The organism is Marinobacter sp. W-8 (assembly GCF_044342215.1).
In the GTDB taxonomy this organism is placed as follows: Bacteria; Pseudomonadota; Gammaproteobacteria; order Pseudomonadales; family Oleiphilaceae; genus Marinobacter; species Marinobacter nauticus.
The window spans coordinates 1,551,906-1,661,344 of sequence record NZ_CP172297.1 but is presented as its reverse complement, the minus strand read 5'-3'; the positions used below and the strand labels follow the sequence as shown (position 1 = coordinate 1,661,344).

Below are 109,439 nucleotides of genomic sequence, written 5' to 3'. Positions count from 1 at the left end.
CGCGGCCTGCGCTCCGGCGATAGCTGGCCCACCTGGCTTGATTTCAGAGTCAGCCGGTTCGGGTGAAACGCGTGGCCCAGCGGCACGGAAACAGGCCTGTCGCCATACCAGCTCAGTTCAACCACACGGGCATCCGGCCCCGCCAGCGCCAGGGCTTTGGCCAACCCCGAGGGGTGCCCTGAGGCATGAAAAACCAGGTCACAGTCCTGGATGTCCGGCTCGGTTGTGAACGGTACGCCAAGTGCTTGAGCCACCGATCTTCGCCCTTCATTGGTATCAACCGCAATCAATTCCACGCCGGGAATGCGATTGACCAGCCATGCCACCAACAAGCCCACCACGCCCAGGCCGATCACCGCGACTCTGTCACCAATCGCAGGCTGCCCATCCCAGACTCCATTAACGGCGGTCTCCATGTTGGCCGCCAGCACTGCTCGCTCGGCTGGAACCTCGGCTGGCAAAGGCAGAACCGCGGATGCGGGCACCGCGTATCGCTGCTGGTGAGGATAGAGGCAGAATACGTTCTGCCCCAGCAGGGCTTCCGGCCCGTCCACAACCTCTCCTACACTGGCATAGCCGTATTTCACCGGAAACGGAAATTCGCCTTCCTGAAACGGTGCCCGCATTCTCTGGTATTCGTTTTCAGGAACCTGGTTGTTGTAGACGAGGGATTCCGTCCCCCGGCTGATGCCGGAATAGCGGGAACGAACGATCACATACGGTGTTTCAGAAGCGGGAAATGTCGGCTCGGGCACTGGCCCTAACCTGGCCTCCTGATACCCGGTAATCCAAAAGGCAGTGTTGTTCTCAACGTCCATGAATAGTCCATTTGATGAATGGCCGCGTACGCAAAAGCAGTCTCTCCAAACTATAGTCATAGAATGGGAGCTTGCTAACGCCACTCACAGGCTATACGGACGCAATGGCGTATGGATTCCATCAGTACCTCAATGAAAGGAAGTTTCAGCCCCATCAGTGATCTGATCCTGGGAATGCTGGGCCTGGCTGGCGTTTCGTTTTTTCTGACCAAAGCCTTTGATCTGCCAACCGGCTTCTGGTTAATCACCTTTGCGTTCTATCTCGGGCAAAGTGTCCTTGTCCTCCGGCACTGGCGTTGGAGAGCCGACTTCGGCTGGGCCAACCGCGCCACGCTGCTGCGCTCGGTTCTGGTGCTGGCACTGGTTGGCTGGGCTCCGTTCCTCGGTGACCACTCCTCTTCAGCAGCCTCACCCGCGCTCTGGAGTTATGCGGTTATCAGCCTGATCGCTCTGTTGTTGGACGGTGTCGACGGCAAAATCGCCCGGGCAACAGGAAGCCATAGCGCCTTCGGTGCCCGTTTCGATATGGAGCTGGACGCGCTCTTTATCCTCGGGCTGTGCGTTGCCACACTGGCTCTGGAGAAAGCCGGTAGCTGGGTACTTGCCCTGGGCCTGATGCGCTATCTGTTCATATTGGCCAGTTGGCCGCTGCCCTGGCTGAATAACCCGCTGCCAGACAGCTTCCGACGGAAGACCATCTGTGTCTGGCAGGTGGTCACACTGATGGTCGCCGTTGTGCCCATTACCCCTGCATTGTTCGCCAGCCTGACGCTCGGGCTCGCTCTGGCGTTGCTTGCCTGGTCCTTTTATCTGGACGTGCGCTGGCTCTACCAAAGGAGACAAAATCATGAAACTGTCATTTCCTGAAGCTCTGACAACCTCAATCCTGCTGGCCACCGCTACCAGTGTGTCTGCAGAGCCGGCTAAGTTCGAAGTGGACGAAGAGCACTTTTCCATGAGCTTCGAAATCATGCATATCGGTTATGCCCCGGTGATGGGCATGTTCCGGGATATTGAAGGCCAGTTTGAATACAACGAAGAAACCGGAGAACTGAATTCCGGGAAGCTGGTTTTCAAAGCCAGCAGTGTCTTTACCAACCACGATAAACGGGACGACCACCTCCGCAAGCCCGATTTTCTGGACGCCAGCAAATACCCGGAGATTACCTTTGTGGTGAGTGACTTTGAAAAAACCGGTGACAATACTGGCGTAGTGACCGGCGACCTGACCTTGCTGGGGCAGACCCGACCGGTCGATGTGAATGTCACCCTGAACAAGGCCGCGGAGTATCCCATCGGCCATGAAGACTACACCCTGGGCATAAGCGCGGAGGCTGTCATCAACCGCAGCGATTGGGGCATGACCTACGGCCTGGAAAACGGGCTGGTGGGAGACGAAGTGCGGCTGCGCTTCGGCTTTGAGGCCATCAAAGACAGTGGCTGGTTCTGACTTTGAGAACCGCCTCTCAAAACGACACAAAACCTCCGCAATTCCGGCCTAAATTTTTGCCGTTTAGGACAATCCAACCCTATGGTTAAAAGTTAACCCAACCATCAACAACAATAACGGGGTCTGACAATGCCGTACCGGGCATTAAGCCTAACCCTGGCCATCACCGCCGGTGTGGTCGGCACCGTGTGGCTGCTCTCTGCCGAGAACGAGGGCAGCTTCCGGGGCCTGCTGCAAGACACCAACTCTTCCGCGCCCCAAATGGTTTCTAACCAGGATACCGTAGCTCCGGCCACACCTGCCGGGCCTGTTCCCGAGCCACCCCCTGAAAATGCGCTGGGCTTCATGCTGGCAAGTGTTGCAGAGGAATACCAACAGACCATTCGGTACCCGGATTATTCGGTGCCGCTGACCAAAGCTCAGGCAGAGGCTTACCAAGGCAACCGCTACCACCCGGTCGTGCTTCCGCTGGAGGGCGATGGCAGATTTGTAGTGACGCTGGACAAATTCCGCTTCAGCCAGGGTGAGCCGATTCTGGTGGTAGCGTCCCTGAAAGGTCGCCAGGTGTTCGGCCAGTCTCTGTCCGCCACCCTGGAGACCGCCGTAGAGAGGGACCGGGTAGCCTCTGCCGAGCTGGAGAATGCAGACCCCGGTTATTACCAGGGCACCGTCAGTTCTGATCATACTCCCGGCGAGTACCGGTTGATTGTGGAAGCCCGGGTAGACGGCAAGCCCGTTCGACATGTGTCTTCACTGACCATCGAACCCGATCTGGGCAGCTTCGAGGGTCTGGAGACTGCCTATGTGTCTGGGAACGACTTGGTCATCCCTGTGCGCTTCGACCCGGAACAGTCCGGATATTACGCCCTCTCTGCACAGCTCTACAGCGGCGAAACCCCGCTGGCCCAATTGCAACAGGAAACGTCTCTGGGCAGCAGCTCTTCCGTCATTCGCCTGAAAGCCCATGGCAGCGTGTTAGCCAATCGCGACATTCAGGGCCCCCTGCAACTTAGGCATTTGCAGATACGCCGGTTACCCGCCACCCCGGGTGACCGCACCGATTACGCCTTCGGCCCCGAGGAAGGCTATGAATTTTCACCGCCGGATCTGGACGGCCTCCGAGACCAGCCGGCGATGAATCCCGAATCAGAGCAACGGGCCGCCCTGCTCCGGCAGCTGGCGGACAAGTTCTGATAACACCACAACAATAAATCGGAAAGAAACGGAGCAACCAATGACAATGAAAAGAAGAGGATGCCTGACGAAAACCGCCCTCGCGACAGCGCTGGCAGGCGGTCTGTTTGCCACCGGCGCAAGTGCGCAGTTGGCCGGCCATAACGTGATTCTGGTTCACGGCTTCATGATGGATGATCTGTCCAACCCACCGGCCAACTTCCAGGAAGTCCAGCAGGCCGGCGAAGATAACTGGCGGGAATACTGGCTGAACCGGGCCGAAGCCCGTATCGACTGGGCCAGCAATGGCCGGGTAGAAGGTCAGATCGCCCAGCAGGCTTTTCAGCAACTGCGGCAGATCAGTCAGCAAGGGCTGTGTAATGACTACTGCGTTGTTGTTACCCACTCCACCGGCGATCTGGTAACCCGCCATCTGCTGGAAAACCAGGCGCGCTGGCTGCAATCGGAAGGCCTGCAACCGCTGAAAATCCTGGCAGTACTGGACATGGCCGGTGCCGGTGGTGGAACGGAACTGGCCGACCTGGCCGTGAGCATTGCCTACAACGACAGCTGGTACAACTGGCCGGTGAAACAGGCAGTCAAAGCCTTTACCGGCATTGACCCGGAGCCGGATAATCTGGGTGTGGTCAACGACCTGCAGACCAACGTTGCCCGCAACCTGGCCGTCAGCCCCAACAGCATTCCGCGCCTGCGGTTCGTTGGCGGTGGCTCATCCTACGGCGGCATCACCAAACCCTTTATTGATGGCACCGACGATGGCGTGGTTCCCACCCATTCAGCCTGCGGAGCAACCAGTGCCAGCGGCATTGATTCCTGCTCCAACAGCATCAGCCTGGCCGGTAAAGTCAGCGGACAGAACGGCCCGTCCGGGTTGTATTACAACCACTACCCGGTGCTGATGAGCGAGGGCGCCAACCATGGCGACGTGATCAATACCCAGACCGACAACACCGCTGTCCCCGTGGTGAACAACACCACTCTGAACGGCCTGCGTGTGGACTTTGCCAGCCGCACCTACAATCGGCGTGCGTGGTGGCAGTTCTGGGGCTCTGGCGACCAGTACATTGAAGTGCCAAACTCCAGCCAGACCAGCCTGTCCAATCTTGTATACACCACACTCAACAACTGATCGATCGTTGTTGCAAAGGCTCAGGGATGAGCCACTCCCTCGGTTTTCGCTGCTATCTTTTTTAATTCGCAAACTATAGATTGAGCCCTCTGATTTCTATTGATGCCGGTTCAATCATGTCTGACGCCCACAAATCCGATCTTTACCTGGTACTCGTTACCCTGCTGGCGGCGATTGGCTGGATGCTGTCTAAAGAGGCGGTTTTAATGATGCCGCCCCTGATGTTCATGGCGGCTCGCTTTCTGATTGCCGGCTCCTTTCTCGCCCTGCTGGCCTTACCCTCACTGTTAAGGCTTAGCCGGGACCAGCTACTCCGAAGCCTGGGCGTGGGCTTTGTGTTCGGCATTGCCATGACCTGCTGGATCATGGGGCTGTATCACACCGACAGCATGGGCGAAGGCGCGTTTCTGACCAGCCTGGGCGTGGTGATTGTCCCGATCATTGCCCGTACAGTATTTGGCGAAAAGCAGCCTTTGAGCACCTGGCTGGCGATACCGATTGCGGTGGCCGGTCTGGCGCTTTTGTCCCTGGAAAACGGCTTCAGGCCAGACCCGGGGCAGCTCTATTTCGTTCTGGCGGCAACCATCTTTGCCCTGTACTTCACGCTCAATACGCGCGCCGCCAACCAACGCATCGTGGTCGACAAGCAAGGCAAAACGGTGGAGAAAAAGAAAGTGCCGGCACTGCCGCTGACGGCCATTGCCCTGCTTACCGTTGGGACCGTGACCTTGGCGGAGTCCGCCATCAGCGAGCGTTGGACTCACACACTGACCAACCCCGAACCCATGCTCTATGTCTGGGTACTGGCCAGTGCCTTGATTGCCACAGCGGGACGTTTTCTATTGCAGACCTATGCCCAAAGTCTGTCGGTGAACAGCCACGGTGTAGTGATACTGGTACTGGAACCGGTGTGGGTTGCTGTCTTCGCGGTTGCCTGGTTCGGCGAGACCATGACCCTGCTGCAAATGGCCGGCTGCGCGCTGATTTTCGCCGCACTTCTGGTCAACCGCTGGAGCGCCCTGCGCCGCGCCATCAAAGCTCTGATGAAAGCGAAAAATCCCCCGCAAAGAGGTTGACCAGGGGAACCGAAATCCGTATATTTCCACCCCGTTGCAGGACAGGACCATAGCTCAGTTGGTTAGAGCGCTACCTTGACATGGTAGAGGTCCGCGGTTCGAATCCGCGTGGTCCTACCAATCCTGCTAAGAAAGTCAGTTACTTACGGCCTTCGTGAGAACTGGCTTTTTTTATTTCCCGAAACTTTCCCAATATTTTCCCGAAACAAATTCCTTATACAGTAGTGATGAGAGGCCCGAAGGCCCCTCACCAAATCACCCTACACCTTTGCAGAAAGCGCTTCGGCCATCGCACTTAACAGTGCGACCAAAACCTCCTCCCCGCACTCGTAAGCCAACCGAACGATCACCTCCAAAACCTTGGTAACTCGCTCCAAACAGACCACTGCATTCTGCTCGGTTGCATAAGTCAGGGTTTCACACAGCGCTTTAACGTTTGAAATATCCATATTTATTAGATACCTATTTGCAATTAACAACTAAATAGGCACACGAGGGCTGAAAACCGGCGTTTCCTGCGGTATTCTTACTGAGCGGTATGACAGTCGGCAAACTAAATATCGCCCAGAAGCCAGGCCCTCGTGGCCTGGTTTCTTCTATCTGAACTCAATACTTCTTCTACATGCCTCCACCTCCCGCAAATAGATCCAGTTTTATTCCGTAGCCGAACAATTACGGCAAGGCATAAATTAAAACACAGTTTTACCCCCGGTTGAGGGAGGTGCCACCATTCGCGTCATATCGTATTTTTGATAATCCGCACCTCTACGATTAGAGCACAAATCCAGAAACACCCAAATCTGACCACTCGGCCTATTGAAGCACAGCGGCGAGACTTGGGTGTTCCGAGAAGTGGGGTAAACTGGAGGGTTTTTGTTGAGCAAAATCTGCCCATTGGGAATCGAACAATGAGAATCACCACCGCCATGCTCCAAGAGCTGGAGCAATCCATTGCCCCTGACGCCAAAGCAGAAATCCGGATCTATGCCGGCGGGTGTGATATCCGTGTTCGCTGGGATAAAGGCATGAAGGAAGTGAACCAGAATCTGGGCGCAGTGCAGTTGGCCCAGATCGAGGAATACAGGGAAGAAAAGATGCGGCGGGTTTGGGATAGGCTGATTGAGAAGTTCCAGGGGCTGCGGGATCAGGTCAGTTAAATCGCGGTCAGGGAATACATCGTTATTTCCTCCCCTGCCCGGCCGAAAAGCTCATCGATTACGTCATCATATCCGCTCAGCTTCTGAAAATTGAAGCGGTTATCCGGCAGCAGAACAGGATCGGCATCAGGATCCTGAATCCAAACCGACACTGCGGTTCTCCCCCGAGAGCGAATGCCGCAGCAATCCCACATGCCCTCTGGCGTAGCGAACCAGGAAATACCCATCTCCACGTTCGTGGTTGTGCCGCCGTCCGGCGCCGGCAAAACATAGGGAGCCACTACCCAGTTGCTCGAAACCGTTTTGTTAACGATCACCGGCACCTCGAAAAGAATGTCGCCGCCGAAGGTCCCGAGGATCACTACGTCCGTCTCAGACAACTTATTTCCACTCATCTCGTAGCGGATTTCCCCCTGAGATCCGAAGCCAGGCGATCCACTGCCAGAAGCCGAATCAATGAACCGACGATAGCGAACGGTGGCAAATTGGAAGCGCAGATCGATTGAGTAGATATTAAGCAGCTCCGAATAGTCGCTACTCGAACTGACAGATGACGAGCCAGTCAGACTCTCAGCGAGATCCCAGTTTCCGGATTCATTTGTCACGCTGTTGGCAGCGTCTGGCAGATCCAGAATCAGCATGCCGTCACCAGTCACTAGCCGATGGCTCCCCACGTAGTTCGTCGTGGAGTTCAGGGTGTGGGATTGACCCTGCTCATTCGGGCTCACATCGGTTCGATAATACTCACTGTAGCTAACTGATGAATTACTGGTGTAGCCCTGAGTCTCGTAATAGGCAATCTTTTCTGCATCGCCCACATAGTCGGCATAGATCGGGCGCAACAGGTTTACCCGGGTACCGGAAGTAGTTCCACCCGCGGAATTGAACTGGCGATAATTTGAGCCCCAGCTGTCGCGGGAGTCATATAGCTGAGTTTCCGTTGCAGAACCATACACTGACCAGCGGGCCACAAAGGTTTTGTTGCCGGGTGCAAAGAAAGATCCAAAGTCCCTGGCCTCGCTGAAAGTCCATACGGCACGGTCACCGGATGCGTTGAAATACCAGTCTCCAACACTGTAATACGTTCCGGGTATAGAGGTGGGACTGAAGGCCTCAAGTAGTTGCGGAGTACCCTGAACTTCTACAGTTTCGGAGAGAGGCACTGCCCAAAACTGGAATTCTTCATTGCTTTCGTAGCCATCGGCGACCACAACCATCAACTCAAGGCTTTCACCGAACCTGCGGAGCGCAGCACCACGAACATACTGATGGCCACCAGGGAGAGTGGTAGTCGTCAGAAGCACCCGTCCCTGGTAATAAACCTTGTCGGATGGCTTGGTTCTGGAAAGCCAGCCTTCAGATGGGAGCCGATCATAATCAAAAGAGTTGAAAGCGCGAGAAACAGGGCCATCCCAAGAGAGAATGTCATCCTCGCCAATTCCCAGCCAATTTCTCCGCCCGTGCAAGCTCTCATTGCCCTTGTTGATTGTCCAGCCTGTGCCTTCCGGGCGCAGAAACCAACTTGGATTCTGCCCCATATCCGTTCCCAGCGGCGGATTAATGGGCGTGCCATCTTCTTGAAAGAAAGGCTCCCCCCACCAGCGACGGGGGTTTCCGAGCCCGCTCGGGATAAAGGCAAACCCGATGTTCCCGCAGCTTTTGGGGTTCTCGGCAAAGCCAACCACCAGCGGCCCGCTTTTGGTGAACCGCACCAGCACCCGGTCATCATCCTCAAACGCAGCGCCGTTGCAGTCCATGTACTTGATCGGCACACCTTCCAGAACACGCTCCTGATTGATCGACAAGCCCTGTGCCGAGGACGTCGCTTCATCCAGCTCCACCCTGCAGGTGTCAGACTCAATATTAGAGATCGTGCCAATGCGGTATCTCGGCATCCACTTCTGAACACCCGGGAGAATCGCCGCGTTGAAGTACAACTGAATGCCAGACTGAGCGAGGCCGGGGAACATGGCTCCATCCCGAGCAGGATCGTACACGCCCTCGCCATCGTAGCCGGGCTGGATGACAACGCCCTGCCCGCCCTCATCGTTAACGTCAACCAAGCCAACATCGCCGGTCAGGTCCAGGGTGTAGTCAGCGCACCACGCGTCCAGCTCCCGGCCTTCCGGCACAGACTCCAGCTGGTTGCGGCGCTTCAGGATGGCCAGGTTCTCAGCAATGAGCTCAGAAACACGCAGCTGGGCCTGCCTGGCGGCAGACTGCAGCGACACCAGTTCGGCCTGCAGTTTGTTGATTTCTGCCCGAGCGCCCTCCACGCCAGCACTGTAATCCGGGATAAGCAGGTCGATATCCCGGACTTTATCCTTCACTGCGTTTTCGGCCTGCAGCAGCTCAAGCTTGGCCGTCGGCAAATCAATTGCCAGCTGTGCAATGCGCTCAGAGAGTCGGGTTACTTCCTGCTGTATCCGCTCAACCGCCAGCTTCTGGCGAACACGATACTTCCCCTCGCCAATGTGGCTGATGATCTCGCCCTTGCTCACCGCTCGCCAACCTCACAGAATTTGTCCGCTTGTGTTACGTAGTAGTTGATGTAATCGGCCCGGAACGTTTCGTTCAGGGCCGTCACCGTCATGCCCGGCTGCAGGAAAAGATCGATATCACAGGTCACACGACGCTTTCCGTTGGGCTTGCTGATCATGCGAACGCCAGTGAGTGTGCGACTACCAGAGGAAAGCGGCTTCCCACGCATGTATCCGGAGACCATCAACGTGAGTGAGCGCCGGCCCTGATCCGGGCGGGCCATATCAAACTTGGCACGCAGGATTTCTTCGTGCCGCGTCACCCCGCCAGCCAATCGGTAACCCTTCTCAATCACCAGTTCGCCATTTTGGCGGGCGTCGATATCAGCAAGATACCGGTCAGCGGCTGGGATCACTGCCTGCACGTATGACGACCGCCCGCCGGCTTGGTTGGTGGCTTGCCAGCTTGATATGCCGCCGATGTGCAGATCGTCCAAGCTGTCAGCCGCGCCGGTAATGACCAGCCGATAGACTTCCTGCAACTGGATGGCCGGAATTTTGGATAGCCAGTCCTGATACCCGGAGCCTGTGGCTGCCAGGTCGAAAACTGCGCTTCCGGCCGCCGTGAAACTGCTATCCCCGGCGCCGGATGCAGAGAGCTCTAGCGCGGCGACCCCAAGCCCGGCATCCGTCCAGATCCCCGTACCGGCTGCGGAAAAGGACAGGGCGGCAGAGCCGGTGCCAACGTAAGGGACAGACCCGGCGCCAGATGCGGCAAAATCAAGAACCGCAGCGTTCACCGGGTCATTTAGCGAATTGAGATCAATGTCGCTAATGGCTGGCGCAGCGGCGGAAATCAGTGTGAGGTCAATATCGTTAAGCGGGGGGGTAGCCATTACACTATCGTCCCAATGTCGGAAACGATATAGGGGCCAATCACTTTGACGCTATTGGCCACTGGCTCAAAATTTGTTTCATTGATCGAATCCGTGATCAACACAAACCAGATTTTTTCGGAGCCGGCTAGGTCAACGCCTTGGTCAGACGTAAATACAGAAAGGAGCAGATTGCCGGAGCCCGAATCGACCGGGACACCGCTCGTTTGCCCTGCTTGTCCCGTTTCAGTGATGTATCTAACTGACCCGCCTATGGTCCCAGGCTCGTATCCCGTGACAGTCAGATCAAACTGCCAGTACGCCATCACGCACCCCCAACGGTCACCGTCAGAGAACTTACCGCCACCGGAGTTCCGGCCACGATAGACGCACTGTTGAACTTGATCTCCCCACTACCGGAAGTGTCCGATATCGTGAAGTAAACCGCTTCGCCGCCATCCCGATCCAGAACGCGACACCAGCCCGCATCACCCGTTGCATCGGCGCTGCTGTCGTCAGTGATGGTGTCGAAGGTAATAACCCCACCGGATTCGGTGCCCACAGTGGCGGTCAACGTGAGCGTGGCCAGCAGTGTGTCAGAGATCGTGCCACCCATCGCCGGTATCGTGCCGGTGTAAATCTCCATCACGGGATTCGGGTTTGTGGTGCCGGCGGCCATATCGGCAATCAGATCCTGAGCAATAGCAGAGCGGCGGGTAGTCGTGATCTTCATTCATCAATCCTCTTTTCAACCAGAATCTGAATTTGTGCCTCGCCGTTGCGAAGCGAGAACGGCCCGGGCGCACCGAGAAAGCAGCCTTCCTCGGTGGCCACAATCAGGCGGCTGTAGGTTTTGGCCAGGCGGCGAACGGTATCAACCACGGCTCTATCCGTGGCTGGCCAGCTGATATTCAAGGTGCGGTCCGCATCGGAGTAGCCGAAATCGGGAATGGCCGCTCTACCATCGAGCGTGGGAACGCGGCTGTTCCGGCGCTCGAAATCCGCCAGCCCGTCCGGGTCAACATCGGTCAGCCACACATGGCCATCCAGATCAAACAGCGGTGCGGTTATGGATACATTCATTGGCCAAGCCCCAGCAGCATTTCTTCACCTTCGGCGTTCACTTTTGCCTGCAGTTTTTCAAGGATTTGGAACCAAATGGCTTCCAGGTGCGGCTCAAGGCCATCGGCTTTTATCGTGAGCTGAGACTCACCTTTACGCAGCTGGCGAGTCTTTTCCTGCATCCAATCCACTTCAGCTTTTGTCAGATCCTTCTGCATCTTCAGCTGTTCATCGCGGAGCTTATTTTCGTTTTTGATCTGGTCGGTCAGAGCCCACTTCTCACGAAAACTGTCTGCCTCTGAGAACATTCCGAATAAATCACCCACCAAATTTGTTGACGACTCGAAGCTGGTCGAGATGCCCTCTATCAGCGCCTCCACCTTCTTGGTGTTTGCCTCTACTTCTGCAATGTCCAGAGAGACGGATGCTTCAATATTCTTAATCCGTTCATTACTGGCAATCTTCTCCATCTCAATACGGAAGTTTTCAGACTCCTGAACAGCCTTCTCGGTCTTTTGGGCGTTATCTTCCATCGCCTTTCCAGACTTGATAACCCCACCGCTCCAACTATTTACCTTGCCCGTAGCTTTGTCGTACCCAAGCACCAGCGTTTCGTTGTTGTCAGCTAACTCTTTTGTCGTACGGCTTATGTTGCCGAGTGCGTCGCCGTTTGCGGTGGCCTTGTATGTCAACCGCTCAATGGCCCCCCCTGAACGAGTGAGCTTATCTGTAGTACCGTCTAGCGCTTCATCCAAACCATTGTGCTTATTCGCTGCACTAACCAGTTCGTTGGCATAACTCTGCCAGGCGTCTTGCGTCTCCTTGGTTGCCACGCGGGTTTTAACCAGCTTTTCCGCTAGGCTTTCATTAATATCACGGAGATCCTGGGTGTCTTTGGCCAACTGTTCCTGCACATCGGAAACCGGCTGCATGGCCTCTTTGATTTTTTCCAACTCATCAGAGTTGAATTGGTCATACAACCAGCTTCCAATCGAGGTACCGAACTTTTCTTCCAGGGGTTCAATGACGAACTCATTGATCAGCGTGCCAACGCCGTAGCCGCCAGCCAAAGCAAGCCCTATAAGCCCGCCCTTTCCAGCAACCGAAGCAAGAGCTTTTACGCTGTTCAGGTTGCCGATCAGCGCCTTGAAGCCCTGCGCACCAGCCAGCGCCGTGAGCCCGGTGCCGATGGATTCCAGCCCGCCAGCCAGGCCACCGATGGCCGGAAGCACGGTATCAATGGCTTTGCCCAGCCCCAGCAACTCACCAACGCTGCGCTTGGTGGTGTCGTCCAGGGATTCGAATTGCTCAATGCCGGTGCCGATGGCCTGGAACAAAGGTTCAAGCCCGTCCGCGATACCAGCAGAAATCTGAACCAGCGCGGTGAACGCATCCACCACCCGCTGCATGGCAGACTGCAGGCCTTCGACCGTGGACAAATCCACGTTGCCGAACAGGCCAGTAAACAGGTCATCCAGCTCATCGCCAAGATCACCGAACGAATCCAGCAGACTGGAGAGATCCAGCCCCGCCAGAGCCTCCGGGAAGTTGGCGGCGATGGTCTTCAGCTTCTGGTCGATATCCTGAGCCAGCCCTTCCAGACCGTTCAGGATCGGAGCGAACACCCCATCATCCAGACGGATCTCAGAGCCAAGGCTGTTAAAGATGCTGGTGATGGATTTGACGATACTCTGGGTTTCGTCGGTCAGATTTGAGCCGTAGGCGATAAGTGCGGAGTTGAGGTTATTCTGCAGGGTCTGAACAATCCGGCCCAGGTCAGCGCTCAGTTCACCGGCAGCGGTACCGGCAGCACCGGCGTTGGTCTCAAACGCTTTCAGGTTCTCGCCGAACTTATCCGCGGCGTTACCAGTAAGGGCCAACACCGGGGCCAGGGCTTCAACAGAGCCGAACAGTTTGGCAATGGTCTCTGTGTTGCCGCCAGTGGCCTCTGCCACTTCCTGCAGGACACCGGAGAATCCCTTGCTTTCGAGAGCCGCAGCGTTGAACTCAATTCCCAGGTCGGCAGCAACGTCCTGCGCTTCCTTGGTGGGCTTCAGCAACGCCGTGATGGCGGCCCGAATACCAGTGATCGCCTCCGCAGTTCCGGTGCCGGTTTCTGCGGTAATGGTGGCAATGGCCGCCGCCATTTCATCAAACGACAACCCGGCAGCAGCAGCAATCGGAGCCAGCCGACCGATGGTTGAAGCCAACTCCGGAATGGTGGTTTGACCCAGCTGAACGGCTGTGAAAAACGTATCTGCATACGCCCCCGCCTCATCGGCTGAGGCGCCAAAGGCGTTCATTACACTCACGAGAGCGGTCGTGGTGTCGCCCAGATCGGCCTTGCCAGCAATCGCCAGCTGTTCAGCCGCTGCAATCAGCTCCAGCGAGTTCTTGTAATCAACACCTGCAGAGATGGCGCCATAGGTGGCGTTGGTGATTTCCTGCAGGGAGGCGCTGGAAGTCTCGGAATAGCGGAGAATCTGCGCCTGAAAATCTTTCAGGTTGGCGGCGGGCTGGCCGATGATGGTGGCGATCTCGGCGAACGCGGTATCGAAGTCGTCAGACAGCTTCACGGCGAAGGCGGTGATACCCACGCCAGCAGCGGCCAGCGCAAGGTCCAGCTTCACGATGCTGTCGGTTATGCCCGCGAGAAAGCCGGTGACGTTCCCGGTCTTATCCACCAGGCTGTCCAGGTTGCGGCCAACGGAGCTGATCGCGCCGCCGGTGTTATCCACGCCGCCGAAAATCAGCTCAACCGTTTTCTTGAGGTCTGCCATGGTTTCTCCACGCAAAAAACCCGGCGCATGGCCGGGTTTCTGATGTTCGATTTATGATCTAATTGCAGTCGCGTTCCGCTTGTCGCTCTGCGGCTCTCAGCCTCGCCTCAAGGCGGTCTTTCTCCGATTGCCGGTAACCCTTTCTGCCAAGTTCTCGCAGCAGAATTTTGTATTCTTCAACTCGCTCTCGCTCATATTTACAGGCCCAGCTATCCTCTGGACTTTCGTAAGAAGCCGATCCGCCCGCCGCTGCTTCGCGGCGATCAACCTTGCGCTGCAATTCCTCACGCTTTCGTTTCAGCTCTAGCCGTTGGGCTCGCAGCTCCAGGTCTGAGGATGCAGAGTTTCCCTTGCCCATGGCGCCCGGAGAGCTTTCCCGGATGTGAACAGATTCGTGCTGGCCAGCCGGCGGCTGGGTACCAAAGTGCGTAACGCCGTTCTCATCAGTCCATTTGTAAACCTGGGCAACGGCGGAAAATGAGAGTGTGGCCAGAAGTAGGGCAAGAAAACGCATGGGGCGTACCTCCATGTAACGGTTGGTAAAACCCTAGCATACTAACTCTTGCTGTGCGCCTCCAGCCACCGGCGCCACAAACACATTTCGGTTTCCGTGAGATAGCCCTCTGGAAACACATCAGGCCGGATCTCAAACAGAAACCGGCTGTTGCGACTCGCCAGGGCTAAGCTTGCCTGGATGCCGGGGTCTTTCCAGAGGGCTTGCGCTTTACCTGGGCAACCTTGCCCTGTCCGGTCAGGCTGTAGATCTGGTTGGAGAGCTCCAGAAAGTCCGTGGGGTAAGCATCCGCAATGCGCACCACATCCTGAATCTTCAGCTGGGGCTCAACCACCGCCATCTGCACATGGGCCAGTTTCTTTGCCAGGGCTTGCGGAGTGTCATCACCCAGGCCGAGACCGTCCAGCAACGCCTGGGCTTTCTCAGCCTCAGAGCCTGCCAGCCGTTCGGCAACCTTCACCAGCAACTTGCTGTTGTCAGCTTCCTGATCTGCCCGGGCCAGCTCGTCCGCCGTCAGGCCGCGAACCTTGAACACCACCGGCACAGGCTGTGCCTGATCACCCTCGCCTTCATAGCCGCCAAATCCGCCAGCGGTAAGCCCAGCCAGGGGAACTTCCTGTTCCCGCGGCTGAAACTTCGCCTTGCGAAATGCAGCAAGGTCGAAATTGCTCACAGTGCTACCTCTTTGCCTTTCTCATCCACGTTGATCGTACAGGCGGCCACAATGTCGCCACCGGCCGGGTAGGTCCGGGCAATGGACAGAACACCTTGCTCAATGAAGTGCTGCGGGCGGGTCTTGTCCGGGTAGAACCGGAAGTACAGGTTCTGCCCCTGAACGCTGGCGATGGTGTCGCTGATGCCGTCTGTCAGGTCAACACTGAAGCTGGCGTTGTTCAGGCTCTGGGAACGGGTGTTCTTAACCCGGGTGTATGTCTGTTTACTGGATGAGGAATATCCCACCTCAGAAGGCACGAAGTCGTAAGCGTCGAACGCCTCGATGAACTCCGGTGTAGCGAAGCTGGCGAACACGCCCTTGGGAATGTCACCGGTGTGGATCTTCGGCAGCGCGGAGCTGAACTGAACAGCGCCGTTGATGGAGTCGATGGTTGGGATCGGGAATACTGCGCTCTCCTGGTGGCGGTTGACCAACTGGAAGATCTCGCCCTCGGTGACCGGGCCGGCAGTGTCGCTGCTCAGGCGCACCTGGCCAAGCTCGATAGAGCCAACCGGAATCAGCGGAGGGCCGCCAGCCGCGCCACGGGTTTCCACGAAGCTGGAACCCTCAGTACCAGCCACGGCGGTAACGTCGCCGGCAGAATCACAGACAATGCTGTTGATCATGTGTGTACTGGTGCTGGCCCGGGTAACGGCAACGCTGGCTTCTGCAGCAACCGCCAGCTCCTGACCACTCACGAACGCCGTGAACGCAGCAACCGCCACCGCATCATTACCGCTGGCCGGGGTACAGTCCGCGCCAGTGATCACGCCATCAGGCCGAACCACCGGGGCAAAGCCAGCGGCCTGGGACCACAGCTCTTCGCCGGACTCAAACAGTTGAGCATCGCCCGAATCGGTCAATGCAGTCATGGGAAAGGCATTCTGCCCGCCTTCAAATTCGAGCAGCGCGTTGTCTGTAGACATACGGGTTCTCCTGGTTTTCAAGCGCCACCGGGCGCGGGGTTTGTCTGATTGGGGTTATTGCTGGTAGGGGCTGGTATTGCTGGTTTGGTAGGTGATCTGGAAGGTCACCTGAATAACCATTTCAGTTTGGCCAGAACTTGGCGAATCAAATGCGGAATCTAGGTAGCTGATGTCTTTACACAGGCCACCGAGCGTGTGGTCTTCGCTCAGTGCATCGTCCAGCAATGCTGCGAGCATGCGATTACCCTGAATGCTGGAATTGACAGTCTCATCCCGAGAAGCAAGCTCCCCAACGTTAACCGTGAGAGTTACTTCGTACTTCCTATATTTCACTTTCTCTGCCGTTTCTATTGGGTCCCATAGCACCCGAACGGGAAGGTCGCCTTCGTTCACAAGCTGTTCAGCGCGTGCAGCGCCCAGCCTCGTGGCGAACGCCTGAACGATTTGTTCACGAATGCTGTCTGGCATCAGTAGCCCCTCAGAATGGCGTCAATTTCTTTTTCGAACTGCTGCATCTGATAAACAGAGAATTCATCACCAATCGCTTCCTTAACATCGGTGAAGATCTGCGAAATGGAGGGACCATAGAAGACCTTGATCTTTCCCCCTCGTGGGCCTGGCGTGCTCCGCCTGCCAACGATTGCAACCCTCCCGCTGGATTTAGGGAGAACCATGTAAAACGGTTTCCCCTCAGTTTCACTGCTTCCTGCGAATAGCTTGGCTCCGCCGCTCGGATCAACCTTTACTCGGATTCCTCGAGGTGGAACAGGAGGTGGTTTCAACCAACTGACTTTGTCACCGGATATAGACGCATTAGTGGAGAAACGGGAGAGAAGAACCCCTTCTGACGGCGTTACGATCTTGGCGGTCAACTTATTCTGCGAGGCCTTCATAATCTGCATCTTGCTCTTAACATAAGCAGCTTTGAGCGCGGCCTGACGCCGGATCTCCGCCGAACTCTTCGTACCTGCTTTGGAGACCGTTTTGTTCAGACTGCGGGCAAGCGCCTTCGGCACACCAGTGCTAAGGCCAGCCATCAAGAGTCGTACGGAATTAACGCTTGCCTTATCAACTTGAACTTCCATTTACCCAATGCCTCGTCACGTAGCCGTCATCGGTGATCATCCCGTCAAACGTCCAGGTGGTGTGCCCGGTCCATGTGGGATCTGTGATCACAACCTTGTGCTTGCGCTTGGGTCGCGCCACGTAGATCTTGCGGATTTCCAACTCGTCCCGGTTGGCCGGCATGTTGGTTTCAAACGCCTGGCGTTGCTCAACCTGCAGATCAATGATCACCCGCACAGGAAACGGCGGATTGGTGCCATCGTCGTACATCGCATCCATGGCAAACTGGTCATCAACGGCGGCCTCAAGCCGGGCCGCCATTGCATCGAACTTGCTCACGGTTATTCGCCGGAGCCTTTGTCGTCACCTTCTCCATCGCCTTCGCCGGCGCCGCCGGAGGCATCAGGAGCGGTACCGGAGGCCAGCACCGGGCGCTGTCTTTCGTCACCATCGTCTTTGATCACGCGCACGCAGTCTTTGTACTTCTTCAGTTCTGCAGCGGTCATCTCGCCTTTGGTACCAGCCTTGATGACGATCTTCTCACCCGTCTTTTTGTCGCGGTCTTCCACACGTTTGATGAACACCACGTTGGTCTTTTGGGCAGCCATGTTTCTCACCTTTCAGGTTTCAGTTCAGAAATAACAAAGCCGGCACTGCGCCGGCTTCATTCGTTGGTTTCAGTGGCCCCGCTTACGGGTTGGGCAGAACTTTCGCGCACAAGGTCGCGTCGATCCGGCGGAGGATCGGCAGCGGGCCGGACTGAGTCATGATGTACTCATGGCCAGGGTCATCAGTGGTGAAGTTCTTCGGATAAATATCCGCTTCCTGGTACTGGGCGTTGGCGTCCAGAATCGCACCATAGGCACGCACACCACGGGCGCCTGCAGCGCTGACGATCACCACATGGCCATAGGGAATGAAGTACTGCTTGTTACCTTGTGCATCCTTGTACCAGCCCTTGTATTCCCAGAGCTCGGGGCCTGTTTCGCCAAACCGGCCACGGTAGAAGGCATCGGTTTCAGCCGGCGCCATTTCGAAGGTGGTTTCCGAACCACGGCGGGTGCTGGCCAGCTCTTTGAACTCTTCGTTTCGGATAGCCGCGTTGAAGGTGCCCGGGCCATACAGCACGTGAGTGGCTGGCGCTTCCAGCAGGTCAAACCAGTCGCCAATGTCTTCAGCAGGTTTGGCGGTGGTCTGGTCCCAGGCACCGGCGCCAGCGGAGATATCAATGGTCAGGTTGGGGTCACGGCGGAAGTCCAGCAGGGACTCCGGATACTTCGGGCCAGAGCACACCACCTGACCGGTGCGCAGCACTTCTGCCAGCATCCACTCTTCACGCCGGCGGATCTTCTTACGGTGGGTGGCCAGCAGGTCTACGCGGATGGCGTCTGCCCGCTGTTCGGGCGTCAGCGGCCCATTGAAGCCTTCACCGGGGCGGCGTTCCAACACGCGGGAAGGATCAACCACGTCTTTCGGTTTGAGGTACGGCGGCACAAACTTCCGCAGTTCTCCGCCAGGCTGTTGGCTCACCTGGCCGGGAACATAGGGGCTCACGAACGGAGCCAGTTTGAAATCTTCATCCCAGGCATCAAAGGCGATTTCTTTGGCGCCAAATGTCACGAACCCCGGGCACAGCAGGTTCAGCAGGAACGGAAAGAACGGGTCCAGACGGCGGGTAGCGTCCAGCAACTCAGTGGTGCTGTAGGTCATGGGGTGATCTCCTCAGATCTGGTTATTCAGGTGATGCAGGTAACGCAGCGCTACCGAGCGATCACTCCGGGGTTACAAGGGAAATAGGCGTGCGGTCGAAGGCCGCCAGTTTCTGGGCTTCTGTCCAGCTGGCATCAAAGCTCACCTGGGTTTTGTCCAGGTCTCCGCCTTTCACATACACGGCCGGCTTGGCGCCACTGGTGGCATCGCAGTCGTGGTTCATTGCGCCAATGGGGTTCTGGGAACCATCAGAGGCAGACTGGACAGACTTCACCAGTTGGCCGGATGCGCTCACACGGCCGATGACATCACCGCGCTGCAGATTCTGGCCAGAGGCCACTTCGCCGCTGTCGAAAGCAATCAGGCCGCCCAATACGAAAGGCGCCGGCTGGTAAGGCACATAAGATGAGCCTGCGTAAAGATCAGACATCGTTGTTTCCTCTCGGTTAAAAACAGGGTCTTGAACTACCCGCCCGGGGCGGCCGTTCGAGGTTAGTGGACTTTCTTACCAGCGCCGGTGGCAGCCTGGTACGCAGCGGCCAACTTGGCACCGCCTTTCAGCTCGCCGCCTTCGGCGCCAGAAACGGCATCCGCACCAATCTGCGGCTGTTCGGTGTTGCCCATGGCAGCACTCAGCAGGCCGGTGGGCGCTGCGGCTTTCTGTTCGCCGGCATCAGCAGCAGCCAACGCGGCCTTGGCGTCGTCCACAGACATCTGGGTTTTGAACGCCAGGTGCTGGGCCAGCTTGGTTTTGCCCTCGGCTTCTTCCGCCTGCAGGATTCCGGCAATGCGGGCCTGTTCGTTGGCGGCCGCATCGGCGGTCAGCTTGGTGGTATCTACGGGCTCCGCCTGGGTGGTGGAGGCCTCCGGGGTGGCGGCCGGTGCAGTGGCCGCCGGCTTGGTCTGGTTTTCAACCGTCATGGTGCTTACTCCGATTTTCTGGGTGGTTTGGATGTAGTCAGAGAAGGCGGCCAGCATGTCGTGGCCGTTGATGAGCTCGTCCGCAAATCCCACTTCGATTGCGTCTTGCCCGGTATAGATGGCCGCCTCGGTGGCAAGCACATCCGATTCAGACAGGCCGATCTGGCCCGCCACCATGGCCGCGAACTCGGCACGGATGCGGTCAGACTCTGCCTGGAAATCCCGAAGCACCCGCTCCGGCAGGTTTTCGTAGGGGTTGCCGTCCACTTTGAAGGCGCCGGAGTGGATCAGGGTTACGTCAATCCCGTTGGCCTTCAGCTGCTCTTCAAAGCTGGCATGCATCATCACCACGCCCACGGAACCGGTGCGGGCTGTGGTTGTGGTGTAGCGATAATCGGCAGCGCTATGGATGGCCATGCCGGCACTGCAGGCCATGTCGTAGGAGATGGAGCCGATGGGTTTCACGCCCCGCAGCTCGGCGATGCGTTTGGCGGTGTCAAAGCAGCCGGCCACTTCACCACCAGGGGTATCCAGGTCCATCAAAATGCCCTTCACGGTGGTATCCGCCAGGGCTTCCTGTATGCGGGCAATGATGCCGTCATAACCGGTCATGCCGGAGTACGGCCGCAGGTGGCCAAACTTGTGCACCAGCGTTCCGGACACCGGTACCACGGCAATGCCATTGATCACTTCATAGGGCCGGTTGCGGGGGCGCTCTGCCTCGAACGCATCCGCCCGCATGCGCAGCTTGTCCTGGGATTCAATCAGGCCGAACTCATCTCGCAGCGAGGCCACACCCAAACGTGGCGCCAAGGCCCCAAGGAATACCCGGGCATAGCCAGGCTCCAGCAACAGCGCCTGGTTCAGTACACGGGCTGCAATGTTGTGGTTGTGCATAGGTTTTCTCCGGGCATAAAAAACCCCGCCTGGGCGGGGTTTGTATTTGGTAGCAGGGGCTGGATTCGAACCAGCGACCTTCGGGTTATGAGCCCAACGAGCTGCCTCTGCTCTACCCTGCTGAAACTTAAACGGCGGCAACCTCCGGCTCTTCCTGTTCTGGAGCCAGCGATAAAGCCTTCACCCAACTGGGTGGCGGCAATCCGGCAGCGCGGCGCTCTTCCATCTCGCGCACCTGCTGGGCAAACACTTCCTGGTAGTCTTCGCCCATCTTCGCCAGCTCTTTCTCGTAGGTGGATAGGCCGGATTCGATCAGCAGGATGGATTCCTTCACTTCTTTGAGGCCGTCGATGGCCATGCGGCCGGAGCCAATCCACTCGGCATTGCACCAGGAAGCTTTGGCTTCCCAGAAGCTGCGGGTTGCGGTTCTCGGAAGGCTGATGATGCCGCTGTCCAGCGCTTCTTCCAGCCAGAGGGCAAACACCATGCTGGCCCAGCGGCTGGCGATGATCTTTCGGCGGCCCATGTAGTAGCGCCATCCTTCCATCATGCTGGCCCGGGCGCTGCTGTACGTGGTGCGGCTGTAGTCTTTGGCCAGGGCCTCATAGGGCACGTTCAGGCCGGCGGCAATCCAGCGGATGATGGAGGATTCCAGTTCGCTGAAGCCGTTATCTGCGTTGCTGCTGGTGGTGAACTTCAGCTGTTCACCCGGCATCAGGTGCGGGATCTTCACACCGTTCAGGCGAATGTCCGCGCCTTCGTGGTAGTCCGCCAGCGTGGCCATGTAATCGGTGAGCTTGTCGGTACTCATGTCGCCGCCGATGATCTCCATCGCGGCTTCACTGCCCAGCTCACTCTCAATCACCGCCGCATACATGGCGTTCACGATGGCATTCTGCAGCTTGGTCTGCTGGAGCTTGCCGAGCTGCGGCAACTGTTCCATCACGCTCAGGAACTGGTTGGCGCCACGGGTCTGGCCATCGCCTCGGGGCTCGAACACGTGCAGGAACTGCTGCCGGCCCCAGCTGGTTTCACGGTTAACCGGGGTCCAGGTGTCGCCCAGCCCATTGCTCAGGCCATAGCCATTGGTGGCGGTACCGCGCACCCAGTAGCGGCGGGCGGCCCCGAACCGGTCTACTTCCACCCCTCCCCGCAGGTTCTGGCTGTCCGGTTTGTTGTTCGGATTGCAGATCCGGTGGGTGTTCACCAGTTTGATGGCGGTGTTGAACAGCGCACCCGGGCGGCGTTCAATCCACTCGGCGGTACCGGTGGCCTCACCCACGGTGCTGTGGGTGGCCACCACTTCCCGGATCATCATCGTCAGGGTGCGTTTACGCTCTGCATCCACCCAGCAGTTAATGGGGTCTTCGGCGTATTCCGTAAACGCGGCCTCCACATCTGTGGCAAAGGCACGGGCATCTGCCTCGCTGATACCCAGTGCCTTCCAGCGGGGCTTGTAGCTCAGCCGGAACAGGTGCCCAACGATGTTATCCACGTGCAGCTGCACGCCGTTGCTGGCCAGGCCGTGGTTGCGCACCAGGTCTTCAGCTCGAGCGTTGCCGGTTCTCAGGCTCGGCAGCAGGGCCGCGTCTGCCGTCTGGGGGCGCGGGTTCCAGCGGCGCATCTGACCCCCAAATCCAGCACCGGCACCGCTATACCCGCTCTCCGCCTTCGGGATCGGGCGGCCCGCCGTATCGATAAAGGTGATGTCAGGCGCTTTCACCAGCTCACCCTCCCCGGCCGCAGGCGACGGCCAGCGCCACCGGTCTGGCTTTCCAGGCTGGCGATGTAGGCGGCCAGGTCTCGCTTGTTGGTCTGGGAGAATTCCACGGTTTTACCATCCCGCTGAATACGCACCACGGCCTGCCCCAACAGGAGGTCATGGTAAGCCGCGCGGGCTTCTGCCAGCTTGGTATCAGCACTCATTCGTTCATTCTCCGGGCGATGTCAGCCAGGCTTCTGCCTTCCGGCTTGGATTTCTGAGGTTTGGCCTGAGTGGCCTTCGGCTTGTTCGGAGCCACCGGCGCAGGTGCAGCAGGAGCCAGCAAGTCGCCCTGCATCAGCTGGGCTTCCAGGGCATCCCACTGGTCTGGCTTGCGCACGTGCACCTTGAGCGTTCGGGCTGCATGAAGGGCGTACACTTCACAGTCCAGGCCCTCGTTGCGCACACCCGCCTTCGGCTGCCAGGTCTTGCGGCCGCCGCGCTTGCGGTCTGGTGCTTTGATCTCGGCGGTGATCTGGGTGTAGTAATCGTCTCGAACGCCGCTGTACCAGTGCATCCGGCCCGGGCCGTTGCCAGTCAGTTTCAGGCGGGCATCAATCAGGTCTTTGGCTTTCTCGGTACCAACCATGAACACCGGCAGGCCGTAGCGGGAAGCCTTGGTGGTCTTGTTGTTGGTGTCGATTTTCTTGGCCGGGGTGACGATTTCTCGGTTCAGGTTGTTACTTTCACCCTTGATGGCCATCACTTTCACGCCCCGGCCCCGCCGGCTGCGAACGTAGTGGTACACGGCGTCGTTGGTCTGGCCATCGGATGAGTCGAAGCTGGCCGCAGATACCTGCAGGTTGAACCCCAGCTCATGCCGGTATGCGCCGAACACGAACTTGTCCAGCTCATCCCACACCGGGTCTGCTTTGTCGGTGCAGCTCTGAGCGGCGTAGATCTCGCCCCAAAACACCAGCCAGCTTTCCTCACCACGGCCCCAGGCGCGGACGATGATTGCCAGGCGGTCATGCTGAACATCCACGCCAACCGTTAGCACCAATCCACCGGCCGGTACCGTCAGTTCCTGGTAGTCCTCTGCCCGATCCCGCAGGGTGTCGGTGTCCGGTGCATCCGTTCGGTATTCGTAAGACAGCCCAAGGGTGTTGTTGACGAAGCCGATCATGTAGCTGTCGTCGCCCTGGTTCAGGTGGTGCTCAGCCTTCAGGTATTTCTCAACCAGGAGCGCCAGCTTTGAACCGGGGAATGGGCTATAGAGTTCGTTGATGTAGAAGCCGGCCACACCGCGAAACGGCTTGTGAGCTTTCCAGTAGCCCTTACGCACGTTGCGATTCTTGTCGACATCCCGCCACAGAACGCCGCAATGCGGGCAAACGTAAACCGCCGTTTCTGGCTGAGACTTGCCAAGGATCTCATCCGGTACCGGCGCATCCCGTTTCCAGTCCACGTTATCCCAGCTGAGCACGTGCTCCTCACCGCACTCATGGCAAGGCACCATGAACATGCGTTGATCGCTGGAGTTGAACGCCTCATCAACCCGGGACAGTCCCTTAACCGTGGGCGTGCCACCGAAGATGACTTTCCGGTATTCGTAGGTTTTGGCACGCTCTTCCAGCAGGTTGATCGAGTCACCCTGCCCCTTCACGTTGGTGTTACAGTCGTCCGGCTCTTCAACACAGACCACCGGGGCGGAAAGAGACTTCACGTTGTCCGGCGCGTTCGAGGCCACCAGGGCCAGAAAGCCACCGGAGAATTTCTTGAAGTCCGTCCGGTTGCCGGAGCTGCGTGAAGTCGACACATCCACCAGCGGTGTCAGCACCGGCGTGGCCTCTACCATCGGCACGAATTTCTGATCCAGGTACTTCCGGATCGTCTTGTCTTTGGGGAACAACAGCACAATCGGGCACGGGTCGTTATGAATCCGCCGGCCCAGGTAGTTGTTCCAAACGCCGTCCGTCCAGGCCACCTGGGCAGACTTGCGGCAAACCACCTTCTTCACCGCCGTGTCATCCAAGGCATCCAGCATGCCCGGCACCCACGGGGTAAGATCCGTGGAGTATTTGCCAGGCATAGGGCTACTTTCTTGCGCCAGATACCGGTGCCGGTTAGCCCAATCAGCTGAGCTGATCTTCTCCGGCGGCTCGAACTTGGCCAAGCCCTGCGCGATCACCGCGTCCAGATTCGCCGCCAAGCGCTGCCAGTTGTCGGAGGACGGATCGAGAATGCTCATTCAGTAGCTCGATATCGAGATCGATGTCGTACAGCGTGTCGATCTCTGTCTTGAGTTTCGGGTTGCCGGTCAGCAGTTCACTGCGGATCGACAACGCCACGGATTCCAATCGAGCCCCTACCAGTACCGCCGGCACCAGTTCTTCAAGATCTTTCGCCAGGGCCAGTTCTTCACGGTCCCCTTTGATGCGTCCCAACCGCTCACGGGCAGACTCACGGCGGGCACCGTTAACCGCCCGCTCCATCAGCCACTCGTGAACGTCTTGCGTGTCGTACTCATTCGCCTGGCCACGGCCACCGGCCTTGGCTATCGGGAAGGATGGGTCTTTCTGATACTCGGTGAAGGTTCTTTCAGACACGCCAAAGATTTCAGCGAGCTCTCGTTTGTTAACTCGCTTACCCATCGATAACTACCTGATTCAAAACCAAGGAAGGAAGGCCAAGGGCGCCCCAAGTCTGCGAAAAAACCGCGAGTCTGCGTCCCCTCAGTGCGGCCCCCTCCAGGAAGGACCCGCACCCATTCTGAAATCCCCTACGCGGTCACCGTCCACTGGGTTTGGGCACTGGCAACGCAACGGATGGCAGACACTGCGTTGGCCATTAGCTTCTGAGTGGCAACAGTCACATCGCCGTCAGGCCAGGGGGTTCCGGTAATAACGGTGCCAGCCTCGATGTCTTCAATGGGGGCCTGGGTAAACTCGATGCGTGCGTCACCTGCGGACGGGACAACCGTAACCATCAAATCACCAATACCTGCCGGCAGAATAAGCCAGTCACTGGACTCAGCATTCAGAGCCTGATCATGGCGGAAACGCTGCCGGGGGATAGTACGGTTGCCCAAGTGCTGCTTGTCGCCCAGATCTGGAGAAAACGGGATTGCCATGTGAGTCACCTGAATAGTTCAGTGAAGAGTTCTTCTGTCGGATCGCGGAACAGCTCACTCCATAAGCCTTCACCCTCAACCACCACGCTGCCATCCGAAACGGTTATGGTCCGGTCGAACTGATAGGCCTGGCCGGTCTCCGGAACAAACACGCCCAACGTGACCGTGGTTACACCGTTAGCCACCGGGGTGGCATAGCTTGCAACGTTCTTGTGGAAACCATCGTCAGCTTCCAGGGCATTCCAGTTGATGGTGACCACAGAAGCGTTGGCATCAGCGATCACCTTCCACTCATAGGGCTGAGTGGTTGCATAGGCATTGGGATAGCTCAGCGAGTTTTCGCTGTACTCCGCCTCGGTCGCTGGGTGCGTCAGCTGGTCCCGGTCGTAGCTGTTGGCGTAGGCAATGGTTGCGCCGGCGGTGGTGCCATCCACGCTGACCACCAGATCGGCCGTGTCATCGTCTGCGATCAGGGGCGCGGTATAGCTGTACACGCCCGAGCCTTGATCTGTGAGCGTGCCAACGTCTGTACCGTTCAGGGTCGCTGATTCCGGCGCTGCTGAGTTGCCGGACAAGGTGAATGTTGCTGTTTGGCCTTCTGACGTAATGTCGTCTGCGGCGGTGATTGTGTGGCCGGACGTTATCCATGCACTGTTGGCATCGGTAAAGTTGACAAGCGTGCCGTTTTGACCGGCCATCCCGCTATCTACTGCAACAGTTCCGGACGTTGAATTAAGCTGATAATCACGGCTATTAGCGGCACTATCAATATCAACCAATTGCAGTCTTGAGATTACGCTGCCGCTCGGCATAGGCAGGTTATACGCCCCGCCAAACTCATTTATTGAGTAGTCAGACAAACTGGGTAGCGATACGGAACCTTGTGACACCCCATCTCGAAAAAGCTCCAGCAATCCTGTGGAAGATCTAAACCTTAGCTCCACCTCCACATCAACAGCAAACGGCGCCGCCAGAAAATTTAAGTATGTGTACCCCCCGTCTGATCTTATCTGAACCCTCGGGTTAGTTTGCAGCGCAGCCCAGTCAATGCCGTCAACATCATTACCGCCAAAAATCCGCTGGGCTTCGTTGTTAAAATTTCCGCTGATTATAATGTTAAAGTTTCCGGAAGTGCTTACCCACTCCGGTATTTGGATCGTTCCCGAGCCATCAAACTGAACGCTCACTCCTGAATCCTCCCAACGAGTGCCGCGGTGTCGTTTTCGTCAACTACGAAAATCCGGGCTTGAGCCAGCTCTGCTTCGGTAAACGGTAAAGCGTTCAGCTTGGCTTCGATGCTGGTATTCCATGAGTTGATGGGACAGCATTCTCGCTTTGCACACTGGTACAGATCGTCATTACCGATGCCGATCTCAACGCGACGGCGCGCTCCGCTGCCATCTGTCGATGCGTCGATGTAAATGTCAGAAAGTCGATACTCGTTGTTTGGTATGACGTGCAGTCGATCTTCTTCAAAACCGAAATTCGTAATGGCAACGCCCGACGAAGGCCATCCTACGGTTGGAGGGTCAATCAAAGCGCCCGGATTGGCCTGCTCGGCAAAACCATTGAGGTTCATTCGCAGTTCGCCGTTTATTCGGACTCGCTTGATGTAGTCCGTGCCTAGCCGAGCTTGGTCTTTCGGCGCTCGAACATAGTATTCGTGCAGCTCCCACTTACCAACCTCGAATCGAGCTTGCGGTTTGCCGTCAACAAGGCTCCATTTGTCATTCGATATTTGCCCTTGGAAGCCTGAAAACGTCCACGCGTTCCAATCCTTACCGGCAGATGAACCATCATCCTGAAGTCTGAGATTCTTGTTGACTGCGTTCTTCCGGCGATAAACCGGATTGCCAGCAGACGCAGGTGACGGCAGAGCTGGCAAGAAATTGAAGACCGTCCCTGAAACGACAGGCTCTTGCTGAATACAATAATGCAGCTCGCCAGTATCCAGAACGATGTATAGTTCTTCCATGCCGCCAACGCTGTTGCCAATGTATGCGTTTGAGGCGGATATAGTCGCCATAGTCGATCCGGCTGGTAGAGCATCCACAAGCGCCATCGGTGCATCTATGTCGCCATCGGTTCCAAAGTATTTTTGGAAGCGCCAGTAACGAATGTACGATTCCTCGGCATCTTTTTGCGATGATGGCCAGCCCGCAAACCCCTCTTTAGTGGTTCCCACCCCGTAGTTTTCAAAGCTCCCAGAATTAGGGCCCGTCTCTAGTTGATACCCAAGGGGGCGGCCTAAGCGAGCAGCCGCTTGGCGAAGCCTCCAAGCACCCATGTGGACACCCGGAGTTCCCAGGAAAGCGTTGCCGCTCCCTACCTGTAAAGGGTCGCCATCGTTTGCAGTAGGGGGGATGCCATCATACTCGGTGCCGTTTGCCCAATAGCGATCAATACGGTCAAAGTGTCTTGGCGGGGATTTCGTTCCGAAGTCCTGGCCCGAAATCGTCAGCGTTTCTAGATCTCCAACAGTGCCAGTAAGGGTATATCCAGGCTCCGCGATAAACTGAAGGCCATTTGAGCCGCCGGAATCGGCCCCATCATTTAACGGCAACGACAATTCCCTGGCCGCAACGATACTGGGCGGGAAATCAGAGGTCAGCGTCATAGCGGGTAGTCTCTTCCAAATACGACAAGGTGGGTATGTTTCTTGCTGAGGGCACTGGCCACCTACTAATCAAGCAAGGAAAGCAATATGAGAGCGTTAATAGCCCTTTTGTTTATTTCAGTACCTACTTTCGCTTCAGCAGCACTGATAACTCACAAATTTGATGTGCGCCTAGTGGAGCACAATTCCCACAACATTCTTAAAACGGCAACCATCACGCTAGATGGCGACACCGAAGCGTGGACGTTAGGTCAAGCTTCAATAGACATTGACGGAATGACTTTAGTCAGTGAGGCTAAACAACAGCTTGGGAGAGATAGTTGGCGTTACGCGTCATGGAGTACCAGCTGGGATCCCGACCCTATCAAGTTCACTTTTACCAATGATGATTGGTCGTTCGTCTGGTATGACAATTGGACTGAAGTCACAGCCAGACAAGATGAAAACCCAATACTCGCTTTCCCAAGAAGATATACCGCCCACAGTTGGGAGTGGTATATGGATGGCCCTGGCACACAGTCGATCGGCGGCCGGATGTTCATAACGGAGCATCACGGCTGGACATACAAGGTACCAGAGCCCTCATCATTCGCCCTACTTGGCCTTGGCCTCGCGGCACTTGCCTTTAGGCGTCGATCCGCTTAACAGGTATACATACAGTGTTTCTGGGCCGAACCCAGCTATTTCGGCCCAGAGCACGGAGACTGCTGTCCAAAAGCTTTACAGCAGCCCTCAGCGGGTGCTCTCCGCATTCATCTCCTGCACTTTCTCAGCCTGGTCTTTGTCCCAATCCAGAACGTCCAGCTTGTCGTCATTACAGGCCGTGATCGTGTCTTTCAGAACTTCCACGTAGTCCGGGCAGTAATAGATTGCATTAACCTCCGGCCCGGGCGTTGGAGTCGGTTGCAGGTACTCCACTGGTACCGGCTCCCGAACGTACACGGTTCGGGTCAAGTACTGTGTCTCGGCGCATGATGTCAAAAACAGCATCAGGCCAAGGCTGGTTAACGCAGTCCGGAGCATCTTGCATTGCCTCTTTAAGTTCTTTGCGCACCTGGGCCAGTTCGTGTTCGCGCTTTGCAAGGCGCTCCTGGCGTTCCAGGGCTTTCTGATCTCGCCATTCAATGGCAGCGGTCAGGGAATTGATAGCCAGCAGGTTCTCGCGGCTGGCATTGGCCGCCTGGCTGAGTAACTGGCTTTGGTGAGCGTTCTTCTGCAGCAGCTGCTCCCGGTCATTCCAAAGCCACCAGAACGCACCAGCAGCAACCACCACCAGAGTGCCGATAACCGGCAGCAGGTATGGGGCTGCTTTGGCCTTGAGGGCTTGCAGGATCATTTCTTCTGCCACTCAGCGACGGCATTGCCGCCGTAGTAGTACAAAAGGTTCACGGAGAACACCCAGGCCAAGGTTTCAGCCAGTGGAAGCATGGCCTCCGGCACCCGGTTGCCGAACATGCCAATCAGCAGAGCGGTCAAGCAGGCCAAACTGAAATAGGCCATCAGGCGGCGGTGATACCACCACTGGTTCGGGTTCGGATGACTATCTGCCATTGCTGCGGCTCTGGTATTCGATCAGGCGATCAAGCTTGGCGTTGATCATGCGGAGATCGGTTCGGAATTCGTCGTACTGGCGTTGTGCGCTTGCCTGGTCTGAAACGCGGGCTTCCTGCAGGTGCTTGATGTTCAGTTCTGTTTGACTGATGCGGCTCTCCTGCCCAGCCAGGTACCAGATACCCCACAGCACGAAACTGAACGTGGTCAGGATATGGGCAACACCAATACCCTTATCGAGGTGCCAACGGTCTGAGCGGTCAGTATCAGGCATCCGTAGTCCTTAGAAGCTGATTCGGTGGTCAAACCACCCGAAAACAAAGGATTCGTTGCGTTCGCGCACCTCGGCAAGCTCTATATACCGGGTGCCCTGCAGGCAGTTCAGCGCTTTCATCAGAACGTCTTCGCCAGTCCTGCCCCGGCGGTCCAGGTAGTCCTTGAGTGCACCAAGGGTGCTGTTCCCGATCAGGCCGTCTACCGACAGGTCGCTGTAGTGCGTGCCCTGGCTGTTCAACGCGTTCAGGCTGCGCTGCAGGAACTGACCAGCCCAACTGATTCCCATGTTGACGCCGGTATCCAGCAGCTCTTCGGCAACACGCAGACTGAGCATAGAAACCCGGTCGAAGTTGGGGGCTGTCCAGAATTGGTCTTTGTAAATCTTAACGGCCAGGGCCCGTGGCATATGACGCATCTGGCCATCCCAGCCGTGCAGGCGTGCAACCTTCTCTGTGATGCCGTACATGGTGGGTCCGCCCTTGTCGTCAGGGTGATCCACAAACGCCCCCTCGCGCTCGATGAGATCATCGATCATGCGGTTCAGCTTGTTCATGGTTGGCCCCCAAAAACAAAAATGCCCTCCAAAGAGGGCAATAAGGTGCGACGACAACATCAACAGAAGGTCCCAAGCCCAAAAAACAAAACCCCAGCCATCTCTGACTGGGGTTCTGCGGGCTCTTTGGTGTTCAGCGCGTACTTCTGCGACTGTACGGTAATCAGCCTATATCCGTGCATGCATGCTGTCAACCTTAAATGTACTTTCCGTACATCTCAAATGAACAAGCGGCCATCCACCCAGGCCTCAGCACTCCGCAGCAGCACCCTCACCTTCTCCCGCCCCATGTGCACATCCAGACCAATCATGCTGTAGTCCCAGCGCCGCACGTAATAGTTCACCAGCACCTTGCCCATGTTCGGCTCACGGTGTTTCAGGCTGGCCACGGCCCGGTCAACCGCCAGGGCTTCATCATCCGGTACCGTGCAGCCACCACAGCCAGCGGCCAGCTTCACCGCCGAATACCCCAGACTGGGCCCGCCACTGCGTACCCACTCGCCCCACTCCTGCAACCGGTTTTTGGTGTCTTCCAGCATTTCAGAACTCCCCATTCCCGTTTTTCTTGAATGTGCACCCCATGTGCAGGGTTAAAAACAAACCCTGCACGCTTTTAGCCTTACTCCCCCAACGTCTGTGCATAGTGTGCAGGGTGTGCATAGTTATTTCCTCGCGCGTGGAAAAAAACAAAAAATCACAGGGCCTGTTAACCCCGGCGTACTCACCTGCACACGTACACGCCCGCGCGCGCGTAACAACCCTGCACACCCTGCACACCCTGCACAGTGCCCGCGCCCCAAGGGCTGAGAACGTGCAGGGTTTGTTTCCAACCCTGCACATACCCTGCACAACCGTGAACGTACTGGCCCTATGCATCATCAATCCGGCTCCACATTGCCCGCTTTCATGCGGAACTCAGCCACACAACCGCCCAGGTGATCTGTCTTCGACTTACCCGCCGGCGGCTCCTCCATCACAAACATCATCGCCTGGTGTTCCACCCCGGCCGTGCGGAACCGTTCCCGGGATTTCGTCAAACGGGAAGAGAAGATCGTGATCAGCTTGGTCTCCGTCAGCGGCCGGTTACCCGTCTCCGAACACCAGCGCCGGTAATACAGGTACACATCCCGCGTGGTGCAACTATGGAAAGGAATATCCAGGTCGCCCGCCTTCCAGTCCCGAAAGAACACCTCGAAGTTCGGCAAAGAGAACTCCACAATGCGCTCCCGGGCGCGGGTCTGGATCGGCTTGGTATGCGGGTTGAAATCCCCAAGGGGATAATCCAGCAGCAGCTGGTAGAACGCCGCCGGCCCGCCGTTATCCAGCTCCCGGCTTACCGCGTGCTGCAGCTCCACACTGAGCGTGTGCCTGGGCCACACCACCAGGAATCGACGGTCTGAGGGCTCCAGCGGGAACGGCTGAATCTCGTTAGAGAGAAACACCCCGTTCATGTGGTTGGCTTCCTCCCAGCCGGAAACGAACTTACGTTCAATCCGCTGGGTGGTACCGGTGATCATATGCTTGATCGTGCCCATCTGATTGTGTTTCTCAGTGCGGGACAACACCTCCTCAAACACCGCGTACAGCAGCCGGCTGCGCCAGTCCGTATACTGGGATTCCAGCTGATGCTGCCCAAGCACACTGGCATAGCGGCCATAGATGGTGGTCATCACCCGCCCGAAGAACAGCGATTTACCGCTGCCCTGCACATCCGAATGGAACAGCAGCGCCGTATCCAGCTTGGCACCCACATGCTGCAACGGGTAAGCCAGCCAACGCAGCACCCAGTCCAACACCTCATCATCGCCGTTGCACAGGTGATTCAGCAGCTCCAGAATCGCCACGCAGCGTGAATAGCCATCCCCTTTCGCCAGCTCATCCGGCGCCAGGGGAATGCCCGTAAAGGTGTTGATGGTCTTGTCTGGGTCTGAGGTCTGGGTTGGATCGAAAACAATGTCTTCCTGGAAGCGGAACTGCCGTTGCGGGTGTTCGTTCCAGCGGCTGAATTCATTAGGCATAAGCGCCTTCAACGCCTCCAAGGTAACCACATCCTGGTATTGCCGGTCCCACACGTTCTTCGTGGGGTAAATGTACACAAAGCGCTCCAGCATCCGGTTCAACGGGTCGTTATCCGCGCTTTCCGCCACCCGGCCATTCACTTCCACCCAGGTGGTGGTTTTCCGGTTCTCGTGGTTCAGCCAGGCGTTGAACACCTTGGCGCCCAGCGTGGCCTTCATGCCCGCCTGCTTGTACACCGTCTTGCTGTACTGGTCGAAAACCTTGGTTTCCCCATGGATCAGCGCATAGCGCTTGAGGGCGTTCTCCAGCGGGCCGTCCTCCCCCGCTCCCCCAGTATCAGAGGGGGCCGGGGGAGATTCTTCAGGTGGTTCCGAATTCACAGGGCCAGCTTCAATGGCCGCAAGAACCTGTTCCCGAACAGCCTCAAGCCCCTGCGCCTTATGAAGATCGTTAAAATCACTCAGCGCCATGAGCGTTCCTCCGGGAACGTCGGCAGCACCCAGACACCGCCCACGGCCTTGGCCGCCGCCTGGGCTTTATCCCGGCCCGGGTTCTTGCCCTGCTCCTGTTCCGTTGCCTGGTCGTCATCCCCTGCCACGCAAATCACCGCATTGGGCATAAACTTGCGCAAGGCACGGGCCACCGGCACCAGGTTCCCGGCATCGAAGGCCACCGCCACCGGCAGGCCTGTCGCCATATGCACACTGGCACCCGTGGCGTAACCTTCCACAACCACCACTGGGCACTCCGCCTGCGGTACCGGCGTAAGCCAGTGGAAAGAGCCCTCTTTGGGCGTGCCGGTCAAAAACTTCTTATCCCCTTCGGAATCGATGAACTGAACGCTCACCAAATCCAGCGCGAACAGCTCCGGGCCATCGGTGGCCACCGGCTTGTATACCGGCACAACCACACTGCCCCGGCTGAAGCGAAGGCCAAAGGCGCGTACCTTTTTCGTATCCAGGTACTTGCTGGGGCCTTCCTCCGGCAGCTTGCTCCATATCCGCCGGGCCCGCTCCTTGCACTGCCGTGCAGCCGCCTCAGCCTCTTTCCGTGCCTTTTCCTGTGCCTGTTTCCGGCGCTTCTCATATTCCGCCCGGTCTGCTTCCGTAAGCGAACCGGCGGGCATGCCCACCTTCCGCTTTTCATCCGCCTTGTAGTTGCCAAAAGCACCCGCCAGGCCGATGCCGCCAGAGCTCAACCGGAACTCATGCACCACATACCAGCCAGATTGCTTTTTGCCTTTATCCGCACGGGGGAAAGAAACAGGAACCCGGACCAACTTGCCGGACGTATCGAGGGAATCGACCACCAGGCCGAGGTTACGCATTTGGGAGAGCACCGCATCAATGTCCATGGCGGCCTCCAGGAACAGGTAAAAATCGCATGGAAAGAGCCCTTCTATCCAGTATCCGCGTGGTTACTTATGCAACGTCGAGGTCAGAGTCATCATTAGGCCCAAGACCAAACACCTCGGGGCGCATTTCGTAACGGGTGACATCGCCACCGCACGCCTTCTCCAGTTTCCGGCAGTACTCCGCCGGCACCTGAGTCCAGAAACGCAGCGATTGACGAGACACCCCGCAAATCTCAGCGATTCGAGTCTTGGTCCTGATGTTGGGGTGAGCTTTCAAGCGCTTAATGATGTCTTCAAGCTGCACGAATCTGGCCTCAATGAAATCAAGTTCCCTGTACTTTATGTCAAGGGCAGATTTCTATGCAACCAAAATTCACAAAGCTATGATTCGGCCATGTCAATCCAACCTTTCATTTCAAGGCTGAAAGAAGCCATCGAAGAGAGCCCATCCAGCCAGGGCACTATTGCCGAACACGTTGGTGTTTCAAGGCAATCGGTAACCAACTGGAAGACCACAGGCCAGATCTCTATCGAGAACCTGAAAAAGCTGAGCGAAGTAACCGGCTTCCGATACGTTTGGCTGAAGGAAGGTACAGGCCCGAAGCGATTCACCGATCCAGACCAGAACGATGCAGAGTATCACTTGGCTGAAAAGGTGATCAGAGAAGACCGGCCCGATGCCGGCTATCTTGGGGATGAAGTATCAGATCTGATTAAGAGCATCCGGTATGCCCTCGCTAACAAAAAGCTCACACCGGACGCCGTAAAAGCTTTAACCCATTTCTTCAATACACTGGTTAACTCGAAGTAGCATTCTTCACTGCAGTTGCCCAGCACTCCTCAGAGACAATAGACACACCCTTTCCTGAATCTCTCAGCTCTACAGCCTTTTCAATTTTCCGGCCATAGGATTCGTGAATCCACTGGTCACTAACCAGTGTGCCAATCACCAAATAGTCAACGGCACCAGAGACAGAGCCTCCAGCCTGACCACCCAAACCTGCAATCAAAGCCTCGCACTCTTTGCGGGTACCAGAGGCGAACTTGCCGGTGAGGACGAAGCGCCGGCCCTCAAAATCGAGTTCAGGCTGAGGATTACACAGTGGAAGTGTCGAGGCCGTCTTTCCCTCGTTAACGTGCAGCCCTGTTATGTCCATCAAGAGCCCCAGCAACTCCTGCTCTTCATCGGAATCTAAAACACCGTCTTCCAGGTATTCCTCTAATCGGGCGAACAGTACGTTGGCCGGCCACTGGGTAATCAGCTCCGGATTCTTTGCCACCCAATTTCGTAGGAACTCCGCTTCCTGCTGAACCACCGACCCATCAGCTAATACGCCCTCGCACAGGCCTATAAGCTGATCGACTTTCCTATCCGTCAAGCGCTCAGAACTAAACCGTTTGTTCAGCGGCTGTCCGTTTTCATCCCTCATATCAGTCTCCTTTTTGCACCTTCCTAATTAATAGCCACCCTCTATAGAAATTCAAATCAAGTTAGATTTATATCAACGTCAAGCGCTTTACAGATTGTACAGTCGAGCGCTATTCTGCCTTTACTGTTTGTAAAGGGTAGATTGACATGCAAACCTTCACCGCCACAGAATTCACAGCCTGCAACCTGAACCATCGGTTCACCAATGCCGAGCTTGAAACCCTCGCGTGGATGGCCGAAGGCAAAGAGAACAGCGCCATTGGCCTGCTACGCGGCCACGGCGAACCCGGCGCTAAGAAGCTGGTGTCGTCTGTTCTGCACAAGCTGGACTGCAACAACCGCTGCCTGGCCATCGCCCGGGCATTTTCCGGCGGATACCTCAAGGCAGCCAACGCCACCAAGCAAATCGCCAAGGCCGCCAAGCAGAGCGCCCTTCAGATGGTTGCTGGCTTCCTCATCATCGTGAGCGGAGTAACCGCAGGCACCGGCACCGGCGATTCATTCCTTCGCACAGCCAGCAGCCGCAGCCAGGGCACCTACCGCGTGCGCTGGGAAGAAGTGCTGCCGGCAAACCATGGGGGTGCAGCATGAGCCAGCAAACCACCCCGCTGCACGAAGCCGCCCGCATGCTCAATCTCGGGCCGCAAAAACTCTACCGCGCCCTGCGTGCCCGCAAGGTGCTGAATAACAACAACCTGCCCTACCGCTGCTACGTGCAACGCGGGTTGTTCACCACAGAACTCAAGCAGTACCAACACCCCACCCTGGGCCAAAAGCTGTACGCCACGCCCCACGTTACCGACGAAGGCATCAAGTGGCTGGCCCAGCAGTTCGAGGTGGAGATTGCCAATGCCAATAAACAAGCCGAAGGAGCAGCGCACTAATGCACAACGAAACACGCCCAACCACCCAACAGCTACTGGCCAGCTGGCAACTCATCTGGCAGCGCAAGCTCAACGGCAAGCCTGCAGAAATGAAAGACGCCATCACCAGCCACGTGCAGCTGTTCCCGAAGGGCAACCACGCCGAGGCCGAAGCCCGCACCAAGCGCACCATCGCGGCCTACAGCGGAGACCCGAACGCCATCCGCGCCCTGATCAAACGTGGCCAGGCCACCCTGCGGAGCCTGTAAGGAGACCGCCATGGCAACGCTGACCATCCCAGACAACGTGCCGGTAGCCGAGCTGAAACAGGCGCTGGCCGCCATCGGCAAGGGCTTGCAGTACCGCCCGGAGCCGGAACGCAAACCCACGCCGGAGGACCAGCCCCATGGCGTACACCCTCGCGCTACTGATTCTCAGCCTGTTGTCCGTCTGGCTGATTACAACCACCAACGTTGAAAGGACGCACACCCATGAACTCGAACAGAACCGCATTCTCTGCCAACGCACAACAACCTGGCTCGTGCTCCAGCTCCCCGGCTGGCCGCGCCGAATTCCCATCGCAGTTCGTGAGTGGCGGGAACCGGCCGGAACAGGAAAACCGACTCACCTGGCTAGACCTTCACACCCGGCCACCAGCCGTTCGCCAGGCGCTGATCACCCTGCTGAACGAAGCCATGAAAGACACCAGCGACGCCAAACGGGCCGGCCGCTTTCTGTTGTCCCTGTGGAGCCCCGGCCAGTACCACCAGGACCTGAATGAACTGGGGTTCTTTGAGCGGGAACTGAACTTTGCCGTGCGCCACCTGCTGAATTTCATCATCGCAGGCCAGGCCAGCATCCGGCAGCTGCTCACCCGCAGCGAGATCGAGCCGGTAATGGCCGCCTGGGGAGACACCAGCCATGACTGAACACAAAAGCACCGTAGACCTCAGCCGGGAAGAGCTGGAAACGGCGTTCGAGGAATTGACCGTTCACTTCGACAAGACCGTTCGGCACCTGGAACACGCCACCCGTTTACTGGCGCGACAAGGCATCGAGCAGGCCCAGTCACTCGCCTGGCTGAAAGAGATCCGCCACGCCGCCGGCGCCACTGCCCCGGGCATCAGCCACCGGGAAGTGTGCCTGCTGATCCGGGACATGCGCCAGAAGGCAATGGAGGTACAGCACTAATGCCCCGCGCCTGCCTGACCAAAACCCACAACCTGGCAGCGCTGATGCGCCTGTCAGACCTGGAACTCAGGATTGAGATCCAGACAGCCACCGCGGCTGACCCCCTACAGGCCCTGCACCTGTGCCACGAACTGCTGGCCGCCCAGCGTTACTACCCCACCCGCCGGGGCCTCAGTGCTCTGGTGGGCCGGGAGGTAGAGAGGATTGGCAAGCAACTCACTCACCAACCGGAGATAGCCCAGTGAGCAACAGCAACCGGGGCACAGACCTGCCCCAATTCATTAACGATCTGGATGGCGGAGTATTCGCCGAGAAGGTCTCCCGAGCGCTGAGCGACGTAGCCGCCGGCGTGGTGGATTTCGACGACAAAGGCGAACTCACCATCAAGCTCAAGCTTGCCCGCATTGGCAACAGCTACCGCGTGGGCATCAAGCACGCCCTTATCTACAAAGTGCCCGAAGCCAACGGCAGCTACACCCAGGAGAACACCACCGAAAGCGTGATGCACGTGAACGCCGGTGGCCGCATGAGCATGTTCCCCGAAAACCAGCACCAGATGTTTGGCAAGCGGGGCGAAACCCTCCCACACGAAGACGACAAGGAATAACCGATGACCACCGAATTACTGAACGACAGCAGCGCCCTGCACGAATACACCAAGATCGTGCAAGTGGAGGCCATTCAGAAGTTCCTCCAGCAACAGACTGAAGGCAGCACCATCGCCCTGCCCGAAGGCGTCAAAGTCGCCGATCTGGAACAGTACCTGGAAAACCGCCGCCGGTACCGGGGCACCATGAGCACCAACCTGATCAGCGAATTCGTGGAATACGTCAAAGGCACCGTCGACGGCTACAACGAATTCCCGGTCGACAACTTCCCCTGCTTCATCAACCCCCAGGCCATGCGCGCCATCGCCTTTTTCAATCTGGGCGATGTCGACAACCCCGGCCACGGAGACCACCAGGCCAAACTCAGCCTGCTGAAAACCGAAGCCTTCCAGGAACTGCTCAAGATCAACGGTGACCGATTCGACCAGCGCCGCATGGCCGAGTGGATGGAAGACTGGATTGACCACCTGCAAACCTTCGGTGAAGACGGCACCAAAGAGCTGTCACTGGCTGCCTCCGTGGCCGCCATCCGCCGCATCACCATCGGCACCACTGCCGAGAGCACCCGCGAAGAACAAACCTTTGGTACTCGCCAGAGCGCCATGGCCGAAGTGGAAGCCAAGCACAAAGACCAGCTGCCGGCCTTCCTGAAGTTTACCTGCGAACCCTACCAAGGCCTGCAGGAGCGCACCTTCACCGTACGCCTGAGCCTGATCACCGGCGAAAAGCCCCAGATCAGCGCCCGCATCGTGCGCCTGGAAACCGCCCAGGAAGAAATGGCCAAAGAGCTGGAAGAGAAACTGCGCTCCGGCTTTGAGGATTCCGAAGTACGCACCTTCGTAGGCGAGTTCGACCACCGGTAACCCACGCGCCCCACGGGGCGCATCCGAGAGGGTTCTGCACCAGAGCCCTGCCGGATGCACAAAAGGAGAACAGCATGAGCGTAAAACAACTAGCCGCAGACATGGCCCGGTTCTGGTTACAGGACAACGCCATCATCATCGACACCGAAACCACCGGCCTCAGCAGCACAGACGAGATTGTAGAAATCAGCGCCCTCGACTGCGAAGGCAACGTGCTGCTGGACACCCTGGTGCGCCCACTGGGAGACATCAGCTTTGAAGCCCAGCGCGTGCACGGCATCACCCTGCAAGACACCGCCGGCGCCCCAACGTTCGACCAGGTACTGCCCGATCTGGCCGGCATCATCCACAACCGCACCGTGGTCATGTTCAACGCCAACTTCGACACCCGCCTGATCGACCAGAGCGCCCGCCTGCACGGTAAATACACGCCACGCATGAATGCCCATTGCGCCATGCACAACTACGCCCGATTCCACGGCCAATGGGACGACAACCGCAACCAGTGGAAATGGCAATCACTGGAAAATGCCGCCTGGCAAATGAACATCCAGGTGAGCGGCAACGCCCACCGCGCCCTCACCGATTGCCGAACCACCCTGGCACTCATCCAGGCCATGGCCGACTACCGGCCGAACGCGGCTTAAAGCAGGAGTGATAACTATGGAAGCCACCCAAGACAAGGCCAGCGTGCAACAAATGGCAGCCGGCCTGCACGAGAAGGCCTGCGAAATCCTCCGGCTCAGTGCCCTGATCTCTGAACTGGGCCTGGCCCATGCCTTTGTAGACATGAGCGGCCACGTGCGCCGGTTTACCGCCAGAACCCTACCAGCGGACACCCAATACAACAGTGGCAACGGCTACACCTACCTCAACAAGGTGGATGTCAGCCTGGAATTTGAAGACCTGTACCCAGCCAACCCGGCGAAGATCTACCACCGCAGACTGGCCAAGATGTCCGAATACACTGACTGGCTGAAACAAGTTCTGGCAGAGGGCAAAGTCCTGAAAACCGAGGATCACGCAGCATGAGCATCGAACCCTGCACCAAACAAGACTTCGAAGAAGGCCTGCGACAAGACGAATCCCCGCAACCGGAAACGCCATATCGCGGAGCTGCCAAGGCGTTCAGCAACACCGAATACCAAAGCGCCCGGCAAATGCTCGACATCTACTGTGGGGTAGAAGCCCGAATGACGGCCCTGATCAACACCAGCGCCAGCGATTGCGCCATCACCATGGACAACCGCGCAGAACGGGACCCCGTGGACACCATCGGTGAAGTCACCCAGCTCCTGGTAATGATGAACCACAAAGGCATCGAGAAGAAATCACACCGCCAGGCCATGCTGCGGGCCGCGAGGAAGGCGTTGAACAGTATCGGGGAGGTGCCCAATGGGTCAGAAAACCGGGATTGAGTGGACCGAAGCTACTTGGAACCCAATACGACGTTGCTCTCGAGTCAGCGAAGGATGCCGCCACTGCTACGCGGAAACCGTGGCCAACCGATTCAAGGGCCCCGGTGAACCCTATGAGGGACTCATCGCCAAAGGTGGCCAGTGGAATGGAGAGGTGAAGCTGCTCGAGCACAAACTGGCTGAGCCATGCCGCTGGAGCAAACCGAGGATGATTTTTGTGAACAGCATGAGTGATCTGTTTCACCCAGCAGTGTCGTTCGAAACCATTGCCGGCATCTTTGGAATCATCGCCGCCGCCTCATGGCATACGTTCCAGGCGCTCACCAAGCGGCCAGAGCGGATGTTTGAGTTCTTCCAGTGGATTGACCAGCACCCGGAGCGAAAAGACTTCGACAGCCCTCAAGCACGATCCCAGCTTGGAACAGATCATTGGATTCCGTTCTTCCTGGCCCAGAAGGCCTCCGAACTTCTGCCCGATGGCGGTGCCGGCTTAACTGTAGACATCAAGGGCTGCTGGCCTCTGGACAACCTTTGGCTTGGCGTGAGTGTTGAAGATCAGGCAACAGCAAACCATCGCATACCGCAACTGCTGAACACGCCGGCCGCTGCCCGGTGGATCAGCGCCGAGCCTCTACTCGGCCCAGTGGACCTGTCTTCCCTGCCATATCCAAGCAAAGTGAGCGGCAATCTTCATTGGGTAGTCGTTGGTGGAGAATCCGGCACACACGCCCGCCCAATGCACCCAGACTGGGCCCGCAATCTTCGCAACCAATGCCAATCCGCCGGAGTGCCGTTCCTGTTCAAGCAATGGGGAGAGTGGTTGCCAGTCCTTGGCCAATCGGAAGGCGTGCCCATTCGAGGAAGAACGCACTCCTTTGAGGACGGAACGTTTATGGGCTGGGTTGGCAAAAAACACGCCGGACGCCGCCTCGATGGCCGTATCTGGGACGAGTACCCGGAGACCACCCAATGATCACCGCCCGCCTGAACCGCCTGATCAAAGCCTACCGAATCGCCAAGGCCCTGATTGGAGACGCCAACCGTGGCCTGGCAATCCCCGGCACCGTGTTCCGCTGGTGCCACAAAGTACGCCAGGCGGTCTGGGCGGAAATCGAACTGGTGGTGAACCACCTCAACCCCACCAACAAAAACACAGTGGAGACCCAGCCCATGGCCACCGAAACCGGCGAAAGCCCAGCATCCACCAGCAAGCGCGCTGACGACAGAGCAATGAAAGACATCATCAGCGCCCTGCAGGACGGTGCACATCTGCGCATTCACACCACCGTTCGCCGAGCCGCCATCGAAGGCCTGCCATACAAAGACGCCCGAAACGGCCGCACCATCAGCGCCAGCCGCTGCAAACGCCTGGCCCGCGAAGGTGTGATCACAGAAGTGGCCATGGACCGCTACGCCATGAACCCGGATTTCGAACTGAAGGCCGCCCAATGAACACCGAAGCTGCAACCCCAAGGCCCTGCCCCTTCTGCAACAGCACAGACCTGGACACAACCCGCTGGGGCCACGGCGGCCACTACATCGTCTGCAACACCTGCAGAGCCTACGGCCCGGATGCAGACACCGGAATTAGCTGGAACGACCGTAACGGCCAAGCGGACAAGGGAGAAAAGCCGTGAGCGACATCAAAACTGCACCATGCGCACGAATCCCCATGGACCCGAGAAATAGCCGGCCCCTGGTAACCAACCAAATGAAGGCTGATTGCATTGGTGAGTTCGAATTCACCATTCAGGCCGCATGTACTGCCTGTTTCTACCACGAACCCGATGAAGACTGCGAGGTGTGCCAGGGCGGTATCGAGTACGAACAGAAAGTTACCGTGCCATGGACCACCTGCAAGCAGATCTACAAGCGAATGGCAGAAATCGCCATTAAATCTGGTGGCCTGTGATGCAATCCGTACTCCAACCCAAACTACCCAACAACCCAGCCTGGCGCGCTTTCCAAGTCGCCATTGAAACCGATTATCCCGCCATCGGCTTCTACCACGCCCGCCTTGATCTGTACGTCATCAGCGCCGTGGAAGTTGCCGAGCAGGAAATCGGCCCCGAATACCACCTGTCCATCAGCAAAACCAAAGGCCCCTTCTCCCAGCCCCGGCGCTGCTCACTAACAGAGGCAAAGCTGGTGTGCAAGCAATTCGGAATGGAGGGCTCCAAGGAAGACAACCACAGCAGCATCATCCGCAACTACTGGATGCCGGTGAACGAAAGCCTGATCGGCATCGAGTGCGAGTGCAAAGACCAGGAAGCCGTGATCCGTGAAGGTGATTTTGAGTGGCGGCCACTGACCCAGGCCAATGCAGACAGGGCAAAAGCTCTGCAGGGAGGTGAGTGATGCGAGACCTGATAGAGAGAATGCGCAGTCTTGAGCAAGACCACACTCCGGACGGCTGGCCTGCAGTGCAAATGCGGGAGATTTCTGCGCTGTGTGATCTGGCGGAGCGCGCCGAGGCGCAGGTGGCAGCGACGAGCCAATGCATCGGGCCAGGCAACGGGTGCACCTGCAACCGATGCGCCGAACAGTGCACCTACCCCGGCTGCAACTGCCCCTTCGACATGGGCCCAGACCACCAGTGCCTCCGAGGCCTGCCCGTAATTCGCAAGTAGTGAGGTGACCACTATGGCAAAGCTCAAACCACTGGAAAAATGGCGAGAAGAAACCTTCGAAGAACCAGGCCCATCCATGCGTGTGGTTTACAAATGGGCCAATGAAGGCCACATTCCCGGAGCGCGTAAAATCGGCGGGCTCTGGTTCGTAGATCCGGACAAATCAAAACAGACCACCGGTAATCCCCTGGTAGATAAGGTACTGCAGGCAAACTAATGGCACCCAGAAGGCGGCTCAAAAAGAACAAAGACCTGGTGGCGAACCTGTACGCCAACGTGAAAAACGGCGTCACCTACTATCAATACCGCCACCCCGGCACCGGCCAGTACCATGCCATGGGCACCAACAAGCCAGAAGCCCAGGCCGCCGCGCGCCAGCTCAACAGCATACTGGTGAAGGAAACCGACCTGGTGGGCGAAGTGCTGGGCACCGCCGGCAAAGACATCAAGCACCTGATCGGCCGGTACCGAAAGGAACTGCTGCCCACCAAGCGCCTGGCCGAAGGCACACTGAAGATTCTGGAATACCGCCTCAAACGCATCGAGCGCGATATTGGCACCAAACAGATTGACGAAGTGGACGTTCAAACCATCGCCAAGTACCTGGACGACAACTTTGAGCGCGACGCCTACATCAAGCACCGCGCCACGCTGATCGACCTGTTCCGCTTTGCCATTATGAAAGGCCTGTACCCTGCCGACATGAGCAACCCGGCAGAAATCACCTACGCCAAATCCGAATACGAGAAGAACCGCCGCCGGCTTACCCTCGAACAGTTCTGGGAGATCCACGCCCAGGCGGAACCGTGGATGCAGCACGCCATGGAAATCGCACTGATCACCCTGCAGGGCCGCGCCGAAGTAATCAATATGAAGTTCGCAGACTACAAAGACCAGGTGCTGAAGGTCATCCGCCAGAAATCCAGCAAGCACGAACACTCACACCTGCTGATCCACTGCCCCCAGCTCGAAGAGATCATCACCAAAGCCAGGCAATCCAATGTGCCCAGCCCCTACATCATCCACCGCAGGCCAGAACGCAAGGTGGACGCTGAAGGTCGGGAACACTGGACCCAGCTCACCCCCAACACCTTCACCGCCGAGTTCCGCAAAACCCGGGACAAGTGCGAGTGCTTCAAGAAAATGCCCAGGGAACAACGCCCCACCTTCCACGAGATCCGCGCGCTGGGCTCATGGCTCTACAAGAAACAGGGATTCGACAACGAAACCTATATCCAGCCACTCATGGCGCACGCTGATCCGAAGATGACGGAGCACTATCAGCAGGGGCATGAGCAGGTGTGGATGCGGGTTGAGGCGGGGTTGGCAATTACCCCAGCTGCAAGACGTAGCTATTTGGGCTGAACGGCTTCGTACAGTTTCTGAGCATCAGATATCAGCTCGTCCCACCCACGAGGCGAAGTAACAACCCCAGCATGAAAAGGGCTTCCCGGGGATACATTTTTTTTAACGGTGGCCGTATAGCGATTGAAATGAGTAACGATCGCCGCACTTCGCCTTTCACCAAGCTTTCGAACAATAACTGACAAATCATTTTCTGGAAGAGCACTCACTACAACACGACGCTCAAGGCTTTGTATGTGACCCCGTAGCTTGTCCCTTAGTGGCTCAGTGGCCTCGTTAAACTCCTTACGTCTATCCCGCCCCAGTGCCATTTGATTTCCAGCAACCAGCCCGATCAAGCCCGTAACAAGCCCAGATAACACAACATCAATCATAAAAATCCGCCTTATATGACGCCGAAGCTGATTCCAATATACAGTATCTAATGCCTTGATTTCTAAAGTGTGCAAAGTATGCAAAACAGGCGGGGCGCGCAAATACAGGAAACTTTAAATTTCAAAGGCTTGCATAGGCTAGATGGCTTATATTGACATGGTAGAGGTCCCCAGTTCGAATCTGGGTGGTCCTACCAATCCTGCAGAGAAAGTCGCTTACAGCTTTGCTGGGCGGCTTTTTTTGTGCCTCGTATTTCCTGCAAGGTTTTATAGAGGGCAGACCAGAAGCCCGCCCTCCTCCGGTCAGAAGTACAGAACCACACCTATTTCACTGCAATCCTCATAACTCTCGACAACGGCACCATCAACCCAGACCGCAACTGCCTTGGCGGTACCTCCGGCACTGCTACCAAAGCGAACCTCGGCCTCACCGTTGCTGGACAGTTTTACAATCCCGGACACCGGGCACTCCAGGTTGGAGGAAAACTCCACCGGATCCGGAGTCTCCAGCTTCATGTAACCACCAATCGCCGAGCCGACAATGGTGGCGCGAACCGCGTATTCTGAGTCTACGTCCGTTCCCGAGTCCCGATTCTGAGCGTCGGCAATGGCGACGTACCGGTTACCCAGCATCATCTCGTATCGTTTGATATCCCGAACGTAGCGCCAGCTCGTGACTCCACCATTTTCATTCAGATAATCGCTCAAACGAAGTGCGCCACTGAAACGAAGCGACTCACCTGTGCGCTGAATTGTTCCGGACAGATCGTCCCTGTAGGAACTCTTCCAACTGGCAGCTGTTTCGGTTTCATCGATCAGGGCGCTTTCGTAGAAGGTGGTGCCACTGATTACAACAGGGCCATGGGTCGGGGTATCCAGTACGCATCTGTAGAATCGGGTGGTCTCCTCCAGGGAGTTCTCAGTCTCGGTCCAGCGGATTTCCAGGTTACCACCACCCGCACATGGGTAAGTGCCCTGCTCCAGGACCGACATATCTTGAATAGCCGACGTGTACTCACCAATAATTGACCACCCCAACGCAAGATCGTCACGGAGGCTTATCAGCCCTTCGGCACCGCTATCGCTGGTTATCGATACGGATTTTTGGGCAAAGTTCATGTTGTCGTAGCTCAACTGCGGCCCAGTTTGCTCCTCGGGAGAATCATTCCCCCCACCCCCGCTTCCGCCACCACAGGCAGATAAAAGAAGTACCATGGGCAGCACAGGCCCCCATCCAATACGGCTTAACTGGATCATGTTCTTTCCTTTTTTCTTATGATTTCAGGCTTATTCTTCAGGCATCATCACTGCCAGTCCTGAAGCGACAAGGTCTGCGCGCTCCTGGTTGCGGCGTGATGAAAAAGACGGGATATCATTGGGAGGAATTGCGCACTCGTAGCGGCGACATCCGGTGTCGTCTAATCCATGTCCGGGCAGTGATGTCTAATCATGCGACATATCGTTAGGTCGCGAAAGGTTCAGGCGGGGTCAAACTCAAAAGTCGTGGACTGGTTCATGGTTCTGGCGCTACCAGCTATCCCCGTCTTTTTTATCCTTCGCCTCCTGTTCCGCTTTGCGCTGACGAATCTTCTCCAGCTTTTCTTTGGGGATTTTCATATTGGCCCCATCTCGCAGTAAAAGCAGGCTTCCGACAATCATCGCGAAGGCGGCGAATATAAACAGCCAGCCAATCATTGGCATGTCGATATCTCCTTGAGGTGGCTTTTAATCAGTGTACACCCTCAGCGCTTGCTGTCATCAATGTGCCTTGAGGTACAAGCGCCTTGTCGATACTTTCCCCGCTCCGTATTATTGCCGGCAATCATCTTGGACCTCCTCCTTTCGGGCAAAACTCCAATGCGCAAACAGTTTGATGTCACCGTAGACCAGAGCACGACGGCTGTGGATGCGCTTGCAGGCGCCTCGGGCCTGCCCAAGCAGCGCATCAAGGATGCCATGGCCAAGGGCGCGTGCTGGTGGACCCAGAAGGGAAAGCAGGTGCGTTTACGCAAGGCCAAGCGGGAACTGAAACCCGGCACCCGTATTCAGCTGTTCTACGATGATCAGGTGTTGGCGCGCAAGCCGGAAACACCGACGCTGCTCGAGAACAAAGGACGTTACAGTGTCTGGTTCAAGCCCCACGGGCTGTTATCACAAGGGTCTCAATGGGGCGACCACTGCAGCCTGCTGCGCCTGGCGGAAATTGAACTGAACACACCCTGCTTTCTGGTACACCGCCTGGATGCCGACGCTGCAGGTCTGATGCTGATTGCCCATGATGGCAAGGCCGCGGCGGCCCTTTCAGAATTGTTTGCCGGACGGGCCATGACCAAGCTCTACCGGGCACGGGTCGCCGGCAACCTGATGGCAGATGATCTTCGCCTCGACACGCCACTGGATGGCAAGGACTCAATCAGCCGCGTGACGACACTGAGCCGGGATGAGGAATCAGACACAACGGACGTGGAGGTACGAATTGAAACCGGCCGTAAACACCAGATCCGTCGACACCTGGCCGGCATTGGTCACCCGATTGTCGGAGATCGGCTGTATGGCACGGCCAATCCGGCCGGCCTGCAACTTACCGCTGTTGAGCTGGCCTTCCAGTGCCCCCTCACCCGTAAACCCCAGGTATTCAGGCTTCCGGAACAGCGACCATAAACAAATAAGGCCAGCGTCTCGGCTGGCCTTATTCATACGCTATAATGGACGCTCAGGCGTTGTAAAAATCCCGATACCAGTCCACGAAGTTGGCAATGCCCTCTTCCACTGTGGTAGACGGCTTATACCCCACATCGTTGATCAGGTCATCGACATTGGCGTAGGTTGCCGGCACATCGCCCGGCTGCAACGGCAGCAGATTCTTCTCAGCTTTTTTGCCCACCCGCTCTTCAATAATCTCGATAAAACGGGACAGCTCCACCGGGTTATTACTGCCGATGTTGTAGATTCGGTAAGGCCCCTTGCTGGTACCCGGGTCCGGCTGGGCACCGCTCCAGTCGTCGTTCGGCTGGGCTACGTTGTCCAGGGTACGGATAACGCCTTCGACGATATCGTCGATGTAGGTGAAGTCCCGCTTGTGATGCCCGTGGTTGAACACATCGATGGGCTCACCGGCCAGGATCTTTTTGGTAAAGATAAACAGCGCCATATCCGGCCGGCCCCAGGGGCCGTAAACGGTAAAGAAGCGCAGCCCGGTGGTGGGCAGGTTGTACAGATGGCTGTAAGTATGGGCCATCAGCTCGTTGGCTTTCTTGGACGCCGCGTACAGGCTCAGCGGGTGATCCACGTTATCGTGCACCGAGAATGGCATGGTCTCATTGGCCCCATACACGGAGCTGCTGGAGGCATACACCAGGTGCTTGACCTCGTTATGGCGACAACCCTCAAGGATGTTCATGAAGCCGACCAGATTGGCATCCACATAGGCATGAGGGTTCTCCAGTGAATACCGGACTCCGGCCTGGGCTGCCAGGTGCACCACCCGTTCGGGCTTGTGTTCACGAAAAACCGCTTCCATGGCCTCGCTGCCGGCCACGTCCTGGCGTACTTCGGTGAAACCGGGCTTGTTCAGCAGCCGGGCCAGGCGTGCTTCCTTGAGATTGACGTCGTAATAGTCGTTGACGTTGTCCACGCCAATCACTTCATCGCCACGATCGAGCAAACGGTGAGCAAGATGCGAGCCGATAAAGCCGGCGGTTCCCGTAACGAGGATTTTCAAGATCTGTTCTCCATGAAAAATGGCGCCCGAAGGCGCCTTTTACTGTCCTGGTCAGAACGCCACGCCGACACTGGCGAAGGGTCCGGACATTTCCACATCCAGTTTGTCATCATCGTCTTCATAGTCGATAGACATCTGGCGGTAACCGGCCCGCAGCTGCAGCATGGCGAATTCGTACTGGCCATAAGCGTTGAAGTCGTGCAGGGAGTCGCCACTGTAGCTGATCACGTTGCCCTCAGCACCCACAGACACGCCGGTGAACGGCAGGTCAAAACGGGCGGCGAGATAGCCCATGGGAACGACGGCGTCGACGGAGGTTTTGCTGACTCGACCGCCGATGGCGGTATCACGTAACACTAATTCCCCATCAAAATTGCGAGCTGTCAGGCCCAAATCCAGATTCACCCAGTTATCAAGCACTTCGTAGTACAGGGTGACGTCCAGTTGGTCAATATCCAAATCGGAGTTTACCTCAGCCCCCGTATTCACCCCGATACCATCAAAGCCTTCCGGCCCAATCTCACCACGCCCACTCTGGGAAATACTGGTGTAATTCAACCGCACGTTCGGCAGCACCGGGATCGGATGCTCGAAAAACGCCGTGAAGTTCGCGTTGCTGTCGCTGTCGAGGTTGAGATCCTTTTCGATATCAACGGCCGAGTCCTTGTTGACCACTTCGCCGGAGAAATCGGAATCCCAGTAGCTAACGTTGGCACCAACGCCCAGTACATCAGCATTGGCCAGTGGCGCGGCCAGGGCCAGAGAGCCACCTACAACAATCATCAGTTTACGCATAACGCACCCGTTTTTGTGGTTGTATTAGCCGGTCAGTCAAACTTTATGCCGAGACGACGACCAACTTCTTCATAGGTTTCAATCACTTCGCCAAGGCCTTGGCGGAAGCGATCCTTGTCCATTTTCTTGCGGGTCTCCTTGTCCCAGATGCGGCAGCCATCGGGGCTGAATTCGTCACCCAGAACGATCTGGCCACCACTGCGACCAAACTCCAGTTTGTAGTCCACCAGCAGCATGCCGGCGTCGTCAAACAGTTTTTTCAGTACGTCGTTGACCTTATAGGTCAGCTCTTTCATCCGGACCAGCTCATCGGCTTTGGCCCAGCCGAAGCTGACTGCCAGGGATTCATTCACCATGGGGTCGTGAAGGGCGTCGTTTTTCAGGAAGAGCTCAAAGGTGGGTGGGTTCAGCTCCTGACCCTCTTCCACTCCCAGGCGACGGCACAGGCTGCCCGCAGACACGTTGCGCACCACACACTCAACCGGGATCATCTCGAGCTTCTTGACCAGGGACTCGGTATCAGAGAGTAGCCCTTCGAAATGGGTAGGTACGCCGGCCGCTTCCAGCTTTTCCATGATGAAGGCATTGAACTTGTTGTTCACCATGCCCTTGCGGTTCAGCTGTTCTTTTTTCTCTCCGTCAAAGGCAGAGGTATCGTCACGGAATACCAGAACAAACCGCTCGGGATCATCCGTGCGGTAAACCGATTTTGCCTTGCCGGCATAAAGCTCTTCGCGCTTTTCCATTACTTTCTCCAAACGGCCGGTGGCCTCGGCCACCCCGTTAATCAATACAGATGTTCAAAGAGTTGGGTGAGCAGATCTGCTGAACTGCGTTCACCCTCGTAGCTGTCGTGCTGCTCGGCGGTAACGCTCATGGCGTCGGCACCCTGCTGAATCCGGATTGTGTGGGTGTGGACCGGCTTTTCAGCATCGCTGAACCACGAGAACCAGCCCGGACTGCGCTCGTCTTCCGTGCGGAAATCCACCTGCAACCAGCCTTCACTGCGATTCAGATCCAGTACCGGCAGCCCCATCTCCTCCAGGGACCGATTGACCTCTGCCCAGGTGCGGCCGAAATCCAGTTCCACCCGAATGGCAACCGCTTCATCCTGTTCCGACTGCAAGCGCACGAGCGGCTCGGATACCATGCCTGAGGCCGCCCGCGAGAAGGATTTGTTGTCCTCACGCTGTTTGAGAAAATCCCCCAGCTCGGCCAACAGCACCCGTTGTTGTTGCTCGAAGGTTGCATCGGTCACCGTGCTACTGTCCCAGGGCAGAAGCTCTTCCGGAGCTTGCTCCAGTTCCAGAATACGCACGCGGATTTCGGTGGTTTTACGCCGAATGCCAGGGGCCAGGCGGGCCTGCATCACCACCTTGGGTTCTGCGGCGGTCGGATTATCGGCGAGCCCCAGCAGTGTACGGCTGCGCTTGCTGAAGTTCGCCAGTTCACTCTGAATAATCCCAAGTTGAGGACTGTCATGGGCAATGCCCAGGCCGCTCTCATTCATCCAGGCACTGACCACGGGCCAGAGTCGTCCTGGCACCTCATTGACCAGCAGCCAGATACGGCCGTCCAACTCTTCAATCACATAGTTTTCGTCCAGAATCTCGGATGTCATATCTGGCGGACGGGGAATCGACGACGGGTAAAGATTGCGGGAATCGGCCGTGTTGATCGACCGTATCGGCATGGTCTCGCTCAGTCGGGAGCTGTCGAGACCTTCAGGCACCTGAATCGGCTCGCCTTCCGGCGCGTTGACATAGCCTTCGGAACGATCATTTATGAAACTGCAACCGGCCAGGGCACTGGCAAGTACCAGCGCCGAAACAGGTCTAACGAACAAAACGGTTTTCTTACGGGCTCTTGCAGGAACCTGCATCGGGTTACTCCGGTTAACGGTAACGGTGGCCTCAGAGAACACCTGAGGCCTTGAGCGCGTCTTCCACCTCGCCGTGGAACTTTTCGCTGAGCGGCGTCAGAGGCAGACGAATGCCCTCACCGATCATGCCCATGCGGTAAAGCGCCCATTTTACCGGAATCGGGTTGGCCTCCAGAAACAGCTTGCGATTAAGCGGCATCAGCAGTTCGTTCAAGCGGCGGGTTTCGTCTTCGTTGCCCGCAATGGCCGCTTCACAGAGCTCAGCCATGGCCTTCGGAGCGACGTTGGCCGTTACCGAAACATTACCTTTAGCGCCCGCCAGCATCAGATCTGCCGCCGTGGCGTCGTCACCGGAGTAAACCGCAAGGCGTCCATCCAGGGCTTCGATCAGCTCGGCGCCACGGGGAATGTTCCCGGTCGCGTCCTTGATCCCAACGATATTGGGGATGTCGGCCAGGCGGACGACCGTTTCGTTGAGCATATCGCAGGCAGTGCGGCCCGGTACGTTGTAGAGAATCTGGCTCATGCCCGGTACCGCTTCCGCGATGGCTTTGAAGTGCTGATACAGGCCTTCCTGGGTCGGCTTGTTGTAGTAAGGCACTACGAGCAGACAGGCATCGGCACCGAGTTTGTGGGCTTCGGTGGTCAATTCAATGGCTTCGCGCGTACTGTTACCACCGGTACCGGCAATAACGGGAATCCGGCCGTTTACACGTTTTATGATGTGCCCGATCGTCCGGATGTGTTCCTCCGGATCCAGGGTTGCGGATTCGCCAGTGGTGCCCACAGCAACAATGCCATGGGTGCCGTTTTCGATATGAAAGTCCACCAGCTTGTCCAGATCCTCCCAGTGAATATCACCGTTTGGATACATGGGCGTGACCAGTGCGACAAGGCTACCCGTAATCATAAAAGCTCCGTCCGAATAAAACCGATATGGTAATGTTGGGCTCGAACTGACACAAGGGAATTAAAGGAGATGTCATGTCATCCGTAGCATTGAATCAACCCGTGCCAGAATTTCAGGCTGAGGCCACTGGCGACCAGACCGTTCGCCTGAGCGACCTGAAAGGCCGGAACATCGTTATTTATTTCTATCCGAAAGACAATACACCGGGCTGCACCACCGAGGGCCAGGACTTCCGGGACAGAATGGAAGCCTTTGCTGCCGAGGACACCGAGATTTTCGGCGTCTCGCGGGATGGCCTGAAAGCGCATGATAACTTCCGGGCAAAATACGACTTTCCGTTCCACCTGATTTCCGACAAGGACGAATCCCTGTGCAAGCTGTTCGACGTCATCAAGCTCAAGAAGCTTTATGGCAAGGAGCACCTTGGCATTGAACGCAGCACCTTCCTGATCGACAAGGAAGGCGTGCTGCGCCGGGAATGGCGCGGCGTCAAGGTAAAAGGGCACGCCGACGAGGTGCTGGAAGCCGTCAAAGCCCTTTAACGCCCTATTCCGCAATGGCTGGTGGCGGAGGCGACTCCTTCACCGGCCAGGCGGCGAAGACCGCTTTCAGCATCGTCGCCAGCGGAATCGCAAAAAACACGCCCCACAAGCCCCAGATTCCGCCAAAGAACAGTACGGCAACAATAATCGCCACCGGGTGCAGGTTGTTCACTTCCGAGAACAGAATCGGTACCAGGACATTGCCATCAAGCGCCTGAATAATGCCGTAGATGACCATGACCCAGATAAAATGGCTGCCCCAGCCGAACGCAAACAGGCCGATCACTGCCACCGGAATGGTGACCACGGCAGCGCCAATGTAGGGAATCACCACGCTCAGCCCCACCAACAGGGAAAGCAATGCCGCATAGGGCATGCCGAGAAACTTGAAGGCGACATAGGTGACGCCACCCACTATCAGGATCTCCACCGCCTTGCCACGGACGTAGTTGGCACATTGCAGATTAACCTCGTGCCAGATGCGAACCATCATTGGTCGCTGCGGAGGTAGCAGGCGGGCAAATGAGTTCACCAGGACCCGACGGTCTTTCAGAAAGAAAAAGACCAGGATAGGCACCAGAACCATGTAGATCAGCAAGGCCACAAGGTCCGGAATGCTGGAGAGCGAGAAAGACACCAGCCATTGAGTCAGGTGCCCTACTTCGGCCGAGATCTGCTGATACATGGTATTCACAGATTCAGCAGAAACCAGATGCGGATATTGTTGCGGCAGAACCTCCAGATAGGACTGCAGCTCGCGGATGATCCGTGGCGCTTCGCCGGCAAGGGTACTCAGCTGGGTCCAGATCAACGGCAACAAGCCGAAGATAAAACCCACCAGCACGCCCAGAAACACCACAAACACGCCAATCACGGCGATCAGCTCAGGCACACCCATCCGGTTCAGTTTTGACACCAGTCCCTGCAGAATGAACGCGACAATCAGGGAAGCGATGGCCGGCGCCAGCATGGCCCCGAACCAGATAATAAAGACGGTGCCTGTCACCAGCAGCAAAAACAGGATGACGGCTTCTTCGTCTGAAAAATACTTGTGGGCTAGACCGCGCAGAATTCTGACCATGAATGACTCCGGAAATTAACCGCCGCACTTTATCACGAAACGGTATTCCCCATTACTCTCCGATTGGCTGACAAGCGTATGGGCCGACAACGCCAGCCAGGCAGGTATGTCCCTCAGTGAGCCGGTATCCGTGGCGACAACCACCAATTCCTCCCCGGGCGTCATTGAGTTGAGTTCCAGCTTGGTTTTCAGCAGCGGCATGGGACAACGCAGGCCGCTGGCATCCAGGGTTCTGTCAGCCATAATCAGCATTTACCATTACGTTTCATACAGTAATCAGGCAGGCATTATGCCGCTGGTGTTACTCTATTGCATCACAAGAGTTGGTAATACTCCGGAGAACTTGCCGGCTGCCGCCTTGTCAAACGGGCAACACGAATTCGAGGCATCCTCAGACATATGAAGTACCAGAACGAAGGCCAACACCGCTCCCCCTGGGCCCTGATCGTTTTTCTGGCGCTCAGCATGGCGGTCACCAGCCCGGCCACACGCGCGCAGTCGTCAGACCTGCCAAGCATCGGCGGTAGCGGCGGCCTGATCTCCGGACAAATGGAAGCTGATATTGGCCAACAGGTTATGGCCTCCATTCGCCGCTCCGCCCCGCAACTTCAGGACCCACTGGTCTACGACTACCTGAGCGCGATCATTTATCGTCTGGTGCCGTCCGCACCGCTGGATAATCGCGACCTGAAACTGGTGCTGATTGACAGCCCGGCCATCAACGCTTTCGCCGTGCCCGGCGGCGTAGTAGGCGTAAATGGGGGCCTGTTTCTGAACGCCGCCACCGAACAACAGTTTGCCTCGGTCCTGGCCCACGAACTGGCCCACCTCAGCCAGCGCCATTTTGCTCGCCGAATGCAGCAACAGGAAACCAGCGCTCCGTTAACCCTGGCCGGCATGATCGCCGGTATCGTGCTTTCTGCGGTTACCCAGTCAGACATTGGCATTGCCGCCATCGCCGGCACCCAGGCCATGGCTGTGCAGAACATGCTGGCCTACAGCCGCTCCCACGAACAGGAAGCCGACCGGGTTGGCATGGACATCCTGGCCAGTGCCGGCATGGACCCGAGAGGTATGCCCGAGATGTTCGAAATCATGATGAGACAGAACCGCCTGCAGGGAAATCGCCTGCCGGAATACCTTTCCACTCACCCGCTGACCCAGAACCGGGTTGCCGACACCCGCAACCGGGCCGAACAATACCCTGATACCCGGGTGCAGGACGGGCAGGAATATCACCTGGTTCGCAGCCGCCTGCAGGTGCATTACAGCGAATCCCCGGAAACGGCGATAGAAACGTTCGAGGCTTACCTGGCCCGGGAAGACGCCCAGCGCAACGATGCCATTCGCTACGGCCTGGCGGTGGCTTATCAGGAAAGCCGGCGCTATGACAAGGCCGAGCAGCTAATGCGGGAATTACTGAAAGCCAACCCCGGGCGCATCACGTTCCAGGTATCACTGGCGGAGGTTCTGATCAGCCAGAAACGTTTTGCCGATGCCAGAGCACTTATGCAGGAAGCACTGGCACGCAATCCCGGTAACTATCCAATCACATCCACGCTGGCGGCCATTGAGATTGCCGATGGTAACGGAGCCGCCGCTGCTGACTACCTGAGGGAGCTGACTCGCCGCCTGCCCAGCCAGGAGCAACTGTGGCTGAGACTGGCCGAAGCCGAAGGTATGGCGCGAAATATTGTCGGCGTGCACCGGGCGAGAGCGGAATACGATGTACTGATGGGCGATCTGAAATCAGCACAGCGGCAATTGCGCCAGGCCCAGGAGAAACTGCCGGCCGGCTCCGCCGAACGCCAGGTGGTGAGTGAGCGCCTTGGTGAGCTGACTAACCGGCTTCAGGCGCGCCAAGCCGGTTAGGAATAACCCCGAAGCCTTCAGGCGTTGCCGGCAGCCTTGAGATTCATGTTGGCGGTGAAGTCCAGCATCCGGCGCAGCGGGCGCAGCGCGTCTTCTCGCAGCGCATCGTCCACATGCACTTCCTGGTCGCCATGCTCAAGCACGTGCAGCAGATTCTCCAGGCCGTTCATGGCCATCCAGGGACAATGGGCACAGCTTCGGCAGGTTGCGCCGTTGCCGGCGGTGGGCGCCTCAATCAACGTTTTGTTGGGCGCCAGCTGTTGCATCTTGTAGAAAATGCCGTTGTCGGTTGCAACGATAAACTCTTCATTCGGAAGCGTTTGCACCGCGTGAATCAGTTGCGAGGTTGAACCGACCACATCCGCCATCTGCACCACCGCATCGGGTGACTCCGGGTGCACCAGGATTGCTGCATCCGGGTACAGAGCCTTGAGGTCTTCCAGGCCACGGTACTTGAATTCCTCGTGCACAATGCAGGAGCCGTCCCACAGCAGAACGTCTGCGCCTGTGGTTTTCTGTACATAGCCGCCCAGGTGTTTGTCTGGCGCCCACAGGATTTTTTCACCTTTGGCGTCCAGATGCTCAACAATGGCCTGGGCGCAACTGGAGGTGACCACCCAATCGGCCCGGGCTTTCACCGCAGCCGAGGTGTTGGCATAAACCACGACGGTGCGATCCGGGTGCTGATCACAGAACTCGGAGAACTCGTCGGCCGGGCAACCAACATCAAGCGAGCAAGTTGCCTCCAAAGTCGGCATCAGAACCTTTTTCTCCGGGTTCAGAATCTTTGCCGTCTCTCCCATGAAACGAACGCCGGCAACGACCACGGTGGAGGCCGGGTGCTGGTTGCCGAAGCGCGCCATTTCCAGGGAATCCGCCACGCAACCACCGGTCTCTTCTGCCAGCCGCTGGATGTCCGGGTCGGTATAATAATGCGCTACCAGAACGGCATCCTTCTCCTTCAGAGCCACCTTGATCCTGGCCTCGAGATCAGCTTTCTCTGAGGCGCTCAGGGGCTTGGGCTCCGCCTGATGGGCGAGATGTTCCTGAACCAGAATGCGGTCTTGCGCTTTAGTCATCGCTTATTCTCTGATTGACGTTAACGGCCAGAGTATATCACTTCTGCCTTTGGTTTCATGATCCTGCAATGTGGGTATGCCAGGCTGCAGGATAGCGTCCGTCCTGTGGGTATAGGTGGGTTCTTGCGGGCAAAAAAAAAGAGCCTTTCGGCTCTTTTTTTCCGCAAACCCCGTAGTGACGGCTTGCCTTGTTGGTGGGTCGTGAAGGATTCGAACCTTCGACCAATTGGTTAAAAGCCAACTGCTCTACCAACTGAGCTAACGACCCCTAACTGGCTGTGCTGGCTTTTCATCCAGCGAACACGCGGCCAAAACCTCGCGCTCTGAATTTGGTGGGTCGTGAAGGATTCGAACCTTCGACCAATTGGTTAAAAGCCAACTGCTCTACCAACTGAGCTAACGACCCAAACGAGGCGCACATATTACTGATATTTTTTTGGTGATCAACCCCTTTTTTTCACGGTCGACCAACTTTTTTCACTCACCGCTCAAGATCCGTGCAAGTTGACCAGATACCGATCAACCCTGGGCGGAATCAAGATACTTCTTCGCCAACTCTGCCGCTCCTGAATCCGGGTACTGTTCGACCACGGAGTTCATCCGGCGCCGCGCCTCGTCTTTTTCGCCCAGACGATCCAGGGTCACCCCCAGCTTGTACACAGCGTCCGGTGCCTTGCGATGATCACTGTAGCGCGTCGCAACAATGGTAAAAGCCTGACGGGCCTGCTCCAGCTGAGGTTTCGCCAGATAGACTTCACCAAGCCAGTAATAGGCATTAACGGTGAGGTCGCCCTCGGGGTAGGTATCCACAAACTCGTACAGGCGGGTTATCGCCGTGTCGTAGTCTTTCTTGTTACGGATCAGGTCGATAATGTCATTATAGGTTTTCTGCTCTTCCGGTTCCGGCGAGCGATACACCCGGGCAGGCGTCAGTCTTCCACTATCGGCTGAAGCCCCCGCTGCAGCCGGCTGCTGTGCTGCACTGGCCCCGGACTCGACGGCCTTGGACAGCTCCAGTATCCGCTGATCCAGATCCACATAGCGATCCCTGCCCTGCTGTTGCAGGCGACTGATCTGGTGTTGCTGCTCTTCAACCTGACCCCGCAGGTCTCGCACTTCTCGCTGCAGCTGTTGAATCATGTAGAACAGCTCGGCCGTGGCCTGGTTGTTGCCGGCCTTACGCTGGGCCTCGGAGCTGTTGTTCTGGAATGCGGGTGTGGACGACTGTGCTTGTGTGACTCCCGCCAGGCCAAGGCCCAGCGGGATCAGCACGGCCGCCATGAGCTGTTTTCTCATGGATACGTCCGTCTAGGTCGGTTTTACTGGAATACCAGCTCTACGCGACGGTTCTGTGCCCAGGCACTTTCAGTGGAACCACGCACGGCCGGCTTTTCTTCACCATAGCTTACGGTTTCAATCTGGCCACGGGAAGCGCCGTTTACGATCAGGAAGCGCTGTACAGCGTTGGCGCGACGCTCACCCAGAGCCAGGTTGTACTCCTTGGTACCACGCTCATCCGCATGACCTTCCAGGCGTACTTGCTGACGCGGGTTATTAGCCAGATAGCGAGCGTGGGCAACCAGTACATCACGGGCGTCCGGCTTGATTTCGGACGTATCGAAATCGAAGTAGAAGGTGGTGATGTCACGCAGGGCTTCCTGCTCGGCCTGCTCCTGGGCAGCCCGACGCTCGTCATCACTCAGATCGGAAGCAGAAACGCCGGAGCCATCCGCACCACCGTAAACGGTAGAACCGCCGTCCTGATCAATCGCGGCCACGTCAGAACCGTAGGCACCCTCTTCCATGTTTTCACCGGTGGAGCTACAACCAGCAACCAGGCCGGCGGACAGGAGCATGGCAAACGCTTTTGTAGAGAAAGACATCTTCATCACGTTATTTCCTCTTTTCAGGTCTTCGTTGAATTAATTCAGTTCAGTGCATTTTCAGCGGGTAACCGGCCCCCAGGCCGGCTCCCGCACTTCGCCCTCGGAGGCTGGCAGGCTATACGCCGCGCCTCCGTCTGCGGATACCACGGTCAGTACGCCTTCCCCATTCTGACGGGTTGCGTAGATCAGCAACCTGCCATTGGGAGCCACACTGGGTGATTCGTCGGAACCGGTTCGGGTAATAACCGTCTCTTCGCCGGTCTCCAGATTGGTTCTGGCGATATGGAAGGCGCTATCGCGCTGATGAACGTAATAGACATAGTCACCCGTGGGGCTCGGCCTCGGCCTTGCGTTGTAGCGACTGCCAAAGGTAATTCGACGCGGTTCAGCACCCGGGCGTTCCATGTGATAGATCTGCGGCCCGCCGGAACGGTCAGAGGTAAAGTAGATCCCCCGGTCGGCATGGTCCCATGCGGCTTCGGTATCAATCGCCCAATGGTCGGTCAACCGCGTCAGGTTGCGGCTGGCAAGATCCATTCGGTAGATCTCGGCGTTGCCGTCGCGAGAGAGCGTCATCAACAGCGAACGGCCATCGGCTGACCAGGCCGGTGCCGAGTTCAGCCCCGGGAAGTCAGCGACCTTCTGGCGCTCACCGGTAGCCAGCTCGTGGACAAAAATGACCGGCTTGCCAGTCTCGAAGGAGACATAGGCCAGCTTTTTGCCATCTGGCGACCAGGCCGGTGACAGAATCGGCTCCCGGCTTTCCAACCGGACTTTGGAGCGCTTACCATCCACATCGCTGACCTGAAGCCGGTAACGGGTCTGCTCGCCCTCACCGGATACGGTGATGTAAGCCAGCTTGGTGGAGAACACACCGGGAGCTCCGGTAATAGCCTCATACACCCGGTCACTGATGTGGTGGCCCAGCGATCGCACGTTAGAGGCAGGAACTGCCGCCGTTTCACCAAGAATCCGCTTCTCCTGGTTGACATCAAACAACTCGTACCTGGCCTGAACCCGATCACCATTGCGGGTCAACTGCCCCACCAGCACATAGCGCTGACCCAACAGGCGCCAGTCCCGGAAATACACCTCGGAGCGCTCAGAGGGAAGGCTCAGCATTTTCGATGGCTCTAGCGGGCGAAACTCGCCACTCATGGTCAGATCTGCCTGCACGATGCTGCCTACCTTGTCCCCGGCGGGCATACTACCACTCTCTGCGAACGGTACGACGGCAATCGGAATGGCCGATCCCGCACCTTCGGTAATGCGGATCAACAGTTCCGCCCGGGCGCCCAGGGATGCCGTCAAAAACAGCACCAGGCAGGCAATAACCGGTGTCTTCAGAAAGCTACCAGAGCAACGGAATCTGCTTTTCATAAACATTATCAGCCTCAACGCGATTTCTGGCTCGGATTAAATTCAATCGTAAACTGGCGAAAATAGCGCTCAAACGTGTCACGATCATTGGGAATCGGATAGCGATTAAGATCTCGCACTGCGTTCAAGGCCGAATTATCAAAGGCCGTGTTGCCACTACTACTCGCCACTGTCACACCAGCTAACTCACCGGATGGCAGAAGCGTTATCTGCAACCTAACTGTCATATCCTTAGTCGCCGAAGATGGCATAAACCAAGCCTGAGTCAGTTTCTCCCGTATCAGTGCCTTATACTTCTCACTCTCGCTCAGCATCTGCGCTTCTCTGGCGCGTGCTGCGGCGGCTTCCTGCTGGCGGCGGGCTTCCGCTTCACGCTCCTGCCTGGCCTGGTCCGCCAGCGCTTCCAGTTGCTGTTCACGCAGGCGCCTCTCAGCCTCAAGACGTTTCCGTTCAGCCTCTTTGCGAGCTTCCTCTTCGCGGCGCTGTCGTTCAGCCTCTTCTTTCTTTCGCTGCTCTTCCTGTCGGCGTTTTTCTTCCTCGGCCCGGCGTTTGGCCTCTTCTTGCCGCTTGCGCTCTTCCTCGGCTTTCTGCCGTTCACGCTCTTTGGCTTCGGCTTCCGCTTTCTGGCGCGCAGCTTCACGCTCTCTGGCTTGCTTCTCTGCCAACTCTTTTGCCTGAGCCTCTTGCTGACGACGCTCTTCCTCGCGCTTACGGGCTTCTTCCTGAGCCTTTCGTTCCGCCTCCTGCCGGGCCTTCTCTTCGGCCTGACGCTGGCGCTCGGCTTCTTCCAGCTCACGCGCCTGCGCCTGCTTGCGCTCCTGCTCCCTGTCTGCCTGGTCCTGCTCCTCCACCACCGGTGTCGGCCTCGGCTCCGGGCTGATCAATCGAGCCGAAATGCTCCGGGGTTCAGGTTCAGGCGGCGTATTCCACGACCACCCGGCCAGAGCAATACCGAACACCAGCAGGTGCAGCCCTACCGAGACCGCCACCGGCGATTTCAGAGGTGCTTTTCCGGTACTGACGATGTCCCGCTTGTGGCCCTTCAAAATGTCACCATCATCCAATTACTGATTATCATTGGGCGCGTCGGTAATCAGGCCAATCCCGGTGGCCCCGGCAGCCTGAAGCTCAGCCATCAGGCGCACCACCACACCGTAGTCCACGTACTCATCGCCCCGGACGAGCACTTCACCGTTGCTCCGTTGGGACAGAATCTTTGCCACCTGGTTGCGCACCTCGTCCAGCGCCATCGGCTCGCTGGCGTCGTCACCCACTTCCAGGTAGTAGGCCCCATTGCTATCCACAGACACGGTGATGGATTCCACGTCTTTGTCCTGCTGAATCGGATCGGAGGTTGTCTCCGGCAGATCCACCTTCACGCCCTGGGTGAGCATCGGTGCCGTCACCATGAAGATCACCAGAAGCACCAGCATCACATCGATGTAGGGGACTACGTTGATCTCAGACATCGGCTTGCGCCGTTGCTGAGGCATCATTCCCATACCTTTCATCTCGCTACACTCCTGTTACCGCCAGATGGCAACTTATGCTGCGGCCTGATCGCTGTTGTGGACCCGGCGATGCAGAATGCTGGAAAACTCTTCCGCAAAGGTTTCATAGTTCTTCAGCAAGGCGTCTGACATGGCCGAGAACCGGTTATAGGCAATGACCGCAGGGATGGCCGCGAACAGGCCCATCGCCGTGGCAATCAACGCCTCAGAGATACCCGGCGCCACCGTGGCCAGCGTGGCTTGCTGCACCTGGGCCAGCCCGCGGAAGGAGTTCATGATGCCCCACACGGTACCGAACAGGCCAACGTAGGGACTGGTGGAACCGACCGTCGCCAGGAACGGCAGATGGGTTTCCAGGCGCTCCTGCTCCCGGGAAAAAGCCACGCGCATGGCCCTTTGGGTACCTTCCATCACGGCGTCGGCATCCCTGCTCTGCTGACGAAGGCGGGAGAACTCCTTGAACCCGGCCCGGAACACAGACTCCATACCGGAAAACGGCGTTGGCTCCGCACTCACTTCTTTGTAGAGCTGGCCCAGATCCATGCCGGACCAGAACCGGTCCTCAAATTCCAGCTGAGCCTGACGGGCTTTCCGGAAGACCTGCAGGCGCTGGAAAATCAGAGCCCAGGAGACGACCGATGCCAGCATCAGCAACAGCATGACCAACTGCACCAATATCCCTGCATTCGCAATCAGATGCCAGACTGACAGTTCCGTTTCCACTGTTCACTCCCAAGTAGTTTTGTAAATCTTTCAACAAATTATACGAAATTCTTAAGAATTTCCTGCATATTTTCCGGAAGACGCCGGGGTTTGCCGGTATCCAGTGCAACACAGGCCACACGGACGTCTGCATCACACAGTAACTGCCGATCATCCGCCCGATACACGCATTGCCGAAAGCCCATCCAGACCCAGGATGCCGCTTTCAGCTCAGCCGTAACCAGCAACTGATCATCCAGCTTCGCGGGCATCCGGAAGTGCAGATTCATCTTTTGCACCACGTAACTGATGTTGTGCTCCAGCCCCGCACGAAGCCCAACGCCCTGGCTACGGACCCACTCCGTTCTGGCACGCTCCATGTAGTGCAGGTATTTGGCATGAAAAACAATGCCACCGGCATCCGTATCTTCTATGTAGACCCGAACCGGCAGTTCAAAGCTGGCAGAGGGATCACTCAAACAGGTCGTCCTCCCGGCCGGATCTGGGCGGCACTACTCCGAAATGCTGGTAGGCATTCGACGTTACCATACGCCCTCTCGGTGTACGCACCATGTATCCCTGCTGAATCAGGAATGGCTCCAGTACGTCCTCAATGGTACCCCGCTCCTCACTGATTGCGGCCGCCAGACTCTCCACGCCCACCGGGCCACCATCAAATTTCTCGATCATGGCGAGCAACAAGCGACGGTCCATGTGGTCGAAGCCCTGGCTGTCCACCTTCAGCATGTTCAGTGCCTGGTCGGCAATATCCGCCGTGATATGGCCATTGGAGCGCACTTCCGCAAAATCCCTGACCCGGCGCAGCAGCCGGTTGGCAATCCTCGGGGTTCCCCGGGACCGGCGGGCAATCTCGAACGCCCCAGCCTCGTCGATTTCCACCGACGACAGCCGGGCCGAACGGGTAATAATATGGGTGAGGTCCTGGTGATTGTAGAACTCCAGGCGTTGGACAATGCCGAACCGGTCTCTCAGCGGCGACGTCAGCAGACCAGCACGGGTGGTTGCCCCAACCAGCGTAAACGGCGGCAGATCCAGCTTGATAGACCGTGCAGCCGGCCCTTCACCAATCATGATATCCAGCTGATAGTCTTCCATGGCCGGATAGAGCACTTCCTCCACCGCCGCACTCAGGCGATGGATCTCGTCGATAAACAGGACGTCACCTTCCTCGAGGTTGGTGAGCATGGCAGCCAGGTCTCCGGCCTTTTCCAGTACCGGGCCGGACGTCGTCTTGATCGAGACACCCATCTCATTGGCAATGATGTTGGCCAGAGTGGTTTTACCAAGCCCGGGAGGGCCGAAAATCAGCACATGATCCAGCGCTTCCTGGCGGCCCCGGGCAGCGGAGATAAAAATCTCCATCTGTTCGCGTACCGTAGGCTGGCCCACATACTCGGAAAGCAGCGTCGGACGGATCGCCCGATCATGCACTTCCTCATATTCTCCGGCCTTGGCCGATATCAATCGGTCCGATTCAATCATGGCATTATCCGCTTGCTGGGAATAAACAACATGCCCGCTGGCTCACCCTGTAAGTCAGGTTGCACCAATTGTACAAAGGGGCGATCGTGAGTCACGTTACGCTCTATACACATTGGTGTCATGGTTCTGTGGCCATAGCCGACACAAAAACGCCGGGTTGTTACCCGGCGGGAATCATATTCTTCAGGGCCAGACGTATCAGCGTTTCGCTGTTCATATCCGGGCCGGCCACCTTGCTGATCGCCTTGGCCGCCTCCTGGGGCTTGTAGCCAAGCGCAATCAATGCGGCCTCCGCCTCCTCACGTGGGTCAGGCCCAGCCTGACTCGCCATAGCCGCCCCGGCTCCAGTCGGCACATCGGGCTGAGACGGGACGAACTGCCCTTCCAGCTGCCCTATCCTGTCCGCCATTTCAATCAACAGCCTCTCGGCCGTTTTTTTGCCGACACCGGGCAGCTTAACCAGCGAATTCGCGTCCCGAGCCTCGACACAGCGGATGAATTGCTGTGCATCCAGGCCCGACAGAATGCCCACCGCAAGTTTGGGCCCAACACCGTTAACCTTGATCAGCAGCCGGAACAGATTTCGATCCAGACGGGAGGCAAAACCATAAAGGCTCTGGGCGTCTTCACGAACAGCGAAATGGGTATGAAGGGTCACTTCCTGCCCGGTCTCGGGCAGATGAAAAAACGTGGTGTAGGGAATGTCAATTTCGTAACCCAGGCCGGAACATTCCACCAGCGCCTGCCCGGGAGACTTTTCAATCAGCATTCCTCGGATTCGACCAATCAAACCGGCTCTCCTGTCGCGGCAAACCGCCGCTTATGGTTGGCGTACGCGGCCGCTTCTGACCTTACCTCCGGTCCTGGCCATACGTAATACACTCTGGTTCATATGGGCATGGCACAGGGCTATGGCCAGGGCATCGGCGGCATCCGCCTGTGGCTTTCGGGACAGCCCCAGAAGCGCCTGCACCATGTGCTGCACCTGGGATTTATCCGCTCCACCAGTACCCACCACCGCCTGCTTCACCTGCCGGGCAGAATACTCATGGACCGCCAGGCCACCGTTGGCAGCACTGACGATTGCAGCTCCCCTTGCCTGACCGAGCTTCAGGGCCGAGTCCGGATTCCGCGCCATGAACACCTGCTCAATAGCGAACTCCTCCGGGCGATACTCACCAATCAGCACGGCGAGACTGTGGAAAATGGTCTGCAGCCTTTCCGCCATTGGCTTTTCACCTACGCGGATGCAGCCACTGTCGAGGTACTCAAGAACCCGGCCTTCAGAGCGAATAAGACCGTAACCGGTGATGCGGGAGCCGGGGTCTACCCCCAGGATGATTGCCATCCGCCTGCCCTCGGAAGTGAGAGAGTCTGGCCGTGCCGGAGATGGCGCACCACCTCCGGCAACACGCCTTTACTCTTTATCTTCTGCCTTGTTGCCTTCAATGGCTTTAGCAGAACGGCGCAGACGAATATGCAGCTCCTTCAGCTGTTTCTCGTCCACCTCGCCCGGCGCCTGAGTCATCAGACAGGTGGCGCTCTGGGTTTTCGGGAAAGCGATGACGTCGCGGATTGACGAAGAACCTGTCATCAGCATCACCAGACGATCCAGACCAAAGGCCAGACCACCGTGAGGCGGGCAACCAAATTTCAGGGCATCCAGCAGGAAGCCAAACTTGGCACGAGCCTCTTCCTCTCCGATACCCAGGATACGGAACACCGCTTCCTGCATTTTCTCATCGTGGATACGGATAGAACCACCGCCCAGCTCGGTACCATTGAGCACCATGTCATAGGCGCGGGACAAGGCGTTCGCCGGGTCTGCTGCCAGCTCTTCCGGGCTGCAGGACGGCGCCGTGAACGGGTGGTGGATAGCGGTCAGATTGCCATCCGGCAGTTCCTCGAACATCGGGAAGTCAACAACCCACATTGGTGCCCACTCGCAGGTAAGCATGTTGAGGTCGTGTCCTACCTTGATACGCAGAGCGCCCAGGGCTTCATTCACGACGGTAGCCTTATCGGCGCCGAAGAAGACAATATCGCCGTCTTCCGCACCTACGCGTTCCATGATGGCCAGCGCAACGTCGTCACCCAGGAACTTCACGATTGGCGACTGCAGGCCTTCGGCACCCTTGGTCAGTTCGTTTACCTTGATGTAGGCCAGGCCCTTGGCGCCGTAGATACCAACAAACTTGGTGTAGTCATCAATCTGTTTACGGGTAAGCTCGGCACCCTTGGGCACCCGCAGTGCGGCGACACGGCCCTTCGGATCTTTGGCGGGACCTGCGAACACCTTGAAGTCCACGCTTTCCACCAGATCATCCACATCCTGAAGCTCCAGAGGGATACGCAGGTCCGGCTTGTCGCTGCCGTAACGCTGCATGGCTTCAGAATACGGCATGCGCGGAAACTCCGGCAGCTCAACATCCAGCACATCCTTGAACAGGGAACGAATCATTTCCTCGTTCAGGCCCATCAGGGTTTCTTCATCGATGAAAGAAGCCTCAATGTCCACCTGGGTAAACTCGGGCTGACGATCGGCGCGCAGATCCTCATCGCGGAAACACTTGGCAATCTGGTAGTAGCGATCTACACCAGACACCATCAGCAACTGCTTGAACAGCTGCGGCGACTGGGGCAGAGCGAAGAAGGAACCTTCGTGGGTACGACTCGGTACCAGGTAGTCACGGGCACCTTCCGGGGTGGCACGGGTCAGGATCGGGGTTTCCACATCCATGAATCCGCGGCTGTCCAGGAAGTTCCGGATGTAGCTGGTCACACGGGAGCGGAACCGCAGACGGTTGATCATCTCCGGACGACGCAGATCTACGAACCGGTAGCGGAGGCGAACATCCTCGCCCACGTCGACGTGCTCATCCAGCGGGAACGGCGGGGTGGCGGCTGCGTTCAGAATGACCAGCTCTTTGCCCAACAGCTCGACCTGGCCAGTGGGCATGTTGTTGTTCTCGGTACCCGCGGGGCGACGACGAACGCGGCCGGTCACCTTGATAACAAATTCGCTGCGGACTTTCTCCGCCAGAGCAAAACTTTCAGGGGTGTCCGGATCGACCACAACCTGAGACATGCCATCCCGATCTCGCAGATCCAGAAAGATGACCCCACCGTGGTCACGGCGGCGGTGTACCCATCCGCAGAGTGTGACTTCCTGATCGATGTGAGATTCGTTAATCCCACCGCAATAATGGCTGCGCATATCGGTTCCCGTTCGTTCTGAATGTGTTCGCGTTGAATCAAAGAATTTGGGCGGCTATAGCCGAAAAGCCGCCCATTATAAACACAATGACTTTGAAAATCAGGCGTCCGGAAACAGAATTGACACCGGATATCCGGCAGCGGGATGACTATCAAAAAACCGGGGGCTAGAATGCATGGTTTGATCGGACCATGGAGTAAGACGTTGGCCACCCGAGCGGAACAGAAACTGAAAACCCGTCGAGCACTGATGGACGCTGCCCTCGCCCAACTGAGCGCAGACCGGGGCTTTGGCAGCCTGAGTTTGCGGGAAGTCGCCCGGGAGGCCGGCATTGCCCCCACATCCTTTTATCGGCACTTCGCCGAGCTGGACGAGCTTGGCCTGGCCCTGGTGGACGAAGGCGGCGTGGCTCTGCGGCAGCTGATGCGCCAGGCCCGTAAACGTATTGCCCGGGACGGCAGTGCAATTTCCACTTCGGTGGACACCTTCATGGAGTACCTGGGTAACAACGCCAACCTGTTCCGCCTGATGCTGAGGGAGCGCACCGGCGTATCCAAGCCTTTCCGGACGGCGGTGAAAGCAGAAATCGACCATTTCGTAACGGAGCTGGCCGACGATCTTGGCCGGTTTGCCAACGAACAGAACAAACCCCTGGCGGAAGCCAGGATTGTCGCCGAAGCCATGGTCACACTGGTCTTCAATCAAGGCGCCGAGGCGCTGGATGCAACCCCGAAAGAGCGAGAAGAACTCAAGCAGAAATTGAAAACCGAGCTGAGAATGATTCTGGTGGGTTCCCAGACCCTGGCCCAGTGGCAGCAGGGTCTGGATTGAGCTACTAAATCTTAGGCAAGTTGCTCAAGTAGCGGCTGCAGCTTTGCTTTCACACTGGCTAGCTGCTCTTCTGTGTAAGGTACAGGAGGCTGCTTGCCCCACACCGGGCCCGGCCAGGCCGGGTCGCCCTGATAGCGGACAATATGATGCAAGTGCAACTGGGGCACCATATTGCCCAGCGCTGCCACATTCATCTTGTCTCCCGCAAACAGATCCATCATCCCCTCACTCAGCACCGAGGACTCCGCCAGCAATTGTTGCTGCTGTTCGCTCGCCAACTGGTAGATTTCCCGGATGCCGGATACCCGGGGCACCAGAATGATCCAGGGCCAGGTGCTGTCGTTCATCAGCAAGACATCGCAAAGACGACTCTCTCCCAGCTTGTGGGTATCCGCCGCCAAACGCTCATGAAGCTGGAACATCAACACCCTCCCCGACCATCAGACCGCTGAATGGAACTGGTTACGGCCGCGGCCAATGGCGTAGTAGATCAGGCCATGACGCTCCAGCATTTCCGGCTCGTACAGGTTGCGGCCGTCAAACACCACCGGCTCACTCAAGGTGGAGGCAATCACATCAAAGTCCGGTGAGCGGAACTCTTTCCACTCGGTGCAGATCACCAGTACGTCAGCATCCTTCAACGCCTGTTCTTTGGTACCGCACAAAGTCAGTCCGTCGTGATCTCCGTAGATGCGCTGGGTTTCCTCCATGGCTTCCGGATCGAAAGCCTGCACCTTCGCACCGGCTTTCCAGAGATCTTCCATCAGGGTGCGGGACGACGCTTCACGCATATCATCTGTGTTGGGCTTGAACGCCAGCCCCCACAGCGCCACGGTCTTGCCCTTCAGGTCACCCTGGAAGTAATGCGAGACCTTGTCGAACAGCACGTGCTTCTGGGCATAGTTGACGGCTTCGACTGCATTCAGCAGCTTGGATTCGTAATCACAGTCGCGGGCGGTGCGGGCCAGGGCCTGCACATCTTTCGGGAAGCAGGAACCGCCGTAACCGCAACCCGGGTAAATAAAGTGATAACCGATACGCGGGTCAGAACCGATACCCCGGCGCACTTCTTCAATATCCGCACCCAGCCGCTCGGCCAGGTTTGCCACTTCGTTCATGAAGCTGATCTTGGTAGCCAGCATGGCATTGGCCGCGTACTTGGTCAGCTCAGCAGAACGGATGTCCATGAAGATCATGCGATCGTGGTTGCGATTGAACGGGTAGTACACTTCCCGCAACAAATCCGCCGCCTTTTCGCTCTCGGTGCCGACCACAATCCGGTCCGGCTTCATGAAATCGTTGATGGCAGCGCCTTCTTTCAGGAATTCCGGATTGGACACCACATCAAAATCCAGTTCCAGCCCCCGCTTGTCCAGCTGGGCACGAACCGCCGCCTTGACCTTGTCGCCAGTCCCAACCGGTACGGTGGACTTGTCCACCACCACCTTGTAATCCTCCATGTGCTGCCCAATGGATTTCGCCACTGCCAGAACATACTGAAGGTCCGCAGAACCATCTTCATCCGGTGGCGTGCCAACGGCAATAAACTGAAGGGTGCCGTGTTTGACCGCCTCTTCGGTATCCGTGGTAAATAACAGGCGACCTGCCTCAACGGTGTGCTTGACGATGTTGTCCAGGCCCGGCTCGTAAATAGGGATCTGGCCGTTCTTCAGCTTTTCGATCTTGCCCTGGTCCACGTCCATGCACAGCACGTGGTGCCCGACATCCGCCAGACAGGCGCCGGTCACAAGGCCGACATAACCGGTTCCGAAAATCGTAATCTTCATGCAACTCTTCCTGAAAATTTAGAATGAAAACTGTCAGTGGCCTGCTTTCTTTTGCTGCCAGATCTTTTCCCAGGCCAGCGCGGTCCGCACAATGGTATTCAGATCATCAAAATCCGGCTGCCAGCCCAGGACACTCTTGATCCGAGTGTTATCGGCCATCAGCGCAGCCGGGTCGCCGGCTCGGCGTCCGGTTTCCTGTACCGGGAAGTCAACACCGGACTCGGTTTTCACCACATCAATCACTTCACGCACAGTGAAGCCACGGCCATAGCCACAATTAAGCACCTGAGACTCACCGCCTTTGGCCATATAATCCAGCGCCATAACATGGGCCTTGGCCAGATCTTCCACATGGATGTAGTCGCGGACACAGGTGCCGTCACGGGTCTCGTAGTCGGTGCCAAACACGCTCATACCATCTCTCTGCCCGGTCACGCACTCGCAGGCTACCTTGATCAGGTGCGTTGCCTCCGGCGTTGCCTGCCCCAACAAGCCGTCCGGGTTGGCGCCGGCCACATTGAAATAGCGCAGAATCACGTAATTCAGACTGCTGGCAGCGGCGAGGTCCATCATCATGCGCTCGCTCATCATTTTCGAGGCACCGTAGGGGTTGATGGGCGCCAGCGGAAGGTCTTCCGTCAGTACGGTTTGTTCGGGCATACCGTAAACCGCTGCCGTGGAGGAAAACACCATGTAGGGAACCTGATAGCGCTCAACCATCTTGAGAAGATTCAGGGTGTTACGGGTGTTATTGCTGTAATACTTGAGGGGGTTGGCAACCGATTCCGGCACCACAATATTGGCGGCAAAATGCAGCACCGCCTCGAATCCGTGTTCGGAGAACACCGCTTCAAGCGCCTGCTCATCGGCGAGATCACCCACCACCAACTCGCCGGCGGTCACGGCCCAGCGATAACCGGTAGACAAGTTATCAAAAACGACAATGTCGTGACCTGCCGCCGCCAGTTGACGCACAACGTGACTGCCAATATACCCGGCGCCACCCGTTACCAATACTTTCATGGAGCTTCGCTTCCCTTCCCTGAGTGTTGTTTGCGACGTTGCCGGATTTCACGGCGACGCCGGCTGAAAAATTCAGATATCACCTGACCACACTGCTCTGCCATCACCCCGGCGGAAACCTCTACCCGCCAGTTCAGGTGCGGCTCTTCCAGGGTTCGCCTGGCTGATTCCACAGCGCCGGCCTTGGGCTCCAGAGCGCCAAATACCAACCGGCTGACGCGGCTGTGAACGATCGCGCCGACACACATGGTGCAGGGCTCCAGTGTCACGTACAAGGTGGCACCGGCCAATCGATAATTGCCGACCCGGGCCGCCGCATCCCGTAACGCCCGGATTTCCGCATGGGCCGTAGGGTCACAGCCGGAAATCGGTGCATTGAAGCCCGCACCCACTTCCTTGCCGTCAAGCACAACCACGGCCCCTACCGGCACTTCACCGACAGCATCCGCCTGACTGGCCAGAGCCAGCGCCCGGGCCATCCACAATTCATCCTCAGCGGCTGTCGTCACCGTCAAACAGCTCCCAGCCGATTATTCCCACTCAATGGTTGCAGGCGGCTTGGAGGAGATGTCGTAGGTTACCCGCGAAACACCGGAGATTTCGTTGATAATCCGGTTTGACACCGTTTCAAGCAATTCATATGGCAGGCGCGCCCAGCGAGCCGTCATGAAGTCGACGGTTTCAACCGCGCGAATCGCAATGACATATTCATAGCGACGGGCATCACCCACTACACCCACCGATTTCACCGGCAGGAAGACGGCAAACGCCTGACTGGTCTTGTGGTACAGGTCAGCACGATGCAGTTCTTCCAGGAAGATCGCGTCGGCACGACGCAGAATGTCCGCATACTCTTTCTTGACCTCGCCGAGGATACGAACGCCCAGCCCAGGCCCCGGGAATGGATGGCGATACACCATGTCATATGGCAGGCCCAGCTCAAGGCCGATCCGGCGCACCTCGTCTTTAAACAGCTCACGCAGGGGCTCGACCAGCTTCATTTTCATGGTTTCCGGCAGGCCACCCACATTATGATGGGACTTGATGACGTGAGCTTTACCGGTTTTGGACGCCGCAGATTCGATCACGTCCGGGTAAATTGTGCCCTGAGCAAGCCAGTTCACATCTTTGATATTGGCTGCTTCGTCGTCGAACACATCAATGAAGGTATTACCGATGATCTTGCGCTTCTGCTCCGGATCGTTCACGCCCTTGAGCTTGGACAGGAACAAGTCTTCAGCGTCTACACGGATAACCTTAACGCCCATGTTACTGGCAAACATGTCCATCACCTGATCGCCTTCGTGCAGGCGCAGCAGGCCGTTGTCCACGAACACGCAGGTAAGCTGATCACCGATGGCTTTATGCAACAACGCCGCCGTAACCGAAGAATCCACTCCACCGGACAGGCCCAGCAACACCTTGTCGCTGCCGACCTGCTCGCGGATCTGACGAACCGCGTCATCCACGATTTTCGCCGGCGTCCAGAGTGCTTCACAGCCACAGATGGTCATCACGAAATGTTCCAGAATACGCTTGCCTTGCAGCGTATGCGTCACTTCCGGGTGAAACTGAACACCGAACAGGCCGCGGCTCAGATCCTGCATGGCTGCAATCGGCGCACTTTCAGTGGAAGCCAGCAGTTCAAAACCTTCCGGCATGGCCACCACTTTGTCGCCGTGGCTCATCCACACATCCAGCAGAGACTCACCAGCCGGTGTCAAATGGTCTGTGATGTCCGCAAGCAGCGGGCCCTTGGCACGTACTTTCACCTGGGCGTAACCGAACTCCCGCTTCTCGGAACTGGCCACCCGACCGCCAAGCTGCTCAGCCATGGTCTGCATGCCGTAGCAGATACCCAGCACCGGGATGCCACGATCAAACAGCCCCTCCGGGGCACGCGGGCCACCCAGCTGGGTTACCGATTCGGGGCCGCCAGCCAGAATAATCCCCTTGGGATTGAACTCGTTGAGTTCTTCATCGGTGATATCGAATGCCTTGATCTCGCAGTAAACCCCGATTTCACGAACGCGACGGGCGATCAACTGGGTGTACTGGGAACCGAAATCGAGAATCAGGATACGGTGGTCGTGAATGTTCTGGGCCATGGAGTCCTCGGGCTGTAAAGAAACAACGCGGCCCGGAAACCGGGCCGCGTCTGATCAGGCAAAGATTAACCGATTCGGTAGTTGGGCGCTTCTTTGGTGATGGTCACATCGTGAACGTGACTCTCACGCATACCGGCATTGGTAATGCGAACAAACTCAGGCTTGGTACGCATTTCGTCCATGGTGGCGCTACCGGTGTAGCCCATGGAAGCGCGGATACCGCCAACCAGCTGATGCACGATATTACGCATCGGGCCCTTACAGGCCACGCGGCCTTCAATGCCCTCCGGCACCAGTTTCTCGATACCCTTGCTGGCATCCTGGAAATAGCGGTCGCTGGAACCCTGGCCCATGGCGCCGATAGAGCCCATGCCACGGTACGCCTTGTAGCTGCGGCCCTGGAACAGTTCGACTTCGCCCGGGGCCTCATCGGTACCCGCCAGCAGGCTGCCGATCATGACGCAGTGAGCGCCAGCGGCAATCGCCTTGGCAATATCACCGGAGAAACGGATACCGCCGTCTGCGATCAGCGGCACACCGCAATCTTTCAGAGCCGCCGCCACATTGGAGACGGCAGAAATCTGAGGCACACCAATACCGGCAACGATCCGGGTGGTACAGATGGAACCGGGGCCGATACCTACCTTCACAGCATCAGCGCCAGCTTCGGCCAGCGCGATGGCAGCATCACTGGTGGCGATATTACCGCCAATGACCTGAACACCCGGGTAGTTTTCTTTCACCCAGCGAACGCGATCGATCACGCCTTTGGAATGACCGTGGGCAGTATCCACCACGATCACATCCACGCCGGCTTCCGCGAGCGCTGCAACTCGGGCTTGCGTGTCGCCACCGGTACTGACTGCAGCACCAACCCGCAGGCGCCCCTGCTCGTCCTTGCACGCCAGCGGATAGTCCTTGGCTTTCTGGATGTCTTTTACCGTGATCAGGCCACGGAGCTGGAATTCATCGTTTACCACCAGAACTTTCTCGATGCGGTGGCGATGCAGAAGCTCTTTTACCTCGTCCAGATCGGCGCCTTCCTTGACGGTAACGAGCTTGTCCTTGGGCGTCATGATGTCCCGCACCGGAGTATCCATGCGGCTTTCGAAACGGATATCACGGCCGGTCACGATACCGACAAGGTCATTGCCATCGACAACCGGGAGGCCTGAGATATTGTTGGCCATGGTGATATCGACCAGCTCGCGCACGGTGGTCTCGGGAGATACGGTGATCGGATCCTTGACCACACCACTTTCGAATTTCTTGACCTTGCGGACAGCAGCCGCCTGCTGCTCCACCGTCATGTTCTTGTGCATGATACCGATACCGCCTTCCTGGGCCATGGCAATGGCCAGCTCCGCCTCGGTTACCGTATCCATGGCCGCCGACACCAGCGGAATATTCAGGGTAATACCCTTGGTCAGCTGGGTTTTCAGGTCGACCTGGTGAGGGAGAACTTCAGAATATCCGGGCACGAGCAGAACGTCGTCAAACGTGAGGGCTTCTTCGGCAATACGCAGCATTGGGATCCGCCTTTTGAACATGCTAAGTTGGGAATTTCCGTGCCGCACCCGCGGCGGTGCGACAAAGCAAAATCCTTAATCGATCTATTATAAAGTGGTGCGTAAGGACAGTAAACCGCGCGGTTTTTGCCATTTGGTTGCATCTTTTTGAATTTCCGTTATTTTTGGCCATCTCTTTCGGCTATTGCTTATGAATAATCCTGGAGCCCGCCCTGTGAGCACCCCCTATCCGGACACCCGCCCACGAGCACTAACGGTCAGTGAGCTCAATCACCAGGCGCGCCACCTGCTGGAATCAAGCTTTATGCAGGTCTGGGTTGAGGGGGAACTCTCCGGCTTTTCCAGACCATCCTCCGGGCACTGGTATTTCTCGCTCAAAGATCAGAAATGCCAGATCCGGTGTGCCATGTTCCGTGGCGCCAACCAGCGCATCCGAACCCTGCCCCGGGAAGGTGACCAGATCCGGATTCGCGGCAAGGTGACTCTTTATGAGAACCGCGGGGATTTCCAGATCATCGTGGAACACCTCGAACCCGCCGGCCTGGGTGCGCTCCAGCAAGCTTTCGAGGCACTCAAAGCGAGGCTCCAGAGTGAAGGCCTGTTTGATCCGGCCCGAAAGAAACCGATTCCCGCCACGCCCAGACATATTGGCGTGGTTACCTCGCCAACTGGCGCCGCCATCCACGATATTCTGACGGTACTCAAGCGGCGCTGCCCGGCTATTCCGGTCACGCTCTATCCCACCACCGTTCAGGGCCAGGCGGCCACCGCAGATATTGTCCAGGCCATTGACCGTGCTCAACGGCACGGTCTCGCTGACGTCCTGATCATCGGCCGTGGTGGCGGCTCCCTGGAAGACCTTTGGTGCTTCAACGAAGAAGCCGTCGCCCGGGCCATTGCCGCCTGCGCCATCCCGACCGTCAGCGCCGTCGGCCACGAGGTTGACGTCACCATTGCTGATTTTGTCGCGGACCTGAGGGCACCCACGCCGTCGGCCGCAGCTGAAAAGATCTCACCCGACCAGCAGGACTGGCTCCGTCGACTGGCCGAGCAGCAGGGGCGCCTGGGCCAGTCTGCACGGCGGTTATTGCAACGACTGGATAACCAGTTGGGGCACCTGTCTGCCCGGCTTCGGGATCCTCGACGGGAACTGCTGGAAAAGGCGCAACGCATGGATGAACTAGAGCTGCGGTTGAACAAGGTGATCCGTGGCAGACTGGACCAGCAGAAGCAGAAAACCGATTACCTGCTTCAAAGGATGAGCGCGCAATCCCCACGCCGAACCCTGAAAACCGCAAGTGAACAGACCCAACGGCTCGAGGAACGCCTGACACTCGCGGCCCGGCACCTGCTGCGCCAAAAAGACGAGCGATTGCAGCACATTGCACAAACCCTTCATGTGGTCAGCCCTCTGGCCACCCTCGGAAGAGGCTACGCCATCGTCAAGGACGACCAGGGCCGTATTGTTCGCAAGGCCGGCGACCTGGAAACCGGCGATCAGATTACGGCAAGACTTGGACGCGGCTCGGTGTCGGCCCAGGTGACGGAGATCAATTCTTCGTCGGAATAGTGCCGCAGAGCCTGGCAACTACGCCTATGGTCTACTAGCCCCGGATTTCAAAGCTCCTAAAGTTGTCAATAACAACGATAAAACAACAACACGCACAACTGAGGTGGAGCACAATGAGCTACAACTCCGAATTTCGCCGGTCCATTGACCAGCGGGATGATTTCTGGCGCGAGCAGGCGCAGCACATCGACTGGATCAAAGCACCGAATACGATCTGGCGCGCCCTCGACAATGGCCACGGCGAGTGGTTTCCAGACGGGGAACTGAACACCAGCGACGTTGCTCTGGATGCCAATATCCGTGCCGGCCGTGGCGACCAGAAAGCCCTGATTTACGACTCCCCGGTCACCAATACCAAGCATTCATTTACCTACAACGAACTGCGTGATGAAGTCGCTCTGTTTGCCGGCGCCCTGCGCGCCCGCGGAGTCGAAAAAGGTGACCGCGTCATCATCTACATGCCGATGATTCCTCAGGCAGCCATAGCCATGCTGGCCTGCGCCCGGCTCGGCGCTATCCATTCGGTGGTCTTCGGCGGGTTTGCCGCACACGAACTGGCCGTTCGCATTGAAGATGCCAAGCCCAAGGCACTGATTACCGCCTCCTGCGGCATCGAAGTTACCAAAGTGATCGAATACAAACCGCTGGTAGACAAGGCCATTGAGCAATCAAGCCACAAACCGGAAGCCTGCGTGGTATTCCAGCGGCCGCAGGTCAAGGCAACCATGCAGGAAGGCCGAGACTTTGACTGGAACGAGATCGTGGCCAACGCCACCCCGGCTGATCCGGTACCCGTCAAGGCCAACGACCCGCTTTATATTCTCTACACTTCCGGTACCACCGGAAAACCCAAAGGCGTTGTCCGAGACAACGGTGGCCATGCCGTTGCCCTCACGTACAGCATGAAGCTGGTTTACGATGCCAAACCCGGCGACGTTTACTGGGCGGCCTCAGATGTTGGCTGGGTGGTGGGCCACAGCTACATTGTTTATGCGCCTCTCTTTACTGGCTGCACCACCATTTTTTACGAGGGCAAACCGGTAAAAACCCCGGATGCCGGCGCATTCTGGCGCGTGGTCCAGGACCACAAGGTCAATATGCTGTTCACCGCGCCCACCGCATTCCGTGCAGTGCGCAAGGAAGACCCGGAAGCGGATCAGTTGAGCCGCTACGATGTTTCCTCCCTCAAACGGATTTTCCTGGCCGGCGAGCGCCTGGATCCGCCCACCTATGAGTGGCTGAAGGAGCACACCGGGCTGCCAATCCTTGATCACTGGTGGCAAACCGAAACCGGCTGGGCCATTTGCTGCAACCCGGTCGGCATTGAAATGATGACTACGAAACCCGGTTCTGCAACCGTCCCCTCACCCGGCTTCAACGTTCAGGTAGTGGACATGGAAGGCAGCCAGGTACCAGCGGGCGAACAGGGCCAGATTGCAGTCAAACTGCCATTACCCCCGGGTTGCCTGATGACCGTATGGGGCGATGACCAGCGCTTCCAGAACAGCTACCTGAAGCCGATTCCGGGCTTCTACAGCTCCGGCGACGGCGGCTTTATCGATGATGACGGCTATGTCTTCATCATGGGGCGGACGGATGATGTGATTAACGTCGCCGGGCACCGGCTCTCTACCGGCGAGATGGAAGAAGTCGTTGCTTCCCATCCGGCCATCGCAGAATGCTGCGTGGTGGGCGCCCATGACGACATGAAGGGCCAGATTCCGGTTGGCCTGGTGCTGATCAAAGATGGCGCCACCATCGACCAGGACGAACTGGAGGAGGAACTGGTAGAGATGGTTCGCGAGAAGATCGGGGCTATTGCCTGTTTCCGCCGGGCCATCGTCGTTGACCGGTTGCCCAAGACCCGCTCCGGCAAGATCCTGCGCCGGATTATTCGCCAGATTGCCGATGGTGAGGAGTACACGGTACCCAGCACCATTGACGACCCGGCCATTCTGGAAGAAATCAGCGAGAAATTCGGTCGCTGATCAAAGGATCTTCCGCGGAGCCATAGAATACCCGGGGCACTCTTAACCGAGAGCAGCCCCGGGTTTCAGTATTATTACAACTCATTGTTTTTTATCAATTAAAAAACATCAGTTGATCATAAAAAAAACAATTGACGCCTTTCAAAGTCGGTCTATACTGAAAATTGCTGTGTACTTCTGCAGCGTTATTTGGCGAATGCGTTACAACGTCCTGCCCTTGGCTTTTCGTTGCCCCTTCCTCAGTGCGCTCCGGATGTCCCAGCTCGAAAGAAGGTCCCGTGAGGGAAAATTATCAGTAAGACAGGAAAGATCGATGTCCGATACCAAAACCGGCCACGTAAAGTGGTTCAACGAATCCAAGGGCTTTGGCTTCATCGCCCAGGAAGGCGGCAGTGACGTTTTCGTTCACTACAGTGCAATCAACGCAAACGGTTTCCGTACTCTGGCCGAAGGTCAGCAGGTACAGTTCACCGTAACCCAGGGCCCGAAAGGCCCGCAGGCCGAAAACGTAACGCCGCTCTAAGCCGTTATGTTAACGTCCTGATGCCCCTCACGGGCAGAAACAAGAAAGGCCGGTAATCCTGGGATTACCGGCCTTTCTGTTTGTTTAAGGGATTATCCGTTCAGGCAGTCTCGGCTGCTTCTGCAGAAATAGACTCGGACCGACTATCATCGAGCACCTGGGCTACAGCCGAGAACAGAGCTTGCAACGTTGCCGAGGTGGTATCCTCTGCCAGGGCTGCCGCACTGCAGTGCTTGCCATTGGCTGTGAGCCGTATGCATGCCAGAGCATTGGCATTGGTACCCTCGCCCAGCGCAAACTCATCATAGGCTTCAACCGCCACCGAGACCCCAAACTGCCGGGACAGTGCATCGGAAACGGCCTCAACGGCTCCCAACCCACGACCTTCAAGGGTAACCGGCGCGGCATCACCCCCAACAACCACCTCGGCCCGCACCCCATTGTCATCCCGATGCAGGTCATAGGAGCGAAGAGCCCAATCGCTGTGCACCTTCAGATATCGCTCTTCAAACAAACGGTGAATGGTGTGTGAGTCGATCTCGCCCCCATTGGTTTCAGCCTCGCGCTGAACCACCTTGCTGAACTCGATCTGCAGCCACCGCGGCAAGGTAATATCGTAGTCGCGCTCGAGTACGTAAGCGACGCCGCCTTTGCCGGACTGACTGTTGATACGAACCACTTCCTCGTATCGGCGACCGACATCGAACGGATCGATGGGCAGGTAAGCCACGTTCCAGGCATCGCCCTCTTTCCGACGGGAGAGACACTTGCGAATGGCGTCCTGATGGCTGCCGGAGAAAGCGGTAAAGACCAGCTCACCGGCATAGGGATGACGCGGATGAGTGGAAATTTCGGTGCACGCCTCCACCACTTCGGTGATTTCGGCCATGCCGGACAGATCCAGGGTAGGGTCAATCCCCTGGGAATACAGGTTCATGGCCATGGTGACCAGGTCCATGTTACCGGTGCGCTCGCCGTTGCCCATCAGGGTGCCTTCCACCCGGTCTGCCCCGGCCATCACGCCGAGTTCGGCAGCGGCCACCGCGCAGCCCCGGTCATTGTGGGTATGCAGGCTGATGCTGATGTGCTCCCGATAGCGAATGTTGTCACAGATCCACTCCACCTGATCTGCGAAGACATTGGGCGTTGCCATTTCAACAGTCGCCGGCAGGTTAATGATAACCGGTTGCCCCTGGTCCGGGCGCCAGACATCGTTGACGGCATCAATCACACTGGCCGCAAAGTCCAGCTCCGTACCGGTAAAACTCTCTGGCGAATACTGGAAGGTCCACTCCGTGTCCGGATAGCGGGCGGCGATATCCCGCACGATGGTGGCGCCGTGGACCGCGATATCGCGGATACCGTCCCGGTCCAGACCGAACACCTGCTCCCTCTGCACGGTCGAGGTGGAATTGTAAACGTGAACAATCGCCCGTTTGGCGCCCTCAAGGGCCTGATAAGTCCGCTCGATCAATTCAGGGCGAGCCTGGGTCAGCACCTGGATCTTTACATCATCCGGAATCCTGTTTTCTTCGATCAGCTTGCGACAGAAATCAAAGTCCGGCTGGCTGGCTGCCGGGAAACCGATTTCGATCTCCTTGAAACCCAGCTTGACCAGCAAATCGAATAAGCGCTGCTTCTGGGCAACAGACATGGGTTTGACCAGGGCCTGGTTGCCGTCCCGAAGATCTACAGCGCACCAGGCCGGGGCTTTCTGGATAACCTGATCGGGCCAGCGACGGTCTTTCTTGGCGACCGGCTGGAAAGCAACGTATTTGCGATGGTCAAAAGCCATGATGAAAATTCCTTCCGATATCAAACAGTGATTGGAACACACACAGTGTAAAGGCTGGAGCGAGCTATTTGGTTGCCATTTTCTGGCCGCACAACCAGATAATGCCATATAATTTCACAAATCCTTTAATAAGAGACAGAAAATGCCCGATACCGAGAAAACGCTTGTCAAAATCGACAAGCTAGACCGAAAAATCCTCGAACAATTGCAAAAAGACGGCTCACTGACCAATCAGCAACTGGCCGAGAAAGTCGGGCTATCCCCGTCCCCCTGCCTTCGGCGAGTTCGCGCCCTCGAAGAGGCGGGCATTATCGTGCGGACGGTCACCATTCTGGATCACAAAAAACTCGGGCTGTCGCTGACCGCCATTATTCTCATTGGCATGGACCGGCATACACCAGAGCGCTTTGCCGCGTTTGAGGAACAGGTGGGGGAATACCCGGAGGTTCAGGAGTGTTATCTGATCACTGGTCAGAGTGCGGACTACATGCTCAAAGTGGTCGTGCCGGATATGGACCACTACCACCACTTCCTGTTGAACAGGATAACCCGTATTCCCGGTGTTAGCGGTGTTCACTCCAGCTTTGTTCTCCGGCGCGTCATCGACAGCACCGCACTGCCGCTGGGCTATTTGTCCTGAGCCACCAGGTGGTCCAGATAGGCGCGGGCCATGGTTTTCATTTCCTGAACCAACAATACGCCCTGCTCATCCGGCAGGGTGGCCGCCAGCCGAAGAATCGTGCCGGCAGAACGGGGTAACAGCAAACTGGCTGTCCAGCGACGATCTGCCGGCAAATCAGGATACTCCTCCTGCAGACGGGCATCCAGGTCCCGGGCGTTGCTGTAGAGTTCGCGAAGGTCCAGTTGCCTCAGTTCCGGCATGGCTTCCACGCCGCTCCAGATCGCGGAATAGGCGGGCTCGGTGCTGTAGAAGTCGTAAAACAGATCAATCAGGACATCCACCGCATCGCTCAGGCTCAGTTGCGGCAGCTTGGCCCTCAGCACCTGCTCCATCTTCTCAACATGTCGCTCCGCAATAGCATTGACAATCGCCGCTTTATTCGGGAAATAGCGGTAAAGCGATGCCAGAGACATGCCGGACTGCCGGGCGATGGCCGACATACTGGTGCTGTCGACGCCCTGCTCGTGAAAGATTCCGGCGGCATGGTGCAGTATGGTGTTCACCCGTTCCCGGCTGCGGGCCTGAACCGGTCGTCGGCGGGGTGACACATCGATGGATTCGTCAGTCATTATCTGTACCTTGTGATGCAGGCTCCGTACAATAACGCCCACTCTACGACAATGAAAGGCTGTGGCGGGCATCCCGCCTTGCCAATTAGTCTGACTCCCACTTTTCTGATGACAGCGGAAGACACGATGCGAGCGAGCCGTTACCTGATAGCTACCCAGAAAGAGACCCCTTCCGACGCCGAAATTATCAGCCATCAGCTGATGCTGCGGGCGGGCATGATCCGTAAACTGGCCGCCGGCCTTTACACCTGGTTGCCGTTAGGGTTGCGCACCCTGCGTAAGGTGGAGCGAATCGTCCGTGAAGAAATGGACAAGAGCGGCGCCCAGGAAGTTCTGATGCCGGCGGTACAACCCGCCGAACTGTGGCAGGAATCTGGCCGCTGGGAACAGTACGGTGGAGAACTGCTGCGCCTGAACGACCGCCATGGCCGCGATTTCTGCTTCGGCCCCACTCATGAAGAAGTTATCACCGATCTGATCCGGAACGAACTGAAAAGCTACAAAGAGCTGCCGGCCAACTTCTACCAGATCCAGACCAAGTTCCGCGATGAGCGCCGCCCGCGGTTTGGCGTGATGCGCGCCCGCGAGTTCATCATGAAGGATGCCTACTCGTTCCATCTGAACGCGGAATCCCTGGATGAAACCTATAAGGTGATGCACCAGACCTACTGCAACATTTTCGACCGGCTGGGGCTCGACTACCGCCCGGTACAGGCGGACTCCGGTTCCATTGGTGGCAGCTCCTCCCATGAATTCCACGTGCTAGCCTCCTCTGGCGAAGACGCGATCGTATTCAGTACCAGCGGTGACTACGCCGCCAACATCGAAAAAGCCGAAGCGGTAGCACCTGCCGGCGAGCGCCCTGCCCCCGGCGAGGAACTGAAAGAGGTTCATACCCCGGGTCAACGAACCATCGACGCTGTTTCCCAGTTCCTGGGCATGCCGGCTGAGCGCAGTGTGAAAACACTGCTGGTAAAGGCAGAGGCGGATGAGAATGGTGAATCCGGCCTGGTGGCCCTGATTCTGCGCGGCGATCACACCCTGAATGAGATCAAGGCTGAGAACCTTCCCGGCATTGCCGAGCCGCTGACCATGGCAACCGACGAGGAAATTGAAAAAGCCATCGGCTGCAAGCCAGGCTCCATCGGCCCGGTCAAGCTGCCGGTGCCGGTTATCGTGGATCGCAGCGCAGCACACCTGGCAGATTTTGTCTGCGGCGCCAACAAGGATGATTATCACCTGACTGGCGTAAACTGGGAACGCGATGCCGAAATCAGCCGTGTGGAAGATCTTCGCAATGTGGTCGAGGGCGATGCCAGCCCGGATGGGAACGGCACACTGGAGATCCGTCGCGGTATTGAAGTTGGCCACATTTTCAAGCTGGGCAATAAGTACAGCAAGGCCATGAACGCCTCGGTTCTGGATGAACACGGCAAGACTTCGATTATGGAAATGGGCTGCTATGGTATTGGCGTTTCCCGCATCGTCGCGGCGTCCATCGAGCAGAACCACGACGAAAAGGGCATCATCTGGCCAGATGCCATCGCACCGTTCGAGGTAGCCATTGTGACCCTGAATGGTCACAAATCTCCGGTGGTGGCCGAGGCTGGCGACAAACTGTACGAACAGCTTCGCCAGGCTGGCTACGATGTCCTGCTGGACGACCGCAACGAACGCCCGGGTGTGAAATTCGCCGATATGGAGCTGATCGGTATCCCGCACCGCTTCGTGGTCTCAGAACGCGGCCTGAGCGCCGGAACCCTGGAATACAAGGGTCGGCGGGACGAGGAAAAACAGGATATTCCGGTTGATGAGGCTCTGTCGTTCCTGGTGAAGGCGTCGCCCAAAGGCGGCCTGTAACCCTGAATCAAACTCACCGGAAGGCTGTCTTCAGTCTCCCGGTGAGTGAACAGCATCTCCGCAGATCAGGCGTTGCCCACAATCCCCGGTTCCATCTCCAGCTCAACGCCGAATTTCTCAAGCACAGACTGGCGCACGTCATCAGCCAGGGACAGCACATCCCGGCCAGTTCCACCGGAATGATTGATCAGTACCAGCGCCTGGCGGTTGTGAACCCCCACCCGACTGTTGCGAAACCCTTTCCATCCGGCCTGATCAATAAGCCAGGCTGCCGCCAGTTTGACCTGACTATCAGCAGGATAGAACACAACGTCCGGAAACCGGGCCTGAAGCTCCCGGAACTGGGGCAATCCGATTACCGGGTTCTTGAAGAAACTGCCCACGTTCGGCAATACCGCAGGATCCGGCAGTTTGCGATGACGGACAGCCATCACGCCCTCGGCCACCGCCAGGGGGGTTAACTCAGCCTCGTTAACGTCGCCAAAGTAATCCTGAAGATCCCGATAACCAATCTTCAAAGGCGCATTACGGGACAACCGGAGCCGGATTTCAAGGATGATGTAGAGGCCCGGCCGGTGCTTGAACAGGCTGTCGCGATAACCGAATTCGCAGGCGCTTGCAGGCAGGGTTTCAACCTTCAGAGTCTGGCGGTTCAGTACCGTGACACTGTCAAGACAGTCACCCAGCTCGGTGCCATAAGCCCCGATGTTCTGTACCGGGGCGGCACCGGCGGTGCCCGGGATCAACGCCAGGTTCTCGATCCCGCGATAACCGGAACGGGCGGCGTAAAGCACAGCCTCGTGCCAGTTCTCACCGGCTTTCAACACCAGTACCGCGCCGTGATCGTCTACCTGCTCCCAGCTTCGGCCACGCAGTGCCATCCGGATGACCAGGCCGGGATAATCGCCGGCAAACACCAGATTACTGCCACCACCAAGCACCAGAACGGACTTCTCATGGTCATCGGCCCAGCAAAGCGCCTGTTTGAGCTGCGCCGCGCTTTCAACTTCCACCAGGTACCGGGCCATTGCTGGCACAGCCAGGGTATTCAACCCCTGAAGACTGGCCCACTCCTGAATCTCCAGAGCCTGACTCAAGCCAGCCGCCCCCGGATTTCATCCAGGAGACCGGCACTGGCGTCATGAATCAGATCAAGCACGTGCTCAAATCCATCCTCTCCGCCGTAGTAAGGGTCCGGCACCTCGGCCAACCGCGAGTCACCGAAATCCAGAAACAAGCGAGGCTCCGTGCCTCCATTCTGGTGCCAGACCTCACGAACATCCGCAAGATTAGCCCGATCCATCACCAGCACATAATCAAACTGATCCAGATCTTCCGCACGGAACTGACGGGCGCGCAGGTCGCTGATATCGATACCACGGCGCGCCGCGGCGGCAGTTGCCCGTTCGTCCGGGGATTTACCGATATGCCAGCTGCCGGTGCCGCAGGAATCAATACGCAGTCTGTCGAACAGACCTTGTTCCCGGGCGAGGTGGCGAAAAACTCCCTCAGCACTGGGAGAACGACAGATATTGCCCAGGCAGACAAACAAGACACTTACGCGATCAGCCATGGGAACCCCCTTTTTCCATCAGCGCCCGCAGACGGGCCAGATCCTCTTCGGTATCTACCCCCGGAGCCGGTGGCCGGTCCGCCACATCCACATGAATAAGAGCGCCATTATAGAGTGCTCGCAACTGTTCCAGGGATTCCACCCGTTCGGTGGGGGCCGGCAGCCAGGTAACAAACTCACTGAGCACACTGGCACGATAACCATAAATGCCAATGTGCCTGAAATAGCCTATGCCATCCGGAAGGTCCACATCCTGGGTGGCCGCCCCCGCGGGCCAGAAGTCCCTGGCCCAGGGAATCGGAGCCCGACTGAAATAATGAGCCATGCCCCGGGCATCGAACACCACTTTTACAACATTGGGGTTGAACACCTGGCGGGCATCGTGAATCCGCTCGCACAGTGTTGCGATGGCGGCCTCCTGGTACTGTTCAAGGTTATCGGCAACCTGATTAATCAATTCAGGCGGTATCAGAGGCTCGTCCCCCTGAACGTTGACCACGCGATGATCCGGATCCAGCTGCAGCTTCCTTGCCACTTCCTCAAGGCGGTCTGTGCCACTGGCATGATGGGGCGAGGTCATGATGACTTCTGCACCAAAACCAAGACACGCCTCCTCGATACGGGCATCGTCGGTCGCGACCACCACGCGGCTGGCGCGGCTCTCATTCGCCCGCTCGCAGACATGCTGGATCATCGGTTTGCCGGCAATCATGGCCAGAGGTTTGCCGGGCAAACGGCTGGAAGCGTATCGGGCGGGAATGACAACGGTAAATGACATGGTTGCGTCCTGCGGGTGACTCAGTGTTTGTCGAGGCGCTCGTCTGTGCTGAGGGTGCGGGCTTCAACCGCCAGCATAACCGGAATCCCTTCACGAATGGGGAACGCCATGGCATCCTGGTAACAAATCAACTCGGTGCGGGCATCGTTGAGCTTGAGCTCACCCTTGCACACCGGGCAGGCCAACATGGCCAGCAGTTTTTTATCCATGGTTCGATTCCTCGCTGATATCAGGTTGCAACTGGCCAGAGCAGGCTCTGAGCCGTTCCAGAAAATGCTGTTCAAAAGGTTCCGACAACCGGGCCTGAACCGTCAAGACCCAGGCGTTGTCCGGCGCAAAGCCATGGCACTTCACCGCATCCTTGGCCGTCATCACCAACCATTCAAGAGCACCGGACGCCAGGTCTTCGGGGCGAAAATGATGATGGTCGGGAAAGGGAACTTCATTCACGTGGGCGCCAAGGTTCCGGAGGGTTTCGAAAAACCGGCCGGGATTACCAATACCCGCTACTGCCCGTACCGGCTTGCCTTTGAGCTGCTCCGGAGACAGGGTCTCACCGGAGTTCAGGTTCACCAGAGCCGAAGGGATCAGTTCCATGGCATGGATCTCCGGATGATCAACGCCGGCAAAACTCTCTATGGTCTCTCCGGCCTCCGGAAACTCAGCTCCGTTAAGAACGACAAAGTCGACACCGTTCAAGCGTTCAACCGGCTCCCTCAGCGGGCCTACCGGAATGATGGCACCATTTCCGGTACCGCGCCGGGCATCGAATACGGCCAGTTCGATATCCCGGGGCAGGCGGTAGTGTTGCAGGCCATCATCACAGATCAACACATCACCCAGGCCATTCTCCAGCGCCCAACGGGCCCCTCGACAGCGATCCGGGTCCACTACAACGGGGCATCCGGTGGCCCGGGCCAGCATCAGGGGTTCATCACCACAGACACCCGCCGGGGTCCCGTCAGCGACCAGCAAGGGGTACTGAGAGCTTTTACCACCGTAGCCACGACTGAGAATCACCGGTTTCCAGCCGTGTTGATTCATGCACTGAACCAGGCTGGCAGTGAGAGGTGACTTGCCGGTGCCACCAGCGGTGATGTTGCCAACCACCACAACCGGAACCGGCAGCAATTCGTTTCGCGCATGCCAGGCCTTTCGGCGCCTGGACTCAGACACCGCCCGATACAACCAGGCCAGCGGTGTGAGCAGGGCAAGAGGTCTGCCCTGCCCGTACCAAAGCCGGTCAACCAGGCTGGTACTCATGCGTGCTCGCTGAACTGAATCTGATGCAGTTGGGCGTAGGCACCCCCCGCAGCAAGCAGCTCACCATGACTGCCGGATTCAACAATGCGGCCATTGTCCATAACCAGGATTCGGTCGGCCTTCTCAATGGTGGATAGCCTGTGTGCGATCACCAGTGTGGTACGGCCCTGCATAACCGTTTCCAGCGCTTCCTGAATATGGCGTTCGGATTCCGTATCCAGCGCCGATGTCGCCTCATCCAGAATGAGAATTGGGGCGTCCTTGAGGATGGCCCGCGCAATCGCAAGACGCTGGCGCTGGCCACCGGAAAGCATCACACCATTGTCGCCAATCATGGTGTCGAGCCCTTCCGGCATGCGGTTGATAAACTCGAGCGCGTGGGCCTTTTCAGCCGCTTCCATAATTTCTTCCCGGCTGCAGTCGCGCAGGGAACCGTAGGCAATGTTGGCGGCGATGGTGTCGTTGAACAGCACCACGTTCTGGTTCACCAGAGCAATCTGGGCACGCAGGGACTGAAGCGAAAACTCCTTCAGTTCATGGTCATCAATGCGGATAGCTCCCCCGGTGTACTCGTAGAAACGGGGTAACAGGCTGACCATGGTCGACTTACCACTGCCTGACCGGCCCACCAGTGCGACACTCTGGCCGGCTGGAATATCGATGGTTATCCCTTCAAGCACATTGTCGAGCTGATCCCGGTATCGGAAAGACACCTGGTCAAATGTGATGTCGCCTTTGACCCGCTGCGGGTTGTAGGAGCCCTGGTCCTCTTCCGGCTTTTCATCCATGGTCTCGAACACATCAAACGCAGCCGCCACACCCTTCTGAATCTTGGCGTGCACGGAAGTGACCTGGCGAATGGGCTTGGCCATCGTCGTCGCCGCGGTAATGAACGCAATCAGCTGACCAGTCGACATCTCACCCCGAATCTCCGGCGCAAGCATGGTCCACACCAGCGCGGCGATAGCAAAAGCCACCAGCACCTGAATGACCGGGACACTGATCGCCTGAGTAGAAGCCATTTTCAGGCTCTGTTTCAGGTTACGGGCACTGACCTCACGAAACCGCTCCCGTTCATAATCTTCGCCTCCGAAGGTGCGCACCACCCGGTATCCGGTGATCGACTCGGAGGCCACATGGGTGATATCGCCCATGGAACCCTGAATACGCTTGCTGATTCGACGAAACCGTTTGCTGGCATAATTCACGACCAGACCAATGACCGGACCGGCCGTAAGAAAAATCAGGGTCAACTTCCAGTTGGTGTAAAGCATGAAGCCGAGCAGACCCACTATGGTCAGCCCTTCGCGAAGGGTGATAGTCACCGCATTGGTCGCAGCATCCGCGACCTGCTCAACGTTAAAGGTGAGCTTCGAGACCAGACGCCCGGATGCGTTTTCATCATAGTATCGTGACGGTAAAGACATCAGGCGATCAAACACATCGTTGCGTAAGGCGTTGATCACGTTGCGCCCGACGTAGCTGATAAAATACTGGCTGAAAAACGTACCAACGCCTCTGAAGGCAAAAACACCCACGATCAGCCCGGTCAGCAACATCCGGTTCTGGTCGGACGGATTCTCGATCGCCGTGATCACATATTCCATCGCCGCGGCCATCCCGGTGGATGCAGCGGCGTAAATGATGTTTCCGAACACGGCGAGGGAGAACGCAAACCAGAAAGGCTTGACGTACTTGAGCAGGCGTTTGTAGGTGGTCCAGCTACCGGCAGGTGGCGTCTTGAGCGGCTCCGGCCTTGTCTGCATCACTGGCTTTCAGCCTCCCGCTCTGTGGTTATGCTCAGCTTGGCAAACCCCAGGCGACCGGCAACATCCATGGCCCGCACCACAAATTCATGGGGGGTTTGGGCGTCTGCAGTGATGATGAACGGCAGGCTGTTGTCGCCTTCGGCCAGCTCACTGACGCCACGCTCGAGGGTTTCCCGGCGATTGTTAACCAGTGGTCGGTCGTTCAGAAAGTACTGGCCCTCGGCATTGATCACCACATCAATCTGCCGGACCTCAGACGGAGCTGCCGGCTCTGCACTGGCTTCCGGAAGCTCCACCTGCAGATGACTCTCCCGAGTAAATGTGGTCGACACCATGAAGAAAATCAGCAGCAGGAACACCACATCAATCAGTGGCGTCAGATCTACCCCGACTTCCTGGCTTCGTTGGCGCTTGAACTTCACGGCGTTCAGGCTCCTTCAACGTCGATTTCGCGGTCTCCGTGGACCACTTCCACCAGTTTGATGGCTTCCTGCTCCATGTTGACCACCAATTCGTCTACGCGACGGATGAAATAGCGGTGACAGATCAGAGCAGGAATGGCGACACTCAGGCCAGCCGCAGTGGTGATCAATGCCTCGGAAATGCCTCCGGCCAGGTTGCCGGCATTGCCGACGCCGGCCAACTGGATTTCGGCAAACACTTTGATCATGCCGATAACGGTACCCAAAAGGCCCAACAGTGGCGTGATGGTGGCGATAGTGCCCAGGGGATTCAGAAAACGCTCCAGCTCGTGGATAACCTGGCTGGCCTCGTGTTCGATGCTTTCCTTCATGATCTCGCGACCATGTTTGGCGTTGATCAGGCCGCCGGCGAGAATCCGGCCAAGTGGCGAAGATGCCTGCAAGGCTTTCAGCTTGCGACCGTTAAGCTCTTTTTTCTTGATCCAGCGCCAGAGTTCGTTAATAGACTGCGGGGGCGCGACCCGAGAGGCCCGCAAGGTCCAGATTCGTTCCAGAATGATGGCAAGTGCCAGGATGGAACAGGCAACAATGGGCACCATCAGGATGCCACCGGCTTTCAACAGCTCGAACACGCTTGATCTCCCTGATTAGTTACAAGCCGCGCTACTTTAGCATAGCTGCCGGTGCAGGCCACACCCGGATTGTCACGGTATTTTACATTCACTCCTGGCAAGCCCCGGAGACGCTATCCAGAAAGGCTGTGTCTGCCAGAGTTCACTTATAAGCAGGCCTGAATCTGCGAACCTGAGTGTGATCTGGCCGGAGCAGGCCGTGTTCAACGGCACTGCACCACTGGCGCGGTACCGACCGGTTACTTCCGGATGCGGATGCCCGAAATGGTGCCGGTAGCCCGCTGTGTAGATCACCTGATCCGGCGCCACCGCCTGTACCCAGCGTGTTGAAGATGAAGTTTTGCTGCCATGGTGTGGCGCCAGCACCACCCGCTGCGCAACGCGGTTCTCAAGCCACTCTGGGCCGCCGCCACCGAGCATCAGTTGCTCAACCTTCCGGCTGATGTCCCCGGTCAATACGAAGTCGCTGTTGCTGGGCGGGTGGTAAACGCGTATCACGCACGAAGCGTCATTCCCGTCCGCAGGCAACGGATTTTGCCACAGCGACATCACCAGACCCGGCCACCGGATATTCCCCGGGCGACAACCTTCCACCGTCACCGGCACGCGCCCAGCAATAAGAGCAGGCTCTCCGGAAATCACCCTTTTGATCGCGAAGTGCTCAGACAACGTCTCGAGACCGCCGGCGTGGTCATTATCAGCATGGCTCAAGACCAGCAGATCAATAACCTCGACGTCCATTGCCCGAAGATTCGGCACCAGCACCGAATCGGCGGCGGAGTAGACGCCCGCAACTTCCGGCCCGGTGTCATACACCATCACCCGGCCACCGGCGCGAACCACAACCGACAGCCCCTGCCCCACATCCATCACACGGACTTCAGGTGCCCGTGCCACGGAATTGTCTATTCCTGCACCTGACCAGGGAACACTGAGCAACAGGAAGGTAACGCCCAGCAATGCCCGCCATCGCCAGTCCCTCCAGCGAATCCCCCAAAGCGCCAGCAACGCCAAACCCGCTGCCAATGGCATCGGCAGAGGCTGCATCTGTCCTGCCGGGAACCGGGCCACCAGCTCAAGCCACCACCATAGCGCCCCCAGGACAAGGTCAAACCCGGCCGACACCCAGGGCAGGAGCCACCCCCCGGAAAGAAGGGCGATGATGGACCCCAGGAACAGTACCGGCATGACGGCAAACGACACCCAGGGCACCGCCAATAGATTGGCCGCGAAGCCTGCAAGAGGTTGGCCCTGATGCACCAGCATCAACATTGGCCACAACCCGACAAAGACCGCCAACTGGGCTATCAACAAAGCCGATAACCAACCCGACGAACCCAGACGCCCTGAAAATACCGCCAGCAGCACCCCGACAGCGCCAAAAGACAACCAGAAACCCTGGTCCAGAGGCGCAAACGGATCCATCAGAAGCACCACTGCCAGAGCCAGCACAAAGGGCCGCCAGCCGCTCTGTTGTCTTGCCTTCAGCAGATACCAGCCGCCGGCAACCACCATCACCAGGGCCCGCCGGGTTGGTACGGTAAAACCGGCCAACAGCGAATAGACAAGGCAGCTGAGCACAACCACCAGAAAAACCAGAGAACGCCGGCCCTGCTCACTCAGACAACCAACCGGCAGCAACAGCAAGCCCCAGCGCGCCAACAGACCAACTCCGACCGCCACCAGACCCAGATGCAAACCAGAAATAGCCACCAGATGAATGGTGCCGGTCGACTTGAGTACCTGCCAGTGATGATCTTCCAGAGAACCCCGGTTACCCATTAGCAGAGACGCAATCAGGGGGTAGTATTCCGCTTCACCAAACCAATGCTGCAACTTCTTTGATGCTCGCCAGTGCCAGGCGTGGTACTGACATTGCAGTGCGCATACCAGCTCCGGTGCAGCAGATACCCGTTTGACGGAACCGGTCGCCCGATAACCGTGGCGGAACAACCAGTCTTCGTAGCGAAACCCTACTGGATTGAGGTTACCGTGAGGTCGCTTGAGAGAGACCTCCAGTGTCAGGCGATGGTCGGGTAGCCTGCGCCCCTCCCTGCCGTACCAGGATAGTCGGAGGACGCGGGGCAAGTTGTCATCTACCGACACGCCAGGTGTCTGCCAGTTCAAGACACAGAATCCGAATCTCAGACTGTCAAAGCTTCCCGGCGTCGGCAAATCACAGAGATAGCCGGAAACCACAATGCGCTTGGCTTCCCACTCCGAAGGCAGGCGTTCGGCCAGTCTCATATCGGCATTCCAGCCGGCCCAGACCAGCCCCAGCATCGCAGCAACCACCACGGGGCCGAGCCTCTGTATGCACTGGCATCGACAGGCCACAGCCAGCAACATTAACCCAACGAGCACAAACAGCCATGGATATGGTGGCAAGGTTGCGAGCCGATACAGTAAGATAACGCCGCAAGAGAAGGCGAGAATGCTGGCGAGTCCAACACCGAGCCTGCTGACCCGGTTGGAAACTGGGTTTTCGGACAATCCTTGTCCTCCGATTTTCGATAGCGCTGGCAGCCTCTGGGTGCCAGTGATTACTCAAAGCCAGGAAACAGGCCGAACTTCCTATGCCGAAGAAGTTCATGAAACGGTATTTGCCCACCCCTGAAAAGGTGCAGTCGATGCAATCGCTGCGTTTTCTGGGCGATATCCTCCATGAACCCAACCTGTGGCACATCAACCGGCACTGTGTTGCCAGGGCCTTCCTGGTGGGCGTCTGGTTCTGTTTTATTCCGATGCCTTTCCAGATGCTGGCAGCCGCATTCTGCGCCATCTGGTTTAACGCCAACCTGCCTCTATCCGTGGTTCTGGTCTGGATCAGCAATCCGCTGACCATGCCCCCGATGTTCTACTTCAATTACAAGGTGGGGGCCTGGATACTCAATCGGCCGGTTCTGGCGTTCGAATTCGAGCTTTCCTGGGACTGGATCAGCCACCGGTTGATCGATATCGGCGTGCCGTTGTACCTGGGTTCCCTGGTTCTGGCCACGGTGACCGCCTGCGTCGCCTACCTGATCATCCAGTATCTCTGGCGCCGCAAGATCCGCACTGAATGGCAATTACGGCGTCGCCAGCGCATCAAGCGAACGCCCGCGAGCAATCAGGCCTCCTGAACCAATCGCCCCTGCTCCAGTCGCAGTACCCTTCCCAGGCTCCGGGCCATGGTCATATCGTGGGTAACCATGATAAATGACGTCCCGGAATTATCACGCAGGTCGCCGATCAGGGCACGAATACCCTCCCCTGTGTGCTCATCCAGATTGCCGGTAGGCTCATCCATCAACACACACTCCGGGCTGTTAACCAACGCCCTGGCGATCGCTACCCGCTGACGCTCACCACCGGACAACTCGCCGGGTTTGTGCCTGAGCCGCTCACCCAGACCCACCCGTTGCAGCAGTTGCTCCGCCTTCGGGCGGGCCTGCCTGGGTGGCATGCCACCAAGCGCGCAGGGCAACATGACATTCTCAAGTGCGGTAAATTCCGGCAGCAGATGATGGAACTGATACACAAATCCCAGGTGCTGATTCCGGAACCGCGCCCGGCCTGCTTCAGATAGCTGATGAATATCCTTGCCACAGATCCGTATATGGCCTGAGGAAGGGCGATCCAAACCGCCCAGAAGGTTCAGCAAGGTGGTTTTCCCTGCCCCGCTACTGCCCACAATGGCAACCGTCTCGCCGGCCTTAACCTGAAGTGAGATGTCCGAGAAAATCGTCAGTGTTTCCGGCCCTTCACTGTAGGTGCGGGTAACCTTCTGACAATCAATCACCAGAGATGTCGTCTGCCCGTCACTCATAACGCAATGCCTCCGCCGGTTCGACCCGCGACGCACGCCAGGCCGGATAGATAGTTGCCAGCAGGCTCATGGCAAGGCCCGCACCGCTGATAATCAGTACATCCTGCAACTGGAGCTGCGACGGCAGGTAGCTGATGAAATAGACATCAGCGCTGAGAAACTGATGCCCCAGTGCCGATTCAAGCCACGAGATAAAGCCACTGATGTTCAGGGCGCCGAAAATCCCCAATGCAGTACCTGTGAGCGTGCCAAACACACCAATCACGGCACCCTGGATGATAAAGATCCTCATAATGCGCCCGGGCGTGGCGCCCATGGTTCGCAGGATGGCGATATCAGCGGTCTTGTCGGTCACCACCATGACCAGCGTTGACACAATGTTGAAGGCCGCCACAGCGACAATGAACATCAACAGCAACCCGATCATGGTTTTTTCCATGCGGATTGCCTGAAACAGGTTGCCGTGGGTGCGGGTCCAGTCCGATACGTAATAGCGGCCTCCCAGGGTCCGGGCAACCTCATTGACAACTTTGGGCGCCGCAAACAGGTCATCCATTAAAAGCCGGATACCCTCCGCGCGGCCACCGGTACGCATCAAACGCGCCGCATCATCCATATGAATCAGCGCGTAGTTCCCATCAAGCTCAGCACCAACGCTGAAAATACCCTTGACGGTAAAGCGCTTGAGCCTGGGCAACACGCCGGCCGGCGTTACCGAGGCTTCCGGTAATACCACCGTGAGTTTATCGCCTACCCCCAGTCGAAGGCTGTTTGCCATCAACCGGCCAATGATGATTCCGAATTCCCCGGACCGAAGTTCCTCAAGGCTGCCTTCGATAAAATGGTTCTCGATAATCGAAACGCTGGCCTCCTGCTCCGGCAGGACACCGTTGAGCATAACGCCCCGGACGTTGCCACCGCCGGTCACCATGCCTTGACCCTGAATGAAAGGCGCAGCCGCCAGCACCCGGGGGTAGGCTTCTACTCTCTGGTCAATCTCCTGCCAGTTCTCGAGGGGGCCGGAGGCACCCTGGATCGTGGCATGGGGCACCATCCCCAGAATGCGCTGTTTGAGTTCGCGATCGAACCCGTTCATGACCGAGAGCACGATGATCAGTACCGCAACGCCCAGCATCAGGCCAATCATTGAGGTCAGGGAGATAAAGGAGATGAAGTGATTGCGTCGTTTGGCGGCGGTGTATCGCAGCCCAATATAAAACGATAAGGGTCTGAACATGTAGGGGTGCCTGTCGCTACCTTGCGGTCCGTCGATTATTGATTCCCTGCCGGCCTCGATCATTACCTGGCCCGGAGATTTGCCAGGCCTCTTACCCGCCGTCGGGAAACTGCTAAACTGTTCTATCATCAATAAAAACCCGTCCGGAGACAGGATGCCAAGCCAGAATAAAACGCCACCGAGCGGAGACAGCCAACGGGAGCGCCGGGAGTTCTTCCGGATAGACGACCGTATCGGGCTTGAGGTACGCCGCCTGGACGACGCCCATCCCGGCGACGACCCGTTCAACAACTCACCACTGGAAGCCCTGAAAACCGAGTTCCGGAGGCTGGACCAGGACGTACGTGCACACCTGGCGAGCCTGGCTGAGCGCGACCGCCTGCTGGCCGGGCTGGTGAAATCCCTGAACAGCAAGGTCGATACGCTGGCGCGCATTATCGCCTTTGAGCAAAATCCGTTGCAACCGGAGGACTGGCAGGATGTGACCCTGAGTGAGGGCGGGCTCTCATTCAGTTGGCCCACAGCAGCCTTTGGCGCCGGGGACCGACTGGCCGTTCGAATGACCTTACCACCAGAGTTGTACCAGCCCAGAGCGATTGCCGAAGTGCTCGACATCGAGCAGGACAACCAAGGCGAGACACGGGTTCACACGCTGTTTGTCGAATTGGATGACAGCGACCGCCAGCAAATTGCCCGCCATGTGATGCGTTGGCAGATTCGACAACGACAAAAAGAGTAAGATGCTGAAAAAGTGCTGACTTTTGCTAAACTTTTCGGGATATTACGTTTTATTCATCTGCCGCAGACCGTGCGCAGTAATCAGGCATTATTGGAGAATCCTCTATGACAAACTACCGCAACGTGATGGCTGCTGCCGTTCTGGCTACCGCTGTATTCGCCGGTTCAGCGACACTGGCCCATGCCGAGGAACTGAGAGTTCCTGTGGGCAGCCAGGCCGACAGGAGCCAGATCAGCCTGCCCGCGAACGGCATGAGCGAGGATTCCGTACGTAATCGCTGGGGCGCGCCCCAGGACATCAAAGGCCCGGTCGGGGCACCGCCCATCAGTCAGTGGCATTATCAGAATTTTGTCGTCTATTTCGAAGGCAACCGCGTAATACATGCCGTGGTAAAGCAACACAAAGACTGACCGTCACCCGCATCATCACACAGGAAGAGCATCTGACCAGGGAATGACAATGCACTGGCTGCATTGCTCAGATAGAATGGCGGCTTTTGCAAAACCAAGGTGACTTATACAGTGACTTCCAGACGTACGTTGCCTGCGGAGTGGGCTCCCCAAAGCGCAGTCATGTTGACGTGGCCTCATCCCGGAACCGACTGGGCGAGGCGAATGGCCGACGTAGAGCCCGTGTTCGAGGCCATTGCCAAAGCGGTCCTCCGTTTTGAACATCTGGTGATCAGCTGCGAATTCGTGGCACGTCTCCAGCAACTTGGCCAACAACTGAATGCTCATGCCGAAGCCAACGGGTTACCCGGCCGCGTGATCACCGTGCCCGCCCCGGCCAACGACACCTGGGCCAGGGACCACGGCCCCATCACCGTGGATACCGCCGACGGCCCCACACTGCTGGACTTCCGGTTCAATGCCTGGGGAGACAAATTTCCCTGGGAAAAAGACGATGCCCTCAACCGGCACCTGGCGAACGCGGGCGTTTTCGGCAAACACCCACTGCAGCCAGTAGATTTTGTCCTGGAAGGCGGCTCTATAGAATCCGATGGCGCCGGCACCTTGCTCACTACCAGCGAGTGCCTGCTGACTCCGTCCAGAAACCCATCCATGGATCGGACGGCTATCGAGCAATTGCTGGAGGAGGTTCTCGGGGTCGATCGTATTCTCTGGCTCAACCACGGATATCTGGCGGGCGACGATACCGACAGCCACATCGATACCCTGGCACGGTTCTGCGCGCCTGATCATATCTGCTATGTGACCTGCCCGGATGTTGCGGACGAGCACTACAGCGCCCTGGCGGCGATGGAAGAAGAATTGCAGGAATTCCGTCAGGCCGACGGCACCCCCTATCGCCTGACGCCCCTGCCCTGGCCCGACCCGATTTACGATGAGGACGGCGAACGGTTGCCAGCCACCTACGCCAACTTCCTGATCATCAACGGCGCAGTTCTGCTGCCAGTCTACGATGTGCCGCAGGACGAAGAAGCCGTCCGCATCATGACGGGCATCTTCCCAGACCGGGAGATTATTCCGATTGACTGCCGCCCGCTTATTTACCAACACGGCAGTCTGCACTGCGTAACCATGCAAATTCCTGCGGGGGTGGTAACGGTATGACCAGCACGAACACCAGCTCCAACCTGAAGGTCGCCGCCATTCAGCAAACCTGCAGTCCCGACAAGAACCAGAGTCTCGCGACATCCGAACGCCTGATACGGCAGGCTGCGGCGGATGGCGCGCAGTTGATTGTCCTGCAGGAGCTGCACGCCACCCAGTATTTCTGCCAGACCGAAGACACCGCCATTTTTGAGCTTGCCGAGCCCATTCCCGGGCCCACCAGCAACTATCTGTCTGGTCTCGCAAAAGAATTAGGCGTTGTGCTTGTGGGTTCTATTTTTGAAAGGCGCATGAATGGCGTTTACCACAACACATCTGTGGTGTTCGACACCGATGGCAGCCTGGCCGGGCTGTACCGGAAAATGCACATCCCGGACGACCCGGGCTTTTATGAGAAATTCTACTTTACCCCCGGCGATGCCACGTTCAACGATGGTCGCAGTGGGTTTACACCTATCCAGACGTCGGTTGGCAAACTGGGCGTGCTGGTGTGCTGGGACCAGTGGTACCCGGAAGCGGCCCGGCTGATGGCACTGGCCGGCGCGGAAATACTGATCTACCCGACCGCCATTGGCTGGGATGTGACCGACGATCCAGACGAACAGGCCCGGCAACTGGACGCCTGGGTGACCGTTCAGCGTGGCCATGCGGTAGCCAACAACCTTCCGGTTATCGCCCCGAATCGCGTTGGGACCGAGCCAGATCCTTCCGGCCAAAGCGATGGCATCCGGTTCTGGGGGAACAGTTTCATCTGTGGCCCTCAGGGCGAGTTTCTGGCCCGCGGCAACGAGACTGACGAGTGTATCCTGTCGGTAACCCTGAACCGCCAGCGCACCGAATCCATCCGGAGAATCTGGCCGTACCTCAGGGACAGGCGCATCGATGCCTACGGCGACATTCTGAAACGGGTAAGGGACTGAAACCGGCATGAAACAGAAAATGGACACGGTCGTCAGCGCCCTTAACAAGGTACTGCTGGGCAAGGAGAATCAGGTTCGTCTGGCGCTCTGCGGCCTGCTTGCCCGCGGCCACCTGTTGATTGAAGATATTCCGGGCATGGGCAAGACCACCCTCTCCCATGCGCTGGCAAAAATCATGGGGTTAAGCTATCAGCGAATCCAGTTCACCAATGACCTGCTGCCTGCAGACGTCCTCGGCTACTCCATGTATGACAAGCAGGCCGGCGGGCTCGTGTTTCACCCCGGCCCCATCTTCGCCCAGGTGGTTCTGGCAGACGAAATCAACCGCGCGTCACCGCGCACCCAAAGCGCCCTGCTGGAAGCCATGGAAGAAAGGCAGGTATCCATTGAGGGGGAAACCCGACCACTACCTACCCCGTTCTTTGTGATCGCAACCCAGAACCCCATAGAGCAAGGCGGCACCTTTCCCCTGCCTGAATCCCAGCTTGACCGGTTTCTGATGCGCCTTCGGTTGGGCTACCCCGACCCGAAAGCGGAACGGGAGTTGCTGGAGGGCGAAGACCGCAAACACCTTACCGATCGTTTGCAGGCCATACTCCCGCACGATGAGCTGGTGGCCTTGCAGCAGGCCGTGGAAAAGGTATCCGCCAGCCCGGCTTTGCTGGATTACCTGCAACGCCTACTCGAGCAGAGCCGGCGCATGCCCGGATTGCTTTACGGCTTGTCCCCGAGGGCGGGCCTCGGCCTGCTGCGAGCCGCCAAAGCATGGGCACTGATGGAAGGTCGTAATCACGTACTGCCCGACGACGTGCAGGCCGTCTTCCCCGCCGTAGCCGAGCACCGGCTGGAACAGGGAGAATCCGGTAAAGCCCGGGAGCGGGTGCGCCAGCTGTTAACGACCGTATCGGTGCTTGAATAATCCGGGTCTGACCACATAGCAAGGTTTTATAAGCCGCATTGGCGTAAACAAATGGCAGTCCGGTCATTTCATGTTAGCCTTTTGCCAGTTTTCAGATGAGCGGTTCCTGTTCTGCCCTCGGCACGGACAGAGGAGAGCCGTCGAATACGCATACTTCATTCCAGTGAGACACAGATGAGCGAAACCCGACATTCCCGACTGATCATTCTTGGCTCCGGCCCGGCCGGCTACACCGCTGCAGTCTATGCCGCGCGCGCCAACCTGAACCCGACCCTGATCACCGGTATCGAAGTTGGCGGCCAGCTAACCACCACCACTGACGTAGACAACTGGCCGGGCGACAATGACGGCGTTCAGGGCCCCGAGCTCATGCAGCGCATGCAGAAGCACGCCGAGCGTTTTGAAACCAGCATCGTGTACGACACCATCAACGAAGCTGACCTGAACAACCGCCCGTTCCGGCTCAAAGGCGACAACGGCGAATACACCTGCGACGCTCTGATCATTGCCACTGGCGCCTCTGCCATGTATCTGGGGCTTGAGTCGGAAGAGAAGTTCAAGGGTCAGGGCGTGTCGGCCTGCGCCACCTGTGACGGCTTCTTCTACCGCAAGCAGAAAGTCGCGGTTATCGGCGGCGGCAATACCGCTGTGGAAGAGGCGCTGTATCTCTCGAACATCGCTGATGAAGTCACCCTGGTTCATCGCCGTGACAAGCTTCGGGCCGAGAAGATCCTTCAGGACAAACTCTTCGAGAAAGCAGAAAACGGCAACGTCAACATCATCTGGGATCACACCCTGGACGAAGTGCTCGGCGATGGCACCGGTGTTACCGGCATGCGCATCCGGAACACCAAAGATGGCAGCACCCAGGATCTGGAGCTGGCCGGCGTATTCATCGCAATCGGCCACAAGCCGAATACCAGCCTGTTTGAAGGGCAACTGGATATGGCTAACGGCTACATCCGGATTCGCTCCGGCCTGGACGGCATGGCCACCCAGACCAGCATTCCAGGCGTGTTCGCGGCTGGCGACGTAGCCGATCACGTCTATCGGCAGGCTGTGACGTCCGCCGGGTTTGGTTGCATGGCTGCGCTCGACGCCGAAAAGTTTCTTGATCAACAAGGCTAACTGCTCAGGAGCAGAATGACGTCGCTACCCTGGCTGGACCCTGATCAATTCTGGTTTCCTCCGGCAGAAGAAGCGCTGGAGGATCCCGATGGCCTGCTTGCCCTGGGTGGCGACCTGTCTCCGGAACGCCTGATTCTGGCCTATCGAAATGGCATTTTCCCCTGGTTCAGTGACGACCAGCCCATTCTCTGGTGGTCACCGAACCCCCGCTGCGTGCTGTTTCCCTCTGACATCCACATCTCCCGGAGCCTGCGCCGGACGCTGAACCAGCGTCGCTTCCATATCACCACCGATCAATGCTTCGGCCGGATCATTCGGCTCTGCGCAAACACCCGCGCTGAGGGCACCTGGATTACTGACGACATGATGGCAGCGTATACCGAACTGCATAAACGTGGTATCGCCCACTCCATTGAAGTCTGGAATCGCAACAATGAGCTCGCAGGCGGCATGTACGGACTGGCTATCGGCCGCTGCTTCTTCGGCGAATCCATGTTTTCACTGGAAACCAACGCCTCTAAAGTACTGATGGTGCATCTGGCCCACCAGCTCGGCGAATGGGGTTACCAGCTCATGGATTGCCAGGTAGAGAGCGACCACCTGCTGACGATGGGCGCGCGCAGTATTCCGAGAGCCGAGTTTTTATCTATACTCAGGGCATGTGTCGATCGGAAACCAGACCAGCCAGACTGGAACTTCAGCTGGCAATGGCCCAGCCCGGAGGTGAAATGAGTAATCTCAGAACGCTCGTTTTCTTTGCCACCCCTCCTCACGAATGCAGTTACCTGCCAGACCGTGAAGCGACCACTATGTTTGTGGACCCACGCGCCCACATCGACAGAAAACTCTACAGCCAGTTAACCGCACTGGGTTTCCGCCGCAGCGGCTCACATTACTACCGTCCGCACTGTGAAAGCTGTAACGCGTGTGTTCCGGTACGCCTGCAGGTAGGCCAATTCGAGCCAGACCGGAATCAACGCCGGGTGCTTCGCAAAAATGCTGACCTCGACTGCAAGCTGGTGCCAGCAGCATTCAGTGAACGCTATTACCGGCTGTATGCCCACTATATAGAGGAGCGTCATCGCGACGGTGACATGCATCCACCTTCAAGAGAGCAATTTACCTCATTCCTCGTGGAGGGGGCTACCGACTCCTGGTTCCTTGAAATGTCTCTTGATGGTGACCTGGTGGGATTGGCAGCCGTTGACCTGCTGGATGATGGCCTCTCAGCCATCTACACCGTCTTCGCCCCGGAACTGGAGCACCGGAGCCTGGGCACTTTTGCCGTGCTCTGGCAGATTGAGGAAGCCAAACGGCGGGAATTGCCGCATCTGTATCTGGGGTACTGGATAAAAGAATGCCGGAAAATGAACTATAAAACCCGCTTTAAGCCCATTGAGGCCTTGCGGGATGGCCACTGGCGCGAGATGTCGACCGACTGAGTTTTGCCAAACGTGGAGAATTCAGGCAGAATTGCGCAATTTAAAATCACCGAAAAGTATTCCGAACGAGGTTTCTACTGAATGGCGAAATCAGATGTCATTGAAATGGAAGGCGTTATTATCGACACCCTTCCCAACACCATGTTCCGCGTTGAGCTGTCCAACGGCCACGTTGTGACTGCACACATCTCCGGAAAAATGCGCAAGAATTACATCCGCATTCTGACTGGTGACAAGGTCAAGGTTGAGCTGACTCCCTACGACCTCAGCAAGGGCCGCATCGTATACCGCGCCCGTTAATCGGCCAGGCTGACATCTGAAAAGCCCCGCAAATGCGGGGCTTTTTTGTATCACACGGCTTCAGCCGGTTCGTCCTCGTAATCAAAGGTCAGCTCGTCGTCCTTGAGCTGGATGAATACATCACCGCCGTGCTCCGATAACCGACCGAACAGGATCTGCTCCGCCAGCGGGCGCTTGATCTTGTCCTGGATCAGGCGCGCCATCGGCCGGGCCCCCATGGTCACGTCATAGCCTTTTTCCGCCAGCCAGAGCTTGGCCGCATCATCAACGTGAAGCACAACATGCTTCTCGTCCAGCTGCGCCTGGAGCTCGGTAAGGAACTTGTCCACCACGTGAGTGATGGTGTCCTTCTGCAGATCGGCGAACTGGATAATGCCATCCAGTCGATTGCGGAACTCCGGCGTGAAGGTTTTGCTGATCACCTCCATGCCGTCGGTGCTGTGATCCTGCTCATTGAAGCCGATCGAGCGACGGGCCATGCTTTCAGCGCCCGCGTTGGTGGTCATCACCAGAATCACGTGGCGGAAATCCGCCTTACGGCCATTGTTATCCGTCAGGGTGCCGTGGTCCATCACCTGCAGCAGCAGATTGAAGACTTCAGGATGCGCCTTCTCGATCTCATCCAGCAGCAACACGCAGTGCGGATGCTTGTTGACCGCTTCGGTCAGCAGGCCGCCCTGGTCATAGCCGACATAGCCCGGAGGTGCGCCAATCAGGCGTGAGACAGTATGACGCTCCATGTACTCTGACATATCGAAGCGAACAAGCTCGATGCCCAGCACCTTCGCCAGTTGCTTGGTGACTTCCGTTTTACCGACACCGGTCGGCCCGGCGAACAGGAAGGCACCTTCCGGCTTCTCAGGCGCTTTCAGGCCTGCCCGAGCCAGCTTGATGGCGGTTGACAGGGATTCGATCGCCGGATCCTGACCGAACACCACCATTTTCAGATCGCGCTCAAGATTGCGCAGCAGATCCTTGTCGCTGGTGGAAACATTCTTCGGCGGAATTCGCGCAATATTGGCGACCACGTCTTCGATGTCGGTCACGTCAATGGTCTTCTTGCGCTTGTCTTCCGGCTGCAGCCGCTGCCGTGCACCGGCTTCGTCGATCACGTCGATGGCCTTGTCCGGCAGGTGCCGGTCGGTGATGTACCGGTCTGCCAGCTCTGCGGCTACCCGCAACGCCTTGTCGGTGTACTTGAGATCGTGATGTTTCTCGAAGTTCGGCTTGAGACCCTTGAGGATCTGGTAAGTGTCCTCAACGCTCGGCTCGTTGACATCAATTTTCTGGAAGCGACGCGCCAGGGCGCTGTCTTTCTCGAAAATACCGCGGAACTCCTGAAACGTGGTCGAACCAATGCAACGGAGTTCGCCTGAACTGAGCATAGGTTTAAGCAGGTTGGAGGCATCCATCACGCCGCCCGACGCAGATCCGGCACCGATGATGGTGTGGATCTCATCGATGAACAGAATGGCATGATTCTGCTTCTTCAGGTCACTCAAAAGGCCCTTGAGGCGTTTTTCAAAATCGCCACGATACTTGGTACCGGCCAGTAACGCGCCCATATCCAGTGAGTAGACGACGGCATCCGAAATAATCTCCGGCACCTGCCCGTCCACAATCCTCTTGGCCAGACCCTCGGCAATGGCTGTCTTGCCAACGCCGGCCTCGCCCACCAGCAAGGGGTTGTTCTTGCGGCGGCGAACCAGAATCTGTACCACCCGCTCAACCTCATGCTCACGGCCAATCAGCGGATCAATACGACCCTGCCGTGCCTGTTCGTTGAGGTTAGTGGCGTAGCTCTCCAGCGGACGGGAATGACCGCCCTCTTCCGCTGCTTCGTCCTGGGCAGCGTGATCCGCGCCTTCCTGGTCCTCTGCTCCCTGAACCCGGGAGATACCATGGGATACGAAATTAACCACGTCAATCCGGGCAATATTCTGTTTTTTCAGCACATAAACCGCCTGGCTTTCCTGCTCACTGAAGATGGCTACCAGTACGTTTGCTCCGGTTACCTCCTTCTTGCCAGACGACTGCACATGGAATACCGCTCTCTGCAGTACCCGCTGGAACCCCAAAGTGGGTTGGGTTTCGCGCTCACTGTCGGAGCTAGGGATCAGGGGGGTGGTGGAGTCCACAAACTCTACCAACTCTTCCTCAAGGCGCTTCAGGTCTGCACCACAGGCTTTCAGGACACCCACTGCCGATTCGTTGTCGAGAAGGGCCAGCAACAAATGCTCTACCGTCATGAATTCATGACGCTTGTCCCTCGCATTTTTGAAGGCCGTATTCAGCGTAATTTCCAGATCTTTACTCAGCATGGGCCACCCCAACGTCTGTCAGTCCGCACGTTCAATCTCGCAAAGGAGCGGATGTTCGCATTCCGAGGAATACTGGTTCACCTGTGCTGCCTTTGTTTCCGCGATGTCTCGGGTATATACCCCACATACGGCTTTTCCCTGCGTATGGACGAGCAGCATCACCTGCGTCGCCTTTTCTTCGTTCATGGCGAAGAACTTCATCAGTACGTCCACCACAAAATCCATGGGTGTGTAATCATCATTCAGAAGCACAACCCGGTAACGCGCCGGGCGCTTCAGGGCAGGCTTCTCCGGCGCAACACTGACCCCCTCATGGCGACCGGGTTGTTCATCCTCCCCCTGATTGAATACTAGTAGAGAATTCTCAATTGTCCGCATGGTTCCATATACCGGTTATTCGGTTCCTGACTTAAATGTGGATGCGTGGCAGCGTGTTTTCAAGCCAACACTGCCCACAAGCGTGCGTTGTTTATCAATACGAACATGATACCGCTTACAGACCTGCCAGAACCACCTGTTCCGCAGTATCCGGCACTTGACTCAGGCGCCGGTTTGGCCGACAGTTAATGTGCATTGTTAAAGAATGTAAACTCATACTTCATCGTGTAACCGGAAACCACAGCCAATACCGGTTTCACGTTGTTGGCAACAGTTCCGGCGCCACCAGGGCGCTGTGAATTCAACACACAAGACCAATAATAAGGGAGCACCTGCCGAGCCTCTGGAACTTGCCCGCCATACACGGGCACCAAGTACAGAGGAACAGTCAGCGCCTCCCAAAGTGACAGCAAAGGAACAGGGGAGTTCATCATGCCAAGAGGCAAAGTCAAATGGTTCAATAATGCCAAGGGATACGGCTTCATCATTGAAGATGGCTGCAGCGATGACCTGTTTGCCCATTTCTCCTCAGTCCAGATGGATGGCTACAAAACCCTCAAGGCCGGTCAGACGGTAACGTTCGACAAGAAGCCCAGTGACAAGGGCGTCCACGCCATTAACATTGTTCCGGACGAGGTTCCGTCCAGAGAGACCGGGGCAAAAACGGCATCGAATTCGTCGGATCAGGCGGCTCAATCCAGCAACAGCAACGAGAGCTACACGCCCCGTGCTGTAAACGGCTGATGCCAGGCGTTGCCTGAAGCCCTCAGCCAACGCCGGCAGCCTGCCCTTTCTTTCCTTTTCCCGCCGGTTCTGCCGGTGGGGAGGCTTCGTGCTTTTTAATCAACGGTGATTGCAGTAGTCTTGGCGCTTTCGCGCATTTCCGGCACAGGACTTCACCTATGGCGAAGCTGATTCTCTTCAACAAGCCGTTTCACGTATTGAGTCAGTTTACCGACGAGCGCGCCAGCCCTCCCAGAGCTACCCTAGCCGACTGGATTGACCAACCCGGCGTTTATCCGGCCGGTCGACTCGATTACGATTCCGAAGGGCTTTTACTGCTCACCGACCAGGGCGCATTACAGCATCGTATCGCATCGCCCACCAACAAAATGCCCAAGACTTACTGGGTTCAGGTCGAAGGTGAGCTCACAGACGAGGCCCTGCACAAGCTTCGCAAAGGTGTCGTGTTGAAAGACGGAATCACGCGGCCGGCCAGAGCGGAGCGACTTGAAACACCCGACCTGTGGCCCCGCAATCCGCCGGTGAGATTTCGACAGAATGTGCCTACCACTTGGCTGGCGCTGACTATTACCGAAGGCAAAAACCGGCAGGTTCGCCGAATGACGGCGGCGGTGGGCTACCCTACCTTGAGACTGATCCGGGTCCGCATCGGGGACTGGACCCTGGATAACCTGAAGCCCGGCGAATACCGAAGTGTTACGGTCAATCTGCCCGACACTCCCCCGAAACTATCAACCAGGCCCAAAAGGAGGCGTCACCGATCATGACCTGGAAACCCCATGCCACCGTGGCGGTGGTTGTTGAAGACGATCAGGGCCGGTTTCTTCTGGTTGAGGAAGTCAGTGGCGGGAAGGTGGTTTTCAATCAACCCGCAGGCCATATCGAGGAGAACGAGGCCATTCTGGATGCCGTACGCCGGGAAACCCTCGAAGAGACCGGGTGGGAGATAGAACCGGTTTATTTCCTCGGCATCTACACCTACAAGGCCCCCGCCAATGGTGTCACCTACTACCGGTTCTGTTATGCCGCCAAAGCCCTCCGGCACGCCACCGACAAGCTTGATACCGGCATCATCGGCCCTCACTGGCTGACGCCGGAGGAAATCCGGAAACTCGGTGACCAGCTTCGAAGCCCCCTGGTGCTCCAGTGCATCGAGGATTACCGAAACGGACGCAAATTCCCCCTTGATGTGGTTGTGGATGGACAGACGTAATCACCGGATGATGTTAAAATTCGCGCTTTTGACCGGTTCCCAGACGAAATGACCCAGAATACTGAGCCCCAATCCCCCGAGCACACCCGCGTGATCGTCGGCATGTCCGGCGGCGTGGATTCCTCCGTTGCGGCCTGGCTCCTGAAAGATCAGGGGTACCAGGTGGAAGGCCTGTTTATGAAAAACTGGGACGAGGACGACGGGACCGAATACTGTACTGCAATGACTGATCTGGCAGATGCCCAGGCTGTTGCAGACGCCATCGGCATCAAACTGCACACCGCCAGCTTCGCCGCGGAGTACTGGGACCGGGTATTCGAGCATTTTCTGTCGGAATACAGTGCCGGCCGAACCCCCAATCCGGACATCCTCTGCAACAAGGAAGTAAAATTCCGGGCATTTCTGGATTACGCCGTTACTCTGGGCGCCGACTATATCGCGACCGGCCATTACACACGCCAGCGCCCGCTCAACGATGGTAGCGGCAAGGCCCAGTTGCTCAAGGGGCTGGACCCCAACAAAGACCAGAGTTACTTCCTCCATGCCGTCTCCGGCCAGCGCATCGCCCGCACCCTGTTTCCGGTGGGCGAACTGGAAAAGCCGGAGGTTCGCCGGATTGCTGAAGAGCAAGGGTTCGTTACTCACGATAAAAAAGATTCGACAGGAATCTGTTTTATCGGGGAACGGAAGTTTACCGATTTTCTGAAACAGTACCTGCCCGCTCAGCCCGGCAACATTGAAACGCCCGACGGCACGGTGATTGGCAAACATCAAGGCCTGATGTATCACACCATAGGGCAACGTCAGGGCCTTGGCATTGGCGGTCTTGCGGAGTTTGGCGACGACCCCTGGTATGTGGCAGAAAAGGATCTCAACCGGAACGTATTGATTGCCGTCCAGGGCAAGCATCACCCACTGTTGTTTTCGCGGGGACTGGTCTCGGGCCCTGTTGACTGGGTGGCGGGCGAACCTCCGGCACAGAAGTTCCGCTGCAAGGCGAAAACCCGATATCGCCAACCGGATCAGGATTGCGAGGTTACCGTCATAGACGGTGGCGTGAAGGTCATCTTCGACGACGCCCAGCGTGCCGTAACTCCCGGTCAATCCGTGGTTTTCTATCAAGGTGAGGTGTGCCTGGGCGGCGGTGTTATTGAGCAAACCTGGCGCGATAACGAAGCTTTACCCGCAAGACTTGAGCGCCTGGCAAGTGAAGGATCTGACAAATGAGCCGCTCCCTGCATGACCAGACCCTGGCGCTGGCCGGCCTGTGTCAGGCTGCGACCCTGGTGCAGCAGATTGCCCATAACGGCAACTGCAATGAAGACAGCCTGGAAACCTGTATTCGCTCATTGTTTGCCACCAACCCGGCCTCAACGCTGGATGTCTACGGCGGCGAATTGTCTGACATACGGGAAGGATTGACGGTACTTTCAACGGTACTGGCCCAGCACGGCCAACCTCAGGACGTAGAAATCCTGCGGTACGTGTTCAACCTGATCCAGCTTGAAGCCAAACTCAAACGCTCCCCGGACATGCTGGACGTTATCGGCAACAGGATCGAGCAGGCCCGGCATACCGCCAGCCATTTCGGTTACAGTCACAGCAACCTTCTGGGCAATCTCGCCTCGATCTATGCAGATACCATCAGCACCTTCCGTTTGCGCATTCAGGTAACCGGCAACCCGCAGATACTCCAGCGTAATGAAAATGCAGACAAGGTACGGGCCCTGTTGCTGGCCGGCATCCGATCTGCCGTGCTGTGGAGGCAAAGTGGCGGCCACCGCTGGCAACTCATTTTCACCCGCAAGAAGGTCATCAGCCATGCCCGGGAGTTGCTGCGCTGATTCAGCGAGCCGGCTGGTGTATCATTAGCAGCTTCATTTTCCTGTCCCGCTTTTTCTTTGATGAACTGAGAGGTTTTCGATGGAACTCACCGCCCTGACCGCTATTTCTCCGGTCGATGGCCGCTACGGCAGCAAAGTCAGTGTATTTCGCAGTATTTTCAGTGAATACGGCCTGATCCGTAACCGGGTAACCGTCGAAATCCGCTGGTTGCAGAAACTGGCTGCCCATCCGGCGATTACCGAAGTGCCCGCGTTTTCCGCCGAAGCCAATGCGTTTCTGGACAAGATGGTCAACGAGTTCAGTCTGGCCGATGCTGAGCGAATCAAGGAAATCGAGCGCACCACCAACCACGACGTCAAAGCGGTTGAGTACCTGATCAAAGAAAAAATTGCCGACGTGCCTGAGCTGCACGCGGTGACCGAATTTGTTCACTTTGCCTGCACCTCAGAGGACATCAACAACCTGTCCCACGGCTTGATGCTGCGCGAAGGCCTGGATCACGGCCTGCTGCCGGCCATGGACAACCTGGTCGAAAAGCTGGCCGAGCTGGCCCGGGAGCACGCTGAACAGCCCATGCTATCCCGCACCCACGGTCAGACCGCCTCCCCGACCACGGTCGGCAAGGAACTGGCCAACGTGGTCTATCGCCTGCGCCGCCAGCTGATGCAGATCCGTGAAGTGGAAATCATGGGCAAGATCAACGGTGCGGTGGGTAACTACAACGCCCACCTGTCTGCCTACCCGGACGTGGACTGGGCTGCCAACGCCGAAGAATTCATCGAGAGCCTGGGCCTCGACTGGAACCCGTACACGACCCAGATCGAACCCCACGACTACATCGCCGAACTTTACGATGCCATTGCCCGCTTCAACACCATTCTGATCGATCTGGACAGGGATATCTGGGGCTATATCTCGCTGGGCTACTTCAAGCAGAAGACCGTGGCCGGTGAAATCGGATCCTCCACCATGCCCCACAAGGTGAACCCGATCGACTTCGAGAATTCCGAAGGCAATCTGGGCATCGCCAATGCCCTCTTCAGCCATTTGTCCGCCAAGCTGCCGATTTCGCGCTGGCAGCGTGATCTGACCGACTCTACCGTACTACGCAATCTGGGCGTTGGCTTTGCTCACAGCCTGATTGCCTACGAAGCGACCCTCAAAGGTCTGGGCAAGCTGGAAATCAACCCGGCCCGTCTGAACGAAGACCTGAACAACGCCTGGGAAGTACTGGCGGAGCCGATCCAGACTGTGATGCGCCGTTACAACATCGAGAAACCCTACGAAAAGCTCAAGGACTTGACCCGCGGCAAGGCCATGACACCCGAAGTCATCAAGAATTTCGTGGAAACCCTGGAGATCCCGGAACAGGC

General features: G+C 57.4%; 131 protein-coding genes and 4 tRNA genes (2 of these 135 cut by a window edge). 54 read left to right on the top strand and 81 right to left on the bottom strand.

The window, feature by feature from the left end; all coding sequences use genetic code 11:
- A protein-coding gene (locus ACF8YQ_RS07765; RefSeq protein ID WP_396623098.1) for a zinc-binding alcohol dehydrogenase crosses the window boundary here: on the bottom strand, positions 1-818 show its 5' portion. Its footprint begins 163 nt before the window's first position; the window shows 818 of its 981 coding nt (coding positions 1-818); it begins with the start codon at positions 816-818; its stop codon lies beyond the left edge, outside the window.
- A gap of 111 nt (positions 819-929) precedes the next feature.
- Here ACF8YQ_RS07765 and ACF8YQ_RS07760 point away from each other — a divergent pair, with 111 nt between their 5' ends.
- From ACF8YQ_RS07760 to ACF8YQ_RS07735, 6 genes are all read left to right on the top strand, one after another.
- Entirely contained in the window at positions 930-1,685 is a 756-nt protein-coding gene (locus ACF8YQ_RS07760) for a CDP-alcohol phosphatidyltransferase family protein (protein WP_396623097.1), read from the top strand.
- Entirely contained in the window at positions 1,666-2,268 is a 603-nt protein-coding gene (locus ACF8YQ_RS07755) for a YceI family protein (RefSeq protein ID WP_011785163.1), read from the top strand. The genes ACF8YQ_RS07760 and ACF8YQ_RS07755 overlap by 20 nt, the downstream gene beginning before the upstream one ends.
- Before the next feature lie 129 nt (positions 2,269-2,397).
- Complete coding sequence (locus ACF8YQ_RS07750) at positions 2,398-3,462, top strand: hypothetical protein (RefSeq protein ID WP_396623096.1); 1,065 nt, start codon at positions 2,398-2,400, stop codon at positions 3,460-3,462.
- Positions 3,463-3,502: 40 nt separating this feature from the next.
- Positions 3,503-4,591, top strand: a complete 1,089-nt coding sequence (locus ACF8YQ_RS07745) for a hypothetical protein (protein WP_396623095.1) — start codon at positions 3,503-3,505, stop codon at positions 4,589-4,591.
- A gap of 116 nt (positions 4,592-4,707) precedes the next feature.
- A complete protein-coding gene (locus tag ACF8YQ_RS07740) occupies positions 4,708-5,667 on the top strand; it encodes a DMT family transporter (protein ID WP_396623094.1) in 960 nt (319 codons plus the stop codon).
- Between the two features lie 43 nt (positions 5,668-5,710).
- Positions 5,711-5,787: transfer RNA gene (locus ACF8YQ_RS07735), tRNA-Val, on the top strand.
- A 140-nt stretch (positions 5,788-5,927) separates the two neighbouring features.
- On the opposite strand, the gene ACF8YQ_RS07730 is transcribed toward ACF8YQ_RS07735, so the two are convergent.
- Positions 5,928-6,116, bottom strand: a complete 189-nt coding sequence (locus tag ACF8YQ_RS07730; protein ID WP_396623093.1) for a hypothetical protein — start codon at positions 6,114-6,116, stop codon at positions 5,928-5,930.
- Positions 6,117-6,575: 459 nt separating this feature from the next.
- On the opposite strand from ACF8YQ_RS07730, the gene ACF8YQ_RS07725 reads away from it, so the two are divergent.
- On the top strand, positions 6,576-6,824 hold the full coding sequence (locus ACF8YQ_RS07725; protein ID WP_396623092.1) for a hypothetical protein: 249 nt from the start codon (positions 6,576-6,578) through the stop codon (positions 6,822-6,824).
- On the opposite strand, the gene ACF8YQ_RS07720 is transcribed toward ACF8YQ_RS07725, so the two are convergent.
- The 24 genes from ACF8YQ_RS07720 to ACF8YQ_RS07605 all read right to left on the bottom strand — a co-directional run bounded on the left by ACF8YQ_RS07720 (position 6,821) and on the right by ACF8YQ_RS07605 (position 28,221).
- Positions 6,821-9,325 (bottom strand): hypothetical protein, encoded by a 2,505-nt coding sequence (locus tag ACF8YQ_RS07720; protein ID WP_396623091.1) that lies wholly within the window; start codon positions 9,323-9,325, stop codon positions 6,821-6,823. The two genes, ACF8YQ_RS07725 and ACF8YQ_RS07720, sit on opposite strands and share 4 nt — an antisense overlap.
- Entirely contained in the window at positions 9,322-10,200 is an 879-nt protein-coding gene (locus ACF8YQ_RS07715) for a hypothetical protein (protein WP_396623090.1), read from the bottom strand. Before ACF8YQ_RS07715 ends, ACF8YQ_RS07720 begins: the two co-directional genes overlap by 4 nt.
- Positions 10,200-10,505 (bottom strand): hypothetical protein, encoded by a 306-nt coding sequence (locus ACF8YQ_RS07710; RefSeq protein WP_396623089.1) that lies wholly within the window; start codon positions 10,503-10,505, stop codon positions 10,200-10,202. The genes ACF8YQ_RS07715 and ACF8YQ_RS07710 overlap by 1 nt, the downstream gene beginning before the upstream one ends.
- Entirely contained in the window at positions 10,505-10,912 is a 408-nt protein-coding gene (locus ACF8YQ_RS07705; RefSeq protein ID WP_396623088.1) for a hypothetical protein, read from the bottom strand. The genes ACF8YQ_RS07710 and ACF8YQ_RS07705 overlap by 1 nt, the downstream gene beginning before the upstream one ends.
- Positions 10,909-11,262, bottom strand: a complete 354-nt coding sequence (locus ACF8YQ_RS07700) for a hypothetical protein (RefSeq protein WP_396623087.1) — start codon at positions 11,260-11,262, stop codon at positions 10,909-10,911. Before ACF8YQ_RS07700 ends, ACF8YQ_RS07705 begins: the two co-directional genes overlap by 4 nt.
- Positions 11,259-14,021 carry a phage tail tape measure protein gene (locus ACF8YQ_RS07695; RefSeq protein ID WP_396623086.1) on the bottom strand — a complete coding sequence of 921 codons (2,763 nt, stop codon included), beginning with the start codon at positions 14,019-14,021 and terminating at the stop codon, positions 11,259-11,261. The genes ACF8YQ_RS07700 and ACF8YQ_RS07695 overlap by 4 nt, the downstream gene beginning before the upstream one ends.
- Positions 14,022-14,079: 58 nt before the next feature.
- Positions 14,080-14,535, bottom strand: a complete 456-nt coding sequence (locus tag ACF8YQ_RS07690; protein WP_396623085.1) for a DUF4124 domain-containing protein — start codon at positions 14,533-14,535, stop codon at positions 14,080-14,082.
- A gap of 166 nt (positions 14,536-14,701) precedes the next feature.
- Positions 14,702-15,208 carry a hypothetical protein gene (locus tag ACF8YQ_RS07685; RefSeq protein ID WP_396623084.1) on the bottom strand — a complete coding sequence of 169 codons (507 nt, stop codon included), beginning with the start codon at positions 15,206-15,208 and terminating at the stop codon, positions 14,702-14,704.
- Positions 15,205-16,176 carry a hypothetical protein gene (locus ACF8YQ_RS07680; protein ID WP_396623083.1) on the bottom strand — a complete coding sequence of 324 codons (972 nt, stop codon included), beginning with the start codon at positions 16,174-16,176 and terminating at the stop codon, positions 15,205-15,207. Before ACF8YQ_RS07680 ends, ACF8YQ_RS07685 begins: the two co-directional genes overlap by 4 nt.
- Before the next feature lie 54 nt (positions 16,177-16,230).
- Positions 16,231-16,644, bottom strand: a complete 414-nt coding sequence (locus ACF8YQ_RS07675; RefSeq protein WP_396623082.1) for a hypothetical protein — start codon at positions 16,642-16,644, stop codon at positions 16,231-16,233.
- Positions 16,644-17,261, bottom strand: coding sequence for a phage tail protein (locus tag ACF8YQ_RS07670; protein ID WP_396623081.1), 618 nt, complete (start codon positions 17,259-17,261; stop codon positions 16,644-16,646). Before ACF8YQ_RS07670 ends, ACF8YQ_RS07675 begins: the two co-directional genes overlap by 1 nt.
- Positions 17,245-17,580, bottom strand: a complete 336-nt coding sequence (locus ACF8YQ_RS07665) for a hypothetical protein (RefSeq protein WP_396623080.1) — start codon at positions 17,578-17,580, stop codon at positions 17,245-17,247. The genes ACF8YQ_RS07670 and ACF8YQ_RS07665 overlap by 17 nt, the downstream gene beginning before the upstream one ends.
- Positions 17,581-17,582: 2 nt before the next feature.
- Positions 17,583-17,849, bottom strand: coding sequence for a hypothetical protein (locus tag ACF8YQ_RS07660; protein WP_396623079.1), 267 nt, complete (start codon positions 17,847-17,849; stop codon positions 17,583-17,585).
- An 82-nt stretch (positions 17,850-17,931) separates the two neighbouring features.
- Positions 17,932-18,951, bottom strand: a complete 1,020-nt coding sequence (locus ACF8YQ_RS07655; RefSeq protein ID WP_396623078.1) for a major capsid protein — start codon at positions 18,949-18,951, stop codon at positions 17,932-17,934.
- 61 nt (positions 18,952-19,012) lie between these two features.
- Positions 19,013-19,381 carry a head decoration protein gene (locus ACF8YQ_RS07650; protein ID WP_113879719.1) on the bottom strand — a complete coding sequence of 123 codons (369 nt, stop codon included), beginning with the start codon at positions 19,379-19,381 and terminating at the stop codon, positions 19,013-19,015.
- Positions 19,382-19,443: 62 nt separating this feature from the next.
- Positions 19,444-20,769 (bottom strand): S49 family peptidase, encoded by a 1,326-nt coding sequence (locus ACF8YQ_RS07645; protein ID WP_396623077.1) that lies wholly within the window; start codon positions 20,767-20,769, stop codon positions 19,444-19,446.
- Between the two features lie 47 nt (positions 20,770-20,816).
- A tRNA-Met gene (locus tag ACF8YQ_RS07640) sits at positions 20,817-20,891 on the bottom strand.
- A gap of 5 nt (positions 20,892-20,896) precedes the next feature.
- On the bottom strand, positions 20,897-22,492 hold the full coding sequence (locus ACF8YQ_RS07635; RefSeq protein WP_396623076.1) for a phage portal protein: 1,596 nt from the start codon (positions 22,490-22,492) through the stop codon (positions 20,897-20,899).
- Positions 22,489-22,695 carry a gpW family head-tail joining protein gene (gpW, locus tag ACF8YQ_RS07630; protein ID WP_113879715.1) on the bottom strand — a complete coding sequence of 69 codons (207 nt, stop codon included), beginning with the start codon at positions 22,693-22,695 and terminating at the stop codon, positions 22,489-22,491. The genes ACF8YQ_RS07635 and gpW overlap by 4 nt, the downstream gene beginning before the upstream one ends.
- Positions 22,692-24,722, bottom strand: a complete 2,031-nt coding sequence (locus tag ACF8YQ_RS07625; protein ID WP_396623075.1) for a phage terminase large subunit family protein — start codon at positions 24,720-24,722, stop codon at positions 22,692-22,694. Before ACF8YQ_RS07625 ends, gpW begins: the two co-directional genes overlap by 4 nt.
- Complete coding sequence (locus tag ACF8YQ_RS07620; protein ID WP_396623074.1) at positions 24,607-25,125, bottom strand: terminase small subunit; 519 nt, start codon at positions 25,123-25,125, stop codon at positions 24,607-24,609. Before ACF8YQ_RS07620 ends, ACF8YQ_RS07625 begins: the two co-directional genes overlap by 116 nt.
- A 128-nt stretch (positions 25,126-25,253) precedes the next feature.
- Positions 25,254-25,604: a hypothetical protein gene (locus ACF8YQ_RS07615; protein WP_396623073.1), complete on the bottom strand. Its 351-nt coding sequence runs from the start codon at positions 25,602-25,604 to the stop codon at positions 25,254-25,256.
- A 5-nt stretch (positions 25,605-25,609) separates the two neighbouring features.
- Positions 25,610-26,791: a hypothetical protein gene (locus tag ACF8YQ_RS07610; protein WP_396623072.1), complete on the bottom strand. Its 1,182-nt coding sequence runs from the start codon at positions 26,789-26,791 to the stop codon at positions 25,610-25,612.
- Positions 26,788-28,221 (bottom strand): hypothetical protein, encoded by a 1,434-nt coding sequence (locus ACF8YQ_RS07605; protein ID WP_396623071.1) that lies wholly within the window; start codon positions 28,219-28,221, stop codon positions 26,788-26,790. The genes ACF8YQ_RS07610 and ACF8YQ_RS07605 overlap by 4 nt, the downstream gene beginning before the upstream one ends.
- Positions 28,222-28,308: 87 nt before the next feature.
- On the opposite strand from ACF8YQ_RS07605, the gene ACF8YQ_RS07600 reads away from it, so the two are divergent.
- Complete coding sequence (locus ACF8YQ_RS07600; protein WP_396623070.1) at positions 28,309-28,866, top strand: PEP-CTERM sorting domain-containing protein; 558 nt, start codon at positions 28,309-28,311, stop codon at positions 28,864-28,866.
- 87 nt (positions 28,867-28,953) lie between these two features.
- Here the strand turns inward: ACF8YQ_RS07600 and ACF8YQ_RS07595 are convergent, their stop codons facing one another.
- The 9 genes from ACF8YQ_RS07595 to ACF8YQ_RS07555 all read right to left on the bottom strand — a co-directional run bounded on the left by ACF8YQ_RS07595 (position 28,954) and on the right by ACF8YQ_RS07555 (position 34,197).
- The gene (locus ACF8YQ_RS07595) at positions 28,954-29,139 is read right to left on the bottom strand and encodes a hypothetical protein (protein WP_396623069.1); all 186 of its coding nucleotides are present in this window, start codon (positions 29,137-29,139) and stop codon (positions 28,954-28,956) included.
- On the bottom strand, positions 29,096-29,557 hold the full coding sequence (locus ACF8YQ_RS07590; RefSeq protein WP_396623068.1) for a hypothetical protein: 462 nt from the start codon (positions 29,555-29,557) through the stop codon (positions 29,096-29,098). Before ACF8YQ_RS07590 ends, ACF8YQ_RS07595 begins: the two co-directional genes overlap by 44 nt.
- On the bottom strand, positions 29,554-29,772 hold the full coding sequence (locus tag ACF8YQ_RS07585) for a hypothetical protein (RefSeq protein ID WP_396623067.1): 219 nt from the start codon (positions 29,770-29,772) through the stop codon (positions 29,554-29,556). Before ACF8YQ_RS07585 ends, ACF8YQ_RS07590 begins: the two co-directional genes overlap by 4 nt.
- Positions 29,762-30,046, bottom strand: a complete 285-nt coding sequence (locus ACF8YQ_RS07580; RefSeq protein WP_113879706.1) for a hypothetical protein — start codon at positions 30,044-30,046, stop codon at positions 29,762-29,764. The genes ACF8YQ_RS07585 and ACF8YQ_RS07580 overlap by 11 nt, the downstream gene beginning before the upstream one ends.
- Before the next feature lie 9 nt (positions 30,047-30,055).
- Positions 30,056-30,601, bottom strand: coding sequence for a glycoside hydrolase family 108 protein (locus ACF8YQ_RS07575; protein WP_396623066.1), 546 nt, complete (start codon positions 30,599-30,601; stop codon positions 30,056-30,058).
- Between the two features lie 218 nt (positions 30,602-30,819).
- A complete protein-coding gene (locus ACF8YQ_RS07570) occupies positions 30,820-31,155 on the bottom strand; it encodes an antiterminator Q family protein (protein WP_396623065.1) in 336 nt (111 codons plus the stop codon).
- Positions 31,156-31,479: 324 nt separating this feature from the next.
- On the bottom strand, positions 31,480-33,090 hold the full coding sequence (locus tag ACF8YQ_RS07565) for a DUF5906 domain-containing protein (RefSeq protein WP_396623064.1): 1,611 nt from the start codon (positions 33,088-33,090) through the stop codon (positions 31,480-31,482).
- Positions 33,081-33,974 carry a toprim domain-containing protein gene (locus ACF8YQ_RS07560; RefSeq protein ID WP_396623063.1) on the bottom strand — a complete coding sequence of 298 codons (894 nt, stop codon included), beginning with the start codon at positions 33,972-33,974 and terminating at the stop codon, positions 33,081-33,083. The genes ACF8YQ_RS07565 and ACF8YQ_RS07560 overlap by 10 nt, the downstream gene beginning before the upstream one ends.
- Positions 33,975-34,041: 67 nt before the next feature.
- The gene (locus ACF8YQ_RS07555) at positions 34,042-34,197 is read right to left on the bottom strand and encodes a YdaS family helix-turn-helix protein (protein WP_222472398.1); all 156 of its coding nucleotides are present in this window, start codon (positions 34,195-34,197) and stop codon (positions 34,042-34,044) included.
- Here ACF8YQ_RS07555 and ACF8YQ_RS07550 point away from each other — a divergent pair.
- Positions 34,186-34,785, top strand: a complete 600-nt coding sequence (locus tag ACF8YQ_RS07550; protein ID WP_396623062.1) for a helix-turn-helix domain-containing protein — start codon at positions 34,186-34,188, stop codon at positions 34,783-34,785. The genes ACF8YQ_RS07555 and ACF8YQ_RS07550 overlap by 12 nt on opposite strands.
- Here ACF8YQ_RS07550 and ACF8YQ_RS07545 read toward each other — a convergent pair.
- A complete protein-coding gene (locus ACF8YQ_RS07545) occupies positions 34,772-35,404 on the bottom strand; it encodes a BRCT domain-containing protein (protein ID WP_222472396.1) in 633 nt (210 codons plus the stop codon). The two genes, ACF8YQ_RS07550 and ACF8YQ_RS07545, sit on opposite strands and share 14 nt — an antisense overlap.
- A 146-nt stretch (positions 35,405-35,550) precedes the next feature.
- Here ACF8YQ_RS07545 and ACF8YQ_RS07540 point away from each other — a divergent pair, with 146 nt between their 5' ends.
- From ACF8YQ_RS07540 to ACF8YQ_RS07445, 20 genes are all read left to right on the top strand, one after another.
- Positions 35,551-35,994 carry a helix-turn-helix transcriptional regulator gene (locus tag ACF8YQ_RS07540; protein ID WP_396623061.1) on the top strand — a complete coding sequence of 148 codons (444 nt, stop codon included), beginning with the start codon at positions 35,551-35,553 and terminating at the stop codon, positions 35,992-35,994.
- Positions 35,991-36,287: a phage antirepressor KilAC domain-containing protein gene (locus tag ACF8YQ_RS07535; RefSeq protein WP_396623060.1), complete on the top strand. Its 297-nt coding sequence runs from the start codon at positions 35,991-35,993 to the stop codon at positions 36,285-36,287. Before ACF8YQ_RS07540 ends, ACF8YQ_RS07535 begins: the two co-directional genes overlap by 4 nt.
- Entirely contained in the window at positions 36,287-36,535 is a 249-nt protein-coding gene (locus ACF8YQ_RS07530) for a hypothetical protein (RefSeq protein WP_396623059.1), read from the top strand. The genes ACF8YQ_RS07535 and ACF8YQ_RS07530 overlap by 1 nt, the downstream gene beginning before the upstream one ends.
- A 10-nt stretch (positions 36,536-36,545) precedes the next feature.
- On the top strand, positions 36,546-36,743 hold the full coding sequence (locus ACF8YQ_RS07525; protein ID WP_396623058.1) for a hypothetical protein: 198 nt from the start codon (positions 36,546-36,548) through the stop codon (positions 36,741-36,743).
- 14 nt (positions 36,744-36,757) lie between these two features.
- Positions 36,758-37,195 carry a hypothetical protein gene (locus tag ACF8YQ_RS07520; protein ID WP_396623057.1) on the top strand — a complete coding sequence of 146 codons (438 nt, stop codon included), beginning with the start codon at positions 36,758-36,760 and terminating at the stop codon, positions 37,193-37,195.
- Positions 37,188-37,457, top strand: a complete 270-nt coding sequence (locus tag ACF8YQ_RS07515; RefSeq protein ID WP_396623056.1) for a hypothetical protein — start codon at positions 37,188-37,190, stop codon at positions 37,455-37,457. The genes ACF8YQ_RS07520 and ACF8YQ_RS07515 overlap by 8 nt, the downstream gene beginning before the upstream one ends.
- Positions 37,457-37,702, top strand: a complete 246-nt coding sequence (locus ACF8YQ_RS07510; RefSeq protein ID WP_396623055.1) for a hypothetical protein — start codon at positions 37,457-37,459, stop codon at positions 37,700-37,702. The genes ACF8YQ_RS07515 and ACF8YQ_RS07510 overlap by 1 nt, the downstream gene beginning before the upstream one ends.
- The gene (locus ACF8YQ_RS07505; RefSeq protein ID WP_138436363.1) at positions 37,699-38,064 is read left to right on the top strand and encodes a hypothetical protein; all 366 of its coding nucleotides are present in this window, start codon (positions 37,699-37,701) and stop codon (positions 38,062-38,064) included. Before ACF8YQ_RS07510 ends, ACF8YQ_RS07505 begins: the two co-directional genes overlap by 4 nt.
- Before the next feature lie 3 nt (positions 38,065-38,067).
- The gene (locus ACF8YQ_RS07500) at positions 38,068-38,928 is read left to right on the top strand and encodes a DUF2303 family protein (protein WP_396623054.1); all 861 of its coding nucleotides are present in this window, start codon (positions 38,068-38,070) and stop codon (positions 38,926-38,928) included.
- Between the two features lie 74 nt (positions 38,929-39,002).
- Entirely contained in the window at positions 39,003-39,575 is a 573-nt protein-coding gene (locus tag ACF8YQ_RS07495) for an exonuclease domain-containing protein (protein ID WP_396623053.1), read from the top strand.
- Positions 39,576-39,591: 16 nt separating this feature from the next.
- Entirely contained in the window at positions 39,592-39,960 is a 369-nt protein-coding gene (locus ACF8YQ_RS07490; RefSeq protein WP_396623052.1) for a hypothetical protein, read from the top strand.
- Positions 39,957-40,346, top strand: coding sequence for a hypothetical protein (locus ACF8YQ_RS07485; RefSeq protein WP_396623051.1), 390 nt, complete (start codon positions 39,957-39,959; stop codon positions 40,344-40,346). The genes ACF8YQ_RS07490 and ACF8YQ_RS07485 overlap by 4 nt, the downstream gene beginning before the upstream one ends.
- Entirely contained in the window at positions 40,324-41,319 is a 996-nt protein-coding gene (locus tag ACF8YQ_RS07480) for a DUF5131 family protein (protein ID WP_396623050.1), read from the top strand. Before ACF8YQ_RS07485 ends, ACF8YQ_RS07480 begins: the two co-directional genes overlap by 23 nt.
- Positions 41,316-41,798 (top strand): hypothetical protein, encoded by a 483-nt coding sequence (locus ACF8YQ_RS07475; RefSeq protein ID WP_396623049.1) that lies wholly within the window; start codon positions 41,316-41,318, stop codon positions 41,796-41,798. The genes ACF8YQ_RS07480 and ACF8YQ_RS07475 overlap by 4 nt, the downstream gene beginning before the upstream one ends.
- Entirely contained in the window at positions 41,795-41,983 is a 189-nt protein-coding gene (locus ACF8YQ_RS07470) for a hypothetical protein (protein ID WP_396623048.1), read from the top strand. The genes ACF8YQ_RS07475 and ACF8YQ_RS07470 overlap by 4 nt, the downstream gene beginning before the upstream one ends.
- The gene (locus ACF8YQ_RS07465) at positions 41,980-42,258 is read left to right on the top strand and encodes a hypothetical protein (RefSeq protein WP_396623047.1); all 279 of its coding nucleotides are present in this window, start codon (positions 41,980-41,982) and stop codon (positions 42,256-42,258) included. The genes ACF8YQ_RS07470 and ACF8YQ_RS07465 overlap by 4 nt, the downstream gene beginning before the upstream one ends.
- A complete protein-coding gene (locus tag ACF8YQ_RS07460) occupies positions 42,258-42,704 on the top strand; it encodes a hypothetical protein (protein ID WP_396623046.1) in 447 nt (148 codons plus the stop codon). Before ACF8YQ_RS07465 ends, ACF8YQ_RS07460 begins: the two co-directional genes overlap by 1 nt.
- Positions 42,704-42,976 (top strand): hypothetical protein, encoded by a 273-nt coding sequence (locus ACF8YQ_RS07455; protein WP_396623045.1) that lies wholly within the window; start codon positions 42,704-42,706, stop codon positions 42,974-42,976. Before ACF8YQ_RS07460 ends, ACF8YQ_RS07455 begins: the two co-directional genes overlap by 1 nt.
- 13 nt (positions 42,977-42,989) lie before the next feature.
- Positions 42,990-43,193, top strand: a complete 204-nt coding sequence (locus ACF8YQ_RS07450; RefSeq protein ID WP_396623044.1) for a DNA-binding protein — start codon at positions 42,990-42,992, stop codon at positions 43,191-43,193.
- The gene (locus tag ACF8YQ_RS07445) at positions 43,193-44,341 is read left to right on the top strand and encodes a phage integrase Arm DNA-binding domain-containing protein (RefSeq protein WP_396623043.1); all 1,149 of its coding nucleotides are present in this window, start codon (positions 43,193-43,195) and stop codon (positions 44,339-44,341) included. Before ACF8YQ_RS07450 ends, ACF8YQ_RS07445 begins: the two co-directional genes overlap by 1 nt.
- On the opposite strand, the gene ACF8YQ_RS07440 is transcribed toward ACF8YQ_RS07445, so the two are convergent.
- From ACF8YQ_RS07440 to ACF8YQ_RS07430, 3 genes are all read right to left on the bottom strand, one after another.
- Positions 44,329-44,715 (bottom strand): hypothetical protein, encoded by a 387-nt coding sequence (locus ACF8YQ_RS07440; protein WP_396623042.1) that lies wholly within the window; start codon positions 44,713-44,715, stop codon positions 44,329-44,331. The genes ACF8YQ_RS07445 and ACF8YQ_RS07440 overlap by 13 nt on opposite strands.
- A 303-nt stretch (positions 44,716-45,018) precedes the next feature.
- Positions 45,019-45,972 carry a hypothetical protein gene (locus tag ACF8YQ_RS07435; protein WP_396623041.1) on the bottom strand — a complete coding sequence of 318 codons (954 nt, stop codon included), beginning with the start codon at positions 45,970-45,972 and terminating at the stop codon, positions 45,019-45,021.
- Between the two features lie 270 nt (positions 45,973-46,242).
- On the bottom strand, positions 46,243-46,416 hold the full coding sequence (locus ACF8YQ_RS07430) for a DUF2897 family protein (protein ID WP_278350710.1): 174 nt from the start codon (positions 46,414-46,416) through the stop codon (positions 46,243-46,245).
- Between the two features lie 156 nt (positions 46,417-46,572).
- Here ACF8YQ_RS07430 and ACF8YQ_RS07425 point away from each other — a divergent pair, with 156 nt between their 5' ends.
- Entirely contained in the window at positions 46,573-47,376 is an 804-nt protein-coding gene (locus tag ACF8YQ_RS07425) for an RluA family pseudouridine synthase (protein WP_396623040.1), read from the top strand.
- Between the two features lie 52 nt (positions 47,377-47,428).
- Here the strand turns inward: ACF8YQ_RS07425 and ACF8YQ_RS07420 are convergent, their stop codons facing one another.
- The 5 genes from ACF8YQ_RS07420 to dapA all read right to left on the bottom strand — a co-directional run bounded on the left by ACF8YQ_RS07420 (position 47,429) and on the right by dapA (position 52,023).
- Positions 47,429-48,436, bottom strand: coding sequence for an NAD-dependent epimerase (locus tag ACF8YQ_RS07420; RefSeq protein WP_396623039.1), 1,008 nt, complete (start codon positions 48,434-48,436; stop codon positions 47,429-47,431).
- Between the two features lie 51 nt (positions 48,437-48,487).
- Positions 48,488-49,231, bottom strand: a complete 744-nt coding sequence (locus tag ACF8YQ_RS07415; RefSeq protein WP_396623038.1) for a TIGR04219 family outer membrane beta-barrel protein — start codon at positions 49,229-49,231, stop codon at positions 48,488-48,490.
- Positions 49,232-49,263: 32 nt separating this feature from the next.
- Positions 49,264-49,977 carry a phosphoribosylaminoimidazolesuccinocarboxamide synthase gene (purC, locus tag ACF8YQ_RS07410; protein WP_396623037.1) on the bottom strand — a complete coding sequence of 238 codons (714 nt, stop codon included), beginning with the start codon at positions 49,975-49,977 and terminating at the stop codon, positions 49,264-49,266.
- Positions 49,978-50,018: 41 nt separating this feature from the next.
- Positions 50,019-51,077: an outer membrane protein assembly factor BamC gene (bamC, locus tag ACF8YQ_RS07405; protein ID WP_396623036.1), complete on the bottom strand. Its 1,059-nt coding sequence runs from the start codon at positions 51,075-51,077 to the stop codon at positions 50,019-50,021.
- A gap of 67 nt (positions 51,078-51,144) precedes the next feature.
- Positions 51,145-52,023 carry a 4-hydroxy-tetrahydrodipicolinate synthase gene (gene dapA / locus ACF8YQ_RS07400; RefSeq protein WP_011785174.1) on the bottom strand — a complete coding sequence of 293 codons (879 nt, stop codon included), beginning with the start codon at positions 52,021-52,023 and terminating at the stop codon, positions 51,145-51,147.
- A gap of 74 nt (positions 52,024-52,097) precedes the next feature.
- Here dapA and ACF8YQ_RS07395 point away from each other — a divergent pair, with 74 nt between their 5' ends.
- Positions 52,098-52,565 carry a peroxiredoxin gene (locus ACF8YQ_RS07395; RefSeq protein WP_011785175.1) on the top strand — a complete coding sequence of 156 codons (468 nt, stop codon included), beginning with the start codon at positions 52,098-52,100 and terminating at the stop codon, positions 52,563-52,565.
- A gap of 4 nt (positions 52,566-52,569) precedes the next feature.
- On the opposite strand, the gene ACF8YQ_RS07390 is transcribed toward ACF8YQ_RS07395, so the two are convergent.
- Together ACF8YQ_RS07390 and ACF8YQ_RS07385 are read right to left on the bottom strand one after the other, a co-directional pair.
- The gene (locus tag ACF8YQ_RS07390; protein ID WP_011785176.1) at positions 52,570-53,646 is read right to left on the bottom strand and encodes an AI-2E family transporter; all 1,077 of its coding nucleotides are present in this window, start codon (positions 53,644-53,646) and stop codon (positions 52,570-52,572) included.
- A gap of 15 nt (positions 53,647-53,661) precedes the next feature.
- Complete coding sequence (locus ACF8YQ_RS07385; protein ID WP_011785177.1) at positions 53,662-53,889, bottom strand: sulfurtransferase TusA family protein; 228 nt, start codon at positions 53,887-53,889, stop codon at positions 53,662-53,664.
- A gap of 156 nt (positions 53,890-54,045) precedes the next feature.
- On the opposite strand from ACF8YQ_RS07385, the gene ACF8YQ_RS07380 reads away from it, so the two are divergent.
- Complete coding sequence (locus ACF8YQ_RS07380; protein WP_396623035.1) at positions 54,046-55,518, top strand: M48 family metalloprotease; 1,473 nt, start codon at positions 54,046-54,048, stop codon at positions 55,516-55,518.
- A 17-nt stretch (positions 55,519-55,535) separates the two neighbouring features.
- On the opposite strand, the gene nadA is transcribed toward ACF8YQ_RS07380, so the two are convergent.
- From nadA to aspS, 14 genes are all read right to left on the bottom strand, one after another.
- The gene (gene nadA, locus ACF8YQ_RS07375) at positions 55,536-56,597 is read right to left on the bottom strand and encodes a quinolinate synthase NadA (protein WP_121206718.1); all 1,062 of its coding nucleotides are present in this window, start codon (positions 56,595-56,597) and stop codon (positions 55,536-55,538) included.
- Positions 56,598-56,789: 192 nt separating this feature from the next.
- Positions 56,790-56,865 (bottom strand) — tRNA-Lys (locus tag ACF8YQ_RS07370).
- A 62-nt stretch (positions 56,866-56,927) separates the two neighbouring features.
- Positions 56,928-57,003 (bottom strand) — tRNA-Lys (locus tag ACF8YQ_RS07365).
- A gap of 113 nt (positions 57,004-57,116) precedes the next feature.
- Complete coding sequence (gene ybgF / locus ACF8YQ_RS07360; protein ID WP_396623034.1) at positions 57,117-57,893, bottom strand: tol-pal system protein YbgF; 777 nt, start codon at positions 57,891-57,893, stop codon at positions 57,117-57,119.
- Between the two features lie 23 nt (positions 57,894-57,916).
- Positions 57,917-58,486: a peptidoglycan-associated lipoprotein Pal gene (gene pal / locus ACF8YQ_RS07355; protein ID WP_396623033.1), complete on the bottom strand. Its 570-nt coding sequence runs from the start codon at positions 58,484-58,486 to the stop codon at positions 57,917-57,919.
- Positions 58,487-58,540: 54 nt separating this feature from the next.
- The gene (gene tolB, locus ACF8YQ_RS07350) at positions 58,541-59,863 is read right to left on the bottom strand and encodes a Tol-Pal system beta propeller repeat protein TolB (RefSeq protein ID WP_396623032.1); all 1,323 of its coding nucleotides are present in this window, start codon (positions 59,861-59,863) and stop codon (positions 58,541-58,543) included.
- 14 nt (positions 59,864-59,877) lie between these two features.
- Positions 59,878-60,909, bottom strand: coding sequence for a cell envelope integrity protein TolA (tolA, locus tag ACF8YQ_RS07345; RefSeq protein WP_396623031.1), 1,032 nt, complete (start codon positions 60,907-60,909; stop codon positions 59,878-59,880).
- 18 nt (positions 60,910-60,927) lie between these two features.
- Complete coding sequence (tolR, locus tag ACF8YQ_RS07340; RefSeq protein ID WP_011785184.1) at positions 60,928-61,374, bottom strand: protein TolR; 447 nt, start codon at positions 61,372-61,374, stop codon at positions 60,928-60,930.
- Between the two features lie 33 nt (positions 61,375-61,407).
- Positions 61,408-62,097 carry a protein TolQ gene (gene tolQ / locus ACF8YQ_RS07335; RefSeq protein WP_011785185.1) on the bottom strand — a complete coding sequence of 230 codons (690 nt, stop codon included), beginning with the start codon at positions 62,095-62,097 and terminating at the stop codon, positions 61,408-61,410.
- A gap of 38 nt (positions 62,098-62,135) precedes the next feature.
- A complete protein-coding gene (gene ybgC, locus ACF8YQ_RS07330; RefSeq protein ID WP_396623030.1) occupies positions 62,136-62,555 on the bottom strand; it encodes a tol-pal system-associated acyl-CoA thioesterase in 420 nt (139 codons plus the stop codon).
- Complete coding sequence (ruvB, locus tag ACF8YQ_RS07325) at positions 62,548-63,579, bottom strand: Holliday junction branch migration DNA helicase RuvB (RefSeq protein ID WP_011785187.1); 1,032 nt, start codon at positions 63,577-63,579, stop codon at positions 62,548-62,550. The genes ybgC and ruvB overlap by 8 nt, the downstream gene beginning before the upstream one ends.
- Before the next feature lie 160 nt (positions 63,580-63,739).
- Entirely contained in the window at positions 63,740-64,369 is a 630-nt protein-coding gene (gene ruvA, locus ACF8YQ_RS07320; RefSeq protein ID WP_014421260.1) for a Holliday junction branch migration protein RuvA, read from the bottom strand.
- A 30-nt stretch (positions 64,370-64,399) separates the two neighbouring features.
- A complete protein-coding gene (gene ruvC, locus ACF8YQ_RS07315; RefSeq protein ID WP_396623029.1) occupies positions 64,400-64,927 on the bottom strand; it encodes a crossover junction endodeoxyribonuclease RuvC in 528 nt (175 codons plus the stop codon).
- A gap of 69 nt (positions 64,928-64,996) precedes the next feature.
- The gene (gene aspS / locus ACF8YQ_RS07310) at positions 64,997-66,796 is read right to left on the bottom strand and encodes an aspartate--tRNA ligase (RefSeq protein WP_396623028.1); all 1,800 of its coding nucleotides are present in this window, start codon (positions 66,794-66,796) and stop codon (positions 64,997-64,999) included.
- 204 nt (positions 66,797-67,000) lie between these two features.
- Here aspS and fabR point away from each other — a divergent pair, with 204 nt between their 5' ends.
- On the top strand, positions 67,001-67,627 hold the full coding sequence (gene fabR, locus ACF8YQ_RS07305) for an HTH-type transcriptional repressor FabR (protein ID WP_113880206.1): 627 nt from the start codon (positions 67,001-67,003) through the stop codon (positions 67,625-67,627).
- Between the two features lie 11 nt (positions 67,628-67,638).
- On the opposite strand, the gene ACF8YQ_RS07300 is transcribed toward fabR, so the two are convergent.
- The 6 genes from ACF8YQ_RS07300 to guaB form a co-directional block, all read right to left on the bottom strand.
- On the bottom strand, positions 67,639-68,049 hold the full coding sequence (locus ACF8YQ_RS07300) for an HIT domain-containing protein (protein ID WP_370257232.1): 411 nt from the start codon (positions 68,047-68,049) through the stop codon (positions 67,639-67,641).
- Positions 68,050-68,067: 18 nt separating this feature from the next.
- Positions 68,068-69,414 carry a UDP-glucose dehydrogenase family protein gene (locus ACF8YQ_RS07295; RefSeq protein ID WP_396623027.1) on the bottom strand — a complete coding sequence of 449 codons (1,347 nt, stop codon included), beginning with the start codon at positions 69,412-69,414 and terminating at the stop codon, positions 68,068-68,070.
- A gap of 33 nt (positions 69,415-69,447) precedes the next feature.
- The gene (galE, locus tag ACF8YQ_RS07290) at positions 69,448-70,437 is read right to left on the bottom strand and encodes a UDP-glucose 4-epimerase GalE (RefSeq protein WP_222197447.1); all 990 of its coding nucleotides are present in this window, start codon (positions 70,435-70,437) and stop codon (positions 69,448-69,450) included.
- Positions 70,434-70,946 (bottom strand): tRNA adenosine(34) deaminase TadA, encoded by a 513-nt coding sequence (gene tadA / locus ACF8YQ_RS07285; RefSeq protein WP_113880232.1) that lies wholly within the window; start codon positions 70,944-70,946, stop codon positions 70,434-70,436. Before tadA ends, galE begins: the two co-directional genes overlap by 4 nt.
- Positions 70,947-70,967: 21 nt before the next feature.
- Entirely contained in the window at positions 70,968-72,545 is a 1,578-nt protein-coding gene (gene guaA, locus ACF8YQ_RS07280; protein ID WP_396623026.1) for a glutamine-hydrolyzing GMP synthase, read from the bottom strand.
- Positions 72,546-72,610: 65 nt separating this feature from the next.
- Positions 72,611-74,074 (bottom strand): IMP dehydrogenase, encoded by a 1,464-nt coding sequence (guaB, locus tag ACF8YQ_RS07275; RefSeq protein WP_396623025.1) that lies wholly within the window; start codon positions 74,072-74,074, stop codon positions 72,611-72,613.
- Positions 74,075-74,264: 190 nt separating this feature from the next.
- On the opposite strand from guaB, the gene xseA reads away from it, so the two are divergent.
- The 3 genes from xseA to ACF8YQ_RS07260 all read left to right on the top strand — a co-directional run bounded on the left by xseA (position 74,265) and on the right by ACF8YQ_RS07260 (position 78,155).
- Entirely contained in the window at positions 74,265-75,644 is a 1,380-nt protein-coding gene (xseA, locus tag ACF8YQ_RS07270; RefSeq protein ID WP_396623024.1) for an exodeoxyribonuclease VII large subunit, read from the top strand.
- Between the two features lie 62 nt (positions 75,645-75,706).
- The gene (locus ACF8YQ_RS07265) at positions 75,707-77,632 is read left to right on the top strand and encodes a propionyl-CoA synthetase (RefSeq protein WP_396623023.1); all 1,926 of its coding nucleotides are present in this window, start codon (positions 75,707-75,709) and stop codon (positions 77,630-77,632) included.
- Positions 77,633-77,945: 313 nt separating this feature from the next.
- Positions 77,946-78,155, top strand: coding sequence for a cold-shock protein (locus ACF8YQ_RS07260; RefSeq protein WP_011785214.1), 210 nt, complete (start codon positions 77,946-77,948; stop codon positions 78,153-78,155).
- Positions 78,156-78,255: 100 nt separating this feature from the next.
- On the opposite strand, the gene leuA is transcribed toward ACF8YQ_RS07260, so the two are convergent.
- Entirely contained in the window at positions 78,256-79,950 is a 1,695-nt protein-coding gene (gene leuA / locus ACF8YQ_RS07255) for a 2-isopropylmalate synthase (RefSeq protein WP_228223451.1), read from the bottom strand.
- A gap of 142 nt (positions 79,951-80,092) precedes the next feature.
- On the opposite strand from leuA, the gene ACF8YQ_RS07250 reads away from it, so the two are divergent.
- Positions 80,093-80,590, top strand: a complete 498-nt coding sequence (locus tag ACF8YQ_RS07250; protein WP_011785216.1) for an Lrp/AsnC family transcriptional regulator — start codon at positions 80,093-80,095, stop codon at positions 80,588-80,590.
- On the opposite strand, the gene ACF8YQ_RS07245 is transcribed toward ACF8YQ_RS07250, so the two are convergent.
- Entirely contained in the window at positions 80,578-81,201 is a 624-nt protein-coding gene (locus tag ACF8YQ_RS07245; protein ID WP_396623022.1) for a TetR/AcrR family transcriptional regulator, read from the bottom strand. The genes ACF8YQ_RS07250 and ACF8YQ_RS07245 overlap by 13 nt on opposite strands.
- A 126-nt stretch (positions 81,202-81,327) precedes the next feature.
- On the opposite strand from ACF8YQ_RS07245, the gene ACF8YQ_RS07240 reads away from it, so the two are divergent.
- Positions 81,328-83,061 carry a proline--tRNA ligase gene (locus ACF8YQ_RS07240; RefSeq protein WP_023010008.1) on the top strand — a complete coding sequence of 578 codons (1,734 nt, stop codon included), beginning with the start codon at positions 81,328-81,330 and terminating at the stop codon, positions 83,059-83,061.
- Between the two features lie 65 nt (positions 83,062-83,126).
- On the opposite strand, the gene murB is transcribed toward ACF8YQ_RS07240, so the two are convergent.
- The 9 genes from murB to ACF8YQ_RS07195 all read right to left on the bottom strand — a co-directional run bounded on the left by murB (position 83,127) and on the right by ACF8YQ_RS07195 (position 91,886).
- The gene (murB, locus tag ACF8YQ_RS07235) at positions 83,127-84,158 is read right to left on the bottom strand and encodes a UDP-N-acetylmuramate dehydrogenase (RefSeq protein ID WP_396623021.1); all 1,032 of its coding nucleotides are present in this window, start codon (positions 84,156-84,158) and stop codon (positions 83,127-83,129) included.
- Complete coding sequence (locus tag ACF8YQ_RS07230) at positions 84,155-84,634, bottom strand: low molecular weight protein-tyrosine-phosphatase (protein WP_396623020.1); 480 nt, start codon at positions 84,632-84,634, stop codon at positions 84,155-84,157. Before ACF8YQ_RS07230 ends, murB begins: the two co-directional genes overlap by 4 nt.
- Positions 84,627-85,412: a 3-deoxy-manno-octulosonate cytidylyltransferase gene (gene kdsB, locus ACF8YQ_RS07225; protein ID WP_023010438.1), complete on the bottom strand. Its 786-nt coding sequence runs from the start codon at positions 85,410-85,412 to the stop codon at positions 84,627-84,629. Before kdsB ends, ACF8YQ_RS07230 begins: the two co-directional genes overlap by 8 nt.
- 20 nt (positions 85,413-85,432) lie before the next feature.
- Positions 85,433-85,621, bottom strand: a complete 189-nt coding sequence (locus tag ACF8YQ_RS07220) for a Trm112 family protein (RefSeq protein ID WP_011785222.1) — start codon at positions 85,619-85,621, stop codon at positions 85,433-85,435.
- Positions 85,614-86,675, bottom strand: a complete 1,062-nt coding sequence (gene lpxK / locus ACF8YQ_RS07215; protein WP_396623019.1) for a tetraacyldisaccharide 4'-kinase — start codon at positions 86,673-86,675, stop codon at positions 85,614-85,616. Before lpxK ends, ACF8YQ_RS07220 begins: the two co-directional genes overlap by 8 nt.
- A complete protein-coding gene (msbA, locus tag ACF8YQ_RS07210; RefSeq protein WP_023010440.1) occupies positions 86,672-88,441 on the bottom strand; it encodes a lipid A export permease/ATP-binding protein MsbA in 1,770 nt (589 codons plus the stop codon). The genes lpxK and msbA overlap by 4 nt, the downstream gene beginning before the upstream one ends.
- Complete coding sequence (locus ACF8YQ_RS07205) at positions 88,441-88,866, bottom strand: biopolymer transporter ExbD (RefSeq protein ID WP_014421240.1); 426 nt, start codon at positions 88,864-88,866, stop codon at positions 88,441-88,443. The genes msbA and ACF8YQ_RS07205 overlap by 1 nt, the downstream gene beginning before the upstream one ends.
- 5 nt (positions 88,867-88,871) lie before the next feature.
- Positions 88,872-89,498: a MotA/TolQ/ExbB proton channel family protein gene (locus tag ACF8YQ_RS07200; protein ID WP_014421239.1), complete on the bottom strand. Its 627-nt coding sequence runs from the start codon at positions 89,496-89,498 to the stop codon at positions 88,872-88,874.
- 72 nt (positions 89,499-89,570) lie between these two features.
- On the bottom strand, positions 89,571-91,886 hold the full coding sequence (locus ACF8YQ_RS07195) for a DNA internalization-related competence protein ComEC/Rec2 (protein ID WP_396623018.1): 2,316 nt from the start codon (positions 91,884-91,886) through the stop codon (positions 89,571-89,573).
- A gap of 188 nt (positions 91,887-92,074) precedes the next feature.
- On the opposite strand from ACF8YQ_RS07195, the gene ACF8YQ_RS07190 reads away from it, so the two are divergent.
- Positions 92,075-92,620, top strand: coding sequence for a DUF2062 domain-containing protein (locus ACF8YQ_RS07190; protein WP_153740030.1), 546 nt, complete (start codon positions 92,075-92,077; stop codon positions 92,618-92,620).
- On the opposite strand, the gene ACF8YQ_RS07185 is transcribed toward ACF8YQ_RS07190, so the two are convergent.
- Both ACF8YQ_RS07185 and ACF8YQ_RS07180 read right to left on the bottom strand, forming a co-directional pair.
- Positions 92,608-93,306, bottom strand: coding sequence for an ABC transporter ATP-binding protein (locus tag ACF8YQ_RS07185; protein WP_022991068.1), 699 nt, complete (start codon positions 93,304-93,306; stop codon positions 92,608-92,610). The two genes, ACF8YQ_RS07190 and ACF8YQ_RS07185, sit on opposite strands and share 13 nt — an antisense overlap.
- Entirely contained in the window at positions 93,299-94,543 is a 1,245-nt protein-coding gene (locus ACF8YQ_RS07180; protein ID WP_153740031.1) for a lipoprotein-releasing ABC transporter permease subunit, read from the bottom strand. The genes ACF8YQ_RS07185 and ACF8YQ_RS07180 overlap by 8 nt, the downstream gene beginning before the upstream one ends.
- A gap of 154 nt (positions 94,544-94,697) precedes the next feature.
- On the opposite strand from ACF8YQ_RS07180, the gene ACF8YQ_RS07175 reads away from it, so the two are divergent.
- The 9 genes from ACF8YQ_RS07175 to infA all read left to right on the top strand — a co-directional run bounded on the left by ACF8YQ_RS07175 (position 94,698) and on the right by infA (position 101,565).
- On the top strand, positions 94,698-95,282 hold the full coding sequence (locus tag ACF8YQ_RS07175) for a PilZ domain-containing protein (RefSeq protein ID WP_396623017.1): 585 nt from the start codon (positions 94,698-94,700) through the stop codon (positions 95,280-95,282).
- Between the two features lie 104 nt (positions 95,283-95,386).
- Positions 95,387-95,692, top strand: coding sequence for a hypothetical protein (locus ACF8YQ_RS07170; RefSeq protein ID WP_222197434.1), 306 nt, complete (start codon positions 95,387-95,389; stop codon positions 95,690-95,692).
- Between the two features lie 111 nt (positions 95,693-95,803).
- Positions 95,804-96,856: an agmatine/peptidylarginine deiminase gene (locus ACF8YQ_RS07165; protein WP_396623016.1), complete on the top strand. Its 1,053-nt coding sequence runs from the start codon at positions 95,804-95,806 to the stop codon at positions 96,854-96,856.
- Positions 96,853-97,776: a carbon-nitrogen hydrolase gene (locus ACF8YQ_RS07160; RefSeq protein ID WP_121206740.1), complete on the top strand. Its 924-nt coding sequence runs from the start codon at positions 96,853-96,855 to the stop codon at positions 97,774-97,776. The genes ACF8YQ_RS07165 and ACF8YQ_RS07160 overlap by 4 nt, the downstream gene beginning before the upstream one ends.
- 7 nt (positions 97,777-97,783) lie before the next feature.
- Positions 97,784-98,695: a MoxR family ATPase gene (locus tag ACF8YQ_RS07155; RefSeq protein ID WP_022991062.1), complete on the top strand. Its 912-nt coding sequence runs from the start codon at positions 97,784-97,786 to the stop codon at positions 98,693-98,695.
- A 174-nt stretch (positions 98,696-98,869) separates the two neighbouring features.
- Positions 98,870-99,823, top strand: coding sequence for a thioredoxin-disulfide reductase (gene trxB, locus ACF8YQ_RS07150; protein WP_022991061.1), 954 nt, complete (start codon positions 98,870-98,872; stop codon positions 99,821-99,823).
- A gap of 15 nt (positions 99,824-99,838) precedes the next feature.
- On the top strand, positions 99,839-100,555 hold the full coding sequence (gene aat, locus ACF8YQ_RS07145) for a leucyl/phenylalanyl-tRNA--protein transferase (protein ID WP_114433964.1): 717 nt from the start codon (positions 99,839-99,841) through the stop codon (positions 100,553-100,555).
- A complete protein-coding gene (locus ACF8YQ_RS07140; RefSeq protein ID WP_396623015.1) occupies positions 100,552-101,265 on the top strand; it encodes an arginyltransferase in 714 nt (237 codons plus the stop codon). The genes aat and ACF8YQ_RS07140 overlap by 4 nt, the downstream gene beginning before the upstream one ends.
- Before the next feature lie 81 nt (positions 101,266-101,346).
- Positions 101,347-101,565 (top strand): translation initiation factor IF-1, encoded by a 219-nt coding sequence (gene infA / locus ACF8YQ_RS07135; protein WP_014421226.1) that lies wholly within the window; start codon positions 101,347-101,349, stop codon positions 101,563-101,565.
- Between the two features lie 50 nt (positions 101,566-101,615).
- Here the strand turns inward: infA and clpA are convergent, their stop codons facing one another.
- Together clpA and clpS are read right to left on the bottom strand one after the other, a co-directional pair.
- Positions 101,616-103,886, bottom strand: a complete 2,271-nt coding sequence (gene clpA / locus ACF8YQ_RS07130) for an ATP-dependent Clp protease ATP-binding subunit ClpA (protein ID WP_022991058.1) — start codon at positions 103,884-103,886, stop codon at positions 101,616-101,618.
- Between the two features lie 18 nt (positions 103,887-103,904).
- Positions 103,905-104,264 (bottom strand): ATP-dependent Clp protease adapter ClpS, encoded by a 360-nt coding sequence (gene clpS / locus ACF8YQ_RS07125; RefSeq protein WP_011785238.1) that lies wholly within the window; start codon positions 104,262-104,264, stop codon positions 103,905-103,907.
- A gap of 432 nt (positions 104,265-104,696) precedes the next feature.
- On the opposite strand from clpS, the gene ACF8YQ_RS07120 reads away from it, so the two are divergent.
- The 6 genes from ACF8YQ_RS07120 to purB all read left to right on the top strand — a co-directional run.
- On the top strand, positions 104,697-105,008 hold the full coding sequence (locus tag ACF8YQ_RS07120; RefSeq protein ID WP_014421222.1) for a cold shock domain-containing protein: 312 nt from the start codon (positions 104,697-104,699) through the stop codon (positions 105,006-105,008).
- Between the two features lie 158 nt (positions 105,009-105,166).
- Complete coding sequence (locus tag ACF8YQ_RS07115; protein ID WP_396623014.1) at positions 105,167-105,775, top strand: pseudouridine synthase; 609 nt, start codon at positions 105,167-105,169, stop codon at positions 105,773-105,775.
- Positions 105,772-106,221, top strand: a complete 450-nt coding sequence (locus ACF8YQ_RS07110) for an NUDIX hydrolase (protein ID WP_014421221.1) — start codon at positions 105,772-105,774, stop codon at positions 106,219-106,221. Before ACF8YQ_RS07115 ends, ACF8YQ_RS07110 begins: the two co-directional genes overlap by 4 nt.
- A gap of 48 nt (positions 106,222-106,269) precedes the next feature.
- The gene (gene mnmA, locus ACF8YQ_RS07105) at positions 106,270-107,448 is read left to right on the top strand and encodes a tRNA 2-thiouridine(34) synthase MnmA (protein WP_396623013.1); all 1,179 of its coding nucleotides are present in this window, start codon (positions 106,270-106,272) and stop codon (positions 107,446-107,448) included.
- A complete protein-coding gene (gene hflD / locus ACF8YQ_RS07100) occupies positions 107,445-108,065 on the top strand; it encodes a high frequency lysogenization protein HflD (RefSeq protein ID WP_023009997.1) in 621 nt (206 codons plus the stop codon). Before mnmA ends, hflD begins: the two co-directional genes overlap by 4 nt.
- Before the next feature lie 79 nt (positions 108,066-108,144).
- A protein-coding gene (gene purB, locus ACF8YQ_RS07095) for an adenylosuccinate lyase (RefSeq protein WP_141066874.1) crosses the window boundary here: on the top strand, positions 108,145-109,439 show its 5' portion. Its footprint extends 73 nt past the window's final position; only the first 1,295 of its 1,368 coding nucleotides appear in the window; it begins with the start codon at positions 108,145-108,147; its stop codon lies off the right edge, out of view.

Bases quoted from the DNA above. Each gene is read 5' to 3' on its own strand.
- ACF8YQ_RS07730 (WP_396623093.1), bottom strand. From the start codon at position 6,116: ATGGATATTTCAAACGTTAAAGCGCTGTGTGAAACCCTGACTTATGCA.
- ACF8YQ_RS07625 (WP_396623075.1), bottom strand. From the start codon at position 24,722: ATGAGCATTCTCGATCCGTCCTCCGACAACTGGCAGCGCTTGGCGGCG.
- ACF8YQ_RS07190 (WP_153740030.1), top strand. From the start codon at position 92,075: ATGCCGAAGAAGTTCATGAAACGGTATTTGCCCACCCCTGAAAAGGTG.
- ACF8YQ_RS07510 (WP_396623055.1), top strand. From the start codon at position 37,457: ATGCCCCGCGCCTGCCTGACCAAAACCCACAACCTGGCAGCGCTGATG.
- ACF8YQ_RS07525 (WP_396623058.1), top strand. From the start codon at position 36,546: ATGGCAACGCTGACCATCCCAGACAACGTGCCGGTAGCCGAGCTGAAA.
- ACF8YQ_RS07740 (WP_396623094.1), top strand. From the start codon at position 4,708: ATGTCTGACGCCCACAAATCCGATCTTTACCTGGTACTCGTTACCCTG.
- ACF8YQ_RS07240 (WP_023010008.1), top strand. From the start codon at position 81,328: ATGCGAGCGAGCCGTTACCTGATAGCTACCCAGAAAGAGACCCCTTCC.
- ACF8YQ_RS07725 (WP_396623092.1), top strand. From the start codon at position 6,576: ATGAGAATCACCACCGCCATGCTCCAAGAGCTGGAGCAATCCATTGCC.
- guaB (WP_396623025.1), bottom strand. From the start codon at position 74,074: ATGCTGCGTATTGCCGAAGAAGCCCTCACGTTTGACGACGTTCTGCTC.
- ACF8YQ_RS07620 (WP_396623074.1), bottom strand. From the start codon at position 25,125: ATGGGTAAGCGAGTTAACAAACGAGAGCTCGCTGAAATCTTTGGCGTG.
- hflD (WP_023009997.1), top strand. From the start codon at position 107,445: ATGAGCCGCTCCCTGCATGACCAGACCCTGGCGCTGGCCGGCCTGTGT.
- ACF8YQ_RS07655 (WP_396623078.1), bottom strand. From the start codon at position 18,951: ATGACCTACAGCACCACTGAGTTGCTGGACGCTACCCGCCGTCTGGAC.
- ACF8YQ_RS07430 (WP_278350710.1), bottom strand. From the start codon at position 46,416: ATGCCAATGATTGGCTGGCTGTTTATATTCGCCGCCTTCGCGATGATT.
- ACF8YQ_RS07705 (WP_396623088.1), bottom strand. From the start codon at position 10,912: ATGAAGATCACGACTACCCGCCGCTCTGCTATTGCTCAGGATCTGATT.
- ACF8YQ_RS07295 (WP_396623027.1), bottom strand. From the start codon at position 69,414: ATGAAGATTACGATTTTCGGAACCGGTTATGTCGGCCTTGTGACCGGC.
- ACF8YQ_RS07480 (WP_396623050.1), top strand. From the start codon at position 40,324: ATGGGTCAGAAAACCGGGATTGAGTGGACCGAAGCTACTTGGAACCCA.
- ACF8YQ_RS07675 (WP_396623082.1), bottom strand. From the start codon at position 16,644: ATGCCAGACAGCATTCGTGAACAAATCGTTCAGGCGTTCGCCACGAGG.
- aat (WP_114433964.1), top strand. From the start codon at position 99,839: ATGACGTCGCTACCCTGGCTGGACCCTGATCAATTCTGGTTTCCTCCG.
- ACF8YQ_RS07380 (WP_396623035.1), top strand. From the start codon at position 54,046: ATGAAGTACCAGAACGAAGGCCAACACCGCTCCCCCTGGGCCCTGATC.
- ACF8YQ_RS07395 (WP_011785175.1), top strand. From the start codon at position 52,098: ATGTCATCCGTAGCATTGAATCAACCCGTGCCAGAATTTCAGGCTGAG.
- ACF8YQ_RS07695 (WP_396623086.1), bottom strand. From the start codon at position 14,021: ATGGCAGACCTCAAGAAAACGGTTGAGCTGATTTTCGGCGGCGTGGAT.
- ACF8YQ_RS07155 (WP_022991062.1), top strand. From the start codon at position 97,784: ATGAAACAGAAAATGGACACGGTCGTCAGCGCCCTTAACAAGGTACTG.
- purC (WP_396623037.1), bottom strand. From the start codon at position 49,977: ATGGAAAAGCGCGAAGAGCTTTATGCCGGCAAGGCAAAATCGGTTTAC.
- ACF8YQ_RS07110 (WP_014421221.1), top strand. From the start codon at position 105,772: ATGACCTGGAAACCCCATGCCACCGTGGCGGTGGTTGTTGAAGACGAT.
- ACF8YQ_RS07140 (WP_396623015.1), top strand. From the start codon at position 100,552: ATGAGTAATCTCAGAACGCTCGTTTTCTTTGCCACCCCTCCTCACGAA.
- ACF8YQ_RS07470 (WP_396623048.1), top strand. From the start codon at position 41,795: ATGAACACCGAAGCTGCAACCCCAAGGCCCTGCCCCTTCTGCAACAGC.
- tolR (WP_011785184.1), bottom strand. From the start codon at position 61,374: ATGAAAGGTATGGGAATGATGCCTCAGCAACGGCGCAAGCCGATGTCT.
- clpS (WP_011785238.1), bottom strand. From the start codon at position 104,264: ATGCGGACAATTGAGAATTCTCTACTAGTATTCAATCAGGGGGAGGAT.
- ACF8YQ_RS07710 (WP_396623089.1), bottom strand. From the start codon at position 10,505: ATGGCGTACTGGCAGTTTGATCTGACTGTCACGGGATACGAGCCTGGG.
- ACF8YQ_RS07185 (WP_022991068.1), bottom strand. From the start codon at position 93,306: ATGAGTGACGGGCAGACGACATCTCTGGTGATTGATTGTCAGAAGGTT.
- ACF8YQ_RS07690 (WP_396623085.1), bottom strand. From the start codon at position 14,535: ATGCGTTTTCTTGCCCTACTTCTGGCCACACTCTCATTTTCCGCCGTT.
- ACF8YQ_RS07435 (WP_396623041.1), bottom strand. From the start codon at position 45,972: ATGATCCAGTTAAGCCGTATTGGATGGGGGCCTGTGCTGCCCATGGTA.
- ACF8YQ_RS07260 (WP_011785214.1), top strand. From the start codon at position 77,946: ATGTCCGATACCAAAACCGGCCACGTAAAGTGGTTCAACGAATCCAAG.
- ACF8YQ_RS07160 (WP_121206740.1), top strand. From the start codon at position 96,853: ATGACCAGCACGAACACCAGCTCCAACCTGAAGGTCGCCGCCATTCAG.
- tolB (WP_396623032.1), bottom strand. From the start codon at position 59,863: ATGAAAAGCAGATTCCGTTGCTCTGGTAGCTTTCTGAAGACACCGGTT.
- ACF8YQ_RS07600 (WP_396623070.1), top strand. From the start codon at position 28,309: ATGAGAGCGTTAATAGCCCTTTTGTTTATTTCAGTACCTACTTTCGCT.
- ACF8YQ_RS07755 (WP_011785163.1), top strand. From the start codon at position 1,666: ATGAAACTGTCATTTCCTGAAGCTCTGACAACCTCAATCCTGCTGGCC.
- dapA (WP_011785174.1), bottom strand. From the start codon at position 52,023: ATGATTACGGGTAGCCTTGTCGCACTGGTCACGCCCATGTATCCAAAC.
- ACF8YQ_RS07715 (WP_396623090.1), bottom strand. From the start codon at position 10,200: ATGGCTACCCCCCCGCTTAACGATATTGACCTCACACTGATTTCCGCC.
- ACF8YQ_RS07445 (WP_396623043.1), top strand. From the start codon at position 43,193: ATGGCACCCAGAAGGCGGCTCAAAAAGAACAAAGACCTGGTGGCGAAC.
- clpA (WP_022991058.1), bottom strand. From the start codon at position 103,886: ATGCTGAGTAAAGATCTGGAAATTACGCTGAATACGGCCTTCAAAAAT.
- ACF8YQ_RS07560 (WP_396623063.1), bottom strand. From the start codon at position 33,974: ATGGACATTGATGCGGTGCTCTCCCAAATGCGTAACCTCGGCCTGGTG.
- ACF8YQ_RS07530 (WP_396623059.1), top strand. From the start codon at position 36,287: ATGCACAACGAAACACGCCCAACCACCCAACAGCTACTGGCCAGCTGG.
- ruvB (WP_011785187.1), bottom strand. From the start codon at position 63,579: ATGATTGAATCGGACCGATTGATATCGGCCAAGGCCGGAGAATATGAG.
- ACF8YQ_RS07450 (WP_396623044.1), top strand. From the start codon at position 42,990: ATGGCAAAGCTCAAACCACTGGAAAAATGGCGAGAAGAAACCTTCGAA.
- ACF8YQ_RS07385 (WP_011785177.1), bottom strand. From the start codon at position 53,889: ATGGCTGACAGAACCCTGGATGCCAGCGGCCTGCGTTGTCCCATGCCG.
- ACF8YQ_RS07515 (WP_396623056.1), top strand. From the start codon at position 37,188: ATGACTGAACACAAAAGCACCGTAGACCTCAGCCGGGAAGAGCTGGAA.
- gpW (WP_113879715.1), bottom strand. From the start codon at position 22,695: ATGAGTGCTGATACCAAGCTGGCAGAAGCCCGCGCGGCTTACCATGAC.
- guaA (WP_396623026.1), bottom strand. From the start codon at position 72,545: ATGGCCCAGAACATTCACGACCACCGTATCCTGATTCTCGATTTCGGT.
- xseA (WP_396623024.1), top strand. From the start codon at position 74,265: ATGAATAATCCTGGAGCCCGCCCTGTGAGCACCCCCTATCCGGACACC.
- ACF8YQ_RS07170 (WP_222197434.1), top strand. From the start codon at position 95,387: ATGACAAACTACCGCAACGTGATGGCTGCTGCCGTTCTGGCTACCGCT.
- ACF8YQ_RS07390 (WP_011785176.1), bottom strand. From the start codon at position 53,646: ATGGTCAGAATTCTGCGCGGTCTAGCCCACAAGTATTTTTCAGACGAA.
- ACF8YQ_RS07245 (WP_396623022.1), bottom strand. From the start codon at position 81,201: ATGACTGACGAATCCATCGATGTGTCACCCCGCCGACGACCGGTTCAG.
- ACF8YQ_RS07115 (WP_396623014.1), top strand. From the start codon at position 105,167: ATGGCGAAGCTGATTCTCTTCAACAAGCCGTTTCACGTATTGAGTCAG.
- mnmA (WP_396623013.1), top strand. From the start codon at position 106,270: ATGACCCAGAATACTGAGCCCCAATCCCCCGAGCACACCCGCGTGATC.
- ACF8YQ_RS07175 (WP_396623017.1), top strand. From the start codon at position 94,698: ATGCCAAGCCAGAATAAAACGCCACCGAGCGGAGACAGCCAACGGGAG.
- ACF8YQ_RS07120 (WP_014421222.1), top strand. From the start codon at position 104,697: ATGCCAAGAGGCAAAGTCAAATGGTTCAATAATGCCAAGGGATACGGC.
- ACF8YQ_RS07670 (WP_396623081.1), bottom strand. From the start codon at position 17,261: ATGGAAGTTCAAGTTGATAAGGCAAGCGTTAATTCCGTACGACTCTTG.
- ACF8YQ_RS07585 (WP_396623067.1), bottom strand. From the start codon at position 29,772: ATGGCAGATAGTCATCCGAACCCGAACCAGTGGTGGTATCACCGCCGC.
- ACF8YQ_RS07455 (WP_396623045.1), top strand. From the start codon at position 42,704: ATGCGAGACCTGATAGAGAGAATGCGCAGTCTTGAGCAAGACCACACT.
- msbA (WP_023010440.1), bottom strand. From the start codon at position 88,441: ATGCAGACAAGGCCGGAGCCGCTCAAGACGCCACCTGCCGGTAGCTGG.
- kdsB (WP_023010438.1), bottom strand. From the start codon at position 85,412: ATGTCATTTACCGTTGTCATTCCCGCCCGATACGCTTCCAGCCGTTTG.
- ACF8YQ_RS07750 (WP_396623096.1), top strand. From the start codon at position 2,398: ATGCCGTACCGGGCATTAAGCCTAACCCTGGCCATCACCGCCGGTGTG.
- ACF8YQ_RS07760 (WP_396623097.1), top strand. From the start codon at position 930: ATGGATTCCATCAGTACCTCAATGAAAGGAAGTTTCAGCCCCATCAGT.
- ACF8YQ_RS07485 (WP_396623051.1), top strand. From the start codon at position 39,957: ATGAGCATCGAACCCTGCACCAAACAAGACTTCGAAGAAGGCCTGCGA.
- ACF8YQ_RS07425 (WP_396623040.1), top strand. From the start codon at position 46,573: ATGCGCAAACAGTTTGATGTCACCGTAGACCAGAGCACGACGGCTGTG.
- ACF8YQ_RS07500 (WP_396623054.1), top strand. From the start codon at position 38,068: ATGACCACCGAATTACTGAACGACAGCAGCGCCCTGCACGAATACACC.
- leuA (WP_228223451.1), bottom strand. From the start codon at position 79,950: ATGGCTTTTGACCATCGCAAATACGTTGCTTTCCAGCCGGTCGCCAAG.
- ACF8YQ_RS07700 (WP_396623087.1), bottom strand. From the start codon at position 11,262: ATGAATGTATCCATAACCGCACCGCTGTTTGATCTGGATGGCCATGTG.
- infA (WP_014421226.1), top strand. From the start codon at position 101,347: ATGGCGAAATCAGATGTCATTGAAATGGAAGGCGTTATTATCGACACC.
- ACF8YQ_RS07605 (WP_396623071.1), bottom strand. From the start codon at position 28,221: ATGACGCTGACCTCTGATTTCCCGCCCAGTATCGTTGCGGCCAGGGAA.
- ACF8YQ_RS07580 (WP_113879706.1), bottom strand. From the start codon at position 30,046: ATGCCTGATACTGACCGCTCAGACCGTTGGCACCTCGATAAGGGTATT.
- galE (WP_222197447.1), bottom strand. From the start codon at position 70,437: ATGAAAGTATTGGTAACGGGTGGCGCCGGGTATATTGGCAGTCACGTT.
- ACF8YQ_RS07540 (WP_396623061.1), top strand. From the start codon at position 35,551: ATGCAAACCTTCACCGCCACAGAATTCACAGCCTGCAACCTGAACCAT.
- pal (WP_396623033.1), bottom strand. From the start codon at position 58,486: ATGAAGATGTCTTTCTCTACAAAAGCGTTTGCCATGCTCCTGTCCGCC.
- ACF8YQ_RS07230 (WP_396623020.1), bottom strand. From the start codon at position 84,634: ATGGCTGATCGCGTAAGTGTCTTGTTTGTCTGCCTGGGCAATATCTGT.
- ACF8YQ_RS07475 (WP_396623049.1), top strand. From the start codon at position 41,316: ATGATCACCGCCCGCCTGAACCGCCTGATCAAAGCCTACCGAATCGCC.
- lpxK (WP_396623019.1), bottom strand. From the start codon at position 86,675: ATGAGTACCAGCCTGGTTGACCGGCTTTGGTACGGGCAGGGCAGACCT.
- ACF8YQ_RS07520 (WP_396623057.1), top strand. From the start codon at position 36,758: ATGAACTCGAACAGAACCGCATTCTCTGCCAACGCACAACAACCTGGC.
- ACF8YQ_RS07570 (WP_396623065.1), bottom strand. From the start codon at position 31,155: ATGGGGAGTTCTGAAATGCTGGAAGACACCAAAAACCGGTTGCAGGAG.
- trxB (WP_022991061.1), top strand. From the start codon at position 98,870: ATGAGCGAAACCCGACATTCCCGACTGATCATTCTTGGCTCCGGCCCG.
- ACF8YQ_RS07220 (WP_011785222.1), bottom strand. From the start codon at position 85,621: ATGGATAAAAAACTGCTGGCCATGTTGGCCTGCCCGGTGTGCAAGGGT.
- ACF8YQ_RS07490 (WP_396623052.1), top strand. From the start codon at position 39,592: ATGGAAGCCACCCAAGACAAGGCCAGCGTGCAACAAATGGCAGCCGGC.
- ACF8YQ_RS07660 (WP_396623079.1), bottom strand. From the start codon at position 17,849: ATGGCTGCCCAAAAGACCAACGTGGTGTTCATCAAACGTGTGGAAGAC.
- ACF8YQ_RS07650 (WP_113879719.1), bottom strand. From the start codon at position 19,381: ATGTCTGATCTTTACGCAGGCTCATCTTATGTGCCTTACCAGCCGGCG.
- ACF8YQ_RS07415 (WP_396623038.1), bottom strand. From the start codon at position 49,231: ATGCGTAAACTGATGATTGTTGTAGGTGGCTCTCTGGCCCTGGCCGCG.
- ACF8YQ_RS07495 (WP_396623053.1), top strand. From the start codon at position 39,003: ATGAGCGTAAAACAACTAGCCGCAGACATGGCCCGGTTCTGGTTACAG.
- ACF8YQ_RS07535 (WP_396623060.1), top strand. From the start codon at position 35,991: ATGAGCCAGCAAACCACCCCGCTGCACGAAGCCGCCCGCATGCTCAAT.
- ACF8YQ_RS07680 (WP_396623083.1), bottom strand. From the start codon at position 16,176: ATGTCTACAGACAACGCGCTGCTCGAATTTGAAGGCGGGCAGAATGCC.
- aspS (WP_396623028.1), bottom strand. From the start codon at position 66,796: ATGCGCAGCCATTATTGCGGTGGGATTAACGAATCTCACATCGATCAG.
- ybgF (WP_396623034.1), bottom strand. From the start codon at position 57,893: ATGAGAAAACAGCTCATGGCGGCCGTGCTGATCCCGCTGGGCCTTGGC.
- ACF8YQ_RS07575 (WP_396623066.1), bottom strand. From the start codon at position 30,601: ATGAACAAGCTGAACCGCATGATCGATGATCTCATCGAGCGCGAGGGG.
- ACF8YQ_RS07460 (WP_396623046.1), top strand. From the start codon at position 42,258: ATGCAATCCGTACTCCAACCCAAACTACCCAACAACCCAGCCTGGCGC.
- ACF8YQ_RS07250 (WP_011785216.1), top strand. From the start codon at position 80,093: ATGCCCGATACCGAGAAAACGCTTGTCAAAATCGACAAGCTAGACCGA.
- nadA (WP_121206718.1), bottom strand. From the start codon at position 56,597: ATGACTAAAGCGCAAGACCGCATTCTGGTTCAGGAACATCTCGCCCAT.
- ACF8YQ_RS07645 (WP_396623077.1), bottom strand. From the start codon at position 20,769: ATGCACAACCACAACATTGCAGCCCGTGTACTGAACCAGGCGCTGTTG.
- ruvC (WP_396623029.1), bottom strand. From the start codon at position 64,927: ATGGCAATCATCCTGGGGGTAGACCCCGGCTCCCGCATCACCGGTTAC.
- ACF8YQ_RS07745 (WP_396623095.1), top strand. From the start codon at position 3,503: ATGACAATGAAAAGAAGAGGATGCCTGACGAAAACCGCCCTCGCGACA.
- ACF8YQ_RS07545 (WP_222472396.1), bottom strand. From the start codon at position 35,404: ATGAGGGATGAAAACGGACAGCCGCTGAACAAACGGTTTAGTTCTGAG.
- ACF8YQ_RS07565 (WP_396623064.1), bottom strand. From the start codon at position 33,090: ATGGCGCTGAGTGATTTTAACGATCTTCATAAGGCGCAGGGGCTTGAG.
- ACF8YQ_RS07180 (WP_153740031.1), bottom strand. From the start codon at position 94,543: ATGTTCAGACCCTTATCGTTTTATATTGGGCTGCGATACACCGCCGCC.
- ACF8YQ_RS07440 (WP_396623042.1), bottom strand. From the start codon at position 44,715: ATGATTGATGTTGTGTTATCTGGGCTTGTTACGGGCTTGATCGGGCTG.
- ACF8YQ_RS07590 (WP_396623068.1), bottom strand. From the start codon at position 29,557: ATGATCCTGCAAGCCCTCAAGGCCAAAGCAGCCCCATACCTGCTGCCG.
- ACF8YQ_RS07615 (WP_396623073.1), bottom strand. From the start codon at position 25,604: ATGGCAATCCCGTTTTCTCCAGATCTGGGCGACAAGCAGCACTTGGGC.
- ACF8YQ_RS07300 (WP_370257232.1), bottom strand. From the start codon at position 68,049: ATGTTCCAGCTTCATGAGCGTTTGGCGGCGGATACCCACAAGCTGGGA.